The organism is Mesorhizobium maamorense (assembly GCF_044998965.1).
Classification (GTDB): Bacteria; Pseudomonadota; Alphaproteobacteria; order Rhizobiales; family Rhizobiaceae; genus Mesorhizobium.
The window spans coordinates 5,949,401-6,062,773 of the sequence record NZ_CP173356.1 but is presented as its reverse complement, the minus strand read 5'-3'; the positions used below and the strand labels follow the sequence as shown (position 1 = coordinate 6,062,773).

Annotated in this window: 99 protein-coding genes, 5 pseudogenes and 1 riboswitch (1 of these 105 running past the window's edge); of the genes and pseudogenes, 52 read left to right on the top strand and 52 right to left on the bottom strand. The window is 64.2% G+C overall.

Annotated elements, in window-relative coordinates; translation table 11 throughout:
- Window positions 1-120, top strand: partial view of a gamma-glutamyl-gamma-aminobutyrate hydrolase family protein gene (locus ACIU1A_RS30310; protein WP_404926004.1) — the 3' portion only. It extends 672 nt beyond the left edge of the window; only the last 120 of its 792 coding nucleotides appear in the window; its start codon lies beyond the left edge, outside the window; it ends in the stop codon at window positions 118-120.
- Here the strand turns inward: ACIU1A_RS30310 and ACIU1A_RS30305 are convergent, their stop codons facing one another.
- The 5 genes from ACIU1A_RS30305 to ACIU1A_RS30285 form a co-directional block, all read right to left on the bottom strand.
- Window positions 121-525: a hypothetical protein gene (locus ACIU1A_RS30305; RefSeq protein WP_140559784.1), complete on the bottom strand. Its 405-nt coding sequence runs from the start codon at window positions 523-525 to the stop codon at window positions 121-123. It lies immediately after the preceding gene.
- 86 nt (window positions 526-611) lie between these two features.
- Window positions 612-1,595, bottom strand: a complete 984-nt coding sequence (locus ACIU1A_RS30300) for a 2-hydroxyacid dehydrogenase (protein WP_404926003.1) — start codon at window positions 1,593-1,595, stop codon at window positions 612-614.
- On the bottom strand, window positions 1,592-2,614 hold the full coding sequence (locus ACIU1A_RS30295) for a LacI family DNA-binding transcriptional regulator (protein ID WP_140501249.1): 1,023 nt from the start codon (window positions 2,612-2,614) through the stop codon (window positions 1,592-1,594). The genes ACIU1A_RS30300 and ACIU1A_RS30295 overlap by 4 nt, the downstream gene beginning before the upstream one ends.
- A 67-nt stretch (window positions 2,615-2,681) precedes the next feature.
- A complete protein-coding gene (locus ACIU1A_RS30290; RefSeq protein WP_181165295.1) occupies window positions 2,682-3,566 on the bottom strand; it encodes a DMT family transporter in 885 nt (294 codons plus the stop codon).
- Between the two features lie 174 nt (window positions 3,567-3,740).
- The gene (locus ACIU1A_RS30285; protein ID WP_140558756.1) at window positions 3,741-4,148 is read right to left on the bottom strand and encodes a DUF2000 family protein; all 408 of its coding nucleotides are present in this window, start codon (window positions 4,146-4,148) and stop codon (window positions 3,741-3,743) included.
- A 49-nt stretch (window positions 4,149-4,197) separates the two neighbouring features.
- Here ACIU1A_RS30285 and ACIU1A_RS30280 point away from each other — a divergent pair, with 49 nt between their 5' ends.
- Complete coding sequence (locus ACIU1A_RS30280) at window positions 4,198-5,067, top strand: AraC family transcriptional regulator (protein ID WP_140501143.1); 870 nt, start codon at window positions 4,198-4,200, stop codon at window positions 5,065-5,067.
- Window positions 5,068-5,082: 15 nt separating this feature from the next.
- On the opposite strand, the gene ACIU1A_RS30275 is transcribed toward ACIU1A_RS30280, so the two are convergent.
- Window positions 5,083-5,553, bottom strand: coding sequence for a MarR family winged helix-turn-helix transcriptional regulator (locus tag ACIU1A_RS30275; protein WP_140501145.1), 471 nt, complete (start codon window positions 5,551-5,553; stop codon window positions 5,083-5,085).
- A 414-nt stretch (window positions 5,554-5,967) separates the two neighbouring features.
- Here ACIU1A_RS30275 and ACIU1A_RS30270 point away from each other — a divergent pair, with 414 nt between their 5' ends.
- The 5 genes from ACIU1A_RS30270 to ACIU1A_RS30250 all read left to right on the top strand — a co-directional run bounded on the left by ACIU1A_RS30270 (window position 5,968) and on the right by ACIU1A_RS30250 (window position 11,781).
- Window positions 5,968-7,047, top strand: coding sequence for a GTP-binding protein (locus ACIU1A_RS30270; protein ID WP_140501147.1), 1,080 nt, complete (start codon window positions 5,968-5,970; stop codon window positions 7,045-7,047).
- A gap of 128 nt (window positions 7,048-7,175) precedes the next feature.
- Window positions 7,176-8,150, top strand: a complete 975-nt coding sequence (locus tag ACIU1A_RS30265) for a WD40 repeat domain-containing protein (protein ID WP_404926002.1) — start codon at window positions 7,176-7,178, stop codon at window positions 8,148-8,150.
- A 90-nt stretch (window positions 8,151-8,240) separates the two neighbouring features.
- Window positions 8,241-9,614, top strand: a complete 1,374-nt coding sequence (locus ACIU1A_RS30260) for an aspartate aminotransferase family protein (protein WP_404926001.1) — start codon at window positions 8,241-8,243, stop codon at window positions 9,612-9,614.
- Window positions 9,615-9,661: 47 nt separating this feature from the next.
- Window positions 9,662-11,047: a glutamine synthetase family protein gene (locus ACIU1A_RS30255; RefSeq protein WP_404928038.1), complete on the top strand. Its 1,386-nt coding sequence runs from the start codon at window positions 9,662-9,664 to the stop codon at window positions 11,045-11,047.
- Window positions 10,984-11,781: a UdgX family uracil-DNA binding protein gene (locus ACIU1A_RS30250; protein ID WP_348641250.1), complete on the top strand. Its 798-nt coding sequence runs from the start codon at window positions 10,984-10,986 to the stop codon at window positions 11,779-11,781. Before ACIU1A_RS30255 ends, ACIU1A_RS30250 begins: the two co-directional genes overlap by 64 nt.
- Before the next feature lie 9 nt (window positions 11,782-11,790).
- On the opposite strand, the gene ACIU1A_RS30245 is transcribed toward ACIU1A_RS30250, so the two are convergent.
- From ACIU1A_RS30245 to ACIU1A_RS30230, 4 genes are all read right to left on the bottom strand, one after another.
- Window positions 11,791-13,056: a glycerate kinase gene (locus ACIU1A_RS30245; protein ID WP_404926000.1), complete on the bottom strand. Its 1,266-nt coding sequence runs from the start codon at window positions 13,054-13,056 to the stop codon at window positions 11,791-11,793.
- A gap of 163 nt (window positions 13,057-13,219) precedes the next feature.
- Window positions 13,220-13,726: a heme-degrading domain-containing protein gene (locus ACIU1A_RS30240; RefSeq protein WP_404925999.1), complete on the bottom strand. Its 507-nt coding sequence runs from the start codon at window positions 13,724-13,726 to the stop codon at window positions 13,220-13,222.
- 89 nt (window positions 13,727-13,815) lie between these two features.
- A complete protein-coding gene (guaD, locus tag ACIU1A_RS30235) occupies window positions 13,816-15,129 on the bottom strand; it encodes a guanine deaminase (protein ID WP_404925998.1) in 1,314 nt (437 codons plus the stop codon).
- 2 nt (window positions 15,130-15,131) lie between these two features.
- Complete coding sequence (locus tag ACIU1A_RS30230; protein WP_404925997.1) at window positions 15,132-16,349, bottom strand: urate hydroxylase PuuD; 1,218 nt, start codon at window positions 16,347-16,349, stop codon at window positions 15,132-15,134.
- A 137-nt stretch (window positions 16,350-16,486) separates the two neighbouring features.
- Here ACIU1A_RS30230 and ACIU1A_RS30225 point away from each other — a divergent pair, with 137 nt between their 5' ends.
- The 3 genes from ACIU1A_RS30225 (at window position 16,487) to ACIU1A_RS30215 (ending at window position 19,752) form a co-directional block, all read left to right on the top strand.
- Window positions 16,487-17,407, top strand: a complete 921-nt coding sequence (locus tag ACIU1A_RS30225; RefSeq protein ID WP_404925996.1) for a LysR substrate-binding domain-containing protein — start codon at window positions 16,487-16,489, stop codon at window positions 17,405-17,407.
- Between the two features lie 108 nt (window positions 17,408-17,515).
- The gene (locus tag ACIU1A_RS30220) at window positions 17,516-18,499 is read left to right on the top strand and encodes an LLM class flavin-dependent oxidoreductase (protein WP_404925995.1); all 984 of its coding nucleotides are present in this window, start codon (window positions 17,516-17,518) and stop codon (window positions 18,497-18,499) included.
- On the top strand, window positions 18,496-19,752 hold the full coding sequence (locus tag ACIU1A_RS30215) for an LLM class flavin-dependent oxidoreductase (protein ID WP_140567840.1): 1,257 nt from the start codon (window positions 18,496-18,498) through the stop codon (window positions 19,750-19,752). Before ACIU1A_RS30220 ends, ACIU1A_RS30215 begins: the two co-directional genes overlap by 4 nt.
- A gap of 13 nt (window positions 19,753-19,765) precedes the next feature.
- Here the strand turns inward: ACIU1A_RS30215 and xdhC are convergent, their stop codons facing one another.
- The 4 genes from xdhC to uraH all read right to left on the bottom strand — a co-directional run bounded on the left by xdhC (window position 19,766) and on the right by uraH (window position 25,039).
- The gene (xdhC, locus tag ACIU1A_RS30210; protein ID WP_404925994.1) at window positions 19,766-20,773 is read right to left on the bottom strand and encodes a xanthine dehydrogenase accessory protein XdhC; all 1,008 of its coding nucleotides are present in this window, start codon (window positions 20,771-20,773) and stop codon (window positions 19,766-19,768) included.
- A gap of 61 nt (window positions 20,774-20,834) precedes the next feature.
- Window positions 20,835-23,180, bottom strand: a complete 2,346-nt coding sequence (gene xdhB / locus ACIU1A_RS30205; RefSeq protein ID WP_404928037.1) for a xanthine dehydrogenase molybdopterin binding subunit — start codon at window positions 23,178-23,180, stop codon at window positions 20,835-20,837.
- Window positions 23,180-24,661, bottom strand: a complete 1,482-nt coding sequence (gene xdhA, locus ACIU1A_RS30200; protein WP_404925992.1) for a xanthine dehydrogenase small subunit — start codon at window positions 24,659-24,661, stop codon at window positions 23,180-23,182. Before xdhA ends, xdhB begins: the two co-directional genes overlap by 1 nt.
- Before the next feature lie 3 nt (window positions 24,662-24,664).
- Complete coding sequence (gene uraH, locus ACIU1A_RS30195; RefSeq protein ID WP_404925991.1) at window positions 24,665-25,039, bottom strand: hydroxyisourate hydrolase; 375 nt, start codon at window positions 25,037-25,039, stop codon at window positions 24,665-24,667.
- Between the two features lie 201 nt (window positions 25,040-25,240).
- On the opposite strand from uraH, the gene puuE reads away from it, so the two are divergent.
- The 14 genes from puuE (at window position 25,241) to ACIU1A_RS30125 (ending at window position 41,311) form a co-directional block, all read left to right on the top strand.
- A complete protein-coding gene (gene puuE, locus ACIU1A_RS30190) occupies window positions 25,241-26,665 on the top strand; it encodes an allantoinase PuuE (protein WP_404925990.1) in 1,425 nt (474 codons plus the stop codon).
- A 10-nt stretch (window positions 26,666-26,675) separates the two neighbouring features.
- Window positions 26,676-27,539 carry a bifunctional allantoicase/(S)-ureidoglycine aminohydrolase gene (locus ACIU1A_RS30185; protein ID WP_404925989.1) on the top strand — a complete coding sequence of 288 codons (864 nt, stop codon included), beginning with the start codon at window positions 26,676-26,678 and terminating at the stop codon, window positions 27,537-27,539.
- Window positions 27,536-28,039, top strand: a complete 504-nt coding sequence (locus tag ACIU1A_RS30180; protein ID WP_140501180.1) for an ureidoglycolate lyase — start codon at window positions 27,536-27,538, stop codon at window positions 28,037-28,039. Before ACIU1A_RS30185 ends, ACIU1A_RS30180 begins: the two co-directional genes overlap by 4 nt.
- Entirely contained in the window at window positions 28,039-28,632 is a 594-nt protein-coding gene (locus tag ACIU1A_RS30175) for a nucleoside deaminase (protein ID WP_140501182.1), read from the top strand. Before ACIU1A_RS30180 ends, ACIU1A_RS30175 begins: the two co-directional genes overlap by 1 nt.
- A gap of 92 nt (window positions 28,633-28,724) precedes the next feature.
- The gene (locus ACIU1A_RS30170; RefSeq protein ID WP_404925988.1) at window positions 28,725-30,710 is read left to right on the top strand and encodes a CocE/NonD family hydrolase; all 1,986 of its coding nucleotides are present in this window, start codon (window positions 28,725-28,727) and stop codon (window positions 30,708-30,710) included.
- 153 nt (window positions 30,711-30,863) lie between these two features.
- Window positions 30,864-32,450 (top strand): ABC transporter substrate-binding protein, encoded by a 1,587-nt coding sequence (locus ACIU1A_RS30165; protein ID WP_404925987.1) that lies wholly within the window; start codon window positions 30,864-30,866, stop codon window positions 32,448-32,450.
- Between the two features lie 15 nt (window positions 32,451-32,465).
- On the top strand, window positions 32,466-33,425 hold the full coding sequence (locus tag ACIU1A_RS30160) for an ABC transporter permease (protein WP_140512803.1): 960 nt from the start codon (window positions 32,466-32,468) through the stop codon (window positions 33,423-33,425).
- 11 nt (window positions 33,426-33,436) lie between these two features.
- Entirely contained in the window at window positions 33,437-34,261 is an 825-nt protein-coding gene (locus ACIU1A_RS30155) for an ABC transporter permease (protein WP_140512801.1), read from the top strand.
- Complete coding sequence (locus ACIU1A_RS30150; RefSeq protein WP_140501254.1) at window positions 34,261-35,916, top strand: ABC transporter ATP-binding protein; 1,656 nt, start codon at window positions 34,261-34,263, stop codon at window positions 35,914-35,916. Before ACIU1A_RS30155 ends, ACIU1A_RS30150 begins: the two co-directional genes overlap by 1 nt.
- A gap of 115 nt (window positions 35,917-36,031) precedes the next feature.
- Complete coding sequence (locus ACIU1A_RS30145; protein WP_140558767.1) at window positions 36,032-37,615, top strand: ABC transporter substrate-binding protein; 1,584 nt, start codon at window positions 36,032-36,034, stop codon at window positions 37,613-37,615.
- An 81-nt stretch (window positions 37,616-37,696) separates the two neighbouring features.
- A complete protein-coding gene (locus ACIU1A_RS30140; RefSeq protein WP_140580628.1) occupies window positions 37,697-38,536 on the top strand; it encodes an alkaline phosphatase family protein in 840 nt (279 codons plus the stop codon).
- A gap of 126 nt (window positions 38,537-38,662) precedes the next feature.
- Window positions 38,663-39,229: a sigma-70 family RNA polymerase sigma factor gene (locus tag ACIU1A_RS30135; protein ID WP_404925986.1), complete on the top strand. Its 567-nt coding sequence runs from the start codon at window positions 38,663-38,665 to the stop codon at window positions 39,227-39,229.
- The gene (locus ACIU1A_RS30130) at window positions 39,226-39,894 is read left to right on the top strand and encodes an anti-sigma factor (RefSeq protein ID WP_140558770.1); all 669 of its coding nucleotides are present in this window, start codon (window positions 39,226-39,228) and stop codon (window positions 39,892-39,894) included. Before ACIU1A_RS30135 ends, ACIU1A_RS30130 begins: the two co-directional genes overlap by 4 nt.
- Window positions 39,884-41,311, top strand: a complete 1,428-nt coding sequence (locus tag ACIU1A_RS30125) for a S8 family serine peptidase (RefSeq protein WP_404925985.1) — start codon at window positions 39,884-39,886, stop codon at window positions 41,309-41,311. Before ACIU1A_RS30130 ends, ACIU1A_RS30125 begins: the two co-directional genes overlap by 11 nt.
- Window positions 41,312-41,385: 74 nt before the next feature.
- On the opposite strand, the gene ACIU1A_RS30120 is transcribed toward ACIU1A_RS30125, so the two are convergent.
- The 3 genes from ACIU1A_RS30120 to ACIU1A_RS30110 form a co-directional block, all read right to left on the bottom strand.
- Window positions 41,386-42,732 carry an NAD(P)/FAD-dependent oxidoreductase gene (locus ACIU1A_RS30120; RefSeq protein WP_404925984.1) on the bottom strand — a complete coding sequence of 449 codons (1,347 nt, stop codon included), beginning with the start codon at window positions 42,730-42,732 and terminating at the stop codon, window positions 41,386-41,388.
- Window positions 42,733-42,901: 169 nt separating this feature from the next.
- Window positions 42,902-43,924 carry a LacI family DNA-binding transcriptional regulator gene (locus ACIU1A_RS30115; protein WP_140501204.1) on the bottom strand — a complete coding sequence of 341 codons (1,023 nt, stop codon included), beginning with the start codon at window positions 43,922-43,924 and terminating at the stop codon, window positions 42,902-42,904.
- Window positions 43,921-44,166, bottom strand: a complete 246-nt coding sequence (locus ACIU1A_RS30110; protein WP_404925983.1) for a hypothetical protein — start codon at window positions 44,164-44,166, stop codon at window positions 43,921-43,923. Before ACIU1A_RS30110 ends, ACIU1A_RS30115 begins: the two co-directional genes overlap by 4 nt.
- A 123-nt stretch (window positions 44,167-44,289) precedes the next feature.
- Between ACIU1A_RS30110 and ACIU1A_RS30105 the strand changes: the two genes are divergently transcribed.
- The 5 genes from ACIU1A_RS30105 (at window position 44,290) to ACIU1A_RS30085 (ending at window position 50,886) form a co-directional block, all read left to right on the top strand.
- Window positions 44,290-45,645 carry an ABC transporter substrate-binding protein gene (locus ACIU1A_RS30105; protein ID WP_404925982.1) on the top strand — a complete coding sequence of 452 codons (1,356 nt, stop codon included), beginning with the start codon at window positions 44,290-44,292 and terminating at the stop codon, window positions 45,643-45,645.
- Between the two features lie 264 nt (window positions 45,646-45,909).
- Window positions 45,910-46,923 carry a carbohydrate ABC transporter permease gene (locus ACIU1A_RS30100; RefSeq protein ID WP_140501210.1) on the top strand — a complete coding sequence of 338 codons (1,014 nt, stop codon included), beginning with the start codon at window positions 45,910-45,912 and terminating at the stop codon, window positions 46,921-46,923.
- Window position 46,924: 1 nt separating this feature from the next.
- The gene (locus ACIU1A_RS30095) at window positions 46,925-48,079 is read left to right on the top strand and encodes a carbohydrate ABC transporter permease (protein WP_404925981.1); all 1,155 of its coding nucleotides are present in this window, start codon (window positions 46,925-46,927) and stop codon (window positions 48,077-48,079) included.
- A gap of 4 nt (window positions 48,080-48,083) precedes the next feature.
- Window positions 48,084-49,748: an alpha-glucosidase gene (locus ACIU1A_RS30090; protein WP_140567869.1), complete on the top strand. Its 1,665-nt coding sequence runs from the start codon at window positions 48,084-48,086 to the stop codon at window positions 49,746-49,748.
- A 25-nt stretch (window positions 49,749-49,773) separates the two neighbouring features.
- Window positions 49,774-50,886, top strand: coding sequence for an ABC transporter ATP-binding protein (locus ACIU1A_RS30085; RefSeq protein ID WP_140501216.1), 1,113 nt, complete (start codon window positions 49,774-49,776; stop codon window positions 50,884-50,886).
- Between the two features lie 87 nt (window positions 50,887-50,973).
- On the opposite strand, the gene ACIU1A_RS30080 is transcribed toward ACIU1A_RS30085, so the two are convergent.
- From ACIU1A_RS30080 to ACIU1A_RS30065, 4 genes are all read right to left on the bottom strand, one after another.
- Window positions 50,974-51,210 (bottom strand): DUF680 domain-containing protein, encoded by a 237-nt coding sequence (locus tag ACIU1A_RS30080; protein WP_140501218.1) that lies wholly within the window; start codon window positions 51,208-51,210, stop codon window positions 50,974-50,976.
- 71 nt (window positions 51,211-51,281) lie between these two features.
- Entirely contained in the window at window positions 51,282-51,488 is a 207-nt protein-coding gene (locus ACIU1A_RS30075; protein WP_140880682.1) for a DUF680 domain-containing protein, read from the bottom strand.
- Between the two features lie 69 nt (window positions 51,489-51,557).
- A complete protein-coding gene (locus ACIU1A_RS30070; RefSeq protein ID WP_140525616.1) occupies window positions 51,558-51,764 on the bottom strand; it encodes a DUF680 domain-containing protein in 207 nt (68 codons plus the stop codon).
- 69 nt (window positions 51,765-51,833) lie between these two features.
- Complete coding sequence (locus tag ACIU1A_RS30065) at window positions 51,834-52,031, bottom strand: DUF680 domain-containing protein (protein ID WP_140501224.1); 198 nt, start codon at window positions 52,029-52,031, stop codon at window positions 51,834-51,836.
- Window positions 52,032-52,485: 454 nt separating this feature from the next.
- A riboswitch (cobalamin riboswitch) is annotated at window positions 52,486-52,688 on the top strand.
- A 128-nt stretch (window positions 52,689-52,816) separates the two neighbouring features.
- On the opposite strand from ACIU1A_RS30065, the gene ACIU1A_RS30060 reads away from it, so the two are divergent.
- Together ACIU1A_RS30060 and ACIU1A_RS30055 are read left to right on the top strand one after the other, a co-directional pair.
- Entirely contained in the window at window positions 52,817-54,064 is a 1,248-nt protein-coding gene (locus ACIU1A_RS30060) for an aromatic ring-hydroxylating dioxygenase subunit alpha (RefSeq protein WP_140625482.1), read from the top strand.
- Between the two features lie 19 nt (window positions 54,065-54,083).
- Window positions 54,084-55,184 (top strand): 2Fe-2S iron-sulfur cluster-binding protein, encoded by a 1,101-nt coding sequence (locus ACIU1A_RS30055; RefSeq protein WP_404925979.1) that lies wholly within the window; start codon window positions 54,084-54,086, stop codon window positions 55,182-55,184.
- Between the two features lie 93 nt (window positions 55,185-55,277).
- On the opposite strand, the gene ACIU1A_RS30050 is transcribed toward ACIU1A_RS30055, so the two are convergent.
- The 6 genes from ACIU1A_RS30050 to ACIU1A_RS30025 form a co-directional block, all read right to left on the bottom strand.
- On the bottom strand, window positions 55,278-55,676 hold the full coding sequence (locus tag ACIU1A_RS30050; protein WP_404925978.1) for a type II toxin-antitoxin system VapC family toxin: 399 nt from the start codon (window positions 55,674-55,676) through the stop codon (window positions 55,278-55,280).
- On the bottom strand, window positions 55,673-55,906 hold the full coding sequence (locus tag ACIU1A_RS30045) for an AbrB/MazE/SpoVT family DNA-binding domain-containing protein (protein WP_140501232.1): 234 nt from the start codon (window positions 55,904-55,906) through the stop codon (window positions 55,673-55,675). Before ACIU1A_RS30045 ends, ACIU1A_RS30050 begins: the two co-directional genes overlap by 4 nt.
- 143 nt (window positions 55,907-56,049) lie before the next feature.
- Entirely contained in the window at window positions 56,050-57,594 is a 1,545-nt protein-coding gene (locus ACIU1A_RS30040) for a DegQ family serine endoprotease (protein WP_404925977.1), read from the bottom strand.
- A 197-nt stretch (window positions 57,595-57,791) separates the two neighbouring features.
- The gene (locus ACIU1A_RS30035) at window positions 57,792-58,511 is read right to left on the bottom strand and encodes an MBL fold metallo-hydrolase (RefSeq protein ID WP_404925976.1); all 720 of its coding nucleotides are present in this window, start codon (window positions 58,509-58,511) and stop codon (window positions 57,792-57,794) included.
- Between the two features lie 70 nt (window positions 58,512-58,581).
- Window positions 58,582-59,748: a diphosphate--fructose-6-phosphate 1-phosphotransferase gene (locus ACIU1A_RS30030; RefSeq protein ID WP_404925975.1), complete on the bottom strand. Its 1,167-nt coding sequence runs from the start codon at window positions 59,746-59,748 to the stop codon at window positions 58,582-58,584.
- A 110-nt stretch (window positions 59,749-59,858) separates the two neighbouring features.
- A complete protein-coding gene (locus ACIU1A_RS30025) occupies window positions 59,859-60,626 on the bottom strand; it encodes a L,D-transpeptidase (RefSeq protein ID WP_404925974.1) in 768 nt (255 codons plus the stop codon).
- 389 nt (window positions 60,627-61,015) lie between these two features.
- Here ACIU1A_RS30025 and ACIU1A_RS30020 point away from each other — a divergent pair, with 389 nt between their 5' ends.
- Entirely contained in the window at window positions 61,016-61,639 is a 624-nt protein-coding gene (locus ACIU1A_RS30020) for a LysE family translocator (RefSeq protein WP_404925973.1), read from the top strand.
- A 110-nt stretch (window positions 61,640-61,749) separates the two neighbouring features.
- On the opposite strand, the gene ACIU1A_RS30015 is transcribed toward ACIU1A_RS30020, so the two are convergent.
- The gene (locus tag ACIU1A_RS30015) at window positions 61,750-64,452 is read right to left on the bottom strand and encodes an autotransporter outer membrane beta-barrel domain-containing protein (protein WP_404925972.1); all 2,703 of its coding nucleotides are present in this window, start codon (window positions 64,450-64,452) and stop codon (window positions 61,750-61,752) included.
- A gap of 440 nt (window positions 64,453-64,892) precedes the next feature.
- On the opposite strand from ACIU1A_RS30015, the gene xylB reads away from it, so the two are divergent.
- On the top strand, window positions 64,893-66,347 hold the full coding sequence (gene xylB / locus ACIU1A_RS30010) for a xylulokinase (protein WP_140517792.1): 1,455 nt from the start codon (window positions 64,893-64,895) through the stop codon (window positions 66,345-66,347).
- A gap of 195 nt (window positions 66,348-66,542) precedes the next feature.
- Here xylB and ACIU1A_RS30005 read toward each other — a convergent pair whose 3' ends face one another.
- Window positions 66,543-66,905: a nuclear transport factor 2 family protein gene (locus tag ACIU1A_RS30005; RefSeq protein ID WP_140525794.1), complete on the bottom strand. Its 363-nt coding sequence runs from the start codon at window positions 66,903-66,905 to the stop codon at window positions 66,543-66,545.
- Window positions 66,906-67,015: 110 nt separating this feature from the next.
- On the opposite strand from ACIU1A_RS30005, the gene xylA reads away from it, so the two are divergent.
- Window positions 67,016-68,341, top strand: a complete 1,326-nt coding sequence (xylA, locus tag ACIU1A_RS30000; protein ID WP_140561821.1) for a xylose isomerase — start codon at window positions 67,016-67,018, stop codon at window positions 68,339-68,341.
- A 307-nt stretch (window positions 68,342-68,648) separates the two neighbouring features.
- The gene (locus ACIU1A_RS29995; protein WP_140491096.1) at window positions 68,649-68,858 is read left to right on the top strand and encodes a hypothetical protein; all 210 of its coding nucleotides are present in this window, start codon (window positions 68,649-68,651) and stop codon (window positions 68,856-68,858) included.
- A 32-nt stretch (window positions 68,859-68,890) separates the two neighbouring features.
- Here the strand turns inward: ACIU1A_RS29995 and ACIU1A_RS29990 are convergent, their stop codons facing one another.
- Window positions 68,891-69,871, bottom strand: coding sequence for a GlxA family transcriptional regulator (locus ACIU1A_RS29990; protein ID WP_140491100.1), 981 nt, complete (start codon window positions 69,869-69,871; stop codon window positions 68,891-68,893).
- A 79-nt stretch (window positions 69,872-69,950) separates the two neighbouring features.
- Between ACIU1A_RS29990 and ACIU1A_RS29985 the strand changes: the two genes are divergently transcribed.
- From ACIU1A_RS29985 to ACIU1A_RS29955, 7 genes and pseudogenes are all read left to right on the top strand, one after another.
- Window positions 69,951-70,868: a 3-keto-5-aminohexanoate cleavage protein gene (locus ACIU1A_RS29985; protein ID WP_404925971.1), complete on the top strand. Its 918-nt coding sequence runs from the start codon at window positions 69,951-69,953 to the stop codon at window positions 70,866-70,868.
- 80 nt (window positions 70,869-70,948) lie between these two features.
- Window positions 70,949-71,573, top strand: a pseudogene (locus tag ACIU1A_RS29980) (HD domain-containing protein).
- A gap of 2 nt (window positions 71,574-71,575) precedes the next feature.
- Window positions 71,576-72,670, top strand: a complete 1,095-nt coding sequence (locus ACIU1A_RS29975; RefSeq protein ID WP_140729604.1) for a carnitine 3-dehydrogenase — start codon at window positions 71,576-71,578, stop codon at window positions 72,668-72,670.
- 4 nt (window positions 72,671-72,674) lie between these two features.
- Window positions 72,675-73,838 carry an acyl-CoA dehydrogenase family protein gene (locus tag ACIU1A_RS29970; protein ID WP_404925970.1) on the top strand — a complete coding sequence of 388 codons (1,164 nt, stop codon included), beginning with the start codon at window positions 72,675-72,677 and terminating at the stop codon, window positions 73,836-73,838.
- A 3-nt stretch (window positions 73,839-73,841) separates the two neighbouring features.
- Window positions 73,842-75,920, top strand: a pseudogene (locus ACIU1A_RS29965) (acetate--CoA ligase family protein).
- On the top strand, window positions 75,913-76,695 hold the full coding sequence (locus tag ACIU1A_RS29960; protein ID WP_224704564.1) for a carnitinyl-CoA dehydratase: 783 nt from the start codon (window positions 75,913-75,915) through the stop codon (window positions 76,693-76,695). The pseudogene ACIU1A_RS29965 and the gene ACIU1A_RS29960 overlap by 8 nt, the downstream one beginning before the upstream one ends.
- 211 nt (window positions 76,696-76,906) lie before the next feature.
- Window positions 76,907-77,845 carry an alpha/beta hydrolase gene (locus tag ACIU1A_RS29955; RefSeq protein ID WP_404925969.1) on the top strand — a complete coding sequence of 313 codons (939 nt, stop codon included), beginning with the start codon at window positions 76,907-76,909 and terminating at the stop codon, window positions 77,843-77,845.
- A gap of 64 nt (window positions 77,846-77,909) precedes the next feature.
- On the opposite strand, the gene ACIU1A_RS29950 is transcribed toward ACIU1A_RS29955, so the two are convergent.
- From ACIU1A_RS29950 to ACIU1A_RS29930, 5 genes are all read right to left on the bottom strand, one after another.
- Complete coding sequence (locus ACIU1A_RS29950; RefSeq protein ID WP_404925968.1) at window positions 77,910-79,568, bottom strand: FAD-binding dehydrogenase; 1,659 nt, start codon at window positions 79,566-79,568, stop codon at window positions 77,910-77,912.
- A gap of 60 nt (window positions 79,569-79,628) precedes the next feature.
- Window positions 79,629-80,615, bottom strand: coding sequence for a Gfo/Idh/MocA family protein (locus tag ACIU1A_RS29945; protein ID WP_140561808.1), 987 nt, complete (start codon window positions 80,613-80,615; stop codon window positions 79,629-79,631).
- A gap of 103 nt (window positions 80,616-80,718) precedes the next feature.
- Entirely contained in the window at window positions 80,719-81,294 is a 576-nt protein-coding gene (locus ACIU1A_RS29940) for a YceI family protein (protein WP_140491123.1), read from the bottom strand.
- Window positions 81,295-81,361: 67 nt separating this feature from the next.
- Entirely contained in the window at window positions 81,362-81,934 is a 573-nt protein-coding gene (locus tag ACIU1A_RS29935; RefSeq protein ID WP_140899288.1) for a cytochrome b, read from the bottom strand.
- Window positions 81,935-81,993: 59 nt separating this feature from the next.
- Window positions 81,994-82,884, bottom strand: a complete 891-nt coding sequence (locus ACIU1A_RS29930; protein WP_404925967.1) for a LysR family transcriptional regulator — start codon at window positions 82,882-82,884, stop codon at window positions 81,994-81,996.
- A gap of 96 nt (window positions 82,885-82,980) precedes the next feature.
- Between ACIU1A_RS29930 and ACIU1A_RS29925 the strand changes: the two genes are divergently transcribed.
- Window positions 82,981-83,976 carry an aldo/keto reductase gene (locus tag ACIU1A_RS29925; RefSeq protein ID WP_404925966.1) on the top strand — a complete coding sequence of 332 codons (996 nt, stop codon included), beginning with the start codon at window positions 82,981-82,983 and terminating at the stop codon, window positions 83,974-83,976.
- A gap of 280 nt (window positions 83,977-84,256) precedes the next feature.
- Here ACIU1A_RS29925 and ACIU1A_RS29920 read toward each other — a convergent pair whose 3' ends face one another.
- From ACIU1A_RS29920 to infC, 7 genes are all read right to left on the bottom strand, one after another.
- Window positions 84,257-84,859, bottom strand: coding sequence for a nucleotidyltransferase family protein (locus tag ACIU1A_RS29920; protein WP_140563503.1), 603 nt, complete (start codon window positions 84,857-84,859; stop codon window positions 84,257-84,259).
- 48 nt (window positions 84,860-84,907) lie between these two features.
- Window positions 84,908-87,316, bottom strand: a complete 2,409-nt coding sequence (gene pheT, locus ACIU1A_RS29915; RefSeq protein WP_404925965.1) for a phenylalanine--tRNA ligase subunit beta — start codon at window positions 87,314-87,316, stop codon at window positions 84,908-84,910.
- A gap of 43 nt (window positions 87,317-87,359) precedes the next feature.
- On the bottom strand, window positions 87,360-88,457 hold the full coding sequence (pheS, locus tag ACIU1A_RS29910; protein WP_404925964.1) for a phenylalanine--tRNA ligase subunit alpha: 1,098 nt from the start codon (window positions 88,455-88,457) through the stop codon (window positions 87,360-87,362).
- A gap of 142 nt (window positions 88,458-88,599) precedes the next feature.
- Window positions 88,600-89,001 carry a 50S ribosomal protein L20 gene (rplT, locus tag ACIU1A_RS29905; protein ID WP_006201247.1) on the bottom strand — a complete coding sequence of 134 codons (402 nt, stop codon included), beginning with the start codon at window positions 88,999-89,001 and terminating at the stop codon, window positions 88,600-88,602.
- 91 nt (window positions 89,002-89,092) lie between these two features.
- Window positions 89,093-89,296, bottom strand: coding sequence for a 50S ribosomal protein L35 (rpmI, locus tag ACIU1A_RS29900; protein ID WP_006201248.1), 204 nt, complete (start codon window positions 89,294-89,296; stop codon window positions 89,093-89,095).
- A 206-nt stretch (window positions 89,297-89,502) separates the two neighbouring features.
- Window positions 89,503-90,129, bottom strand: a complete 627-nt coding sequence (locus ACIU1A_RS29895; RefSeq protein WP_140517762.1) for an isoprenylcysteine carboxylmethyltransferase family protein — start codon at window positions 90,127-90,129, stop codon at window positions 89,503-89,505.
- 140 nt (window positions 90,130-90,269) lie between these two features.
- On the bottom strand, window positions 90,270-90,806 hold the full coding sequence (gene infC, locus ACIU1A_RS29890; RefSeq protein WP_140491142.1) for a translation initiation factor IF-3: 537 nt from the start codon (window positions 90,804-90,806) through the stop codon (window positions 90,270-90,272).
- 218 nt (window positions 90,807-91,024) lie between these two features.
- On the opposite strand from infC, the gene ACIU1A_RS29885 reads away from it, so the two are divergent.
- The 4 genes from ACIU1A_RS29885 to ACIU1A_RS29870 all read left to right on the top strand — a co-directional run bounded on the left by ACIU1A_RS29885 (window position 91,025) and on the right by ACIU1A_RS29870 (window position 94,394).
- Entirely contained in the window at window positions 91,025-91,789 is a 765-nt protein-coding gene (locus ACIU1A_RS29885; RefSeq protein WP_404925963.1) for an alpha/beta hydrolase, read from the top strand.
- A 2-nt stretch (window positions 91,790-91,791) separates the two neighbouring features.
- Window positions 91,792-92,934, top strand: coding sequence for a benzoate/H(+) symporter BenE family transporter (locus ACIU1A_RS29880; protein WP_404925962.1), 1,143 nt, complete (start codon window positions 91,792-91,794; stop codon window positions 92,932-92,934).
- Window positions 92,935-93,052: 118 nt separating this feature from the next.
- A complete protein-coding gene (locus ACIU1A_RS29875) occupies window positions 93,053-93,535 on the top strand; it encodes a DUF2852 domain-containing protein (protein WP_140491148.1) in 483 nt (160 codons plus the stop codon).
- Window positions 93,536-93,635: 100 nt separating this feature from the next.
- Window positions 93,636-94,394 (top strand): M48 family metallopeptidase, encoded by a 759-nt coding sequence (locus ACIU1A_RS29870; protein WP_140491150.1) that lies wholly within the window; start codon window positions 93,636-93,638, stop codon window positions 94,392-94,394.
- Window positions 94,395-94,495: 101 nt separating this feature from the next.
- On the opposite strand, the gene ACIU1A_RS29865 is transcribed toward ACIU1A_RS29870, so the two are convergent.
- On the bottom strand, window positions 94,496-94,714 hold the full coding sequence (locus ACIU1A_RS29865) for a hypothetical protein (protein ID WP_140491152.1): 219 nt from the start codon (window positions 94,712-94,714) through the stop codon (window positions 94,496-94,498).
- A 111-nt stretch (window positions 94,715-94,825) separates the two neighbouring features.
- Here ACIU1A_RS29865 and ACIU1A_RS29860 point away from each other — a divergent pair, with 111 nt between their 5' ends.
- The 5 genes from ACIU1A_RS29860 to ACIU1A_RS29840 all read left to right on the top strand — a co-directional run bounded on the left by ACIU1A_RS29860 (window position 94,826) and on the right by ACIU1A_RS29840 (window position 100,162).
- The gene (locus tag ACIU1A_RS29860) at window positions 94,826-95,485 is read left to right on the top strand and encodes a phosphoribosylanthranilate isomerase (protein ID WP_140554553.1); all 660 of its coding nucleotides are present in this window, start codon (window positions 94,826-94,828) and stop codon (window positions 95,483-95,485) included.
- Window positions 95,486-95,574: 89 nt separating this feature from the next.
- Window positions 95,575-96,825 (top strand): tryptophan synthase subunit beta, encoded by a 1,251-nt coding sequence (gene trpB, locus ACIU1A_RS29855; RefSeq protein ID WP_140554554.1) that lies wholly within the window; start codon window positions 95,575-95,577, stop codon window positions 96,823-96,825.
- A gap of 2 nt (window positions 96,826-96,827) precedes the next feature.
- On the top strand, window positions 96,828-97,667 hold the full coding sequence (trpA, locus tag ACIU1A_RS29850) for a tryptophan synthase subunit alpha (RefSeq protein WP_140554555.1): 840 nt from the start codon (window positions 96,828-96,830) through the stop codon (window positions 97,665-97,667).
- A 181-nt stretch (window positions 97,668-97,848) separates the two neighbouring features.
- Window positions 97,849-98,775: an acetyl-CoA carboxylase, carboxyltransferase subunit beta gene (gene accD, locus ACIU1A_RS29845; protein WP_140491161.1), complete on the top strand. Its 927-nt coding sequence runs from the start codon at window positions 97,849-97,851 to the stop codon at window positions 98,773-98,775.
- Window positions 98,776-98,836: 61 nt separating this feature from the next.
- Window positions 98,837-100,162: a bifunctional folylpolyglutamate synthase/dihydrofolate synthase gene (locus tag ACIU1A_RS29840; RefSeq protein ID WP_404925961.1), complete on the top strand. Its 1,326-nt coding sequence runs from the start codon at window positions 98,837-98,839 to the stop codon at window positions 100,160-100,162.
- Between the two features lie 110 nt (window positions 100,163-100,272).
- Here ACIU1A_RS29840 and ACIU1A_RS29835 read toward each other — a convergent pair.
- The 9 genes and pseudogenes from ACIU1A_RS29835 to ACIU1A_RS29795 all read right to left on the bottom strand — a co-directional run bounded on the left by ACIU1A_RS29835 (window position 100,273) and on the right by ACIU1A_RS29795 (window position 113,285).
- A pseudogene (locus ACIU1A_RS29835) lies at window positions 100,273-100,681 on the bottom strand (PIN domain-containing protein).
- Window positions 100,678-100,925 (bottom strand): annotated as a pseudogene (locus ACIU1A_RS29830) (type II toxin-antitoxin system VapB family antitoxin). Before ACIU1A_RS29830 ends, ACIU1A_RS29835 begins: the two co-directional pseudogenes overlap by 4 nt.
- 64 nt (window positions 100,926-100,989) lie before the next feature.
- Complete coding sequence (locus ACIU1A_RS29825) at window positions 100,990-101,271, bottom strand: cupin domain-containing protein (protein WP_140491165.1); 282 nt, start codon at window positions 101,269-101,271, stop codon at window positions 100,990-100,992.
- A gap of 134 nt (window positions 101,272-101,405) precedes the next feature.
- On the bottom strand, window positions 101,406-101,765 hold the full coding sequence (gene trxA / locus ACIU1A_RS29820) for a thioredoxin (RefSeq protein WP_404928036.1): 360 nt from the start codon (window positions 101,763-101,765) through the stop codon (window positions 101,406-101,408).
- A 38-nt stretch (window positions 101,766-101,803) separates the two neighbouring features.
- Window positions 101,804-104,494, bottom strand: coding sequence for a double-strand break repair helicase AddA (gene addA, locus ACIU1A_RS29815; RefSeq protein ID WP_404925959.1), 2,691 nt, complete (start codon window positions 104,492-104,494; stop codon window positions 101,804-101,806).
- 397 nt (window positions 104,495-104,891) lie between these two features.
- A pseudogene (addB, locus tag ACIU1A_RS29810) lies at window positions 104,892-108,452 on the bottom strand (double-strand break repair protein AddB); the annotation flags it as partial.
- Window positions 108,449-109,213, bottom strand: coding sequence for a nucleotidyltransferase family protein (locus tag ACIU1A_RS29805; protein ID WP_404925958.1), 765 nt, complete (start codon window positions 109,211-109,213; stop codon window positions 108,449-108,451). The gene ACIU1A_RS29805 and the pseudogene addB, both read right to left, overlap by 4 nt.
- Entirely contained in the window at window positions 109,210-110,721 is a 1,512-nt protein-coding gene (tsaE, locus tag ACIU1A_RS29800; RefSeq protein ID WP_404925957.1) for a tRNA (adenosine(37)-N6)-threonylcarbamoyltransferase complex ATPase subunit type 1 TsaE, read from the bottom strand. Before tsaE ends, ACIU1A_RS29805 begins: the two co-directional genes overlap by 4 nt.
- A gap of 8 nt (window positions 110,722-110,729) precedes the next feature.
- Window positions 110,730-113,285, bottom strand: coding sequence for a PAS domain-containing sensor histidine kinase (locus ACIU1A_RS29795; RefSeq protein WP_140899270.1), 2,556 nt, complete (start codon window positions 113,283-113,285; stop codon window positions 110,730-110,732).
- Window positions 113,286-113,373: the final 88 nt, after the last annotated feature.

The following is a 113,373-nucleotide window of genomic DNA, read 5'->3' as shown; positions in this document are numbered from 1 at the left end:
TGGCATCCCGAATACTGGGTCAAGTCGGATAGTAACTCGGCCAAGATCTTCCGGGCCTTCGGCGACGCGGTTCGCCTGCACGCGGCTGCCAAAGCCGGCGCCCGCGCGGCGGCGGAGTAATCAGTCGTCGGTGCTCGGGTCCCCGGCGGCCGCCAGCGACAGCAGCGGCAGTGCGGGAGCGTAGGATTCGAATCCGTCGCCATCGGCGACCGCGAAGGTGACGATCGGATCGACGCCGTTGACGCTGAAGGCGACCGTGCCGTCCTCCTGCTCGCGCCAGAATTTCGCCCGCTCGATGCCTGGCATGAGTCGGCGGCAGTTCGGAGCCACCGTCAAAAGCGACAGGCCGTCCGAAACGGTGGCGCCGCGTTTGATTGCGCAAACCCCCTCATCACCATTGGCGACCAGCCTGTAGGTGTCGGGCGGCGCGGCCTCTTCAGCGACGCTTTCGCCAGTGCCGCCATGAAACAGCTGAACGCCGCCAAACAGGGCGGCGGCTCCGATCAGTACGGAAAGCGTTTTCATGGTGATCCTCATCCATGCGTACGGACAGGATGAAGAATGATTTCAAAGGGTTAAGCTGACGTTAATAAATATGGCAGCCCGACCGCTCAGCCGCGCGCCTTCACATGCGCGGTCTCGGGCACAGGTGTGATCGACCGGCGCTCGCTGAACCAGGACACCAGATTGTCGACGCACAGATCCGCCATGGCGCGACGTGTGTGCTCCGACGCCGAACCGACATGCGGCAACAGACTGGCATTGGTCGCGTCAAGCAGCGCCCGCGGCACGTTCGGTTCGTCGGCGAAGACATCGAGCCCGGCGGCGGCGATAGTGCCCTTGGCGAGGGCTGTCGCAAGCGCCGCCTCGTCGACCGTGCTGCCGCGCCCGATATTGACGAAGACGCCGTTGGCGCCAAGCGCCGACAGTATCTCGGCATCGACCGCCTTTTCCGTCGAGGCGCCGCCCGGGACCACCGAAATCAGCGTGTCGACTGTTTCGGCGAGGCCCTTCAGCGTCGGATGATAGGGATAGGACAGGCCCTCGACCCGGCGCCGGTTGTGATAGGCGACGGGCAATCCGAACGCCTCCAGCCGGCGGGCAATAGCGAGCCCGATGCGGCCCATGCCGAAAATGCCGGCGCTGCGGCCGCGCAAGGTAAGCCGGCTCAAGGGATAGTTGCCCTTGCGCTGCCAGCTGCCGTCGCGTAGCCAGGTTTCGGCGCGCGGCAGGTCGCGCACGGTGTTGATCAGCAGGCCGATGGCGGTGTCGGCGACCTCCTCGGTCAGCACATCCGGCGTGTTGGTGACCATGATGCCGTGATCGCCAGCGTGGCGGGCATCGACCGAATCATAGCCGACGCCGAAACTGGCGACGATCTCAAGCTTCGGCAATGCATCCATGAAGGCCGCGCTGATGCCGCCGAACGAGGCGATGGCGCGCACGTTGTCGCGCATATCATCGGTGACCAGGGACGGCTCGGCGCGCTCGATCCCGACACGCCTGAATGTCCGGTCGATGCGCTCGACCGCGTGGTCGTTGAAATGCCCCGGCACCAGGATGGCGACGGTTTGCAGTTGCTCGGGCCTTGTCATGCACGCTCCACCGGCTTGCCGGTCGACTGTCGCACATGCAGTTCCGGCTTGATCAGTTCCTGAGAGGGCCGCACCGTTTGCCCGTTCAGCTTGTCGAGCAGGGCGCTGGCGGCGCGGCGGCCAACCTCGCGCTGACCGTTCCACACGGTGGTCAGCGCCGGCGTGGCGATTGCCGCCTCCTCGAGATCGTCGTAGCCGGTGACCGATATGTCTAGGCCGGGCACCAGGCCGGCGCGCGCGATGCCGTTCATCAGGCCGATGGCGACGAGGTCGTTCCAGCAGCAGGCGGCTGTCGGCTTGTCCTTCAGGGCCAGAAACTGTCCGGCGGCCTCGAAGCCAGCCTGCTTGGTGCGCGGGCCGGGGATGCGCCAGGCCGGCCGCACTTCCAGCCCGGCGGCCTCCATGGCGTTGACATAGCCCTGGTAGCGATCGCGGCCGGTCGAGGTCTGGTCGGTGCCGCCGATCATGGCGATGCGCTTGTGGCCGAGCGAGATCAGGTGATTGGTGGCAAGCCCCGTGCCATAGGCATCGTCGCCGCGAAAAACCGGCACGTCGGCGCCCTCGACGGTGCGCGCGATCAGCACCGCCGGCAGGCCGTTTTCCTCGGCCATCAGAATATCCGAGGCCGGAGTACCGATGGCCGGCGACATGATGACGCCGTCGGCACCGAGCTGCAACAGCGTGTCGATGAAAGTGCGCTGCTTCTCGAGCTGGTCGTAGTGATTGGACAGGATGAAGGTCTGGCGGCTGCGGTCGAGCTCGCTTTCGATCGAGCGCAGGATCTCGGCGAAGAACGGGTTCATGATGTCATGCACGACGACGCCGACAATGCCCGAACGCGAGGTGCGCAGGCTGGCGGCACGGCGGTTGTAGATGTAACCGATGGCGCGGGCATGTTCCTTGATGCGGTCACGGGTGCCGCCTGCGACCAGCGGGCTGTCGCGCAGCGCCAGCGATACCGTGGCCGTGGACACGCCGAGCGCATCCGCGATCGTCGACAGCTTGATCTTCTGTGCCAGCCTTCCCCTCCCCCGTCGTTTTTTTAAACTGTTTAAAGGCGGCCTTATGCCACCCTTCGAGGCTAAATCAAAGTTTTTTTGCCAGCGCTTCCGCCTCGACGTCCAGCACCGCACGATTGCGCAGGCGCAGCCGGTGCTCGCGATGGACGATGTAGAGACCGCTGGCGACGATGACGGCGGCGCCGACGAGCGTCCAGCGGTCGGGGAACTGCTTGAAGACGATGAGCCCGGAAAGGATCATCCACACCATCTGCGAATAGGGATAGGGGGCGAGCGCGGTGGTGGTGGCCATGCGATAGGCCTGCACCAGAAGCCAATGACCGACGCCGCCAAAGACGCCGAGCATGAGCAGGATGAACCAGTGCCAGCCATCATGCGGCAGGGAAAACGAGAACGGCAGCATGGGCAGGAGCACCACCGCCGGGGCCAGTGCCGAAAACAGGATGAGGCTTTCCGATGTCTCGGTCGCCGACATGCGCCGGGTCATGATCACATAGAAGCAGTTCGACAGCATCGAGCCGAGCGCGAACAGGTGGCCGATGCCGAAAACGCCGACTCCCGGCCTTGTGATGATCAGAACCCCGGCGAACGCGGCCAGGATCGCCAGCCACCGCCGCCAGCCCGCCCATTCGCCAAGCAGCGGGCCGGCAAGTGCGGTGATGACCATCGGCCCGAAGAAATAGATCGATGTCGTCTCGGCCAGTTGCAGGGACCGCAGGGCCAGCACGTTGAAGATGGTCGAGCCGAACAGGAACAGCCCGCGCAGGACATGAGCCGGCAGGTTGGCCGGACGGAACCGCGCCGGTTCACGCCAGCCGCGCAACAGCGCGCCGACCAGCACGACATGCACGGCAAAGCGCACCCAGGCGACGACAAGCGCGGAGACGCCGGCTAGGACGAGGTATTTGCTGCTGGTGTCGAGAAAGGTGAAGAAGACATAGGTGGAAAGCATGCACAGGATCGCCACCGGCGGCGTCGCGCTTTCTGAAGATGTTTGGGGAGCACTCACTTGCAGGCCGAATGGAAAGCTGGGCTGAGGCCCACCTTTTTGCGGCAATTGCGGGCGTGCGGCAAGCCAAAAGCGGCTGGCACAACAAGAGCTGCGGACAGGCTCAGGCCCGGGTCGTCAGGGATGCATGCGAGCACCCTTGGTGATCTTGTCGACCGTCTTCTTGTCGGCGCGCAATGCGATGCCGACAACCTTGGCGTCTTCCGGCGCGAATTCGGCGAAGACGGCGCGGTTGGCGGCGTCGAACCCGGTCGAGAACATCTCCTCGACATAGAGCGAGCTCGTTACTCCGCGCTCCAGGGCGCGGCTGTGGATTGCGCCGAGTGTCGCCTGGTCGGCGGACAGCACGATGACGGGCTGGATCGACAGCGGGTTGTAGACATTGCCGGCGCGGTCACGATAGGGCTCGCCGATGAGATCGGGGAACTGCGCGACGACGCCGCTGGTCAGGAATGCTGTGACGTTGAGTTTTTGCCAGACCGGCAGATCATCCCTGAGCACGATTGCAAATTTCGTATCGAACATGAGACAGTGACCATTCGGGGTTGTGCCCCTTTCAAGGCGAAAGGAAGCGATGTCGCTCGATCTAGGCAGCCAGGCGTTCCAGGGTCTTGGACGTTTGTGCGCGGAGGCCGCGGAAAACTGCATCATTGCCGCCTGCGATCCTGCCGGCATGGAGCGCATCGAGGCGCGATTCCACGGCAGCGCCTTCGACCTGCATCGCCACGACACCTATGCGATCGGGGTGACGCTGCAAGGCGTGCAGAGCTTTCGCTATCGCGGTGCGGTGCGGCATAGCCTGCCCGGCCAGATCATCGTCCTGCATCCCGACGAACTGCATGATGGCGGCGCCGGAACCGAGGACGGGCTGCGCTACAGGATCCTCTATCTGGAACCGTCACTGATGCTGGACTGCCTCGGCGGCGCATCGCTGCCTTTCGTCAGGCAGGCCGTGGTGGCGGACGAACGCCTGCGCGCGACCTTGCTTTCGGCGCTGGGTCCGCTGGAGGAGGAACTCGATGAGCTGTTCGTCGCCGACTTCCTGGCGCAACTGATGCAAGGGCTCGCCCGCCATGCCGGCCAGCCGGCGAGAGCGGTGCCGGGAACGGCCTGGCGGGCGGCCGCTCTGGCGCGCGACTATCTCACGGAAAACTCTGCCCGGCCCGTGCGATCCGACGAGTTGGAGGCGGTTACCGGGTTCGACCGCTATGCCTTGTCCAGGCATTTCCGCGCCGCTTTCTCCACCAGCCCGCATCGTTTCCTTTTGATGCGCCGGCTTCAGCGCGCGCGACGCATGATCGCCGCCGGCGAGCCGCTGGCACAGATCGCGGCCGAGGCCGGTTTCAGCGACCAAAGCCACTTCAACAGGCAATTCAAGAAGGCATTCGGCATGACGCCGGGACGCTGGTCTTCGCTGATCCGTGGGGCCGCAGCGGCAGCCTGATCACCGCACCGGCGGTCAGTCGTCCGACTCGGCGTCGTCGTCGATCAAGGCCAGTTCTTCGTTCGAAAGATTGGCCTCGATGCGGGCAAGAAATTTGAACAGCGCCTTCTGGTCCTTCTTGTCGAGGCCCTTCAGCGCCTGCTTTTCGGTCTTCTTCACCGACTTTTCGATGGCGCGGATGGTCTCGCGACCGGTGTCGGTGAGAAAGATATGCGCCTGGCGGGCATCGGCGTCGGAGGCGCGCTTTTGCAGAAAACCCTGTGCCTGCAGCCGATTGATGGTCTTGGTGATGGTGGGCGGGCGCACGCCGAGCCGGCCAGCCAGATTGCCCGGGGTCTGGCCGTCCTCGCGGTCGAGCGCCAGCATGATCTGGTCCTGGCCGGCATAGAAGCCATGCGCCAGCAGCCGTGCCGCAAGCGCTGTTCTTGCCAGCCTTGCCGCCGAATGCAGCCGGCTCATTGTCGCAGTCTTGTCCGCCTTGGCCATGGTCATCCCTCTTCGGCCATACCGGTGCGGGCAGCATAGACGCAGCCGGCCGGTTGGCAATCGACGATCAAAAAAGATTCCGGCGCCTGAAACAGCTTTGCCGGCAAGCATTGCGGTACCCGCCGTGGCTAATGCCAGATGATTATTTCAGTTAGATGACAAACGACTTTTCGCGAAAGCGATTGCGGTGGATCGGCCGGCCGTGGTCGTCCACAGGCTCTTTTTGCGCACCGATACCGCATGGCCTGCAGGGCGCCGCCAGCCGCCTAGTTCGACGAGACGCTGACCTAGGGATTGGACCGCAGCCATTCGCGGTTTGCCTCGTGCAAAAGCCCGCCGCGCATCCTATATGGAGCCGACAATCCCTTTCGAGGCCGCCGAAATCTTTCAAGGCCCATCCATTCGAGGCAAGCCATGAGCGACGCACAGACGCAGATCCCCGTAACCGTTCTGACCGGCTATCTCGGCGCCGGCAAGACGACGCTGCTCAACCGCATCCTGTCGGAAAACCACGGCAGGCGCTACGCCGTCATCGTCAACGAATTCGGCGAGATCGGCATCGACAACGACCTGATCGTGGAGTCCGACGAGGAAATCTACGAGATGAACAATGGCTGCGTTTGCTGCACGGTGCGCGGCGACCTGATCCGCGTCGTTGAGGGCCTGATGCGCCGGCCCGGCCGCTTCGACGCCATCGTGGTGGAGACCACGGGTCTCGCCGATCCGGTGCCGGTGGCGCAGACCTTCTTCATGGACGACGACGTGCGCTCCAAGACCAAACTCGACGCGGTGGTGGCGCTGGTCGACGCCAAGCACCTGCCGCTCAGGCTGAAGGATTCCAAGGAAGCCGAGGACCAGATCGCCTTCGCCGACGTCGTCGTGCTCAACAAGACCGACCTCGTCACACCAGAAGAACTGGCCAAGGTCGAAGCGACGATCCGCGCCATCAACCCGGCCGCAAGGATCCATCGCACCACCCGCGCCGGCGTGGCGCTGTCGGAAGTGCTCGACCGCGGCGCCTTCGACCTGTCCAGGGCGCTGGAGAACGACCCGCATTTCCTCGAGGCGCATGACGACCACCATGGTCATGATCATGATCATGACCACGACCACGATCATCACCACCACGATCATGACGGGCACGATCATGACCACGATGGACACGACCATCACGCGCACCCATCCGACATCCATGACGTGACGGTGCAGTCGGTTTCGCTGCGGGGAGGCGAGATGGATCCGAAGAAATTCTTCCCCTGGATCGAGAAGGTCACCCAGATGGAGGGGCCGAACATCCTGCGCCTGAAAGGCATCATCGCCTTGAAGGGCGACGACGAGCGCTACGTCATCCAGGGCGTGCACATGATCATCGAGGGCGACCACCAGCGCGCCTGGAAAGACGGCGAGAAGCATGAGAGCCGGCTGGTGTTCATCGGTCGCGAACTGGACCCCGAACGGCTGAGGAAGAGCTTCGAGGCCTGCCAGGCCGCTTGATTTCCGGACTTTATGGCGGTAGCGCTGCCCGCTCTTCCTTCTCCCCTTGCGGGAGAGGGTGGGGCCGCGCCTGGCGCGCTGGCGGCTCCCGAGACGACCAGCTACAATCTGGAATGGACCTGTCCTACATGCCGACCGTCGCCCCGCTTGATCTCGAAGGCCATTGCCTTGCCGCCGCCTTCCTCCGCGACGTGCCGCATTTCGCGCTGGCCGACGGCACCGTCCATCGGCTCGACAATGGCCACAAGACGGTGCAGGCCAATGACGGGCTGCTCGCGGCCTTCCACGATGCCGCCAATGACCGGCTGCTCACCGGCGGCGAAGACGGCAAGGTGTTTGCGGTGAAAGCGGGCGGCGAGGCCAAGGAATTGGCGAGCGCGGGCAAGAAGTGGGTCACCAGCGTCGCCGCTGGCCCGCAAGGCGCCATCGCCTACGCTACAGGCAAGACCGCCTATGTGCGCTTTGCCGACGGCCACACAAAAGAGTTCGCCCATCCGCGTTCGGTCGAGGGGCTGGCATTTTCGCCCAAGGGCATGCGCTTCGGCGTCGCGCGCTACAATGGCGCGACGCTGCATTTCCCGGCCGCCGAGGGCAAGCCGGTGGAGCTCGAATGGGCCGGCGCCCATACCGGCATCACCTTCTCGCCGGATGGCGCCTTCCTGGTCACCACCATGCAGGAAAACGCGCTGCACGGCTGGAAGCTGGCAGACGGCAAGCATATGCGCATGAGCGGCTATCCCGCCAAGGTCAAAAGCCTGTCATGGAGCGTGAAAGGCAAGTGGCTGGCGAGTTCCGGCGCGCCGGCGGCGATCGTCTGGCCGTTTTCAGGCAAGGACGGGCCGATGGGCAAGGCGCCGCTGGAACTCGGCACGCGCGGCAATGCGATGGTGACCTCAGTCGCCTGCCATCCAAGCCAGGATGTCGTCGCCATCGGCTATGAGGACGGCATGGTGATGGCGGTGCGTTTTTCCGACGCCAAGGAGGTGCTGTTGCGCCGCCCCGGCAAGGGCGCCATCACCTCGATGATGTGGGACTGGGAGGAACGCCGCATCGCCTTCGGCAGTGCCGCCGGCGACTGCGGCGTTATCGACATCACGGGTTAGAGGAGTAGGGCAATATGGGAGCGGGTTTAGAGCATCCGGGCCGTTGAGCGCCTACCCCACTACTCCACTACTGCGCCAAAGAGGGGTTTCATGCACAGCGCCCACACGTCCATTGGCGGCGTCAGCCGCGACCGCATTGCCGCATTGCGGGACGCCGAAGGCGCCCGCTTCCGCAAGGCGCGGCCGAAATCGCAGGCCAAGGCCGGCAACGGCCTGCCTGGCTTCTTCGGCGGCGTGCCGATGCACTGGATGAACGACTGGCCGACTCCGTTTCCGATCCTGGTCGAGAGCGCCAAAGGCGCTACGATCACCGACATCGACGGCAACAGGCTCGACGATTTCTGCCTCGGCGACACCGGATCGATGTTCGGCCATTCGCCGCCGGCGATAGCGCGCGCCATCCGCCGGCAGGCCGGACGCGGCCTGACATACATGCTGCCTTCGGAAGATGCGCTCGCCATTGGACCGCTGCTGCAACAGCGCTTCGGCCTGCCGTTCTGGCAGATCGCCACGACGGCGACCGATGCCAACCGCTTCGCGCTGCGCGTTGCCCGCGCCGTCACCGGGCGAGAAAAGATATTGGTTTTCAACGGCTGTTATCACGGCTCTGTCGACGAGACGATGGTGCGCCTGATCGACGGCAAGCCGGCCAACCGGCCCGGATTGGCCGGAGAATTCCGCGACCTGACCCGCATGGCCAAGGTCATCGAGTTCAACGACGTTGCCGCGCTGGAGGCAGCGCTCAGGGACAAGGATGTCGCCTGCGTCATCGCCGAACCGGTGCTGACCAATTCCTGCATGGTGCTGGCCGATCCCGGTTTCCACGAGGCGCTGCGAAAGCTGACCCGCGCGGCCGGCACGCTGCTTCTGATCGACGAGACGCATACGATCTCGACCGGACCGGGCGGCTATTCCGCGAAATACGGGCTGGAGCCGGACCTGTTCGTGCTAGGCAAGCCGATCGCTGGTGGTGTACCGGCAAGCGTATGGGGCATGAGCGAAGAGGTCGCCTCGCGCTACGCCGACTACAACAGGACGAAAGAGCCGGGTTATTCCGGCATGGGCACGACGCTCTCGGCCAATCCTCTGCAATTCGCCGCGATGCGCGCCGCGCTCGAAGAAGTGATGACGGCCGAGAACTACGACCGCATGGATCATCTGGCGCGGCGGCTCGATGCTGGGCTGACCAAGGTCATCGACCGCTACCGCCTGCCATGGCATGTCGCCCGCGTCGGCGCCCGCGTCGAATTCATCTGCGCGCCGGGCCCGCTGCGCAATGGGGCGGAGGCGGAGGCCGCGCACGCGCCGGAACTCGAAGCCGCCATCCATGTCGCGCTGGTCAATCGCGGCGTGCTTATCGCGCCCTTCCACAATATGATGCTGATCTCTCCGGCGACCACTGGCGCCCAGGTCAACCGGCTGATCACCGCCTTCGGCGCAGTTGCGGCGGAGCTTGCGGCATGAGACAAGCCACCCAACAGACAGGCGCGCAAGCCAGGCCGGGCTCCATCATGACTTCACCTTCGGGCTCGACGCCCACCGAGGCGCACGCCTTTCTCGACGCCCATCCTGAGATCGAAGCCTTCGATATCGTGCTGACCGATGCCAACGGCGTCGGCCGTGGCAAGATCGTGCGCCGGCACGAGCTGAAAGCCATCTTCGAAGGCGGCCGGCACATGCCGATCTCGATCCTCGGCCTCGACATCACCGGCGAGGACGTGCACGAGACCGGGCTGATCTGGACCACCGGCGACGGCGATCTGCGCGCCTGGCCGATTCCTGGCACGCTGGTGCCGCTCCACGGGACCAACCCGCCGCGCGGCCAGGTGCTGATGGCGATGTATCATCTCGACGGCGCGCCGATGTCATCGGACCCGCGGCTGGCGCTGGCAAGGCAGGTCGACATATTGGCGTCCAAGGGGCTGTACCCGGCCGGCGCCTTCGAGCTCGAATTTTTTCTCCTCGCCAATGAGCGCGACAGCGACGGCAAGGTGCAGCCGGCGCACGCCGTGCTGGATGGCCGCGTCTCGGGCAAGACCGAGGTCTACTCGGTCGACCATCTGCACGGCATGGAGCCGCTGTTTACAGACATCTATGCCGCGGCCAAGGCACAGGGCATTCCGGCCGAGACCGTGATTTCCGAATATGCGCCCGGCCAGTACGAATTGACGCTGAACTACCGCAAGGATGTGATGCGGGCGGCCGACGACCTCGTCATGCTGAAGCGGCTGGTTCGGGCGCAGGCGCGCCGCCATGGCGTCACCGCTTGCTTCATGGCCAAACCGATCGAGAAATATGCCGGCTCCGGCATGCATTTCCACGTCTCACTGCAGGACAAGGCTGGCCGAAACGTTTTTTCGGAGGCCGGTGGCGAGAGCTGGTCGCTGCCGCTGCTGCGCGGGCTGGGCGGCCTGATCCAGACCATGGCGGAATCGATGCTGGTGTTTGCGCCGCACGCGAATTCCTGGCGGCGCTTCGTCTCGCAATCCTATGCACCGGTGGCGCCGACCTGGGGCGTCAACAACCGGTCGGTGGCGCTGCGCGTGCCGGCGGGCGACGCCAGGAACCGGCGCATCGAGCATCGGCCGTCAGGCGTCGACGCCAACCCGTATCTGATTGCGGCAACCGTGCTTGCCGGCATTGTCAAAGGGCTCGACGAAGGCCTCGACCCCGGCCCCGAGACCACCGGCAACGGCTATGAGGCGGCGGTGACGCGCACCACAATGCCGGTCGACTGGCGCGCGGCGATCGAGGCGGCCAGGGCGTCCAGCTTCCTCAAAGGTGCGCTTGGCGAAGACCTGCACCGCACCTTCGTGGCGATCAAGCAGTCCGAATACCTGCGCGTGGCGCGCACGGTCAGCGAGCTGGACTATCACCTCTATCTGCACGAGGTCTGAGCCTTCGGAGGAACCATCGCCCTTCCCGTCCATTTCAGTGTCAGAACCGACAGGACAGGATGATGGCGACCACAGGCCAAACGCATGAAGCGAAGAGGCCGGCCAGGCGCATTTCCGGGCCGTCCGACGAGCCACTGCCAGATGTCACCTCGATCTCGGAGCTGCGTGAGGTAGCGAAGGCTTGCCACCGCTGCCCGCTGTGGCGCGATGCGACGCAGACCGTGTTCGGCGAAGGGCCTGACGGCGCGAAGGTGATTTTCGTCGGCGAGCAGCCCGGCGATCAGGAAGATCTCGCCGGCGCTCCCTTCGTTGGCCCGGCCGGCAGGGTGTTCGACGCCATACTGGACGACGCCGGGGTCGACCGCCAGAAAGTCTACGTCACCAATGCGGTCAAGCACTTCAAGTTCGAGCCGCGCGGCAAGCGTCGCATTCATTCCAAGCCGAACGCCGGCGAGATTCAGGCGTGCCGCTGGTGGCTCGACCAGGAATTCGGACTGATCAAACCGAACCTTGCCGTGGCGCTTGGCGCAACGGCGGCATTGTCGCTGCTCGGCAAGGCGGTTCCGGTGACGAAGATGCGCGGCCAGGCGATCGAGCGGGAAGATGGCATGCGTGTGTTCATCACCATTCATCCCTCCTTCATCCTGCGCATCCGTGACCGTGCGGACAAGGAGGCCGAGCGAGAACGGTTCCTTGACGACATGAAGCAGGTGAAGCGGCTGATGGCTGCCTGATCCAAACGATTAGCGAATCAGGATGGCCCTGAGATCGTTGACATTGGTGCCGGTCGGACCGGGCACGAACAGATCGCCGACCGCGTTGAAAGCCGTCCAGGCATTGTTGCCTGCCAGCATCGCCTTGGCGTCGATGCCGGCCGCGCGCATGCGCGCGACCGTGAAACCATCGGCGAAGGCGCCGGCATTGTCCTCCGAGCCGTCGATGCCGTCGGTGTCGGCGGCCAGGGCGTGAATGCCCTTGACATCATTGATGCCGATGGCGAAGGCGAGCAGGAATTCGGAGTTGCGGCCGCCTTTCCCCTTGGCACGCAGCGTCACCGTGGTCTCGCCGCCGGACAGGATCAGCACCGGCTTTGAGAAAGGCCGATTGCGTGTCGCTACTTCGCGCGCGATGGCCGCGTGAACCCCGCCCACCTCGCGGGCTTCGCCTTCGATGGCATCCGAGAGAATGACAGCTTCGATGCCCTGTCGGCTCGCTTCCGCTGCGGCTGCTTCGAGCGACACGCCGGCGGAGGCGATCAGATGCACCTCGTTGCGCGAAAAGCGCTCATCCCCGGGAATTGGTGCATCGGCGGCCGGTGAATTGATATGCGCCATGACCGAGGCCGGCAGGTTCATGCCGTAGGCTGATATCGACGCCAGCGCATCCGCCCGGCTGCCGGTGTCGGGAACGGTCGGGCCGGATGCGACCAGCGCCGGATTGTCACCGGGAATATCGGAGACGACCAGCGACACCATTTTGGCCGGCCAGGCGGCGGCGGCCAGCCGGCCTCCCTTGATGGTGGAAAGATGCTTGCGGATGGTGTTCATCGCCGCGATCGGCGCGCCCGACGCCAGCAGCGCCTCGTTGACGGCGATCTCGTCGGCCAATGTCAGGCCGATTGCCGGTGACGGCAGCAGCGCCGAACCGCCGCCGGAAATCAGCGCCACCACCAGATCGTCGGCGGTCAGCCCTTGCACCTTCCCGAGCAGCCGCCGCGAAGCCTCGAGCCCGGCGGCGTCCGGCACCGGATGCGCCGCCTCGATGATCTCAATGCGCTCACATTTCGCGCCATAGCCGTAGCGGGTGACGACCAGTCCTTCGATCGGACCGTCCCACGCTTTCTCGAAGGCCGCCGCCATCTGCGCCGAGCCTTTGCCGGCGCCGATCACGATGGTGCGGCCCCTGGGCCTGGCCGGCAAATGATCGCGGATGGTCTTTTCCGGATCGGCGGCGGCGACGGCGGCGTTGAAAATGGAAGTGAGGAAGGATTTGGGATCGGTAATGGTCATATCTGGCAGCCAGCAGCGTTTCGCGCATTCTTGCAAGGCTGGCCCTGCCCCTCCCCCTTACCTTCTCCCCTTGAAAATCGGGGAGAAGGTGCCAGTCCACCCTCCGCAGCTGCTGCGCAGCTGCTGCGGAGAACGGGCAGGCGGATGAGGGGCGGCGCCGACGTCACGACTTTTCTTCCGGCGGCAATACCAATTCGCGCTTGTCGATGCCCAGATGATCACACAGCGCATCGACCACCACGCCATGATCCTGGCGCTCCGGCAGGCCCGAAACGGCGATGACGCCGATGACCCCGACACCCTTGACCGTGACGGGAAAGCCGCCGCCGGCCAGCACGTAGTCGGCAATATCCAGGCCCTCGCCGATCTTGAAGGTGCGGTCGGGGCGCTGCTGTTCCAGCACCATGCGGTAAGTGCTTTTCAGGAACCGCTTGACGACGTTGATCTTGCGCCGCGCCCAGTCGGGATTGGAAGCGTTCGAGCCCGGCATGGCGGCATAGAACAGCGGTCGGTCGAAGGTCCTGATGTCGACGATGATCGGGAGATTTTCGGCGAGCGCCCGGTCGCGGATCGCGGATCCGATACTGAACGCGACCGCCTCGTCGAAGGCGGGAAAGACAAGGACTTCCTCCTGTCTCTTGATCAGAGCGATGTCTTCGGCAACGGCCATGTCGTTCCCCTGTCAACGTCGCCGCACGCTTTGACGGATGGTTGCCGCCGGGTCAAGCCCGGGTCAAGCAAGGAACGCGCCGTCACGTTCTAAATTGCCAAATCGGTCTTTGCCGGCCGACCCGCCACATAGACCTCGCGCACGGCGCGATCATCGCCCAGCGTCTGCAAGAGAAAGAGTTCCTGCGCCAGCGTCTCGACAGTCTCCATCCTGAGCCGCATCGACGACGTCGCCCTGGCGTCCAGCACGACGATATCGGCATCGGTGCCTTCCTCCAGTGTGCCGATCCTTTGCGCCACCGACAGCGCCTCGGCGTTGCCGCGCGTGACCTGCCAGAAGGACTGGAACGGGTTCAGCTTCTCGCCGTTCAGCGCGATCACCTTGTAGCCCTCGTCCATGGTGCGCAGCATGGAATAGTTGGTGCCGCCACCGACATCGGTGGCGGCGGCGATGCGGAGGGCTTTATCGCGCGTGCGGTAGCGCTGATAGTCGAACAGGCCGGAGCCGAGGAAAAGGTTCGAGGTCGGGCAGAACACGGCTACGGAGCCGCTGTCCGAAAGCGCGTCCGCTTCCCGCTCCGACAGATGGATGCAATGGCCGAGCAGGCTCTTTCTCCCCAACAGCCCGTAATGCTCATAGACGTCGGTGTAATCGCGCGACCACGGATAAAGCTCCTGCGTGAAGGCGATCTCGGCATGGTTTTCCGACAGATGCGTCTGGATGTGCAGGTCGGGGTGTTCGCGGCATAGCGCGCCGGCCATCTCCATCTGCTCCGGCGACGAGGTGATCGCGAAGCGAGGGGTGATGGCATAAAGCTGCCGGCCCTTGCCGTGCCACTCCCTGATGAGCGCCTTGCTGTCGTCATAGCCCGATTGCGGCGTGTCGAGCACGCCATCGGGCGCGTTGCGGTCCATCATCACCTTGCCGGCGATGTTGAGCATGTTGCGGTCATGCGACTCGGCGAAGAAAGCTTCTGCGGAGGCCTTGTGCACGGAGCAGTAGGCGGCGACCGTCGTGGTGCCGTGGCGCACCATCTCGTCGAGGAACAGCCGCGCGACGCGCCGGCCATGCTGCGCATTGGCGAACTTCGTCTCCTCCGGGAAAGTGTAGGCGTTTAGCCAATCGAGCAGTTCGGCGCCGTAGGAGGCGATGATCTGCATCTGCGGGAAATGCACATGGGCATCGATGAAGCCCGGAAGCAGCAGATGCGGCCGGTGATCAATCCTTCTCGCTGTCTCGTCTGCGTTCCTTTCAACATCGACGTAAGCGCCCGCAGCGACGATCCTGCCGTCGTGGATCAGCAGGCCGCCATCCTCCTCGTAGCGCCAGGCGGAATGATCATCGATGCTTTCAGGCCAGCGCACGAAGGACAGCGTGCGGCCACGCAGAAGTGTCGATGTCATGCTTATTTCCCCGCGCCTTCGAACCAGGCCACCAGCAGCGCCCGCTCCTTGTGGGTGATCTGGCTGACATTGGCGGGCGGCATGGCATGGCTGCGGCCGGCCTGCAGATAGATCTCGCGGGCATGCTCGGCGATGCCGGCGTCGGTATCCAGCATCACGCCCTTGGGCGCATGGTAGATGCCCTCGTAGACCGGCTCCTGTGAATGGCACATCGAGCAGCGGCCGAGCACGGTGTCGCGCACGGCCGGGAAATGGGCCGAGGCGATATAGACTTGCGCCGAGGCGGACGCCTTTGGTTCGCCGGTCAACACCTTCGGCACGGTGGACAACCAGACGATGATGAGGAACAGGACAAGGGCGCCCAGCCAGGTCCAGTGCGGGTTGCCGGCGCGCTTGTGCACGGTGTTGAAGTAGTGGCGGATCAACACGCCGATGATGAACACCAGGGAGGCGATGATCCAGTTGAACTCAGTGCCGAACGCCAGCGGGTAATGGTTCGACAGCATCAGAAACAGCACCGGCAGCGTCAGGTAATTGTTATGGAGCGAGCGCTGCTTGGCGATCTTGCCGTATTTCGGATCCGGCTTGCGGCCGGCGATGAGGTCGGCGACGACAATCTTCTGGTTGGGGATGATGACCATGAAGACATTGGCCGACATGATCGTGGCGGTGATGGCGCCCAGATGCAGGAAAGCGGCGCGGCCGGTGAACAGATGGGTCAGTCCCCAGGCGATGAACACCAGCACGCAGTAGAGCACCAGCATCAGGCCTGTATCGCTTTTGCCCAGCGGCGAACGGCAGAGCAGGTCATAAACCACCCAGCCGACGCCGATCGTCGCCATCGACAGGACGATGCCGACCGGCACAGACATCGGCAGCACGTTGGGATCGATCAGGAACAGGTCGGCCCCCGCATAGTAGACCACGCACAGCATGGCGAAGCCGGACAGCCAGGTGGCGTAGGATTCCCATTTGAACCAGGTGAGGTGTTCCGGCATCTCGGCCGGCGCGACCAGGTATTTCTGGATGTGATAGAAGCCGCCGCCATGCACCTGCCACTCCTCGCCGAAGGCGCCGGCAGGCATGCCCGGTCGCTGGCGCAAACCGAGATCGAGCGCGACGAAATAGAAGGACGAGCCGATCCAGGCGATGCCGGTGATGACATGCAGCCAGCGCACGGCAAAGCTCAGCCAGTCCCAGAAAATAGCGAAATCCATCATTGAAGTCGTCCCTGCCGATGAAGCGACTTTACGGTGTGGCGCGCAAACGGAAAGAGGCGAGGTGTGCGATGACTTTCAAAAAAATTGGAAAATACTAGGTTGCTCGCACGCAGCTTGATTGAAAGCCACTGAACCGCATGGCCTATCTCGACAACATCGCCGTCTTCGTCCGCGTCGTCGAGCTCGGCAATTTGTCAGCGGCCGGGCGCGACATGCGCATTTCGCCGGCGGTTGCCTCCAACCGCATCAAGGAGCTGGAGAAGCACCTTGGTGTGCGGCTGTTCAACCGCACGACACGACAATTGATGCCGACCGAGCATGGCACGGTGTTCTACACCGGCGCCAAGCAGGTGCTGGAAGCGATCACCGAGGCGGAGGCCGCGGTCTCGGCCCTTTCCGGCCAGCCGCGCGGCACCATCCGCGTGACCGCGCCGCTCGGCCTCGGCCGCCGCCTGGTCGCCTCGGGCATTCCCGATTTCCACGACAAATACCCTGATATCGAGGTGCGGCTGAGGCTCTCGGACCACAATGTCGATATCATGAAAGAGGGTATCGACGTCGCCTTTCGGCTCGGTATCATCGAGGATTCCAGCCTCAGGATGCGCGGCATCATGGAATGCGAGCGGGTGCTGGTCGCGGCACCCAAATATCTGGAGGCGCGCGGAGAGCCGGCCGAGCCGCAGGAACTGATCAGCAGGAAGCACGATTGCCTGATGCTGCGCTATTCCGGCGCGCGCGAATATGTCTGGATCCTGCAGACGCCGAACGGGCCGCAGAAATTCGAGGTGCACGGGCCCTATGATACGGACGATGGCGACGTGCTGACCGGCTGGGCGCTGTCGGGGCGCGGCATCATCAACAAGCCGCGCTTCGAGGTCGAGCCGTTCATCCGCGACCGGCGGCTGAAGATCATCCTGGCCGGCACGCCGCCCACGCCGGTGCAGTTCGCCGCCGTCTATCCGCACAAAAAGCTGCAGGACCCGAAAGTGCGCCTGCTGCTGGATTTCATGGCCGAGCGCTGCCAACGGCTGATCAAGGACATACTGGTCGGCAAGTGAGCGGCTCCTGGCCCAGTCGAAAGGGTTGCGTTGCGCGAAGGCAAACTTAGGTTCGCGGATGCCGCCTCATGGCCGATGGGCTTTGCGCCGACTGACGAGCAAACCACAATGCATCTAGCCGTTTCGCTCAACATTGCCTCCACGGCCGGGCAGGCCGGCGCGCTCACCTTCAGCGACTTGGCCGGCTTCGCGCAGCGGGCGGAAGCGGCCGGGCTGGACATGATTGTTCTCGACGATGCGCCGCCGGGCAGGGCCGGGTCGGGCAACCCGTTCGAAGCGACGACCCTGCTTGCCGCACTGGCGACCGTGACGAGCAGGATCGGGCTGGTCGCCACCGCGTCGATGGTTGCCCACCAGCCCTACAATCTGGCGCGCCGGTTCGCCTCGCTCGATATCATCAGCCACGGTCGCGCCGGATGGAACGCAACGATGGCGCAGGCGCCGAGCGAGGCGGCCAATTTCAGCCGGCCGGATGGATTTTCCAGCGACGAGTTTCGCCGCCGCTCCGAGGAATATATCGGCATCGTCCAGGGCTTGTGGAATGGCTGGGAGGCGGACGCGCTGTTGTTCGACAAAGACAGCGGCCGCTTTCACGATCCCGGAAAAATGCACCAGCTCGACCACAAGGGCGAATTCTTCGCCGTGCGCGGACCGCTGAACGTGGCGCGTTCGCCGCAGGATACGCCGGTTCTGGTCCTGTCCGGCCTGGCGGCAGGCGACCTCGACATTGCCGCGCGCACAGCCGATGTCATCCTGCTGGGCGAAAGGCGGGCAGCGCGGCGCAAGGCACGCCATGACGAATTCAGGCGCCGCGTTTCCGCGTCCGGGCGCGAACCGGATGCCGTGAGAATATTGGCTGACATATCCCTCGCCGCCAACGGCGTCGCCGGGCTGGCCGACAGGATGGAGGAAGAATTCCGGGCGAACAATTGCGACGGATTCAACATCCGGCTGTCCGCGCACATTTCAGCGCTCGACGATTTCACCAATCGCGTTCTGCCGGAGCTGCGGCGGCGCGGGCTGTTTCGACAGAGCCATGGGGGCACAACGCTGCGCTCGCATCTGGGACTCAGCGGCGGAGGCGACCGATGACCGCGCGCCAGATGAAGCTCGGCGCCTTTCTGTGGGCGACGGGCCACCATATCGCCGCCTGGCGGCATCCCCAGGCCCATGTGAAGGCCGGGATCGACATCGATCATTACGTCGCGCTGGCACGCACGGCGGAAGCGGCGAAATTCGACCTGTTGTTCTGCGAGGATGCGGCCGGCCTGCGCGAAGCCGATGTCAGCATCGCCAGCCAGACCTCGCGTTCGATCGGCTTCGAGCCGATCAGCCTGCTTTCCGCACTCGCTGTCCAGACCAGCCGCATCGGCCTCGTCTCCACGGCTTCGACCAGCTACAACGAGCCTTACGGGCTGGCACGAACCTTCCTTTCGCTCGACCAGCTGAGCGGCGGGCGCGCCGGCTGGAACCTGGTCACGTCGGCCAGCCCAATCGAGGCCGCCAACTTCGGCGCAACGGGTCTCAGACCCCACGCCGATCGTTATGAACGGGCACGAGAATTCGCCGAAGTCGTCACCAGGCTTTGGCACGGCAAGCTCGGCGCCTCCGGCCATGACGGCCAGAGCTTTTCGGTGTGCGATCCACTCGATTTGCCGCGTTCGCCGCAGGGCGCCCCGGTCATGGTTCAGGCCGGCGCCTCGGATGTCGGCCGCGATCTCGCCGCTCGCACCGCCGATGTGGTGTTCACCGCCGCGCAGACTTTCGCGGAAGCGAAGGCTTTCTACGACGATCTCAAGGGCCGTCTGGCGGCCTATGGACGCGAACCGGACGACATCAAGATCATGCCCGGCGTCGCCCCGGTGGTGGCGGAAACCGAAGCGGAAGCGCGGGCGAAATACGAGGAGCTGCAGGAGCTGATCCCCGATGACGTCGGCGTAGCGCTGCTGTCCAGCTATCTCAGCATCTCCGATCTTCGGCGCTATCCGCTCGACGGGCCGCTGCCCGAATTGCCGGAGAGCGAAGGCATGAAAAGCCGGCAGGCCCTGGTCATCGAGCAATCGCGCCGCGACGGCCTTTCCATCCGCCAGCTTGCCCGCCATTTCGCTGGCGCACGCGGCCATTGGCGCATCGTCGGGACCGCGGTGCAGATCGCAGACGAACTCCAGGCCCGGTTCGAGGGCGGTGCGGCGGACGGCTTCAACGTCATGCCGTCATATTTCCCCGGCGAACTCGATGCCTTCGCCACCCTGGTCGTGCCGGAGCTGCAGCGGCGCGGCCTGTTTCGTAGGGATTATGAGGGCCGCACACTGCGCGATCATCTGGGCTTGAAGCAACCGGTATAGCCGCGACGTGACCTTACCCGGCCGTCGTCCTATCATGCGGCACCTGGTGCTCGGCATTTGCCGCGGCGCCGTGATTGACCAGCGCCGTCATGATCTCGGCGGCCGCTAGCGCGGCAATGACGGATGGGCGCTTGTCTTTCACGGCATCACCGCCAATTGGGGAAACGAGGCGGGCAAACTGCGCTTCCGTGCCCTCAGCCGACTTCAGGAACCAATTCCTGAATGTCGCTTTCTTGGTCTTTGAGCCGATCATGCCGACATAGGCGGTGTCATCACGCTTCAGGGCTTCGGCGACAATCAGGAAGTCCAGCGCATGATCATGGGTGAGGATGGCGAAGGCGCTGCCTGCAGGCGCGTTGCGCACCTCGGCTTCAGGCATCGGGGTCAGCCGCGTCTCGATGGCTTGCGGCATTCCTTCAAGCGCGTCGGCCCGTGTTTCGATGACGACGGCACGCACAGGGAGAAGGGCGACCGCGGAGGCCAGCGCCTGGCCGACGTGGCCGCCGCCGAAAATGTAGACATAAGGCAGTTCAGCCTGCTCGATCTCCGCGGCCGAAATCAGCTCCTGCGCCAACGTCGCATCGACGAGGCGGATCGACACTTCGACACGCCCGCCACAGCATTGGCCGATCTCCGGGCCGAGCGCCACGTCGAAGATCACGCGGGTGTCGGGGCGGGTTTCTTCACCCTCCCCCTCAGGGGGAGGGTCGGACGGCAAAGTCGTCTGCGGGGCTGTGAACGCCACTCCCCCACCCCGTTTCGCTGAAGCCGCTTCGCGGCGTCCGCTCGCCGACCCTCTCGACAAGGGGGAGGGTGAAGAACCAAGCATCTGCCTAGCCTTGTCGATGGCCATATATTCCAGTTGGCCGCCGCCGATCGTGCCCGATGTCGCCGCTTGCGAGACAAGCATGAAGGCGCCCTTCTCGCGCGGCGTCGAGCCCTTCGTCGCCGCGACCTCGACGAGCGCGACCCGGCCGGCTTGGCCAAAAAAGGCTTTCAGGCTTTGCACAGTCGCGTTCATTTTCACATTCCCTGTCGGGAAATATAGGCCTTTTCGGCCTGTTTTGCACGTGTTGCCGGTGTCAGGCCTTCGCCTCTTGCTTCAGCCGCTCGATCGCCATCAGCACGCGTTCCGGTGTCGCAGGCGCATCGAGACGCGGACAGATCCTGTGGTCGGCGACGCTGGCCACCGCGTCAGACAGGGCATGCAGCACCGACATGCCGAGCGGGAAGGGCGGCTCGCCGACCGCCTTGGAGCGGTGGATTGTCGGCTCACCGGCCTCCGGCCAATCGGCCAGTGTCACGTTGAAGATCTTGGGCCGGTCCGAGGCCAACGGGATCTTGTAGGTCGACGGCGCATGGGTGCGCAGCCGACCCTTCTCGTCCCACCACAATTCCTCCGTCGTCAGCCAGCCCATGCCCTGGATGAAACCGCCCTCGACCTGGCCGAGGTCGATGGCGCGGTTCAGCGAGCGGCCCGTCTCGTGCAGGATGTCGGTGCGTTCGACCATGTATTCGCCGGTCAGCGTGTCGACCGAGACTTCCGAGCAGGAGGCGCCATAGGCGAAATAATAGAAAGGACGGCCCTCGCCCTTGTCGCGGTCCCAGTGGATCTTCGGCGTCTTGTAAAAGCCGGCCGCCGAAAGCTGGATGCGGGCCATATAGGCCTGCTTGACGAGGTCGGCGAAAGGTATCTCCTGGTTGCCGATGCGCACCCTGTTGGGCAGGAACAGCACCTGGTCGCGTGGCACCTGGTATTTCTCGGCGGCGAAATCGGTCAGCCGGTCCTTGATCTGGCGGGCGCCGTTCTGCGCCGCCATTCCATTGAGGTCGGTGCCGGACGACGCGGCGGTGGCCGAGGTGTTCGGCACCTTGCCGGTGGTCGTCGCGGTGATCTTCACCTGGTCGAGATCGATCTGGAACTCTTGCGCCACCACTTGCGCCACCTTGACGTTGAGGCCCTGCCCCATCTCGGTGCCGCCATGGTTCAGATGCACCGAACCGTCGGTGTAGACATGCACCAGCGCGCCGGCCTGGTTGTAATGCGTGGCGGTAAACGAGATGCCGAACTTGACCGGCGTCAGTGCGAGGCCTCGCTTGATGAAGCGGCTGTTGTTGTTGAAGGCCGAGATTTCGCGCCGGCGCCTTGCATAACTGGCGCTTTCTTCCAGTTCCGCCACGATGCGGTGGATGATGTTGTCCTCGACCACCTGGTGGTAGGGCGTGACGTTGCGGTCGGCGGTTCCATAGAAATTCCGCTTGCGGATCTCAAGCGGGTCCTTGCCGACGGCAAACGCCACCTCGTCGATGATGCGCTCGGCGCCGACCATGCCTTGCGGGCCCCCGAAGCCCCGAAAGGCTGTGTTCGAGACCGTGTTGGTGTAGAGCGGCGCCGACTGCGCATGCACCGCCGGCCAGAAATAAGTGTTGTCGCAGTGGAACAGCGCGCGGTCGGTGACCGGGCCGGAAAGATCCGCAGAAAAGCCGCAGCGCGCCGCGAACATGAAGTCGACGCCGAGAATATTGCCCTCATCGTCGAAGCCGGCTTCGTAGTCGATGAGGAAATCGTGCCGCTTGCCGGTGGCGATCATGTCATCATCGCGATCGGGCCGGATTTTCACTGCCCGATGATGCTTCTTGGCGGCGATCGCGGCCAGCGCGGCGAACTGGTTGCCCTGCGTTTCCTTGCCGCCGAAGCCGCCCCCCATGCGGCGCATTTCCACGGTAATGGCGTTGCTCGGCACGCCGAGTGCATGACCAACCATGTGCTGGACTTCGCTCGGATGCTGCGTCGAGGAATAGATGGTGACGTCCTGATCCTCGCCGGGAACCGCCATCGCGATATGCCCTTCGAGGTAGAAATGCTCCTGGCCGCCGACGCGCATTTTTCCTTTCAGCCGGCGGGGGGCCTGACGGATCGCAGCAGCCGCGTCGCCGCGCTTCAGCGTCAGAGGCGGCGTGACGAGTTTGTCCCTGGTCGGATCGAGCGCGCCGATGTCGGTGACGAAAGGCAATTCCTCGTATTCGACCCTTGCCAGCCTGGTGGCGCGCCGCGCCTGCTCGCGCGTCTCGGCAATCACGCAAAAGATCGGCTGGCCGAAAAACTGTACCTCGCCGTCGGCGAGTACCGGCTCGTCATGGCGCCCGGTCGGCGAAATGTCGTTCTCGCCCGGCACATCCTTTGCCGTGAGCACGTCGATCACGCCGGGGGCGGCGCGCGCCGCCGACAGGTCCATTTTGGCGATGGTGGCATGCGTGGCCGTGGCCAAGCCGAGGCAGCCATGCAGCGTGCCCGCCGGTTCGGGCATATCGTCGATGTAAACGGCGCTGCCGCTGACATGCTTGTGCGCGGAATCATGGCGCTGGTCTGTGGCGACGCCGCCGACGATCTTTTCGGCCTTTAAATTGGCGCTGGCGTGCTTGTTCATCATGCCGCCTCGTTGCGCGACACCTGGAACGGTGCCCTGGTGCCGGTGGTTTCGACAAAGAAACGCAACAACAAGTTTTTCGCCGCCAAAGCCCGATATTCAGCGCTCGCCCGCATGTCGGTGAGCGGCGTGAAATCCGTTGCGTATTCGGCCATCGCAGCCTCGACTGTTTCTTCGGTCCAGGGCTTGCTGAGCAGTGCCTTCTCGACGTTCGCAGCCCGCTTCGGCGTCGCCGCCATGCCGCCATAGGCGATGCGGATATCGGCCACGGTGCCGTCCCTGGCCAAGGTCAGAAAAAACGCGCCGAGGGCGGCGGTGATATCCTCGTCGCGGCGCTTGGTGATCTTGTAGACGGCGAACTTCGTTTCGTTTGCCGGAACCGGCACATGCACGGCCTCGACGAACTCGCCGGCCTGCCGGTCCTGCTTGCCATAGGCGATGAAGAAATCCTCGAGCGGGATCGTGCGCCGCTTGCTTCCACGGCGCAGCGTCAGCCGCGCGCCGAGCGCGATGAATGGCGGCGGTGTGTCGCCGATCGGCGAGCCATTGGCGATGTTGCCGCCGATCGTGCCCATGTTGCGCACCTGTTCGCCGCCGATGCGATCGAACAATGGCCCGAGCGCCGGGATGCGTTTCGACAGCATCGCGAAGGCATCGGAATAGGTGACGCCGGCGCCGATCGAGATCACGTCCTTGTCCTCGGCAATGGCGCACAGCCCGTCGAGATTGCCGATGAAGATGACAGGCGAAATATCGCGCATGTGCTTGGTCACCCAGAGACCGACATCGGTCGAGCCGGCGACGATGGTGGCGCCCGGTTCCTTGTCGAGCACGGCGGCGAAATCGTCAACGTCAGCCGGCACGACGAGCCGCGCCTTGCCGGCGCCGATCTCGATCCGTGCCCCGTCGCCCATCGCCTCGAATCTGGCCATGATCGACTGACGCTCCAGCGCAAGCGGATCCTTCTGTGCTTTGCCGTAGCTGGAGATGGCGCGGGCCGCGCGCATGATCGCCTCATAGCCGGTGCAGCGGCAGAGATTGCCCTGCAAGGCCTTTTCGATGGCCGCGTCCGACGGTTCCGGTGATTTCATCCACAAGCCGTAAAGCGACATGACAAAACCTGGCGTGCAGAAGCCGCATTGCGAACCGTGGAAATCCACCATCGCCTGCTGCACCGGGTGCAACTGGCCCGGCGTTCCACGGAGATGCTCGACCGTCACGACATGGGTGCCGTCCAACGAACCCAGAAAGCGGATGCAGGCGTTGACACTTTCATAGACCAGTTCGCCGGCGGAAAGCCTGCCGACCAGCACGGTGCAAGCGCCGCAATCGCCCTCTGCGCAGCCTTCCTTGGTGCCGCGCAGCGATCGGTCGAGCCGCAGCCAGTCGAGCAAGGTCGCGTCAGGCGCCACGGATGACAGCACGACATCCCTGCCGTTGAGGATAAAACGAATATCGTTACGGATCTTGACCTCGGCCACGTCTCAGCTCCCCCTGTAAGTCGAATAGCCGTAGGGCGAGACGAGCAGCGGCACATGATAATGCACGGCATCCGCCATGCCGAAGCGGATCGGCACGGTGTCGAGGAAGGCCGGCTCGGGCAGTTTCGTTCCCTGGCGCCGCAGATAGTCGCCAGCGGCGAACACAAGCTCGTATTCGCCGGTCTGGAAATCCGCGTCGGCCAAAAGCGGTGCGTCGCAACGGCCGTCGGCGTTGGTGGCGACCGTCTTGAGATGCGTCCTGGCCGAGCCATCGATCCGGTAGAGCGCGATCGACAATCCCGCCGCGGGCTTGCCGGTCGCCGTATCCAGCACATGGGTCGTCAGACGTCCGCCATCGATTTTCGACGTTTCTGCCATTGTCCGCCTCCCATTCCAACACGAACAAACCGGCCGGTACAGCCAAACATTGCTGATGAATTGTGCGCCAATTAAAGGCGATGCATAAGTCCCGGTCGAGCGGAGTGCGACAAAAACACTTTCAAAAATTTTCGGGGGAATGCGAGAAGCACCCTTTCGATATCCTGATCATACTTCGGGCGATGCCCCGTGGGAGGGACGATGCGTTACACCAGAGACATGCGCGGCTACGGAGCCAATCCGCCGGATCCCAAATGGCCCGGTGGCGCGCATGTGGCCGTGCAATTTGTCGTCAATTACGAAGAAGGCGGCGAGAACTGCGTCCTGCATGGCGACAAGGCTTCGGAAGCCTTCCTGTCGGAAATCGTCGGCGCGGCTCCCTGGGCGGGCCAACGCCATTGGAACATGGAATCGATCTACGAATATGGGGCGCGGGCAGGCTTCTGGCGGCTGCTTCGCCTGTTCAACGAGGCCGAGGTGCCAGTGACCTGTTACGGCGTCGCCACGGCACTCGCCCGCTCGCCCGATCAGGTGACGGCGATGCAGGATGCCGGCTGGGAGATCGCCTCGCACGGACTGAAATGGATCGACTACCGCGACCACAGCGCCGAGGACGAGCGCCGCGACCTCAAGGAGGCGATCCGGCTGCACTACGAAGTGACAGGCGCGCGCCCGACGGGCTGGTACACCGGCCGGACGTCGATCAACACCGTGCGGCTGGTGGCGGAGGAAGGCGGCTTCGACTACGTCTCCGACACTTATGACGACGAGCTGCCCTACTGGTTCGCGGATGACGGGACCGACAGGCCGCAGCTCATCATCCCCTACACGCTCGATGCCAACGACATGCGCTTCGCCACGCCGCAGGGCTTCAACTCGGGCGACCAGTTCTTCGCCTATCTGAAGGACAGTTTCGACACGCTCTATGCCGAAGGCAAGGCTGGGCGGCCGCGCATGATGAATATCGGCCTGCACTGTCGCCTCGTCGGGCGGCCGGGGCGGGTGGCGGCGCTGAAGCGCTTCGTCGACTATGTGAAGTCGCACGACAAGGTCTGGCTGGCGCGGCGTATCGACATCGCCAGGCATTGGCGCGAGACCCATCCATACAAGCCGCCGGTGCTGCGCCCTTCGAGGATGGAATTCGAGGCCTTCGTGCATGCTTTCGGCGGCGTTTTCGAACATTCGCCGTGGATAGCCGAGCGCGCTTACGAGCTGGAACTTGGCCCGGCGCACGACAGCGCCGGCGGCCTGCACAATGCGCTCTGCCGCGTTTTCCGCGCCGCAAGCGAAACGGAGCGGCTCGGCGTGCTCAACGCCCATCCCGACCTTGCCGGCAAGCTGGCAAGGGCCAGGCGGCTGACGGCTGAATCGGCCAGGGAACAGGCTTCGGCCAGCCTCGATGAGCTGACCGACAAGGAGCGCGAGCTGTTTTCCAAGCTCAATGCCGCCTACGTCACCACCTTCGGTTTCCCGTTCATCATCGCGGTGAAGGGTAAGACCAGGCAAGAAATCCTGGCGGAGTTCGAAAGGCGCATCGGCAACAGCCGCGGCGTCGAATTCGAGACCGCCTGCAAACAGGTCGAGCGCATCGCGCTCTTCCGCCTCAAGGACATGCTTCCGCAATAGGTTTGAACCCATGGATACGATCAGGATGCCCGAGCGAACCTATTATGCTCCACATGGCGGCCATTCCGGCCAGAGTGAGCTTCTGACCGGCCGCGCCGTCTTCACCGAGGCCTATGCCGTCATCCCCAAGGGCGTGATGCAGGACATCGTCACCAGCGCCCTGCCATTCTGGGACAAGACCCGCGTCTGGATATTGTCGAGGCCGCTGTCGGGCTTTGCCGAGACGTTTTCGCAGTACATCGTCGAGATCGCGCCCGGCGGTGGCAGCGACCGGCCGGAACCCGATGCCGGCGCCGAGGGCGCCTTGTTCGTGGTCGAAGGCGAACTGACCGTCCTGCTTGCCGGCGAAAGACATGTCTTGCGGCCGGGCGGCTTCGCCTTCCTGCCGCCGTCGAGCGGCTGGACTGTTCGCAACGAAAGCAATGCGGCTGTCCGCTTTCACTGGATACGCAAGGCTTATGAGTCCGTCAGCGGCCTCGAGGTCCCGCAAGCCTTCTTCACCAACGAGCAGGACATCGGGCCGACGCCGATGCCGGGTACCGACGGCCGTTGGGCGACGACGCGCTTCGTCGATCCGGCCGACATGCGCCATGACATGCACATGACCATCGTCACCCTCGAACCGGGCGCGGTCATTCCCTTTGCCGAGACCCATGTCATGGAGCACGGGCTCTATGTCCTGGAAGGCAAGGCCGTCTACCGGCTCAACCAGGACTGGGTCGAGGTGGAGGCCGGCGACTATATGTGGCTGCGCTCCTTCTGTCCGCAGGCCTGCTATGCCGGCGGACCGGGAAAATTCCGCTATCTGCTCTACAAGGACGTCAACCGGCACGCCAAGCTCGGCGGTGCCGGGATCGCGGGGCGTGCGCCGTGACCCGCATCGTCGCGCGGCCGCTGACCCGCGAGGGCTTTGCCCCGTTCGGCGATGTCATCGACATGGGCGGCGACAACCACTACCCGATCAATGGCGGCAAGGCCGAGCGCTACCATGATCTGGCGACCGCCGAGGCGGTAGGGCCGAATGCGCGCGTGCTGATCTCGATGGTGCGCGGCACGCCTTACGAATTGCCGCTGGCGCTGACCATGGTCGAGCGTCACCCGCTCGGCAGCCAGGCCTTTGTCCCGCTGTCGCCACGACCGTTCCTGGTCGTCGTCTGTCATGACGGCAAGGACGGTCCGGCCGAGCCGCATGCCTTCATCACCAAGCCAGGGCAAGGCATCAATTATTCACGCAATCTATGGCACGGCGTACTGACGCCATTGGGTGAGCCCCAGGATTTCCTGATCGTCGACCGTGGCGGCGACGGCTCCAATCTCGAAGAATTCCATTTTTCGCACGCCTACGAGATTCATCTCCCCGACGAGATCCTTTGATGACCGACATTTCGCTGATCGACCGCCTGCTCGACGTGATCGAGCACGACATCGTGCCGAAGACGCAGGAAGGCGTCGCCCATGGCAACAAGCTGTTCGGCGCGGCGATCCTGAAGAAAGGCGACCGCTCGCTGGTGCTGGCCGAAACCAACAACGAGATCGAAAACCCGCTCTGGCATGGCGAAGTGCACTGCCTGAAACGCTTCTACGAAATGCCCAAAGCCGAACGTGTCGACACCAAGGAGGCCATCTTCCTGGCCACGCACGAGCCCTGTTCGCTCTGCCTGTCGGCGATCACCTGGACCGGTTTCGACAATTTCTACTATCTGTTCAGCCACGAGGATTCGCGCGACAGTTTTGCCATCCCGCACGATCTGAAAATCCTGAAAGAGGTCTTCACCCTCGATCCCGGCGGTTACAATGCCGAGAATGCCTATTGGAAGAGCTTTTCGATCCGCAGGCTGGTGCGGGCGCTGCCCGAGGCGGAACGCGGGCGGCTGGAGGCGCGCATCGGCAAGATTGCAGCACTTTATGAAGCGCTCTCTGGCGACTACCAGGCCAACAAGGCCGAGAACGACATTCCGCTGAACTGAGGGCACCAAGCAGCGGCACAGGTCGCATATTCCGCTGCTCCAGTCGCGAATGGCGATTGAAACTTGCCGCGCCGCGAGGCGTTATGCGCGCCATGAAAACCGTCACCGAGTTTCCCCGCAAGGTCGTCGAATTCCCTGATATGGCCATCGTCATGCCGGATGGCTGCCGGCTGTCGGCGCGGGTATGGATGCCGGAAGATGCCGGCGACGATCCGGTGCCTGTCATCCTCGAGCATCTGCCCTACCGCAAGCGCGACGGCACCATCTTTCGTGACCAGCTGACGCATCCCTATTTCGCCGGCCACGGCTATGCCTCGATCCGTGTCGACATGCGCGGCAATGGCGATTCCGAAGGGCTGATGGACGACGAATATTCCGAGCAGGAATTGCAGGACGCCTGCGACGTCATCGCCTGGGCGGCGGCTCAACCCTGGTGCAACGGCAATGTCGGCATGATGGGTATTTCCTGGGGCGGCTTCAACTGCCTGCAGGTGGCCGCCAAGCAGCCGCCGGCGCTCAAGGCGGTGATCAGCCTGTGCTCGACCGTTGATCGCTATGCCGACGACATCCACTACAAGGGCGGCTGCCTGCTGCTGGAAAATTTCGGCTGGGCCTCGACAATGCTGTCCTATTCGTCACGGCCGCCGGACCCGCTGCTGGCGGGCGACAACAGATGGCGCGACCTGTGGCTCAGCCGGCTGGAGAACCAGTCGTTCCTTTTGCCACTCTGGCTTGGCCACCAGCACCGCGACGCCTACTGGAAACGGGGCTCAATCTGCGAGGATTTCTCCGCCGTCAAGGCCGCGGTGCTATCAATCGGCGGCTGGCATGACGGCTACCGCAACACCATCTCGCATCTCGTCGCCAACATCGAGGCGCCGGTCAAAGGCATTGTCGGCCCGTGGATCCACAAATACCCGCATTATGCCGGGCCCCAGCCGGCAATCGGCTTCCTGCAGGAAGCGCTGCGCTGGTGGGACCGCTGGCTGAAGGGTATCGAGACCGGCGTCGAGGCCGACCCGGCCTACCGCGCCTATGTGATGGACAGCGTGCGGCCAGCGCGCTGGCATCCGGAACGGCCGGGCCGCTGGGTGGCGGAGCGGCAGTGGCCTTCGCCCGACATCAAGACGCAAACGATCGAATTGATCCCGGCGGGCGGTAAATCCGTCACCATCGCTTCGCCGCAAAGCTGTGGGCTGGCCGGCGGTGAGTATTTCCCGTTCACCTTCGGCCCGGAATTGCCGGGCGACCAGCGTCCCGACGACGCGCTGTCGGTGTGTTTCGACCAGCAGGAACTCGCCGAGGCGATCGACATCGTCGGCGCACCGGAAGTCGACGTCCGGTTATCCTGCGACCGTCCGCAGGCCAACATCGCGGTGCGGCTTTGCGACGTGCATCCCGATGGCGCCTCGGAACTGATCTCCTATGGCGTGCTCAACCTCACGCACCGCCTCTCGCACGAATTCCCGCAAGCGCTTGTCCCCGGCGAGAGCGTTTCGGCACGCGTCGTGCTCGACCAGTGCGCCTATCGCGTGCCGGCCGGCCACCATTTGCGCATAGCCGTCTCGAACGCCTATTGGCCCATGATCTGGCCCTCGCCGGAGCCGGTCCGCCTGAGCCTGTCGGCGGCGACGCTGAAGCTGCCGCTGCGCCCGTTGGCGACGGGCGACGAGGTCACGTTCGCCGCGCCGGAGGCTGCTTCCCCCTGGGCAACCGAGACCATCCGCCCGGCCAATTCGGAACGCCGCGTCGACCGCGACGAGAAGACCGGCATCGTCACGCTTTCCATAGAAGACGATTTCGGCGAGGTGCGCGATCTTGCACATGGCCTGGCGAACGGCAGCATCGCCCGCGAGACCTGGACGATCCATCCGGACGATCCGTTGTCGGCTGGGGGACGGACGCATTGGACGCAAACCCTGTCGCGAAGCGGATGGTCGGTGCGCACCGAAACATCGGCCGAAATACGCTCGGACGCCAAAAACTTCATCGTAAGCGCCCGAATTGAAGCTTACGAAGGCGAAAAACTCGTCTTCGAACGCGATTTTGAACAGGCGGTTCCGCGCTCGCTTGTTTGAGCGGCAAGGCATTGGTCCAATTGCGACGTGCCATTTACGCCACGGCATGTCGCATTCGGTCTTGCTTACCGCTTTCCCTTGCGGTCATTATTCCCCTCACAAGAAACAAGAAAACGACCACTAAGGTCGAACCAACAGAGTGAGGAACTCAAAATGTCAAACGAACTGGAATTCCTTAGCCGACGTGTCGCTTCAGGCAAGCTCAGCCGTCGTGATTTTCTCGGCCGGGCGGCAGCGCTCAGCGTCACCGCGACCTTCGCCAACTCACTGCTTTCGAGCGCGGCGCGCGCAGCCGGCCCGGTCAAGGGCGGCACGCTCAAGGCAGGCCTGGTCGGCGGCGAGTCCACCAATAGCCTGGATCCAGCCCTATTCATGACGCAGGTGCCATTCGCCTTCGGCAAAATGTGGGGCGAACTGATTGTCGAGCTTTCCCCCGAGGGCAAGCTCGAGAACCGCATCGCCGAGGAGATCGGCTCGTCCGACGATGCCAAGGTCTGGACGCTGAAGATCCGCGACGGCGTCGAGTTCCACAATGGCAAGACGGTGACCGCCGAAGACGTCGCCGCCACGCTCGAGCGTCATTCGGACGAGAAGTCGAAGTCCGGCGCGCTCGGCTACATGAAAGGCATCGAAAGCATCAAGGCCAGCGGCAAGGAAGTGGTGCTGACGCTGAAGGAGGCCAATGCCGATCTGCCCTACCTGCTCAGCGACTACCACTTGATCGTCCAGCCCAATGGCGGCAAGGACAAGGCCGATGCCGGCATCTCGGCGGGCCCCTACAAGGTCACCACCAACGAGCCCGGCGTGCGCCATGGCGGCGAGCGCTTCGCCAATTACTGGCAGGGCGACAAGATGGGCCATGCCGACCAGATCGAGATCATCGTCATCAACGACGCCACGGCCCGTACGGCAGCCCTGCAGGGCGGCCAGGTCAACATGGTCAACCGCGTCGAGCCGAAGATCGTCGACCTGATCAAACGCGTGCCGGGCGTCACCATCCGCAACCATGCGGGACCGGGCCACTACGTCTTCATCATGCACTGCAACACGGCGCCGTTCGACAATAACGACCTCAGGATGGCGCTGAAGCTGGCGATCGACCGCGAAGAAATGCTGAAGAAGGTGCTGCGCGGTTACGGTTCGCTCGGCAATGATTTCCCGATCAATGCCGCCTACCCGCTGTTCACCGAGATCGAGCAGCGCACGTATGATCCGGACAAGGCCAAGTTCCACTACAAGAAGTCGGGGCATGACGGTGCGGTGCTGCTCAGGACCTCCGACGTCGCCTTCCCCGGCGCCGTCGACGCGTCCCAGCTTTTTCAGCAGAGCGCGGCCAAGGCCGGCATCCAGATCGAGCTCAAGCGCGAGCCGGGCGACGGCTACTGGAACGAGGTCTGGAACAAGCAGCCCTTCTGCGCCTCCTATTGGGGCGGACGCTCGACCCAGGACCAGATGTACTCGACTGCCTACCTGTCGACCGCCGACTGGAACGACACGCGTTTCAAGCGCCCGGATTTCGACAAGATGGTGCTGGCGGCGCGCGCCGAGCTGGACGAGGCCAAGCGCAAGGCGATATATCACGACATGGCCGTCATGGTACGCGACGAAGGCGGCCTGATCCTGCCGATGTTCAACCAGTTCATCGACGCCACCGGCGCCAAGGTGGGCGGCTGGGTGGACGATCCGCACCAGGAGTTGATGAATGGCTACGCCCTGGCAAAGTGCTGGCTCGAAGCCTGAGCCGGCCTTGCCCAGATGTCCTCACCCATCGTGAAATTGGTGGCCCAGCGCGTTGCGCTGGGCATCCTCCTTTTGTTGGCCGTCTCGGTCCTGATCTTCGCCGGCACACAGATCCTGCCCGGCGACGTCGCGCAAGCCATCCTGGGGCAGTCGGCGACACCGGAATCGCTCGCCAATCTGCGTGAGCAGCTTGGGCTCAACGACCCGGCCTATATCAGGTATTTCCGCTGGCTCGGCGGCGTTTTGACCGGCGATCTCGGGACCGCCATGTCGAGTGGACAGGATATCGCGACATCGATCAAGGGCCGGCTGTGGAACACGCTGTTCCTCGCCTTCTGGGCGGCGATCGTGGCCATTCCGCTAGCCATAACGCTTGGCCTGATCGCGGTGCGCTACCGCAACGGCTGGGTCGACAAGCTGATCTCGGGACTGGCGCTCGCCTCGACCTCCTTCCCGGAATTCTTCATCGGCTACTTGCTGGTCTTCTACTTCGCGGTTCAGCATCAGTGGTTCCCCGCCATCTCGACCGTCTATGACGGCATGCCTTTCGGTGAACGCATGCAGGCGATCGCGCTGCCGGCGGCGGCGCTGACGCTGGTGGTGCTTGCCCATATGATGCGCATGACGCGCGCGGCGATCCTAAACGTCATGCAATCGGCCTATGTGGAGACCGCCGAGCTCAAGGGACTCTCGGCTTTCGCGGTCATCCGCAAACATGCCTTCCCGAACGCCATCGCGCCGATCATCAACGTGGTCATGCTCAACCTCGCCTATCTGATCGTCGGCGTGGTCGTGGTCGAAGTGATCTTCGTCTATCCCGGCATGGGGCAGTATCTGGTCGATCACGTCACCAAGCGCGACGTGCCGGTGGTGCAGGCGGTCGGACTGATCTTCGCCGCCGTCTATATCGGCCTCAACATCATCGCTGACATAGCGGCAATCGTCGCCAATCCGCGCCTGAGGCATCCCAAATGAAGAGGGCGGGCATGCTCGACATCAAACGCATCCCCGTGCCCGCGCTGGTCGGCCTGGTGCTGACGGCCCTGTTCGTGCTGGCCGCCATCTTCGCGCCGTGGCTTGCGCCGCACGGCAATGGCGAGATCGTCGGCGACGTCTGGGAGCCCATGTCGGCCGCGCATTGGCTGGGCACCGACAACCTTGGCCGCGATCTGCTGTCGCGCATGATCTATGGTGCGCGCATCACCCTGTTCATCGCAGTGCTCGCCACGGCGTTGTCCTTCTCGCTTGGCGCCATTCTCGGCTTTTCGGCGGCGGTGTTCGGCGGCTGGTTCGACACGCTGCTGTCGCGCCTCGTCGATCTCCTGATGTCGATCCCGACGCTGATCATGGGCCTTGTCGTGCTCTCGGTGCTGCCGACAAACCTGGTGACGCTGATCCTGGTGATGGGCATTCTTGACTCGACCCGCGTCTACCGCCTGTCGCGCGCGGTGGCCGTCGACATCAACGTCATGGATTATGTCGAAGCCGCCAAGCTGCGCGGCGAAGGCAGCGCCTGGATCATCTTCCGCGAGATCCTGCCCAATGCGCTGTCGCCGCTGGTCTCGGAACTCGGCCTGCGCTTCATCTATGCCGTGCTGTTCCTGTCGACGCTCTCCTTTCTTGGCCTCGGCGTACAGCCGCCGGATGCCGACTGGGGCGGCATGGTCAAGGAAAACAAGGACGGCATCGTCTTCGGCATTGCCGCGGCGCTCATACCGGCGGCCGCGATCGCGGCGCTTGCGATCTCGGTCAATCTCGTCGCCGACTGGGTGCTCAACCGCACGACAAGCCTGAAAGGAGGACGCGGATGATGGCCGACAGCAAAGCGAAATCCAGCCCGCTCCTCGATATCCGCAACCTGCGCATCGAGGCCATGGTCTACCCACCGGGCGAAGCGCCAAAGACCATCACGCTCGTCCATGACGTCTCGCTGACCCTGGAAAAGGGCAAGGTGCTCGGCCTGATCGGCGAATCCGGTGCCGGCAAGTCGACCATCGGCCTGTCTTCGATGGGTTATGGGCGCGGCGGCGTGCGCATCACCGGCGGCGAGGTGCTCCTCAACGGCCGCGACATCCTCAAGGGCGGCAAGGAAGGTTTCCGCAGGCTGCGCGGCCGCGAGGTCTGCTATGTCGCGCAGTCGGCGGCAGCGGCGTTCAACCCGGCGCACAGGCTGATGGACCAGGTTGTCGAAGCCACCCTCCTGCACGGCAGGGCGACGCGCGCGGAGGCCGAGAAACGCGCCGTCGCGCTGTTCAAGAAGCTGAGCCTGCCCAATCCCGAAACCATCGGCGAGCGTTTCCCGCACCAGGTCTCCGGAGGCCAGCTGCAGCGTGTGATGACGGCGATGGCGCTGTGCTCGGAACCGGACCTGATCGTCTTCGACGAGCCGACGACGGCGCTCGACGTGACGACGCAGATCGACGTGCTGTCGGCGATCAAGGACGCCATCCGCGACACGCATGTGGCCGCGCTCTACATCACCCACGACCTCGCCGTCGTCGCCCAGGTGTCGGACGAGATCATGGTGCTGCGCCACGGCCGGCTGGTCGAATGGGGCGGCACCCGCCAGATCATCAAGGAGCCGCGCCAGGAGTACACCAACGCTCTGGTGTCAGTGCACGAGATCGAACACGCCGAGCAGAAACCCGGCGTCTCGCCATTCCTGTCCGTGAAGAACGTCACCGCCGCGTATGGCGGCGGTCATGTCAAGGTGCTGAAGAACGTCTCCGTCGATATCTATCCCGGCCAGACGCTGGCGGTGGTCGGCGAGTCCGGCTCCGGCAAGTCGACGCTGGCGCGCGCCATCACAGGGCTCCTGCCGCCCGAACAGGGCACGGTGACCTTCGACGGGCGCCCGCTTGCCAACCGACTTGCCGACCGGCCGAAGGAGGATCTGCGGCAGCTGCAGATGATCTACCAGATGGCCGACGTGGCCATGAACCCGCGCCAGACCGTCGGCACCATCATCGGCCGGCCGCTGGAGTTCTATTTCGGCATGCGGGGACGTGAGCGCGACCGGCGCGTCGCCGAATTGCTCGACGAGATCGAGATGGGCAAAGGCTTCCTCGACCGCTATCCGGCGGAGTTGTCGGGCGGCCAGAAGCAGCGCGTCTGCATCGCCCGCTCGCTCGCCGCCAAACCGAAGCTGATCATCTGCGACGAGGTGACCTCGGCGCTCGACCCGCTGGTGGCCAACGGCATTCTCAAGCTTTTGTTGAACCTGCAGCAGCACGAGAAGGTCGCATATCTCTTCATTACCCACGACCTTGCGACGGTAAGGTCGATCGCCGATTCGATCGCGGTGATGTATCGCGGCGAGGTGGTCCGTTACGGTTCCAAAAGCAAGGTGCTCACACCGCCTTTCGATGCCTATACCGACCTCTTGCTGTCCTCGGTTCCGGAAATGGAGATCGGCTGGCTGGAAAAGGCGATCAAGGGGCGACGCATGGCGAGCGCCGGGAACTAGGCAGCGGTTCGCCAGTCAAGGAGATGACGACCGTGATCCGCATGCAACACTGGAGGGCCACGCGTCCCTTCGGACGGCATCGCCTGTGTGCGGTTGTTTCAAAAAGGGGTAGGACATGAAGACTGAACTCGACCATCTCGCTGAACTCGCCGGCCAAGGCCGGATATCGCGGCGTGACTTTCTCGGGCGCACCGCGGCGCTGGGCATGTCGGCGGCGCTGGCAACGACGCTGGCCGGGAAAGCCTTCGCGCAGACGCCGGTCAAGGGCGGCATTCTCAAGGCCGGCCTGCAGGGCGGCGAATCGACCAACAGCCTCGATCCGGCGCTGAACCTCAGCCAGGTCACCTTCAGCTTCGGCAAGCAGTGGGGCGAATATCTGGTTCGCCTCACCCCCGACAACAGGTTGGTCAACCTGATCGCCGAGGACATCGGCGCTTCCCCGGATGCCAAGACCTGGACGATCAAGATCCGCGACGGCATCGAGTTCCACAATGGCAAGACGGTCGGCGCGGAGGATGTCGCGGCCACCATCGAGCGCCACGCCGACGAGAAGTCGAAGTCGGGCGCACTCGGCATTCTCAAGAACATCAAGGGCATCAAGGCCAACGGCAAGGAGGTCGTCGTCACGCTTGCCGACGCCGATGCCGACTTCCCCTATCTGATGGCCGACTATCATCTCGTCATCCAGCCCAATGGCGGCAAGGACGATCCGAACGCGGGCATCAGCGCCGGCCCCTATAAGGTGACCGTCAACCAGCCCGGCGTGCGCCATGGCGGCGAGCGCTTCGCCAATTACTGGCAGGGCGACAAGGCGGGCCATGCCGACCAGGTCGAGATCGTCGTCATCAACGATGCGACGGCGCGGCTGGCGGCCCTGCAAGGCGGCCAGGTGCACATGATCAATCGCGTCGAGCCGAAGGTGGTCGACCTAGTCAAGCGCATCCCCGGCGTCAGCATCGAGAACGTTTCGGGCAAGGGCTATTACCCGTTCAACATGTTCTGCGACACCGCGCCCTTCGACAACGGCGATCTCAGGATGGCGCTCAAGCTCGCCATGGACCGCGACGAGATGCTGGAAAAGATCCTGCGCGGCTACGGTTCGGTCGGCAATGACTTCCCGATCAACGAGGCCTATCCGCTGTTTTCAGCCATCGAACAGCGCAAGTTCGACCCGGAAAAGGCTGCAGCGCTCTACAAGAAGTCGGGCCACAGCGGCTCGATCCTGCTGCGCACCTCCGACGTCGCCTTCCCCGGGGCCGTCGATGCGGCACAGCTCTATCAGCAGAGCGCCGCCAAGGCAGGCATCAAGATCGAGATCAAGCGCGAGCCTGGCGACGGCTATTGGTCGGAGGTCTGGAACAAGCAGCCTTTCTCGCTGTCTTACTGGGGCGGGCGTGCCACGCAGGACCAGATGTATTCCACCGGCTATGTGTCGAACGCCGACTGGAACGACACGCGTTTCAAGCGGCCCGAGTTCGACAAGATGCTGTTTGCAGCGCGCGGCGAGCTCGACCAGGACAAGCGCAAGGCGATCTATCACGACATGGCCGTGCTGATGCGCGACGAAGGCGGATTGATCGTGCCTTTCTTCAACCAGTTCATCGACGCCGCCACCAACAAGATCGGCGGCTTCGCCAAGAGCCCGATCGGCGAGATGATGGACGGCTACGCGCTCGCCGAATGCTGGCTGAACGCCTGACATCAAGTTCCCGCCGAAAGCGCCGCGTGTCCGTGCGACACGTGGCGTGCTCGTTCCCCCGACAATCGCATGGAGCAGCTCGTGGCGCTCAAGACCAAACTGTTGCTGATCATCCTCGACGGCGTGCCTTACCGGAACTGGCGCCGGCTGATGGGCAACCTCGAAGGCTGGGTGCAGTCGGGCGAAGCGCGGGTATGGAGGATGCGCTCGGTGCTGCCGTCGACCTCGGCCTGCTGTTATGCTTCGATCCACACCGGGGTGCCGCCGCAGGCGCATGGCATTCTTTCCAACGAGAACCGCTTCCGCGTCAGCCAGCCCGACATCTTCTCGGAGGTCACCAGGGCCGGGGGAATAACCGGCGCGGTCACCCACTCCTACTGGTCGGAGTTCTTCCGTTCCTACCCGTTCGACCTCGTCGAGGACATGGAGTATGACGAGCCGGGCGGGCCGATCACGCATGGCCGCTTCCACACCATGACCGGCTACAACGCGCGCAACCAGATGACGCCGAGCGACGTCGACCTGTTCGCCACGCTGACCATGCTGAGCAGCCGCCACGGCATCGACTACGGCATCCTGCACACTTGCACGCTGGACTCGATGGGCCACCGTTTCGGCCATGACTGTCACGAGATGGACCATGCGTGCTACGCGATGGACGGCATGCTGGCCGCTTTCCTGCCGCGCTGGCGCGACGCCGGCTATGAAGTGATCGTCACCGCCGATCACGGCCAGACCGACCGCGGCCACCATGGCGGCCATGATGAGGAGATGCAGGATTTCGCGCTGTATTATTTCGGCGCCGGCAAGGGACCGGATGCCGACACACTGCTCGACCAGCTGCAGCTGGCGCCGACGGTTCTAAGCCGACTGGGGGTGTCGGTGCCGGCGACGATGAAGGCGAAGCCTTTCCTGAGCTAGCTTCCCCTTCACCCACTGGCAAGGCTCATCTTCTTCGGTTAGCCTCCGCAAATTCCTTGGCGGAGGATGAACCTTTTTGAGCCGATCAGCGACAGAGCAGGCAGGAGCCAGGCGGCTCGATCGGTCATGACCGGCGCGATGGAGACCGATCGCGCGCTTGTCGAGCGGGTCGCGAAGGGCGACCGGGCCGCCGTGCGGCTCCTGTTCATGCGCCACTACGCGCGGATATACCGCTTCGTGGCGCGCCAGACGGGATCGGAAATGATGGCTGACGACATCGCGAACGAGGTGTTCCTCGAACTGTGGCGCCAGGCGCCGGGTTTCGAGGGACGTTCCGAAGTCTCGACATGGCTGCTCGGCATCGCCCGCTTCAAGGCGCTGTCCCTGTTGCGCAAGAAAAAGGAAGACTGGATCGACGACGAGGCCGCAGCCGCGGTGCCCGACGGCGCCGATACGCCCGAGATCGTTGCCATGAAGGAGGACAAGAGCACTGCCTTGCGCCGCTTCATCGATGCCTTGCCGCGCGAGCATCGCGTGGTCATCGATCTCGCCTATTATCAGGGGCAATCGGTGACCGAGATCGGCGAGGTGCTCGACATCCCGGTCGCGACCGTCAAGACCCGCATGTTTTATGCCCGCAAGAAACTCGGCGAAGCCCTCAAGGCCGCCGGTTACGACAGGGGGTGGCCATGAGCGCCGCTGAAAAGATGTCGCGCCGCGACGAAATGGAAACGTTGCTGCCGTTCTACCTGAACGGTTCGCTGGAAGGCTCGGAACTGGAGGCCGTCGAGGAATGGCTGGCCAGCGATCCGACGGCGATGGCCGCCCTTGGCGAGGCGGAGGCTGAATTCTCCAGCACCGCGGCCGCCAATGAGGCGATCCGTCCGCCGGCCGACGCGCTGAGCCGCTTTTCCAGGGCGCTCGATGCCGAGGCTGGCCCGGCGCGCGCCGCCGCCGGTTCGTCCTGGCTGGCGCAGGCCTGGGGCCGTTTCATGGCGCTGCCGGTCGGCGTCGCCTGGGCGGCGGCCGCGGCTCTGCTGGCGCTGGTCATGGTGCAGTCGTTCGTGCAGCCCGGCGGCAAGGACGGCAATTTCGAGATCGCGGGCGCGCAGGACGAGATGGCGAAGATGCCGTTCGCCCTGGTCAAGTTCAAGCCCGACGCGAAAATGTCCGACATCGCCGCCTTTCTCGGCAGCAGCGGCCTGAAGATCCTGGACGGACCGACCGCCGGGGGCGTGTTCCGGCTCGGCATTCCGGCCGCCAACGCGGCCGACTACACCAGGCAACTCGGCCTTGTTGCCGCCCAGCCTTTCACCGACACCGTGATCGAGGGAAGGAAACCGGCCGATGGCGGCTGAGGCGGTCATCCGATTTGCGGCAATTCTTGCGGCAGCGATGACGATCGCCACCGGGCCTGCGTCGGCGCAGGGCAACGACGCCAATGCCAACCGGGGAAAGATCGACTGCCGCAACGGCACCGATGCGGCGGGCGCCGACTGTGGCAAGGACGGCAAGGGCATCAGTGACGGCGCGGCCGGTGCCGTGTTTCTTCCCGCCCTGATCGTCGACCTGTTCCCCAATCCGGCCGCTCCCGCGGCACCGGTGCCGACGCCACGGCCGGACCCGGCGACGCCGCACGGCGGCACGCCGGCCGGACCGCCTTCGGGCGGGCCAATCGTCTCGCCGAGCGATCTCATCGCCGTTCAGCCGCCACGCGCCGTGGCCGGCGATTTCGTGCCCGACGAGGTGCTGGTGACCGTCGATGGCGATGCGGGCGCCGTGCAGCAGATCGCCGCTTCCTTTGGCCTCGATGTGCGCTCGCAGCGGCGGTCGTTTCTGCTCGGCACCACCCTTGTGCGCTTCGGTATTCCGGACGGCCGCCCCGTCGGCGTCGTGCTGGCGCAGCTTGCCGCCGACAGCCGCACGGAGCGGCGTGAACCCAACCATACCTATTCGCTTCAGCAGGCGGCGGGCATCGTCAACTATGCGTTCGAGCGCATCGCGCTGGAACCCAGCCAGGCGAGCGGCGAGAACGTCCGCGTCGCGGTAATCGATACCGGCATCGACGACACCAATCCGACGCTGGCCGGGGTCATCGCCGGCCAGTTCGACGCCATGCCCGACGTGCCGGTCGAAAAGCGCGACCACGGCACTTCGATCGATGGGCTGATCGCCGGCGTCGGCGCGCTCAAGGGCATGGCGCCCGGCGCCAGGATCTATCACGCACGTGCCTTCGAAGGCGGCAAGTCGACAATGGACGTCATCCTTGCTGCGCTCGACTGGGCGGCCGAGCAGGACGTGCGCATCATCAATATGAGTTTCGTCGGTCCGAAGAACGACCTGCTCGGCGTCGCCTGCCGCAATGCACGCGCGCTCGGCATGGTTCTGGTCGCCGCCGCCGGCAACAACGGGCCCAAGGCGCCCTATGGCTACCCGGCCGCCTTCGACGGCGTCATCGCGGTGACCGCCACCGACGCCAGGGATGGGCTAATGCCGCAGGCCAATCGCGGCGGCTATGTCTTCATCTCGGCGCCGGGCGTCGAGATGGTGGCGCCGAGCGGAGCCGGCTCGGATGTCGTCACCGGCACATCGTTCGCCGCCGCGATCGTCTCGGGCGCCATTGCCAATCTCATCCACGCCGCGCCGGACCGCTCGGCCGACGCCATCGAAAAGGCGCTTGCCGCAACGGCCCGGGATCTCGGTTCGAAAGGGCGGGACGATGACTTCGGCTACGGGCTGCTGGACATCAAGGCCGCCGAGACGGCGAAGGAATGATCCTTGGCAACATGCTCCTAAATTCAATCGGCTATTTGCGAAGGCCGAGACGGGACGAATGCTGGACTAAACATCTAGAGGGCCGGACCCAACCGAACGGCGCTTCCATCATAGAAGCGTGACAGCCGAAAGCGGCTGAGATCATGCCCACTCGCGTTACCCTGTATCAGGTCGGAAACGACGCGACCGATTCCAGGTCCGATACCGAAGCCGTGACCACTCATTCCCGTGGCCACGAAAAGACCGACGACTGCCCGGGCGTGATCCACGACGGGGACGACATCGGGCATGGCGTCAATCATGCCTCCCCACCCTGCCTTCAAGCGAACTGTTTCGAACTGTGGAAAAAGGCGTCTGAAATTGCGCTCTACAGAACGGAGGCCGGAGCGTTCAGCGGCCGGGTTGAGCACCCGCATTCTTTCGAAAGGACTCTGGGAATCCGGGGGCCAATCGCGCGGGGTCGACCAGCTATCAGGGTAACCCGATGGAGCGCACGGAAAGTAGCGGGTTCCGAGCGGATTGGCCATGAGGGCGGGAAGATACTTGGTGGCGTGCCGGAATGCGTCAGGCCCCAGGTAAAGCAAATTACTACCTCCCGGGGCGAGCGTGTATCCGCCATCCTGTCGGCGCCTGAAAGCGATGTGTTCGTCCGCTGCCGCACCTGCATAGATTTCAGGCATAGGCTCCGTTGCGGCTACGGTTACCCTGACGCTGAGTTGGGGGATGGAGACGCCGTGTCTTCTCAGGAACAGGGACGACCAGGCGCCGCCCGCGACCAGTACGCTGGAGCTTTCAATGTATCCCGCCTCGGTCCACACTCCTCTGATCCTGCCGGCTGAGATTTCGAGGGTTCGCGCTGCGCAATTCTCTATGATCTTGGCGCCTTTTCGGACGGCAAGACGAGCAAGCGCAGGTACCGCCAACCAAGGCTCCGCGCGCATGTCGGAGGGCGTCGTCATCGCGCCCTTGAACTTGCGCGACATGCCCCTGATGAGTTTCGCGGTTTCGTCCGCGTCCAGGAGGCGAGTGTCGAGCCCATGGATGGCGGCGATCTTCATGAACTCTTCGAAACCGGCCATGTCCTTGTCGGAGTTCGCCAGATAGGTCACACCTGTCTGGTCCAGCCCGATGTCTTCGCCGCATTCCTCAGCCAGTTGCCGCCATAGGCGAAAAGCCTCGATGACAATTGGCAGTTCATCTGCGTCGCGCCCCTGCTTTCGAATCCAGCCCCAATTTCGGGACGATTGTTCGGCCGCAACGCGGCCTTTTTCCAGCAGCGTGACCGGAATGTTCCGCTCCGCCAGGAAAAGAGCCGTCGTTACGCCGATAATGCCGCCACCAATGATGACCACCTCCGAACGCTTCGGCGGTGGGCCAGGATGTTGGATTGGATCCATTTCGGAGAACGGGAATATGGGCAAATTGGGCATCCAGGAGGGCTGGTTGATGGCTTTGGCTTACTGGTTGCCACCCTCTGAAAGCCAAAGCAAGCGCGGTGCAGGCAGACCACTATCCATGACACTGCAATCGATCTTCCGGCAACGCCCGCAAGCGGTCGAACTCGGCCCCTCGGAGCGATTGGCTCTAACCCTAGGCAGGCGCTCCGGCAACCGACCCCCTGATCACCAGGTCGACCGGCCAGACCTCGCCGCGCGGGCCCTCCTCCAGGCCCGATATCCGTGCGGCCAGACGCTCGGCGATGCGGGCGCCGGCGAGCCGGATCGAGGAGCGCGTCGTCGACAGCGGTACGGAGAAATTCTCCGGCTTCAGCCATGGGAAGACGTCGTCATGTGCAATTAATGAGATGTCGCCGGGGATGCTCAGGCCGAGGTCGCGCACGGCGCGCACGACGCCGAGCGCCATGATCAGGCTGGAGCAGGCGATCGCGGTCGGCGCGCCGTCCTGTTCGAGCAGGCGCCGGGCGGCGCGATAGCCGTTCTCCTCGGTCATGGCAACGGAGCAGACATGGCGGTCGCCCAAGGTCAGGCCGCTCGCGGCGAGCGCCCGGCGCACGCCTCGCTCGCGATGCACGGCGAAGGTTTCGCGGTCATCGCCATTAATCAGCGCCAGCCGCCGGTGGCCGAGCTGGACGAGCAGCCGTGCCGCCTCGTGAAAGGCGCCCTCATTGTCGATGTCGAGATAGGGATAATCGAAATCGAAACCTTCGCTGCGGCCATGGATGATGAAGGGTATGCCGAGCGTGTTGACCAGCGCCACGCGCCGGTCGGCCGGCGTCGGCGAGGAGATGTAGACGGCGTCGACCTGGCGGTTGGCGACGATGCGCCGGTAAGTCGTCTCCTGGTCGTCGGCGTCGGCGGGAGACAGCACCAGGTCGAGTTCGTGCGAGCGCGCATAATCGCCAAGGCCGGACAGGAATTCGACGAAGTGCGGGTCGATGTCGACGGCAGCACCCGTCGGCAAGACATAGCCGATCATTCCGGACTTGCCGGTCGCAAGCCGGCGTGCGCTCGGATTGGGGCGATAGCCATGGCGCTTGGCGGCGTCCATGACGCGCCGGCGCGTCTCTTCGTTGACCTCGGGATAGCCGTTCAGCGCCCGGCTTACCGTGGTCTGCGAAAGCGCCAGCATGTGCGCGAGTTGCTTCAGGTTCACGAGAGGGCTCCATATGCCTCAAAGCGCTTTAAATTGAATCGACCCAAGCCCTGCGGCAGGCCCGTCATATCATGGCGACCATAGGCAGGCTTGGTGCAGGTTTGAAACATAAATTGCTGCTGCACTGCCAAAAAAGCATGCTGCAGCGCGATTTTCCAGGCGCCAGACTCCGGAATTAAATCGATTAAGTTACCACGCCCCTTGACTTCTGGACGATTCAATGGCGAGATCGAAATAGCCAAAGCGCTTTGGAAGACTCTTCGAAAGGTTGCGGTTCCTTTCCGACTGAGTCACAGTCCTGCGGCGTCGGCGGGCGGAATGGAGGTTCCGTCCGGTGTTTTGTGACCCACTGGGAGGGAATACCGATGAAGAAAATGCTTTTGCTGGGCGCCGCGCTTGCCTTGCTCGCCCTCGGCGCGCCCGCGCAGGCCGAACTGAAGTTCAAGCCGGGCGAGGACAAGCGTTTCAACTGGGCAAACTACGAAGAGCTCAAGAAAGTCGACCTCAAGGGCGAGACCCTGTCGATCTTCGGGCCATGGCGCGGCGAGGACGAGACCCTGGTGCGCGGCGTACTCGATTATTTCTCGGAAGCCACCGGCGCCGAGATCAAATATTCCTCCTCGGAAAATTACGAGCAGCAGATCGTCATCGACACGCAGGCCGGCAGCCCGCCCAACATCGCCGTTCTGCCGCAACCCGGCCTGATCCAGGACCTTGCTTCCAAGGGTCTCTTGACGCCGCTCGGCGACGACACCGCCAAATGGGTCAAGGACAATTACGGCGCCGGCCAGTCATGGGTCGACCTCGGCACCTTCAAGGACAAGGACGGCAAGCCGGGCTTCTTCGCCTTCCCCTACAAGGCCGACGTGAAGTCGCTGGTCTGGTACTCGCCGGACAATTTCGAGGAAGCCGGCTACAAGGTGCCGAAGACGCAGGAAGAACTCGCCGATCTCGAGAAGAAGATTATCGCCGACGGCGGCACGCCGTGGTGCATCGGGCTCGGCTCGGGCGGCGCCACCGGCTGGCCGGCGACGGACTGGGTGGAAGACCTGATGCTGCGCACGCAGTCTCCGGAAACCTACGACAAATGGGTGAAAAACGAGATCCCGTTCAACGACCCGGCCGTGGTCAATGCCATCGACATCTTCGGCAAGATCGCGACCGACGACAAGATGGTGGATGGCGGCGCCAAGGCGGTCGCGGCCACAGATTTCCGCGACAGCCCCAAGGGCCTCTTCGCGGTGCCGCCGAAGTGCTACCTGCACCATCAGGCGTCGTTCATCCCGACCTTCTTCCCCGAAGGCACGAAAATCGGCCAGGACGCGGATTTCTTCTACTTCCCGCCCTATGCCTCCAAGCCCGAACTCGGCACTCCCGTGCTCGGCGCCGGAACGCTGGCGATGATCACCAAGGACTCGAAGGCCGCCCGCGCGTTCATCGAATTCCTGAAGATGCCGCTGGCCCATGAGATCTGGATGGCCGAAGGCGGTTTCGTGACGCCGTTCAAGGCGGTCAACAAGGATGCCTATGCCAGCGATGCGCTGCGCAAGCAGGGCGAGATCCTGGCCAACGCCTCGACTTTCCGCTTCGACGGGTCGGACCTGATGCCGGGCAAGATCGGCGCCGGCGCCTTCTGGACCGGCATGATCGACCTGGTCGGCGGCAAGTCGGCGCAGGACGTCGCCACCGACATCCAGAAGAGCTGGGACGCGATCAAGTAAGAGCCGCGTCTGCGGAGGCCTCGGCCTCCACCTCCCGAGCGGATCCGGGCCAACCGGCCCGGATCCGACCGGCCCCATCGCAACATCCCAGCCCGGCCAACCGGGACGGATCAGGTTCCAGTCTTGACAGCGTAGACATTCCGGCATGCGGCGGGCACGGAGCCACACGCTTCCCTGCCTGCTCGCGCTCAACAACGAGATCGGCGCGCGGCGCAATCGCAAGGATCGTTTCCATCCTGGCGGGTCGTGCAGGGAGAGGGACCCATGGCGGCTCAGATTTTCTCGGCCATATTCGTCATCATCATCGGCGTCGGCGGCTGCGTCGCCTATTTCTGGGGCGCCAACAAACTGCTCGATGTCACCTTTCCCTCGCGCGGCGTCTCGGGTGCCGCCGCCGTCGACAATCTGCGCCGGCAAGGGCTGATCCGGCCCTGGCTGTTCGTCGGTCCGGCGATGATCATCCTGACCATCTATCTCATCTATCCGGTGGTCGAGACGCTGCGGCTGTCCTTCCTCGATCGCGGCGGCGCCAATTTCGTCGGCCTGGCCAATTATCAATGGGCTTTCGGCGACCGCGAGTTTCGCAATTCGATCCTCAACAATGTGCTCTGGCTGGCCGTAGTGCCCGCCGCCTGTACCTTCCTTGGCCTGATCATCGCCGTGCTTACCGACAAGATCTGGTGGGGCACGATCGCCAAGAGCCTGATCTTCCTGCCGCTGGCGATCTCCTTCGTCGGCGCCAGCGTCATCTGGAAATTCATCTATGAGTATCGCGGCGAAGGCCAGACGCAGATCGGCATCCTGAACGCCATCATCCAGCATTTCGGCGGCCAGCCGCAGGTCTGGATATCGCTGCCGTTCTGGAACAATTTCTTCCTGATGGTGATCCTGATCTGGATCCAGACCGGCTTTGCCATGGTCATCCTGTCTTCGGCGCTGCGCGGCATTCCGGAAGAGACGCTGGAAGCCGCCGTCATCGACGGTGCCAATCCGTTCCAGATCTTCTGGAAAATCATGGTGCCGCAGATCTGGGGCACCATCGCCGTGGTCTGGACCACAATCACCATCCTGGTGCTCAAGGTATTCGACATCGTCCTGACCATGACCAATGGCCAATGGAACAGCCAGGTGCTGGCCAATCTGATGTTCGACTGGATGTTCCGTGGCGGCGGTGATTTCGGCCGCGGCGCGACAATCGCCATCATCATCATGATCGCGGTCATTCCGATCATGGTCTGGAACATACGCCAGGCCAACAAAGAGACGGGAGGACATTGAGATGACCGTCGCGACCGGAAACTCCTTCGCCAGCCGCTTCGGCGTTCACATCGCCGTCCTGGTCTTCGTTGCGATCTGGACCATGCCGACGCTCGGCATCCTGGTATCGTCGCTGCGCGACAAGGACCAGATCATCGCCTCGGGCTGGTGGAACTCGTTCGCCAGTTCGACCCAGACCGAAGCTGGACGCCTGCCGCCCGCCTCGGCGCAGGTCGAGAAGGACGGCAAGTTCGTCCTCCAGGGCAACATTTTCGGCGATGGCGCCAAGCGCGAGATCAGCGCCTTCGGCGTCAAGTCGGCGGCACCGACACAATATCCGGCCGGCACATCGGCCGATCTCGGCGACGGCGTTACCTTGCAGCTCAATGCCGACGGCAGCTTCGTCATGACCTCGCCCAAGGCGTTCGAGGGCGACCGCGGCCAGCGCGTCTACTATGCCTCCTCGGCGCCGCCGAAATTCACCACCGACAATTACAGGACCGTGCTGTTTTCGGAAGGCATCGGCCGCTCCTTCATGAACTCGCTGACCGTCACTATCCCGGCGACCGTCATCCCGATCCTGATCGCCGCTTTTGCGGCTTACGCTCTGGCCTGGATGCGCTTTCCCGGGCGCGCGCTTCTGATCGCGGTCATCATCGGCCTGCTGGTGGTGCCGCTGCAGATGTCGCTGATCCCGCTGTTGAAGCTCTATAACGGCGTCGGCGCCTTCTTCGGCGTGCCCTCCAAGACCTATCTCGGCATCTGGCTGGCGCATACCGGCTTCGGACTGCCCTTCGCCATCTACCTCTTGCGGAGCTACATTGCCGGCCTGCCGCGCGAGATCATGGAATCGGCGCGCATCGACGGCGCCAGCGATTTCGAGATATTCGTCAAGATCGTGCTGCCGCTGTCATTTCCCGTGCTGGCGTCCTTCGCCATCTTCCAGTTCCTGTGGGTATGGAACGATCTCCTGGTGGCGATGGTTTTCCTTGGCACGCAGGCGGATCAGATCGTGCTGACCGCCAAGCTCAATGCCTTGCTCGGCTCGCGTGGCGGCGACTGGGAGATCCTGACGACGTCGGCTTTCGTGACCATCATCGTGCCGCTGATCGTGTTCTTCTCTTTGCAGCGCTATTTCGTCCGCGGGCTGCTCGCAGGCTCGGTGAAAGGAGGCTGAAACCATGCAATCCGCTTTGAAAGCCAGTTCGAGGCCCGATCTCGCCGTCGATAGCGACTGGTGGCGAGGTGCCGTGATCTACCAGATCTATCCGCGCAGCTACCAGGACTCGAATGGCGACGGCATCGGCGACCTCAAGGGGATCATCGGGCGGCTGCCCTATATCGCCGCGCTCGGCGCGGACGCCATCTGGATCTCGCCCTTCTTCAAATCGCCGATGAAGGATTTCGGCTACGACGTCTCGGATTACTGCGACGTCGACCCGATGTTCGGCACGCTGGCCGATTTCGACGCGCTGACGGCGGAGGCGCACAGGCTGGGGCTGAAAGTGATGATCGACGAGGTGCTGTCGCACACCGCCGACATCCATCCCTGGTTCAGGGAAAGCCGATCGAACCGCAGTAATCCGAAAGCCGACTGGTACGTCTGGGCCGATCCCAGGCCGGACGGCACGCCGCCCAACAACTGGCTGTCGATCTTCGGCGGATCGGCCTGGCAATGGGACACCAGCCGCCAGCAATATTACCTGCACAACTTTCTCGCGGAACAGCCGGACCTCAATTTCCACAACGGCGAAGTCCAGGACGCGCTGCTCGACGTGACCCGCTTCTGGCTGGAGCGCGGTGTCGACGGGTTCCGCCTCGACACCATCAATTTCTACTTCCACAGCCAGGGGCTGGAAAACAACCCGCCGCTGCCGCCGGAGCAGCGCAACGACCAGACCGCACCCGCGGTCAATCCCTACAACTACCAAGACCACATCTACGACAAGAGCCGTCCGGAGAACCTCGGCTTCCTCGAACGCTTCCGCGCCCTGCTCGACGAATATCCGGCAACGGCCGCGGTCGGCGAGGTCGGCGATTCACAGCGCGGACTGGACGTCGTTGCGGCCTATACAGCCGGCGGCAAGCGCGTGCACATGTGCTATTCCTTCGATTTCCTGGCGCCGGAAAAGATCAGCGCCGCCAAGGTCCGTTCGGTGCTGGAAACCTTCGGCAAGGTTGCCAGTGACGGCTGGTCGTGTTGGGCCTTCTCCAACCATGACGTGATGCGCCCGGCCTCGCGCTGGGCCGCCAACGAAGCCGACCCGACCGCCTATCTCAAGGTTATCTCGGCATTGCTGATGTCCTTGCGCGGTTCGGTCTGCATCTATCAGGGCGAGGAACTGGGGCTCGGCGAAGCCGAATTGCGGTTCGAGGATCTGCAAGATCCCTACGGCATCCGTTTCTGGCCGGAATTCAAGGGCCGCGACGGCTGCCGCACGCCGATGGTGTGGGACGGCAGCGCCAGGAATGGCGGCTTCTCCCAGGCAAAGCCGTGGCTGCCGGTGCCGGCCAAGCACCTGTCGCAAGCCGTCAATGTCCAGCAAGGCGATGAGCATTCGCTGCTCGAACACTACCGGCGCTTTCTCGGCTTCCGCCGTGCCCATCCGGCGTTGGCCAAGGGCGATATCAATTTCATCGAAAGCCAGGGCGACACTGTCGCCTTCACGCGCCGCGCGGGCAACGAGCAGATCGTCTGCGTCTTCAACCTGGGATCCGGGCCAGCGGAGGTTGACCTTGGCGGTCGATCGCTGCAACCTTTGCCCGGACACGGATTTTCGGGACAGCAGAGCTCCGGCTCCATCCGCCTCGGCGGCTACGGCGCCTGGTTCGGGCGCATCGACTGAATTCTAGGGACCACTGGAGGGAAACATGGCCGATGTCACGCTGAGGCAAGTGAAGAAATCATACGGCAATCTCAACATTCTGCACGGCATCGACCTCGACATCAAATCAGGCGAGTTCATCGTCTTCGTCGGCCCGTCGGGTTGCGGCAAGTCGACATTGCTGCGCTCGATCGCAGGGCTCGAGGAGATCACCTCGGGCGAGCTCAGAATAGCCGGCGAGGTGGTCAACGACGTGCCGCCGTCGAAACGCGGCATCGCCATGGTGTTCCAGTCCTACGCGCTCTATCCGCATATGACGGTCTACGACAACATGGCGTTCTCGATGAAGATCGGCAAGGAAAGCAAGGCCGAGATAGACAAGCGCGTGCGCCAGGCGGCAGAGATCCTGCAGCTGACCAACTATCTCGACCGCCTCCCCAAGGCGATGTCGGGCGGCCAGCGCCAGCGCGTGGCCATCGGCCGCGCCATCGTGCGCAACCCGAAGGTGTTCCTGTTCGACGAACCGCTGTCGAACCTCGACGCCGCGCTGCGCGTCGCCACCCGCATCGAGATCGCCAAGCTCAAGGAATCGATGCCCAACACCACCATGATCTATGTCACCCACGACCAGGTCGAGGCGATGACGCTGGCCGACCGCATCGTGGTGCTGAAGGAGGGCCATATCGAGCAGGTCGGCACGCCGATGGAACTCTACAAGAAACCCGGCAATCTGTTCGTTGCCCAGTTCATCGGCTCGCCGGCCATGAACATCCTGCCGGCGACCATCGACAAATCGGGCAATCCGACCGTCATCAGTCATGTCGGCGGCCGCAAGGCTACGGTGCCGATCGCGACGCCGGCCTCGGCCAAGGGCGCGTCGGTGAGCTTCGGCGTGCGGCCGGAGGACCTGACGATCGCCGGCGGCACGGACTATCTGTTCGAAGGAACGGTGGATTATGTCGAGCAGCTCGGCGAGGTGCAACTCGTCTATGTCGACATCGGCCGCGCCGACCTGCCGCTGGTGACCAAGCTGCCGGGCAATGTCGAGGTCAAGCGCGGGGCGACACTGCGGCTGAGCGCCGACGCCGGAGACCTTCATATCTTCGACGCGGATGGACGATCCTTCGCGCTGCACGAGACGGAAGCGAAAGCGGCCTGAGAGCAGGCCATGAATTAATTGCCGGTCACGCAAAAACAGGAGCGGCGGGCAAAGCCCGCCACTCCTGTTTGGTGTCAGCTTCGGCTGTTAGTGGCCGAAGAGATTCCGGTCACTGCCCTGAGGGGCGGACTTGTGTACATCGCCCGACGAATTGAGCAGCTTGTAGACGGGCGAGCCGCTGTCGCGGATCGAAGCCGTGTGCGCATTGTCGACCGAGGTGACGGCAGGCTGATTGGCGCCATTGGAGCCATAGTTGTCGCTGCTGGCGAAAGCGCTGCCCGAAACGGCCAGGACGGCGGCGGCAGCAAGGATGATCTTTTTCATTTCAAGTCTCCTGAATTCTCAAATTCCACCGCAGAGGCGGGCTTGCCCGCCATCTGCTGCAGGATCGGCTGTTAGTTGTTGCCGAAGAGGTTATGGTCGGCACCCTGAACAGGTGCCTGGGCAGCCGGAGCCGACGTCTTGGTCGAAGCGGTGTATGAGCTGTCGGTCGAAGTGGCCGCGGGCTGGTTGGCGCCATTGGAGCCATAGTTGTCGCTGCCAGCAAAAGCGCTGCCCGAAACCGCCAGAACGGCGGCGGCAGCAAGGATGATCTTCTTCATTTCAAGTCTCCTGAATTTTCGAATTTCGCCAGGACGGCGGAAGGCCCGCCGTCAACTGGAGATCGGCTGTTAGTTGTTGCCGAAGAGGTTGCGATCGGCACCCTGAACAGGCGCTTGGGCAGACGGCGCCGACTTCTGGACCGAAGCCGTGTGCGCGTTGTCGACCGAGGTGACAGCAGGTTGGTTGGCGCCATTGGAGCCATAGTTGTCGCTGCCGGCGAAAGCGCTGCCCGACACGGCCAGGACGGCGGCGGCAGCAAGAACGATCTTCTTCATTTCAAGTCTCCTGAATTCTCAAATTTCGCCAGGACGGCGGAAGGCCCGCCGTCAACTGGAGAGCGGCTGTTAGTTGTTGCCGAAGAGGTTGCGATCGGCACCCTGGACAGGCGTCTGGGCAGCCGGTTCCGACTTCTTGGTCGAAGCGGTGTACGAGCTGTCGACGGCGGTGGCCGCAGGGGCATTCGAACCATAATGGTCGCTACTAGCGAAGGCGCTGCCGGAAACAGCCAGAAGGGCGGCGGCAGTGAGAATGATCTTTTTCATTTTTTGATACTCCAGTATTTTTCCGTCCGTCTAGCGGCGTGTCTTGGGAGGAAATCGCGTCGTTCGGACAGCCCCGATGTGGGAAGGCCATACCGCCATTTCCAATCACGAAGTTTTTCCGTGTGGACCAAGTTTCCACCACTTGAAATTGTGCCAGAGCCTTCAACATTCGTTTTTTTCTGTTTAGTATCAGATGGTTATGCAAACACGTCGCGCGATCACCAACTGTGTCGAAGGCCCAGTGTTCACACCGTCCTGCACGCATCGTCAACAGAAACGAACCGTTCGGTTCGATTTTAGGGGACGCTAATAGTCACCTCCGCCACGAGACGGAATCCGAGGCGGCGACCTGAGGCTTTCTGCCCCTGCAACGGCGGCCGCATTGTTTCCAATGCGTGTCGCGCGGCATGGATGCGATGTCGTTTTCATGCCGACGACAAGCCGGCGATCATGGTTAGATCCTGCCATCTCAGGTGCCGCCGCGTGACGACGAGGCGGAGAATTGGGAAGCCGGTCAGAATCCGGCGCTGCCCCCGCAACGGTGGTGGAGTTCAGGTCGCAACGGGAGACCACTGGGCAAAGGCCTGGGAAGGTGTCGCGACAGTCCGCAAGGACAGCTCCAGAGCCCGGAAACCAGCCCGAGATGTTGGACTCGACTGATCGCGGCGGGCGGTCAAGAGGCGGATGGTGCATGTCCGGCGCAAGCCGGCGCGGCTTGATCCTTCCTCTCTCCCCTCCGTTCAGTCCTTCGATGCGAGGACAGGACTTCAATGCGAGGACAGGACATGGATGCGCGCAACGACATGCTGAAACGGCTGCAAGGCCGCAGGGACGGCTTCTCGCTCGAGCAGCCCTTCTATACCGATCCCGACTACTTCAAGCTCGACATGGAGCTGATCTGGTACCGCGACTGGCTGTTCATCGGCCATGATTGCGAACTGCCCCGGCCCGGCAGCTTCATCACCGTGCAGATCGGCGACTATCCTGTGGTGCTGGTGCGTGACCAGAAGGGCAACATCAACGCCTTCCACAATTCTTGCCGCCATCGCGGCAGCCGCGTCTGCAACACAGACAAGGGCACGGCGGCGAAGCTCGTCTGCCCCTACCATCAGTGGACCTATGAACTGGACGGCAGGCTGCTGTTCGCCAGGCAGATGGCCGAGGGTTTCGACAAGAGCCAGTTCGGCCTGAAGCCGGTCGCCTGCGAAAGCGTCGGCGGCTACATCTTCATTTGCCTCGCCGACGAGCCGGCGGATTTCGCGCCGATGCGGACGATGATCGAACCCTATTTGCTGCCGCATCGGCTGCGCGAAGCAAAGGTCGCCTTCGAGAGCACCATCGTCGAGAAGGGCAATTGGAAGCTGGTCTGGGAAAACAACCGCGAATGCTATCATTGCGCCGGCAACCATCCGGAGCTCTGCAAGACCTTCCCGGAGGCGCCGACCGTGACTGGCGTGCAAGACGCCGACAGCGACCCGGAGATGCTGGCGCACTGGGCCAAGTGCGAGGCGGCCGGCCTGCCGAGCAGGTTCCGCATCGACCCGGCCGGACAGTACCGTGCCACCCGCGCGCCGCTGCTGCGCGATGCCGTCAGTTATACGATGACGGGAAAACGCGCGGTCAAGAAGAACTTGTCCGACGGCGTTGCCACCGACCGCATCGGCTCCTTGCTGCTCTATCACTATCCGACGACCTGGAACCACATCCTTGGCGACCACGCCGTCACGTTCCGCGTGCTGCCGATCAGCGCCACCGAGACCGCGGTGACGACCAAATGGCTGGTTCACAAGGACGCGGTCGAGGGCGTCGACTACGACCTTGCCGAACTCACCCATGTCTGGACCGAGACCAACGGCCAGGATCGTCGCATCGTCGAGGAAAACGCCTTCGGCATCCTGTCGCCGGCCTATGAACCCGGCCCCTATTCCGAACTGCACGAAGGCGGCGTCATCCAGTTCGTCGACTGGTACGCGCGTTTCATCGGTCCGCGCCTCGCCGAAGACGGCCGGCCGGCCCTGCGCAGCGTTGCTTGAGAGGTGAGGGATGAATGCGATGACGGATCTCGGCCTCTACCGCCATCTCGATCAGATGGCGCCCTGGAACGACAGGCTCCAGGTGCTGGAAGTGATCGGCGTGAGCGATGAGGCGCCTGATGTAAAGACCTTCACCTTCCGCTCCGATAACCAGACCTGGTTCCGCTACAAGCCGGGCCAGTTCGTGACGCTGGAACTGCCGACAGCGGATGGGCCCCTGATGCGCACCTACACGCTGTCGTCTTCGCCCTCGCGGCCGTTCTCGATCGCGGTGACGGTGAAGGCGCAGGCCGGCAGCACCGGCACGCGCTGGATGTTCGACCATTTGAGGCCTGGTTCGCACGTCAAGGCGTATGGGCCGGCCGGAGACTTTTCGCTGCACAGCCACCCGGCAGCCAAATATCTGTTCATCTCGGCCGGCTCCGGCGTGACGCCGATGATGTCGATGCTGCGCTGGCTGAACGACTGCGCGCCATGGACCGATGTCGGCTTCGTCAACTGCGCGCGCCGGCCCGAAGAGATCATCTTCCGCAAGGAGCTGGAATTGCTCGGCAGCCGCATGCCCGGCCTGTCGCTCGGCTTCATGATCGAGGAGCGGTCGAGCCGGGAGGGCTGGTTCGGCCATATGGGCCGCATCGACGCCATCCGGCTGCCGCTTTTGGCGCCCGATTTCCGAGAGCGCGAAATCTTCTGCTGCGGCCCCGATCCCTTCATGCGTGCCGTGCGCGGCATGCTCGAAGCCGCCGGCTTCGACATGGCGAAATACCATCAGGAAAGCTTTGCAGCGCCTCTGGCGGAGGAAATCCCGGCGCCGTTCGCCTCGCCGACCGGAGACGGCGCAGCCATTCCTGTCGAAGCCGCGACGCCGATCCGGTTCTCGATTTCGGATGTCGATGCCGCATGCGTCGCCGGCCAGACGGTGCTGCAGACGGCGCGCGCCTCGGGAGTCAGAATCCCCGCCGCGTGCGAATTCGGCCTGTGCGGAACCTGCAAGGTCAAGAAGCTCTCGGGCGAGGTCGAGATGAGCCACAATGGCGGCATCCTCGATCACGAGATCGAGGACGGCTTCATTCTCGCCTGCTGCTCCAAGCCGCTTTCGGCGCTTGATATCGAGGCGTGACCGACGGCGCTCGGCGGTCTGCAACGCCGCTTAAAGCGCGTCGCATGAGCCCATTTCGATGCGACACGCTTTGGAGCGAAATCCGACGGCCATTCAGGGAGTGATCAGCGTCACAGAAGGGAAATAAGTCCGGTAGCGGCCGACATCACGCGTCAGCAGCGGAAGGCGTCCGACGGCTGCGTGGGCGCCGATGAAAAAGTCAGGCAGCACGCCGGTCCTGGATCCTCCCGATCTGCGATATTGTGTAAATGCTTTTCCGGCAAGGAAGAGGGCTGCTCTTGGCATCGGAACCATTTCTAGACCGGCCGCCTCGACAAACGCTTCCAGATCCTCGATGCGTGCGTAGCGGACGGCAAGCTCGGCATAGACCGCATCATTGATCAACAACGGCCCATCGAGGCTCGCTGCCTCGAGATGGGCGACCGACCAATCCGCCCAGCTCGGATCGTCCGTAACAACGTCGAGCAGAACGTTGGCGTCGACGAGCGTCACCGTTCGGAACGCGTCAGCGCCATGATCGCGTCGGTCGTGAGCCCCTCGCCGGCATGGCCTCGCAACCTGGCGAAGCGGCTCGCCGGTTGCTTTTTGTCAGCACGGGTCAGCACCACGCTGCCATCGGCAGCGCGCCGGAAATCGACCTTGCTTCCCGGGACGATCTCCAGGAGATCGCGAACCGGTTTGGGGATGGTCACTTGTCCCTTCGCTGTAACGGTCGTCGCCATCTTCGTTCCTCGGTAATACCATGTCTCCCGAAGGTATTACCTTGCGGTTCGAATTTCAAGGCCTGAAGCGTCAATCCCCGGCCGGGAGGCGGGCTCGTCGACCGACAAGCCCGCCATCCCTGCATTCATGTCAACGCGATGTCTCAGCCATTGGCGAAGGGCACGGCGACATAGATCTGGGCATCGCCTCGTTCCACCAGCAGCAGCACCGATTTGCGGCCTGACTTGCCGGCCTGCGCGATCGCCTGCGTGGCCTGCCTGGCGCTCTTCACCGGCATCTGGTTGACGGCGATAATGATGTCGCCGGGCTGGACGCCGGAAGCCGCCGCCGCCTTGTCGGGATTGACCGCGGCGACCACCGCGCCACGCTGGTTGTCGGGGAGGTTCATCTGCTGGCGAATATCGGGCGTGATGTCCATCAGGCCGAGCCCGATCGCCGGCAGGCGGGCGCCCTGCCCGTTTCCCGGCGCGCCGGAATCACCAGATACCGACGCGGTCTGCGCATCGTCGCCATTGCGGCCGACGTCGACGGAAAGCTGCATGGTTTTGCCATTGCGCCAGACGTCGAGCGTTTCCTTCTTGCCGGGCGAGACATCGGCGACGGCACGCGACAGGTCCTTGGGATCCTTTATCTCCTGGCCGGCGAAGCCGGTGATGAGGTCCCCCGTCTGGATGCCGGCCGCGGCCGCCGGCGAGCCCTCGGTGACCGAGGAGACCAATGCGCCGCCGGGGTGATCGAGACCTATGGCACTGGCAACGTCCGGGGTCACCGGCTGGATCTGGACGCCAAGATAGCCGTATTCGATTTCGCCGCCCTTCATCAGCTTGGCGACCACCTTTTGCGCCTGGTCGGACGGAATGGCGAAGCCAACGCCGACGCTGCCGCCATTCGGCGAATAGATCGCGGTGTTGATGCCCACGACGTTGCCGCTCACATCGACCAGCGGACCGCCAGAGTTGCCGTGGTTGATCGGCGCGTCGATCTGGATGAAATCGTCGAACGGCCCGCTGTGGAGGTCGCGGCCGCGCGCCGAGACAATACCTGAGGTGACCGTGGTGCCGATGCCGAACGGATTGCCGAAGGCCAGCACTTGATCGCCCGGCATCAACTTATCGGAATCTCCCCATTTCACCGTCGGCAGGGGCTTGTCGGCCTTGATCTTGATCACCGCAAGGTCGTTCTTGGCGTCGCGGCCGACCAGCTTGGCGGGAAGCTCTGTACCGTCGTCAAGCGTCACCTTGATCGAGCTCGCGCCGTCGATGACATGGTTGTTGGTGACGATGGTGCCGTCGGCGCCGACGATAAAGCCGGATCCGAGCGCTTCGGCGCGCTGCGACTGCTGCGGCGGCGCTTTCGGCCCGGGCACGCCCTGGTCGCCGAAGAACTGGCGGAAATAATCGTCGAAAGGCGAGCCGCCGCCGTCCAGGGGCGAGGCATCGCTCATGGCGTCCGGTTGCCCCTTCATGACGGTCGTAACCGTCACCACGGCCGGCTTGTCGGCTGCCACGATGGGGGCAAAGGAGCCGTTCGGGGCCGCTACGCCGGCTACGGGAGTCTGTGTCGTACCGACGGCGTTGCGGACGTCGTTCGGGCTTTCGGCGAAGGAGGCCACGATGGGAGAAATGATCAGCGCAGCGCCCAGCAGGGCCGCGACGCGATGTCTACGAAGAATGCTTATGGGTGACATGGTCGTTCTGTCCGGGCGAGAGTTGAACCTGGGCCGCGGATGGTTCGGGGAAAAACACCCGTCGGCTGTCGACAGCCGGATTGCCTGTCTCGCCGCGCATGGCAGCCGGCCGGATCGACAAACCAGCATCTAGGGCGCGGATTGGCCCGATTTAGGGTTTTCGGGCGACCTTACGAAGATTTAATTTTAGAGCCAGCTTATGGACCAGCCGCTCGGCTGAGATAGGCCGAGGCGATCTCGCGCATGCGCTCGCCGTCGAAACTCGGGCCGTGACCACCATGGCCGATGCGGATCGGCAGGTCGAGCAAGCGCCGCATGGTGAGGCAGTAGACCGACTTGTCCGAGTCTGGCAGGTCGTCGATCAGCCGGTCGTCATAGATGGCGTCGCCGCTGAAGAACAGGCCGTCTGCTTCGTCGAACAGCGCGATCGAATCCGGCGAATGCCCGGGCAGATGCAGCACGCGGAACCGGCGGTCGCCGAGATCGACGACATCACCCTCGTCGAGGGTGCGCGTCAGCGGCGCTGGCGGGATCTTGTAATCCGCAGCCTTCCAGCCCGGCGCCGGCAGTTGCGAGACGGCGCCGTCGAGGTCGTGGAACATGTAGGCGTAGGTCGCCGCCTCATCCATGCTCTCGAACTGCGCGGCGCTCATCCTCGGTCCCGCGCGCAGCGCGAATTCATGCAGCGAGCCGACATGGTCGAGATGGATGTGGGTGACGACGACGATGAGCGGTTTACCGGCCGGGGTTTCGATCTCCGGCGCCAGCGGGCAGATGCCCATGCCGGTATCGACCAAGAGGTCGGCGTCCCGGCCGGTGAGATGCCAGATGTTGGCGCGCACATAGTCATGCACGAACGGCTCGGTCAGCATGGTCGTCTTGTCGTCGACGATGCTCCTGCTGAACCAGTTCTCCATCAGAAGCGGCCCGGCATCAGGTGTGAGCCTCGCATCAGGTGTGAGCCTGAGATCAAGTATGGTCCCGACATCAGACGAAGGGCTTTCCGACCCTGTATTTTTCCGGCACCAGCCGCTTCAGGTAAGCCATGCCGGCGTCGGACAGATGGTTGGCGTCCGGCTTCATGAAGTTCTCAGGCATGTGACGGGTCTTGCCGGCCACGTTCTTCAGCGGCACCTTCTTCAGCACGGTTTTGGTGCCGTCATATTGCAGCGCCACCGAGCCGCCGCCCTGTTCGGCCACGGTGACCGCGAAAGCTCCCGCGTCGAACGCCTCCTGCGCGTCGACGGCGCTGATGGCGCCGACATAGCCGCGCGGCATGTAGCCCAGCGCATCGACGCGGGCGCGCTTGCCAGGCAGCCCTTCGGCGAGCGCCCGCTCAAGTGCCGCCGGCAGGTCGCTGCCCGATAGCTTGACGTTGCCATGCTGGTCGCGCTCCAGCTTCTCCGGCGGCACCAGGCTTTCAACCAGCGCTTTGCCGTCGGCGGTGCTGACCCCTTCCGAGACGGCGACGATGCAGCGCTTGTGGCGGTCGAGCGTGGCGCGCACGTCCTCGATGAAGGCTGTGGCCGAGAACGGCCGCTCCGGCACGTAGACGAGATGCGGACCACTGTCGGGATCGAGCTGCCAAGCCGCGGCCGCGGCCGTGAGGAAGCCGGCGTGCCGACCCATGACGATGCCGACATAGATGCCGGGCAGAGCGCGAAAATCGAGATCGACGGACAGGAAAGCGCCGGCGACGAACTCGGCCGCCGAGATGAAACCCGGCGTGTGGTCGTTCTCCTCGAGATCATTGTCGATGGTCTTGGGCGCATGCACGAACGCGATCTTGCCGCCGGCGGCATCGGTCAGGATCTGCTGCGTGCCCGACGTGTCATTGCCGCCGATATAGATGAAGGCATCCGCGCCGGCCTTCTTCAGGCCGTCGAGGACGACCTCGCAATAGGCTGCATCCGGTTTGTCGCGCGTCGAGCCAAGGGCCGCGCTCGGCGTTCCGGCGATCAGCCGCAGGCGGTCTTCCGGGACGGCGGAAAGGTCGACATAATTGCCGTCGCGGATACCGCGCACGCCGTGGATGGAGCCCAGGACCTTGGCGCCGGGATGCCGCTTGCGGATCTCCAGCGTCGCCCCGACCACGGTCTGGTTGATGACGGCCGTCGGGCCGCCGCCCTGCGCGATGACGAAAGTTCCGGCCATTGGTGAAATTCTCCCGGGCGATTGAATTTCAGGCACCTTCGCCTGTCTTTGGCCATCGCGCAACGGCAGAAACGACCGGCCGCGCCAGCGGCCGCGAGGTGAGGCTTGAGCTAGACGACGACGACCGGGTTCTTCTTGGAAACGCGGCTGTAGAGGTCGATGATGTCCTGGTTGATCAGGCGCACACAGCCCGACGACATGGCCTGGCCGATGCTCCACCATTCGGGCGAGCCATGGATGCGGTAGCCGGTGTCCTTGCCGTCCTGATAGATGTAGAGAGCACGCGCGCCGAGCGGGTTGGTGAGGCCGCCGGGCTGGCCGCCCTGCCATTTTACCAATTCCGGCTTGCGGGCGATCATTTCCGGCGGCGGGGTCCAGGTCGGCCATTCCCGTCCGTACTGGATGTTGGCGCGGCCGGACCAGCGGAAGCCGTCCTTGCCGATGCCGACCCCGTAGCGGATGGCGTCGCCCCCCGGCTGGACGAGGTAGAGCATGCGCTCATTGAGATGAACGACGATGGTGCCGGGCGCTTCGCCCGTCTGGTCGACGACGATCTGGCGGCGGAATTCCGGCTTGATCTTGAGGTAGGGCACCTCCGGCACGTTGAAGCCGCCGTCGCTCAGGGACGCGTACATCAGGTCGGGGCTGGTGATGTTCTTGTCGACGCTGATGCTCGGCCGGATCGGCCGCAGCGAGCCGGTGACCGTGTCGTCCAGCTCGAGCGCCGGCAGGCCGCCGCCCGAAATCGAGCAGCCGGCGGCGCCAAGCAAGGCCAACGCCCCTGCCCCGGATAAAACGGCGCGGCGGGAGACAAGACTACCGGTTTCGATTGCGTCGCCGTTTCGCGGCGGCGTCAGACCTTGCGGCAACTCACGCATGTACCCAAACCCTACGCTGTCGGCGGGAAGCACGGTCCGGCCGGATGACGGGCATTTTCATCATTCATGGTTGATAAAGCGTGAAGGCCTTGCGCTGCCTGCATTTGCGAACAGACTGGGCGCCATTACGCCCTCTCCGGTATCGCCAACCAGCGTGCCCTGCACGAAATCACCTCGGGCGGGTCATGATCCCGGCGCCAGCGTGTCAAAAGCGGGGGCCTCCATGTGCAAGACCTGAAAGATCAACCTCGAGCTTCTCGCCGAGATCGTGAACCTGTCGGGCGGCTCGACTGACGCCGAACTGCCGTTGGCGGGGGTAGAAACAAACCGCTTTACATTCTCCTGGACCGAAGGATTTATCCTCTTCTTTGAGCTCAAAGGAGACGAGCATGTCCTTCGAAAACTGGGCCGCCTTCGCTGCCGCGTCGACCATCCTCCTAGTCATTCCGGGACCGACCATCCTTCTGGTCGTGTCCTATGCGCTCGGCCAGGGCTGGCGCACCGCACTGCCGATGGCTGTCGGCGTGGCGCTGGGCGACTTCACGGCGATGACCTTGTCGATGCTGGGCATCGGCGCCCTGCTGGCGGCTTCGGCCACCGTCTTCTCGATCCTGAAGCTGATCGGCGCCGCCTATCTGGTCTATCTCGGCGTAAAACTGTTCCGCGCCGGCGGCGCGCTCAAGGCCGAGCCCCGCACCGATGCCGTGTCCTCCGCCAGGATGACGGGGCATGCCTGGCTGGTCACCGCGCTCAACCCGAAGAGCATCACCTTTTTCGTCGCTTTCCTGCCGCAGTTTCTTGACCGGCACGCCGATTTCTGGACGCAGATGCTGATCTTCGAGACGACCTTCCTGGCGCTCGCCTTCGCCAACGCCTTCGGCTACGCGCTGATCGCGTCGCGAGCGCGCAACCTTGTGCGCAACCCCAGGGCGATCCGCGTCTTCAACCGCACCGGCGGCACGCTGCTGGTTGGCGCCGGCATCGCCACAGTGGCGATGCGTTCAGGGAATTGAACAAGGGGGATTCGCTCAACGCACAGCGTTAGCGCTGCCCCTCACCTGCCTGCCGGCGGATGAGGGGCGGCGTCGACTTTACGCACGAAAACAGCGCCAGCTTCGCCGTCTCACCACTTGATGCTGACGCCGAGATTGCCCTCAAGGATGCGCCGCTTGTCACCGCCGAGATTGGTGGTGTAGTCGCCGGTGGCGAAGAGGCTGACCTTGTCCGTCACCTTGGCGATCACGCCGCCGCCGAATTCGAACGAGGTCGAGCGGCTTTCGGTCGAGATGTCGGTGGTGTCGAAGTTGACGTGATCCGTGCCACCGAAACCGTGCCAGAGATTGGCCTTGAGGTAAGGTTGCAGCGCGGTGCCGTTCAATTTCGTCTCGCCCTGCAGGCGCAGGCCGAGGCGTCCGGTGACGTTGTCGTCGAGATCGAAGGAAACCGACGCGAAGCGATCCTCGGCATCGTCGAGCGATAGATGCTGCCAAATCAGTTGCGCCTGCGGTTCGAGCGTCCAGCCTTGCGCCAGCGCGATCGGGTAGCCCCCTTCCAGCGAAGCGGTGACGCCGGTTCCCTTGACATCGATGCCGATGTCGCGGGTCGAGGTCGCATCGCCGCTGAAAAAAGTGGCCATGACGACCCCGTCCAGGTACCAGCCCCCGGGACCGATACGGGTCCAGTAGCCGCCGACGCTGGTGCCGCCGAGATCGATGTCGCCGACGCCCAGATCGTTCTGCCCCAGCGCCTGGCCGCGCACATCGCCGTTCATGGTGGCATAGGCGATGAACAGGCCGGCACGATCGACGCCACCTGAAGCGGTTTCCTGGCCAAACACGTCGAAGCCGCCCTGGAACCCGAACAAGGTGCCGTCGAACGACGGCGAAACCGTTCCCGACCAGCCCATCTTCGCGTCCTGGCCGAAGATACGGCCCCAGACCGGAGAGAGTTCGGTGTTTGACAACAGGCTCTGTTCGCCTCGCCGTTCATGGAAAGTGCCAAGTGTCGTCATCGCCAGATGCTCGGCCACCGGCGGAACCGCCGAATAGACCGGGACCTCGACACGGTAGAGCAGGATCTCCTCCCCTGCCGCGGGCGTCGGAAGATCGGGCACCGCAGTCGGGACGGGCGGGGGCGGCGGTGGCGGATCAGCCGCCGGTGCCGCCGGCGGGGGTGGCGGGGGCTGGAGCTCCGGATCGCTGGCCTGCACCGGCGGCGTCGGATCGACCGGCGGATTGTTGACGTCGCCTTCGGACGGCACGGGCACCGGCGGCAGCTGGGAAGGTGGCGGCGGCGGCTCGACTGCCGGAGGTTCGGGCTCGAGCGCCGCGGTCGGTCCGATCGCCGGCGGCGCCGCGGCCGGCGATGTCGGTGTTATCAGCGACGAGCGCAGATACCAGTTCTCCGCGCTGCCTGCGGTGACGCCACCCTTGAACAGATAATATTCGAAGGCGCCCGCCGCGACCGGCGCGTCGAGCGCGAAGGCGCTGGCGCTGGAGGTGGCGCCATTGACCGCCTGGACGACCATGATGCCGTCCTGCGTCGTCTCGGCACCCGTGCCGCCGACATTGACCACCCCGATGCCGGTCGAGCCGGAAGCCGTGCCGCCCGACAGCACCAACCTGTCCGAGGCCGAGGAATCATCGCCGAGTTCCGTCTGGATGAGCAGCAGGCCGCCAAGCCCGGTGTAATTGCCCGAAATCGTCAGCCGATCCGTCGCGCCTGTACTGCCATTGGTCAGGTCGATGCGGCCGGCATTGACGACGTCCGCAAGCTGGCCCGCCGTAAAGGCCTGTATCGACGCGTTGAAGCCGCCGCCATAGAGCGTGCTTGCCGCATCGACGCTGAGCGAGCCCGTGCCGGTGCCGCTGTCTCCCAGCACCAGATTGCCGTCCAGCGTGAGTTCGGTGTCGTTGGTGGCGTCGATGCTCTCCCAGTTCTGCACCCGGCTGATGCCTTTGAGCTTGACGTTGTCGAAACTCAGCGTGTCGGTGCCGAGGCCACCATTCAGCGCGTCGGCGCCGCCCATATTGGAATTGGTCAGGTTGCTCAGCTTTGCCGTGTCGTTGTCGGCGCCGAGGTCGACGGCGCCATAGATGATGCCGCCGCCGTCCCAGACGAAACTGTCGGCGCCGAAGCTCATCAGCACGTCGCCGCCGACCGTGCCGCCGGTAATCGTCACGCTGTCATTGCCGCCGCTGACGCTGATGTTGCCGCCGATCGTGCCGCCCGAAAGGATGATCGTGTCCTTGTCGAAGCCGGTGACCAGGTTGCGGTCGATGGTGCCGCCGGACATGTTGAAGTAGTTCTGGTCGAGCTTCATGTTGACGCGGCCGATGCGGCCGCCGGTCATCACCGCATGGTCGCCGTCGTCGAAGAAATCGACGATGCGTCCGTCCGTCATGGTGAAGGTGTCGAGGCCATCACCCTGGTTAAGTGAACCGATCTGGCCGCCGCTCATGTTGAAGTCGTCGATGCCCGAGCCTTGCTGCACATTGCCGACGACGGTGCCAGCGCCGATGGTGAAGAAATCGGCGCCACCGCCCTGGTCGACCGTGCCGGTGATGGTACCGGACTGCATGTCGATGCGGTCCGAACCAACGCCGAAGGTGACATTGCCGCTCACCTGGCCGGTGCCGCCGGCGGGAAAGGTGAGCGTGTTGTCGCCGTTCAGATCGTTGAGGCTCCCGCCCGAATCGCCGCTGTCGCAGATGAAGGTGTCGTTTCCGGCGGTCGGAACGAGCAGGCATGCGGCGAAGGCGGCGGAATTGGGCAGCAACGCCAGCGACGTCGCGGCAAAAACGCCAAGCATTCGAGGAAGAAACATCACCGGCATATGCCGTTTCAGAACAACTAATTTAGCGATGTCTTCCGAATCGCCATTCGGAAGCCTGTTTTCAAAGCGCCGCACCGCGTCCCTCCAAGATTCGCGATTGCAAGCCCCCACCCTACGCCGCAATGAAGACACAATTCGTTCCGTTTTACAAAGCCTAATCTGCCCGTCATGGTTGATGAACTGGAAAACGGGCCGGACAGAGCTGTGCTTTGATTGCGCCAGAATTGGTCCTTGGCGTGCGTCTCGCCAACCCTCCAAAGCGTGTTGGTGGCGGCGCGTACGCTGGCGCGGCCACACAGCCCGCCGTCGGCGTTGTTTTCGTGATGCGCGGCTGATTTTCAGAGAATTGACCCGCGGCGGATCTTGGCTTAAAAACTGCCTCGGCCAGATTTTTTCGAGATCCGAAAAAAATAATGGCAAGGGAGGAAAACATGTATCTCGGCCTCGACCTTGGCACGTCGGGCGTCAAGGCGCTGCTGATCGATGCCGAACAGACCGTCATCGGTTCCGGCCATGGCGCGCTCGACGTTTCGCGGCCGCATCCCGGCTGGTCCGAACAGGATCCAGCCCACTGGCTACGCGCCTGCGAAGACGCGATTGCCGAACTGAAGGCCTCCCATCCCTGGCAGTTCGCGGCGGTGAAAGGCATTGGCCTATCCGGTCAGATGCATGGCGCCACCTTGCTCGATGCCTCTGACAAGGTGCTGCGCCCCTGCATTCTGTGGAACGATACGCGCAGCCATGCCGAGGCAGCCGCGCTCGACGCCGATCCGCGGTTTCGCGAGCTGACCGGCAACATCGTCTTTCCCGGTTTCACCGCGCCGAAGCTCGCCTGGGTGAAGAACAACGAACCCGCCATTTTCGCCAAAGTGGCCAAGGTGCTGCTGCCCAAGGATTTCCTGCGGCTGTGGCTGACCGGCGAACATATTTCGGAAATGTCGGACTCGGCTGGCACTTCCTGGCTCGACGTTGGGAAGCGGCGCTGGTCCGCCGACCTGCTCGCGGCCACGTCGCTCGACGAAAAGCACATGCCATCCCTGGTCGAGGGTACGCAGAAGGCCGGTGGGCTGCGCGGCGAGCTGGCGTCGAAATGGGGCGTCGAAGCCGGCATCCCGATTGCCGGCGGCGCCGGCGACAATGCGGCTTCCGCCTGCGGCATGGGCACGGTCCGTGCCGGCCATGCGTTCGTGTCTCTGGGCACGTCAGGCGTGCTGTTTGCCGCCAATGCCTCCTATCTGCCCAACCCGGCAAGCGCGGTCCACACTTTCTGCCATGCGCTGCCTGACACCTGGCATCAGATGGGCGTCATCCTGTCGGCCACCGATTCGCTCAATTGGCTGTCCGAGATTACCGGCAAGGGCGCAGGCGAGTTGACATCGGAACTGGGCGATACACTGAAGGCGCCGACCGGCGTGTCCTTCCTGCCCTATCTCTCGGGCGAGCGCACGCCACACAATGATTCCGTCATTCGCGGCTCCTTTACCGGACTGGCGCATGAATCGAGCCGCGCCGTCCTGACCCAGGCCGTGCTGGAAGGCGTGGCCTTCGCCTTTCGCGACAGCCTCGAGGCGTTGAAGACTGCGGGCACGAGCTTGATGCGTGTGACGGCGATCGGCGGCGGCTCGCGCTCGCGCTACTGGCTGAAGGCCATCGCCACCGCGCTTCAGCTGCCTGTCGACATTCCCGCCGACGGCGATTTCGGCGCCGCCTTCGGCGCCGCCCGGCTCGGCCTGATCGCAGCGACGGACACTGATCCGCTCGATGTCTGCACGGCGCCGAGGACCGATGCAACGATCGAACCGGATGCCGGCTTGGATGGTGCATTTGCCGATGCCTACCAGCGCTACCGCGGGCTTTATCCGGCGATCAGGGCGGCAACGGCGTGAGCAGGCGCCACGCGCCCCCTCTGCCCTGCCGGGCATCTCCCCTCTAGGGGGAAGATCGGCAGCTTTGGCGGCTACGCTAGCCTTGCAAGGCCGGAGGTTGGCGAAGGTATAAAAATCAGCCAATCTCCCCCTTGAGGGGAGAGATGGCCGGCAGGCCAGAGGGGGGCGCCTGGCGCCTACCTTAGCCGTGAAGCCTCACTGCGCCGGCACCTTGTCGAGGAAGCCGGTGATGCTCTTCAGGCGGCCGTTCTCGATGACGCCGATATCGGTGCCTTCGATGATGGACGGTGTGCCCTCCGGGCCGAGGTTCCAGGAAAAGCGGATTTTGTCGGCAAACCCGTCCGGTGTGCCTTTCAGCGAGAAGCGGAAGCCGGCAAAGCGCTGCTGCACGCCGTCGATCAGCGCCGCGACGCCTTCATGGCCGTCGCCCTGCATGATGGGATCGCGATAGCTGACGTCTTCGGTGAAAGTCGCCTTGAGCAGCGCCTGACGGCGCGCGGCGTCGCTCTCGTTCCAGGCGGTGATGTAGCTTTCGGCGATCTTGTTGAGATCGGTCATGATCTGTCTCCTTCGTTGGCTTTGACATGACCCTTTTCATCCAACGGACGAACGGAACCAATTACGCCTGAGGTAATCAGGCGGAGCCATTTCGGAGAGGAAGGAAATCCATGAGCAGCGGCTTTTTCGGCGACATCAAGAAGATCAAATATGAGGGGCCGGATTCGGCCAATCCGCTGGCTTACCGGTTCTACAACCCGGACGAGCTGGTGGCCGGCAAGCGGCTGGAAGACCATCTGCGCTTCGCCGTCGCCTACTGGCATTCCTTCGCCTGGCCGGGCGGCGATCCGTTCGGCGGCCAGACCTTCGATCGGCCGTGGTTCCCCAAGGCCGGCGGCATCGACACGATGGAACTGGCAAAACTGAAAGCAGACGTCGCCTTCGAGATGTTCTCGCTGCTCGGCGCGCCCTATTTCTGCTTCCACGATGCCGACGTGCGGCCCGAAGGCAAGGATTTTTCGGAAAGTTCCGCGCGCCTCGACGAGATCGCGGACTATTTCGCCACCAAGATGAAGCAGACTGGCGTCAAGCTCTTGTGGGGCACGGCGAACCTGTTCTCGCACCGCCGTTTCATGTCGGGTGCCGCGACAAACCCCGATCCGGATGTGTTTGCCTATGCGGCGGCGACGGTGAAGAGCTGCATCGACGTCACCAAGCGGCTGAAGGGCGAGAATTACGTGCTTTGGGGCGGACGCGAGGGCTATGAGACGCTGCTCAACACCGACCTTGCCCGCGAGCAGGAGCAGGCCGGCCGTTTCCTCAACCTCGTCGTCGACTACAAGCACAAAATCGGCTTCAAAGGCACGATCCTGATCGAGCCGAAGCCGCAGGAACCCACAAAACACCAGTACGACTACGATGTCGCGACCGTCTATGGCTTCCTCAAGCGCTTCGGACTGGAGAAGGAGGTCAAGCTCAACATCGAGCAGGGCCACGCCATCCTCGCCGGCCATTCCTTCGAGCACGAGCTGGCGTTGGCCAATGCGCTCGGCGTCTTCGGCTCGATCGACATGAACCGCAACGACTACCAGTCGGGCTGGGACACCGACCAGTTCCCCAACAACGTGCCGGAGATGGCACTGGCCTACTACCAGGTTCTGCAGGCGGGCGGCTTCAAGACCGGCGGCACCAATTTCGACGCCAAGCTGCGCCGCCAGTCGCTCGATTCGCAGGACCTGCTGATCGGCCATATCGGCGGCATGGATGCCTGCGCGCGCGGCCTGAAAGCGGCCGCCAAGATGGTCGAAGACAAGGCGCTGTCGGCTCCGCTCGCCGAGCGCTACGCGGGCTGGAACAGCGCCGAGGCCAAAGCGATGCTTGCCGGCAAGCGTACGCTGGAGGACATCGCCGAGCGCGTGGTGAAGAAGAAGATCGAACCGCAGCCGCGCTCCGGCCGCCAGGAACTGCTGGAAAACATCGTCAACCGCTACGTGTAAGGGATGAAAGGCGGGCGGCGGCTCGTTCAGCCACCGTTCCGCTTACCCACGCCGCTTCGCGGGAAGAAGTTCCCGGCGTCGCGCTTATCTGCCTGCCACCTTCTTCGCCATTGAACGGGAAAGGTGCCGGCGGGCGGACGAGGGTGGCGCCGAGACCGGGTGAAACGGCTTTGCGCCAGTGCGGAACCGAAGACAAGGTTTTGCCCACTGACGCCCCCCAATCGCCTCTCTCTTGCCTTCAAACTGCCGTCACGAATCTCCTATAAGAAGGGCTCGTGGCGGGAGAGGAAGAAGGAGGCGAACCGATATGCAGAACGAACGTGAAATCGACGCCCTGCTCTCAAATGGCGAGGCCGGGTCGATCATCGACCGGCTGATGGCAATGCCGCATCCGAAGGATGGTGCGCGCCGCTCCAACGAATGGGACCGCGCCGTTGCCAGCCGTTTCGAGACCCATCTGGCAAGACAGATGCGCTCGCAGATCGATAGTGGCGGCGACCGGCAGAACGCTGCCTGATCAACCGCTTCCCACTTTGGACGACATGTACATCAACCCCGGCGTAGCCTGACCGGGGCTTCACCGAAAGCTCTTGAAAACGCCCTCGAAAATGCCGCGGCGGATGAAAATCCGGTCCGCCCGGCAATGTCGGCCATCGCCACTCTGGTGTCGATCACCAGCCGCCGCGCAGCGCCCAGGCGCAGCCTGAGATAGTAGGCGCCGGGCGTCTCGCCGATCGACTTGCGGAAGATGCTCTCCAGTGTCCGTGCCGTAACCCCGGCGCGCTTTGCCACGGCGGCGACCGTCAACGGCTGGTCGACATGCGCTTCCATCAGCCGGATGGCTTGCGCCAGGCGCGGATCATAGCCGTCGAGCCGGCCAAGCGAGACCAGGGGCTGAGCGTCGGTGGCCGCACGGGCCTGATCGTAGATGAAGACGCTGGCCACATCGAGCGCCACGGCCATGCCGAGGCGGGTGCGAACGAGGTGCAGCATCAGGTCGAAGGTGGGCGAGGCGCCACCGGAGGTGAAGACCGGCCCGTCGATGACGTAACGGTCCGGGCGGACGTCGACGCCCGGAAAGGCCGACGAGAAATCCTCCATGTCTTCCCAGTGGGTGGTGGCGCTGCGGCCTTCGAGCAAGCCGGCCCGCGCGACCAGCCATGTACCGGCCTCGACGCCGCCGCAGGCGCGCGCCGAACGGGCAGCGCGGCGCAGGCCCGAGAGCAGAGCCGACGTCGCATAATTCTGCGTGCCGAAACCGGCGACGACGACAAGAACGTCGGTCGGCTCGGCCGCATCGAAGCGGCCGCTGACAGCCACTGGCAGGCCGCAAGTGGTGACCGGCGCCTCGCCGGTTACGGAAACCAGCTTGAAATCGAACAATGTCTCGCCGGAGATGCGGTTGGCGGCGCGCAGCGGGTCGACCGCCGAGGCCACGCACATGATGGACGAGCCGGAAAACACCAGCATCGTCACCTTGAGCGGCAGACGCTCGGCGCGAAAGATCGTCAGTTTTTCGCCTTTAGTCATGGAAGCTTCGTAAAACGCAAAGCAGTTTTCGGCAAGTCGGGCGATGCTTGGCGCCTGTTTCGACTGGGAGGAGAGTTCCATGCCGCTTGCGATGAACCGTGAGGTTTTCATTACCTGTGCCGTGACCGGGTCCGGCGGCACGCAGGACCGCAGCCCGCATGTGCCGCGCTCGCCCAAAGAGATCGCTGATTCGGCCATCGACGCGGCCAAGGCGGGGGCGGCGATCGTGCATTGCCATGTGCGCGATCCCGAGACCGGCAAGCCCAGGCGCGACGTTCATCTCTACCGCGAGGTGACCGAGCGCATCCGCGAGGCAGACGTCGACGTGGTGCTGAACCTTACCGCCGGCATGGGTGGAGACATGGTGTTCGGCTCGCCCGAAGCGCCGCTGCCGCTCAATGAGAAGGGCACCGACATGGGCGGCGCCACCAACCGCATGGAGCATGTACGCCAGTGCCTGCCGGAGATCTGCACGTTGGACTGCGGCACAATGAACTTCGCAGAGGCCGACTATGTCATGACCAACACACCCGGCATGCTGCGCGCCATGGGCGGCATGATGACCGCGCTCGGCGTCAAGCCGGAGATCGAGGCCTTCGATACCGGTCATCTCTGGTTCGCCAAGCAACTGGTCGAGGAGAAAGTGCTGAAGCCGGATGCGCTGGTGCAACTCTGCATGGGCGTGCCGTGGGGCGCGCCAGACGACCTCAATACCTTCATGGCCATGGTCAACAACGTGCCGTCGACCTGGAACTGGTCGGCCTTTTCCATCGGCCGCAACCAGATGGCTTATGCCGCGGCGGCGGTGCTGGCGGGCGGCAATGTCCGGGTCGGGCTCGAGGATAATCTCTGGCTCGACAAGGGCGTGCTTGCCACCAACGCGCAGCTGGTCGAACGCGCCGCCAGCATCGTCACCAATCTCGGCGCCAGGATTCTGGGGCCGGAGGAAGTGCGCAGGAAGCTCAACCTCACCAAGCGGCCGCCGATCGCGGCATGAGCATGATCCCGAAAAGTGGGACCCGGTTTTCGGGTAAGATCATGCTCAAACAAGAAGACTAATTCGCAGGGAGGGTCGATATGGCTACCGTCAAATTCACCGCGATGAAGGATGGCGACAGGGACGATTACGAGTTCCTGACGGCCCATGAAATCGACTACGCAGCCAAGACCGGCGAGCGGCTGCTCGACGCGCTCGTGCAGCTCGACGAAGGCCTGTCCGGCTACAAGATCACCCGGCTCGGCCATTCGCTGCAGAGCGGCGACACGGGCCTGGCGCGACGGCGCAGACACCGACTGGATCGCCTGCGCGCTGCTGCACGATATCGGCGACATCTACGCGCCCTACAATCACGACGAATATGCCGCGTCGATCCTGAAGCCCTTCGTGCGCGAGCAATGCACCTGGGTGGTGGAAAAGCACGGCGATTTCCAGCGCCTTTATTACGCCCATCATCTCGGCGGCAATCGCCGCGCGCGCGACCGCTTCGCCGGCCATGCCTATTTCGAGGATTGCGACCAGTTTTGCGAACGCTGGGACCAGTCGAGCTTCGACGCCGACTACGAGACGCTGCCGATCGAGTTCTTCCGGCCTTTCGTGCTCGAAGTCTTTGCCCGCAAGGCCTACGACCCATTGGTGATCCGTACGGGCGAGCGCGTACCTCTGACGGATCCACAAACAGCCAGCAAAAGAACCGGAGCCTGACAATGAGCATCATCAACAAGGCGGCCGCCATCGGCGGCGGTGTCATCGGTGCGGGCTGGGTGGCGCGGCTGCTCCTCAACGGCATCGACGTGTCGATCTTCGATCCCGATCCCGAGGCCTCGCGCAAGGTCTCGGAAGTGATGAAGGGTGCGCGCCGCGCCTACAAGCAGATGGTTCCCGGAGGCCTGCCGAAAGAAGGCAGGCTGACCTTCGCCAAGACCATTGCCGACGCGGTGGCCGACGCCGATTTCATCCAGGAAAGCGTGCCGGAACGGCTCGACCTCAAGCACAAGGTGCTGGCCGAGATCGACACTCACGCGCCGGCCAACGCCATCGTCGGCTCGTCCACATCAGGCATCAAGCCGACCGACATGCAGATTGCGATGAAGAAGCATCCGGAGCGGCTGGTCGTCGGCCACCCGTTCAACCCGGTCTATCTCCTGCCGCTGGTCGAGATCGTCGGCGGCGACCAGACCTTTCCGGAGGCGATCGAGGTTGCCCGGGAAATCTATGCCTCGATCGGCATGAAGCCTGTCGTCATCCGCAAGGAAATCGAGGCCTTCGTCGGCGACCGCCTGCTGGAAGCCGCCTGGCGCGAGGCGCTGTGGCTGATCAAGGACGGCATCTGCACCGTCGAGGAACTGGACGACATCATGCGCTATGGCTTCGGCCTGCGCTGGGCACAGATGGGCATGTTCCAGGTCTATCGCGTCGCCGGCGGCGAAGCCGGCATGCGCCACTTCATGGCGCAGTTCGGCCCCTGCCTGAAATGGCCGTGGACCAAGCTGATGGACGTACCGGAGTTCAACGACGAGCTGGTCGACCTGATCGCCACGCAGTCGGACGACCAGGCGCATGGCCTGTCGATCCGCGAACTGGAAAAGATCCGCGACGACAATCTGGTCGCCATCATGGATGCGCTCTCGAAGCAGAACAAGGGCAAGGGCTGGGGAGCCGGCGCCCTGCACAGGGACTATACGAAGCAGTTGGCCAAGCTGGCGGCGAAAAAGCCGGCGGCCTCCAAGGCGGCCGAGAAGGCGAAGGCATCGAAGCCGGTGAAGAAAGCCGAAAAACCGAAGAAAAAGAAGAAAGGCTGAGACCATGGATTTCGGTCTGTCGGAGGAACAAAAGCTCATTGTCGAGACGACGCGCGCCTTCGTCGAGAATGAGCTTTACCCGCATGAGCGCGAGGTCGAGCGCACCGGCGTGCTGCGCCGCGAATTGATCGAGGAGCTGAAGGCCAAGGCGATCGAAGCCGGTCTCTATGCCGCCAACATGCCGGCCGATGTCGGCGGCGCGGGGCTCGATACGGTGACCTGGCTGCTCTACGAGAAGGAACTCGGCCGCGCCAACTACGCGCTGCACTGGACCTGCGTCGCGCGCCCTTCCAACATCCTTTTGGCCGGCACGCCGGAGCAGCGCGAAAAATACCTGTTCCCCTGCATCCGCGGCGAGAAATGGGATTGCCTGGCGATGACCGAACCGGGCGCCGGTTCGGACCTGCGCGGAATGAAGGCGACAGCCGTTCACGATGGCGGCGACTGGGTCCTGAACGGCACCAAGCACTTCATCAGCCACGCCGATCTTGCCGACTTCGCCATCGTCTTCATGGCCTCGGGCGAAGAGGATTCGCCGCGCGGCAAACGCAAGAAGATCACCGCCTTCTTCGTCGACAAGGGCACCAAGGGCTTCACGGTGCGCGACGGCTACCGCAACGTCTCACATCGCGGCTACACCAACGCCATCCTCGAATTCGACGATTGCCGCCTTCCGGCAAGCCAGGTGTTGGGTGAAGTCCACAAGGGTTTCGACGTCGCCAATTCCTGGCTCGGCGCCACCCGCCTGCAGGTCGGCGCCACCTGCCTCGGCCGTGCCGAGCGGGCGCTTGGCCATGCGGTCGAGTACGCCGCGCAGCGTCAGCAATTTGGCCAGCAGATCGGCAAGTTCCAGGGCGTGTCGTTCAAGCTCGCCGACATGGCAACCGAACTCAAGGCCGCGGACCTGATGGTGTTCGAAGCCGGCTGGAAGTACGATCAGGGCACCGTCACCGACCAGGACATGGCCATGGCCAAGCTGAAGGCCACAGAAATGCTGGCTTACGTCGCCGACGAAGCGATCCAGATCCATGGTGGCATGGGGCTGATGGACGACCTGCCGCTGGAGCGCATCTGGCGCGACGCCCGGGTCGAGCGCATCTGGGAAGGCACGTCGGAAATCCAGCGCCACATCATTTCGCGGGCGCTGCTGCGCCCGTTCGGGGCCTGATCCATGCACAAACTTGAACGCCTTCTGCGCCCTAAATCGATCGCCGTGTTCGGCGGCGCGCAGGCCGCCGCGGTCGTGGCGCAGTCGATCAAGATGGGCTTTGCCGGCGAGATCTGGCCGGTGCACCCGAGCAAGGAAGAGGTCGCCGGCCGCAAGGCCTATCGTTCGATCGCCGATCTGCCCGGCGCGCCGGACGCTGCCTTTGTCGGCGTCAACCGACACCTGACCATCGACGTGATCAAGGCCTTGGCCGAACGCGGCGCCGGCGGGGCCGTCTGCTTTGCCGCCGGTTTCCTCGAAACCGAAGCCTATGACGCGCATGGCGAGCGCCTGCAGGCCGAACTCGTCGCCGCCGCCGGCGAGATGCCGATCATCGGGCCGAACTGCTACGGCCTGATCAACTATGCCGACGGCGCGCTTTTTGTGGCCCGACCAGCATGGCGGCATAAGATTGGCCGACGGCGGCAAAGGGGTGGCCATCATTACCCAGTCGTCCAACATCGCCATCAACATGACGATGCAGAAGCGCGGCCTGCCGATCGCCTTCCTGATGACCGCCGGCAACCAGGCGCAGACCGGCCTCTCCGAAATGGCGCTCGGCCTGATCGAGGACGAGCGCGTCAGCTCGCTCGGCCTGCACATCGAGGCTTTCGATTCGGTAGCCGGCTTCGAGCGGCTGGCGGCACGGGCGAGGGAATTGAAAAAGCCGATCATCGCCATGAAGGTCGGCCGCTCCGAACAGGCCAGGCAAGCGACCGTCTCGCACACCGCGTCGCTCGCCGGCTCGGACGCAGCGTCCGGGGCCTTCCTGAAACGGCTCGGCATCGCGCGCGTCGATTCCATCCCCGCCTTCATCGAGGCGCTGAAGCTGCTGCATGTCACCGGTCCGCTGCCCGGCTACAGCCTGTCATCGATGAGCTGTTCGGGCGGCGAGGCTTCGGTCATGGCCGACAGCGCCGAAGGCCGCTGGGTCAACTTCCCGGTGCTGACGGAAGAACACCGTGCCCACGTCAAGTCGACGCTCGGGCCGCTGGTCGCGGTCGCCAATCCATTGGACTACCACACCTTCATCTGGAACAACGAGCCGGCGATGACCGCCACGTTCACCGCCATGGTGTCGGGCGGCTTCGACCTCAACATGCTGGTGCTCGACTTCCCGCGCCCGGACCGCTGCTCGGTGACCGACTGGTGGGCGACGCTGCGCGCCTTCGAATCGGCGCTCAAGACCAACAAGGCGCATGGCGCGATCGTCTCGTCGCTGCCCGAGAACCTGCCCGAGGAATACACCGCCGAGCTGATGGCGCGGGGCATGGTGCCGCTGTTCGGCATTTCCGAAGCGATGGATGCCGCCCAGGCGGCCGCCTTCATCGGCTGGGCCTGGCGCGAGCCGCAGGCGCAGCCGGTCGACACCTCCGCTTCCGGCGCTGCCGGCGGCGAGCATGTCACGCCTGACGAGGCGCAAGCCAAGGCGCGGCTGATCAAGGCCGGGCTGCCGGTGCCCAAGGGCGAGCGCGCCGACAGTGCCGTCGAGGCGGTGATCTCGTCCATGGCGCTCGGCTTCCCGGTGGCGCTGAAGGCCCTGGGTGTCACCCACAAATCCGAGGTCGGCGCTGTCAGGCTCAACCTCAGGGACGCCGAATCCGTCAGCACCGCCGCGCACGACCTTTGCCGCTCGGCACCGGCCTTTATGTCGAGCGCATGGTGCGCGACGGCGTCGCCGAGCTGATCGTCGGCTTCACCCGCGATCCGATGTTCGGCGCTGTCATGACGCTGGGCACCGGCGGCGTACTGGTCGAATTGCTGCGCGACAGCGTCACCTTGATGCTGCCGGCGACCCGCGACGACATCGAGGCAGCACTTCGCGGTCTCAAACTGTTCCCGCTGCTCGAAGGCTATCGCGGTCGGCCGAAGGCCGACGTCCAAGCTGCCATCGACGCCATCGCGGGCATTGCTGCCTTCGTGCAGACGAATGCCGGCGAGATCGAGGAACTCGACATCAATCCGCTGATCGTCTGCAGCGAGGGCAAGGGCGCCTGGATCGCCGATGCGCTTTTGGTGCTGGGAGGGAACAAGAATGCCTGACGTCGTTTCGACCCGCCGTGAAGGCTCGATCCTCGAGGTCACGCTCGATCGGCCCAAGGCCAACGCCATCGACCTGAAGACCTCTCGGCTGATGGGCGAGACCTTCAAGGCGTTTCGCGACGACCCCGGCTTGCGCGTCGCCATCGTCAAGACCGCCGGCGACAAGTTCTTCTGCGCCGGATGGGACCTGAAGGCCGCCGCCGGCGGCGACGCCGTCGACGGCGACTATGGCGTCGGCGGCTTTGCCGGGCTGCAGGAACTGCGCGACTTGAACAAGCCTGTCATCGCCTGCGTAAACGGCATGGCGGTGGGGGGCGGCTTCGAGCTGGCGCTGTCCTGCGATCTCATCTACGCCTCCGATCACTCCTCCTTCGCATTGCCCGAGATCCGCGCCGGCACGCTTGCCGATGCCGCGACCATCAAGCTGCCGAAGCGCATTCCCTATCATGTCGCCATGGACCTTTTGCTCACTGGCCGCTGGATGGACGTTGCCGAGGCGCATCGCTGGGGCCTGGTCAACGAGGTGCTGCCGAAGGAGAAGCTGGAGGACCGCGTCTGGGAGATCGCCCGCCTGCTCGCCAGCGGCCCGCCGCTTGTCTTCGCCGCGATCAAGGAAACCGCGCGGGTGGCCGAAGCGCTGACTTTCCAGGACGCTATGAACAGGGTGACGCGCCGGCAGTTGCCGACGGTCGATGCGCTGTACGGTTCCGAGGACAATATGGAAGGGTTCCGGGCTTTTGCGGAGAAGCGCGACCCGGTTTGGAAGGGGAAGTGACTCTGCGGAAATGACAGCGCGAGGCACCCCCTCTGGCCTGCCGGCCATCTCCCCCGCAAGGGGGGAGATTGGATGTCATTTCCGCTTTCGCTAATCGTCAACGCTGCAAGAAGGGCGATACCGATTGAACTGCCAATCTCCCCCTTGCGGGGGAGATGTCCGGCAGGACAGAGGGGGGTGCCTGGGCTCGCCGTTCACAGTCGGCGCGGCCATGACCGACTACAGCAAACTCATCGATGCCGAGACCCAGGCTTTCATCGAGCGGACCAATTCCTATTACCCGCCGGCTACGATCGACTACACGATTGCCGAGCAGCGCGAGATCTATAACCGCATGTGCCGGGAGTTCTTTGCCGGCTATCCCGAGGGGGTGACAGCGGAGACCACCGCTTTTGGGGGGCCGGCGTGCAATATCCCGATCCGCATCTACAGAAGCGCCCCGCAGGCAGCGGCGGCGGTGCTCTATTGCCACGGCGGCGGTTTCATCCTTGGCGGGCTGGACAGCCATGACGACGTCTGCGCCGAGCTTTGCAGCTGCACCGGTTATGACGTCGTTTCGGTCGACTACCGGCTGGCGCCGGAGCATCTGCATCCGGCCGCGTTTGACGACGCGATGAACGCCTTCGAGTGGGCGGCAGCCACCCGCGATCGTCCCATCCTGCTCTGCGGCGACAGCGCCGGCGGCAATCTCTGCGCCGCGGTCAGCCATGCGACGCGCGGCCATGCGAAGAAACCGATCGGGCAGGTGCTGATCTATCCCGGGCTCGGCGGCGATCGTTCGCGCGGTTCCTATGTGAGACATGCCGAAGCGCCGATGCTGACCACGCGCGACCTCGAATTCTACAAGCATATCCGCACCGGCGGCGTGGACCAGACCGGCGACATCACGCTGTCGCCGCTGGCTGACGGCGATTTCGCCAACCTGCCGCCGACCGTGCTGATCACCGCCGAGTGCGATCCGCTGTCGTCGGACGGCGGGGCCTATCGCGACCGCGTCGTGGCGGACGGTGGGCGGGCAACTTGGTTCGAGGAGAAAGGGCTTGTGCACGGCTATCTCAGGGCGAGGCACACGGTCGGTCGCGCCCGCGCCAGCTTTACCCGCATCATCGAAGCGGTGTCGGCGCTCGGCAAAAGCGAGTGGATCTGGTGAGGGCCTCCTCGCATGACAATCGACAGAAGATGATCAACCCAGCGAGTGCGGAGCCGTTCGGCGCTCACCCTACCGAACGAGCCGCCGCCCGGCCGGCGCTGCGGCCGGAGAAGATACAGCCGCCCAGGAACGTGCCTTCGAGCGCCGCATAGCCATGCACGCCGCCGCCGCCGAAACCGGCGGCTTCGCCGACCGCATAGAGGCCCTGAACCGGCTCGCCATCGCTCCCCAGCACGCGGCTTTCGAGATCGGTCTGCAGGCCACCCAGCGTCTTGCGGGTCAGGATGTTGAGGCGAACCGCGATCAGCGGGCCGTTCGCGGGATCGAGCATCTTGTGCGGCCTGGCCGTGCGGATCAGCCGGTCGCCGAGATAGGCCCGCGCTCCGCGCAGCGCGGTGACCTGCATGTCCTTGGAGAAGGGATTGTCGAGTTGCCGGTCGCGGGCGCGGATCTCGCGCTCGACATGGGCGACGTCGAGCAGCGGTTCGCCGCCGGCCAGCTTGTTCATGCGCGCCACCAGATCGGGCAGTTCGGCCTCGATGATGAAATCCTCGCCCTTCTCCATGAACGCCTTGACCGGGCCCGGAATGCCCGACGTGGCGCGGCCGAGCACCTGGCGCCAGCTCTTGCCGGTCAGGTCCGGGTTCTGCTCGGAGCCCGAGAGCGCGAACTCCTTCTGGATGATTTTTTTGGTCAGGATGAACCAGGAATAATCGAACCCGGTGCTCGTGATGTGGCTGAGCGTGCCGAGCGTGTCGAAACCGGGGTAAAGCGGCACCGGCAGGCGCTTGCCCCTGGCGTCGAGCCACAGCGACGACGGACCGGGCAGGATGCGGATGGCATGATCGGTCCAGATCGGCGCCCAGTTCCTGATGCCCTCGACATAGTGCCACATGCGGTCGCGGTTGATGACGCTGCCGCCGGCCTGTTCCGTGATCGCCAGCATGCGGCCGTCGACATGGTCGGGCACGCCTGTGATCATGCACTTCGGCGCCGCGCCCAGACGCTTCGGCCAGTTTTCCCGAACCAGCTGGTGGTTGCCGCCGATGCCGCCGGAGCCGACGATCACGGCCTGCGCATGAAGCTCGAAATCACCTGATGTCTCACGCGAACTCTTGTGGCCGCGCTCGACGGTGCTTGGCTGCAGGATGTCGCCGCGCACCCCGTCGATCCTCGTGCCCGTACGGATCAATTCGTTGACGCGGTGACGGAACTTGAAGCGGATCAGTCCCTTCTTCTCGGCCTCGCGCACGCGCAGCACGAAGGGCTCGAGCACCCCGGGACCGGTGCCCCAGGTGATGTGGAAGCGCGGCACGGAATTGCCATGGCCAATCGCATTGCCGCCGCCGCGCTCGGCCCATCCGACCACGGGAAAGAATTTCATCCCGCGCTCCAGCAGCCAGGAGCGCTTCTCGCCGGCGGCGAAGCCGACATAGGCCTCCGCCCATTTGCGCGGCCAGTGATCCTCCGGCCGGTCGAAAGCGGCGGTGCCCAGCCAGTCCTCGAGCGCCAGCTCGTGCGAATCGCGGATGCGCATGCGCCGCTGCTCGGGCGAATCGACGAGGAACAGACCGCCGAACGACCAGAAGGCCTGGCCGCCCAGCGACTGCTCCGGTTCCTGGTCGACGATGACGATCTTCTTGCCGGCCTCGGCCAGTTCGGCGGCGGCGACCAGCCCGGCAAGGCCGGCGCCCACGATGATGACATCCGCGTCGTCAGCCAATTTCCCCTCCCGTTAGCTGGCTACCGTATGAATCTCGAACCGGAATTATATCAATGATGGTCAGACCGCCTCCCAGCCGTCCTTGCCGCCGGCGCGGAAGATGGCATCGATGACCTTTTGGTTGAGCACGGATTCCTCCAGCGTGAAGACGCGCTCCTTGCCGCCCTGGGCCGCCCGCGCGAAGGTCTCGACCTCGAGCCGGTACTGCTGCGTGCCGGGAAAGCGGAACACCTGCGCCTCCGTGTGGTTCTGATTGTGCAGCTCGACGCGGTGGTGATCGTAGAGCCCGGCATTGAACGGCGAAAACACCTCGATGAACCCGTTCTCGCCATGGAACACCATCACCTGGCGCGCGGCCATCTGGGTCGAGAGATAGAAGGACAGTTCGAAGTCGCCGAAATCGGCGCGGATCGAGGAATAGATGTCGGTGCCGAATTTTTTGTCGCGCTCGATCGTCGCCTGCACGCGCAGCGGCTCCTTGCCGGTGGAAAAGCGCGTCGACACGGTCGGGTAGACGCCGATGTCGGGCAGCGCGCCGCCGCCAAGGTCGAGCTGGTTGCGCATGTTGTTGGGATCGACATTGTAATAGGAGAACGCGCCCTGCACATGGCGCAGCCGGCCGATGACGCCGCTGGCGATCAGGTCGCGCACCTTGATCCATTGCGGATGGTAGACGACCATGAAGGCTTCGCAGACCAACACCTTGCTGGCATCGCGCAGCTTGATTAGCGGCGGAATGTCCTTGGCGTCGAGCGCCAACGGCTTTTCGACCAGCACATGTTTTCCCGCCTGAATGGCCTTGGCCGTCCATTCGACATGCTGCGATGTCGGCAGCGGGATATAGACGCCGTCGACCTCGTTCGAGGCGAGCAACTCCTCATAGGAACCGAAAGCATGCGGCGCGCCGAAGCGATCGGCCAGCGCACGGGCCTTCGACTGATCGCGGCTGGCGATTGCCGACAGCACGCCATTTTCCGCCTCCACGATCGCAGGCAAAAGCTGCTCGCGACCGATCTTGGCCGTCGATAACACACCCCATCGGAACATCAGGCTTCTCCTCTCGATTACAGGCGAGGAGGTTTGCCTGAAATCGGGGCAAAAGCCAATGCGGGGGCCAAGTTCCTCGCCCCACGGAGCGGGGAGCGATGGCTCAACCCCTCTTCCCCGTCAGCCTCATGTCGAAACCGACGACGTTGGAATAGATCGGCGTGCCGACATCCATTCCGTAGCGCGACCGCAGCACCTTGCCGGTGACGTGGAACCCGATCGTGCCGGACTTCAGGCCATCGAGCTCGGCGGTGAACTTTTCCGCAAACGTCTTGCCGCGCGCCGTCAGCCGGCCGGTGACAAGCGCCGTCGTATCGCCGGTGCGGGTCACGCTGGTCGAGCGGAACTGGATTTCGGGGCTGTTGGCCGCATCGAACACGGCGTCTGAACGCAGGAAAGCGTCGATGCGGCCCTGGCCGGTGCCGACGCTTTCGGGAAAAATGGTAAGGTTGACCTTCGAGCGGCTGACGTCGTCATTGTCGATGCGGATCGTGCCCTTGAAGTGGGCAAACGCACCATCGAAACCGCCGCCGCCGGCCTTGCCGATGGTGAAGCGGATCGAGGAGTCAGCCTGGCTGATCGTGTAACTGCCGGCGGCATCGTCGAGGACAACTGCTGCCCAGACAGGCACGGCAAGGCAAGCGGCAAGGGCCGCCGATCCGAGGAGTCGCGCATACATGAGATTATTTCCTTCTTCGGAGGCAACGCTCTTCGCGCCTCGCTTACAAACGAGGCCGAAGCCCGTTCTATTCCCCGCCTGAGGAAGGCGTGACGATGCGTGTGAGCACATTGTCCCTCAGTCGGAAATGATGGCGCAGTGCCGCCGTGACATGCAGCGCCACAAGTGCTGCGCCGGCATAAGCGAGGTACCAGTGCGCTGCCGCCCAGAAACTTTCGGCGGCATTGGATTCCGCGAGCGGCAGGTTGGGCATCACGAACAGGTTGAACGGCATGCTTGGAATTTCCAGCGTCGAGACCGAAACCAGCGCCCAGCCGGACAGAGGCAAAGCGATCTGGAAGGCATAGAGCGCCAGGTGAGCGAGCGGCGCCGCCCGGCGCTCCAGGGATCCGACCGAGGATGGCAAGGCCGGCGCGGCATTGCCGAGCCGCCAGGCGATGCGCAGGATGATCAGGCCGAGCAGCAGGAAGCCCAGCGATTTGTGCAGCTGGATGAGCTCGAAAGCCGTGCGCTGGCTGCTGATGCGGACCATCGCGAAACCGAGTGCGAACTGGCCGATGAAGACCAGGCCGATCAGCCAATGAAGCAGGATTGCCGCCCAGCCGTAGCGGGTCGGGGTATTTATGATCGAAGCTCGCATGGAAGGCGAACGAATGCCGCGTCGGCTTTCTTCCACCCTCCCACAAGGGAGAGGGCAGCCTATCCGCTCACCCTGAAGAAATCGATGAAGGCCCTGAGCGCAGGCCGCATCTGGCGGCGACTCGGATAGTAGACGAAGAAACCCTCGAAGGACGGACACCAATCCTCCAGCACGCGAACCAGCCGGCCATCGCGGAGCGGCTCGCGGACATAATCCTCGAAGACGAAGGCAAGCCCGGCCCCGTCGACCGCCGCCTGAGCGATTAGATGGTCTTCGTCGAGGATCAGTGGTCCTTGCGCAGCGATCTCGATCTCCTCGCCATCCCTGGCGAATTCCCAGCGGTAGAGAATGCCGCTGGAGAAGCGGAAGCGGATGCAGCGATGGTCGGACAGGTCACGCGGATGGCGCGGCCTGGGCATGGTGTCGAAATAGGAGGGCGCGCCGACCACGGCGCCGCGTATATCAGGCCCGATGCGCACCGCGATCATGTCGCGTTGCAGGCTTTCGCCAAGCCGCACGCCTGCATCGAAACCGCCTTCCACCACGTCGGTGAAGCGGTCCTCGATGACGATCTCCAGCACGATATCGGGGTAAGCCGCGGCAAAGGCGCCGAGCCGCGGGGTCAGCACCAGATGGGCTGCCGTGCGCGGCACGCTCAGCCGCAGATTGCCGGCCGGCCGGTCGCGCGCCTCGACCGCCGCCTCCAGCGCCAGGTCGATCTCCGACAGCGCCGGCCGCAATCGTTCCAGCAACCGCGCGCCCTCTTCGGTCGGGGCAACGCTGCGGGTGCTGCGTGCCAACAGCCGCACGCCAAGCCGCGCCTCAAGGCTGGACACGGCATGGCTGACCGCCGACGGCGCGATCGCCAGTTCCCTGGCCGCGCCGCGAAAGCTGCCGCATTGGGCAACAGCTGCCAGCACCGCAAGCTGTGAAAGATGTGCTCGGTTCATTGATCTATTTACTAGAACGCCCCGTGCACAGATGAGACGATTATCGAACATAAGGCAAGGCGCTATTTCCTGGGCATCGCAACAAGGAGACGCGTGATGAAAACCCGCAAACTCGGTACTGAACTCGAAGTTTTCCCGATCGGCCTCGGCTGCATGGGCATGAGCTTCGGCTATGGCGGCCAGCCGGAAGCCGAGGCGATCACCACCTTGCGCCGCGCCGTCGAGATCGGCGTCAATTTCTTCGACACGGCAGAGGTCTACGGGCCCTACGAGAACGAGAGCCTGCTCGGCAAGGCGCTGAAGCCGGTGCGCGATCAGGTGACGATCGCAACCAAGTTCGGCTTCAAGATCCTGGAGGAAGGCACCGGCACCGATCGCATGGCGGGCGTCGACAGCCGCCCCAAACACGTCAAGGCCGTCGCAGAGGCGTCACTGAAGCGGCTGGGCACCGACGTGATCGATCTCTATTACCAGCACCGCGTCGACCCGAACGTGCCGATCGAGGACACGGTCGGCGCCATGGCCGAGCTGGTCCGCGAGGGCAAGGTGCGCGCGCTCGGCCTTTCGGAAGCGAGTGCCGCCACCATCCGCCGGGCGCATGCCGTGCATCCGATCGCGGCCGTCCAGAGCGAATATTCGCTGTGGAGCCGTGACCCGGAAGACGATGTGTTCGCCGTCTGCCGCGAACTCGGCATCGGTTTCGTTCCCTATAGCCCGCTCGGCCGTGGCCTCTTGACCGGCACGATCGCCAAGCCCGAAACGCTTGATGACGACGACTGGCGCCGCACCTTGCCGCGCTTTCAGGCCGACGCCATGGAAGCCAATGCCAAAGTCGTGGTCACGCTGGAAAAACTGGCGACCGAAAAGGGAGTGACCTCGGCACAGCTGGCGCTCGCCTGGGTACTGCACCAGGACGATTTCATTGTCCCCATCCCGGGCGCCCGAAAGATCCGCCATCTCGAGCAGAACACGGCGGCGGCTGATATCGAGCTGAGTGCCGCCGAGGTACAGACCATCGGCGATGCACTGTCGCCTGATAAGGTCATGGGCAAGCGCTACACAGAGGAGCTGCTGGCGCTGGTGAATGGGTGAGCTTTCACCCTCCCCCTGTGCGGAGGTCGGCTCGCTGTCGCAGCGAAGCGAAGACAGGGGTGGGGTGGCGATGCGCGATACAGAAGATCACGGATGTCCGCGCGAGGCACCCCCTCTGTCCTGCCGGACATCTCCCCCGCAAGGGGGGGAGATTGGCAGCTTCGCTGTCTCGTCTACCTTATGCCGTCTGTAATTCGCGAAAGCGAATCAGAGCCGATCTCCTCCCTTGCGGGGGAGATGTCCAGCAGGACAGAGGGGGGGTGCCTCGCGCCGACATTTCCTACCATGGCACGACCGTAATCTCCGGCCAGTAATCCCGCGCCCGCTGGCCCTTCGCCTCATGCGTCCGCTGATTGTCCATCGCCCGGTTCGGCGTGACGCGGAATGAGAAGACGTCGTCGAGACCGAACGGCGCCAGCAGTTCCAATTGACAATCCGCGTCGTATCGCACCCCGACCGCATGTGTCTTCGACGCAAAAAACCGGACCGACTCGCTCGAACTCGTGTAGCGCGGACAGGGCCGCCCGAACTTCTGCGGGTACCACAAATGCACCCGCGCTTGGTTGCGCACCTCGACCGGCAGGGGCAGCCCCTGGAAATGCTTCGCCGCCCGGCGGATGACGGCGTCCTCGGCCTCGTAGGACAGGTCGCTATCGTCGAAATAAAACAGGTCGACATCCTTGATGCCATAACCCGACGGCTTCCCCGTCAGATGGTTCCAGACCGAGTTATAGAGCACGCCGGAGACCACCAGCCAGTCCGGAAGATCGAGCGTGCGGGCACATACCAGCGCCTGGCGCACGAGCGCATCCGACAGCAGGATGTCGAGAAACGCAGCGCGTTGTGCTTCGAACGGGAGCCCGGAATAGTGCAAATGGTCCATCGCCCTTTGGAGGGCGATTCGCCGTGCTCCCGCAATCCCGGAAAGAGGCTATGCCCTGAGCACGCCTCCAGTCTGCTTGCCGACATTCTCGACGATGCGCCTGGCCAACGCCTCGAAATCCTCGTCGGTCAGCGTCTTCTCGACCGGCTGGATCGACACTTCGATGGCGATGGACTTCTTGCCCTCGCCGAGCGCCGCACCTTCGAAAACATCAAAGACCGAGACGCCGGTGACCAGCTTCTTGTCCGCGGCGAGCGCCGCGCGTACCAGCGTGCCGGCCTCGACCGCCTTGTCGACGACGAAGGCGAAGTCGCGCTTCACCGCCTGGAAGGCGGAGAGATCCAGCCTGGGCTTGGTTTTCGTCGGCTTTGCCTTGGGCTCGGGCACGGCATCGACATACACTTCGAAGCCGCAGAGCGAGCCGGAGACGTCGAGCCCTTCCAGCGTTTTTGGATGAAATTCACCGAACGTGCCGAGCACCGTCTTCGGTCCGAGCTTGATCGTTCCGGAACGACCAGGATGGTACCAGGACGGGCCGCCGGCCTCGATCTGCAGCCGCTCGACCGGCGCGCCGCAGGCTTCGAGTGCGGCGATGGCATCAGCCTTGGCGTCGAACACGCCGACCGGACCGGAATTGCCAGCCCAGTTGCGGCCGGAACCGTCGAGCTTGGCGGTGCCGCGCCGCACGCCGGCGGCGACGCGCCGTTGCTGGTCGGCGCCGTCGCCCTCATAGGTGCCGGAGACCTCGAACAACGCCACGTCGCCAATGCCCTTGTCGGCATTGCGCTGGGCGGCTGCGATCAGGCCGGGCAGCAGCGAGGGCCGCATGTCGGACATGTCGGCGGCGATCGGGTTGGCGAGCTTGAGCGAAGCCTGCCCGCCGCCGAATAGTTCGGCGTGCCTGGCGGGGATGAACGACCAGGTGACTGCCTCCATCATGCCGCGCACGGCCAGCGCCCGCTTGGCCGCGCGGGTGCGGATCTGCAGCGTCGTCAGGATCTTGCCGTTGACCGCGTCATGCGCGCCGAGCGGCTGCGAAGCGATGTTGTCGACGCCGTGGATGCGCATCACCTCCTCGACCAGGTCGGCCTTGCCGTCGACATCGGGACGCCAGGACGGCACGGCGATTTCGACGACATCGCCCGAACCCTCAGGCTTGAAGCCGAGGCGCGTGAGAATATCGAGGCTTTCCGCCGTCGGCACTTCTATGCCGGTCAGCCGCTTCACTTCCGACAGCGGGAAGGAGACGATCTTGGGCTGATGGCCGGCATAGCCGGCCACCTCGATTTCCGTCGGCGTGCCGCCGCAGAAATCAAGCACCAGCCGGGTCGCAAGCTCAACGCCCGGCACCATGAATTCGGGGTCGACCCCGCGCTCGAAACGATAGCGGGCATCGGTGATGATGCCGAGCGCGCGCCCGGTGCGGGCCGTGGTGATCGGGTCCCAGAGTGCGGATTCGATCAGCACGTCGGTCGTGTTCTCGTCGCAGCCGGAACGCTCGCCGCCCATGATGCCGGCGATCGATTCCACGCCATTGTCATCGGCGATGACGCACATCTCCGGCGTCAACGTGTATTCGCGGCCGTCGAGCGCCAGTACCTTTTCGCCATCCCTGGCGCGACGCACGACAAGATTGCCGGCGACCTTGCCGGCATCGAAGACATGCAGCGGCCTGCCACGATCGAAGGTGACGTAGTTGGTGATATCGACAAGCGCGCTGATGGGCCTCAGCCCAATGGCGATCAGCCGCTGCTGGAGCCATTTCGGGGACGGGCCGTTCTTGACGCCGCTGACCAGATTGAGCGCGAAGCCGGGGCAGAGTTCCGGCGCTTCGATCGTCACCTTGACGGGGCACATTCCATTGCCGACATGCGGCATGATCGCGCCGCCGACGAGGCGGCCGAGACCGCTCGCCGCGAGATCCCGGGCGATGCCGTAGACGCTGGTGGCATCAGGCCGGTTTGGCGTCAGATTGATCTCGATGACCGGATCGTCGAGATGCGCGTAAGCGGCGAAGCTGGTGCCGACCGGCGCATCTTCGGGCAGGTCGATGATGCCGTTGTGCTCGTCGGAAAGTTCCAGCTCGCGCTCGGAACACATCATGCCGTGGCTTTCGACGCCCCTGATCTTGCCAACCGTCAGCGTCACGTCGATGCCGGGCACATAAGTGCCGGGCGCGGCGAAGGCGCCGATCATGCCCGCCCGCGCATTGGGTGCGCCACAGACGACCTGCACGGGCGGCTTGCCGTCGCCGGTGTCGACGGTCAGCACCCGCAGCCGGTCGGCGTCGGGATGCTGCACCGCCGTCAGCACCCTGGCGATGACGAAGGGCTTCAGGCTCGCCTTGTCCTCGACATGCTCGACCTCGAGGCCGATCGAGGTCAGCCGCTCGACGATCTCGCCGAGCGAGGCGTCGGTCTCGAGATGGTCCTTGAGCCAGGAGAGGGTGAATTTCATGATGCTGTTCCGTAACGTATCGCAGCAGGAATCGTCTTGACCGTCACGCGCTCAGGCCCCCGAACAAAGTCGGCATGTCGAGCGGCCGGAAGCCGTAATGCGACAGCCAGCGCACATCGGCATCGAAGAAGGCGCGCAGATCCGGCATGCCGTATTTCAGCATGGCGATGCGGTCGATGCCCATGCCCCAGGCAAAGCCCTGGTACTCGTCCGGATCGAGCCCACCGGCCCTCAGCACGTTGGGGTGCACCATGCCGCAGCCAAGGATCTCCATCCAGTCGGAGCCTTCGCCGAAGCGCACCTCGCCTGGCCGCGAGCGGTCGCACTGGATATCGACCTCGAGGCTTGGCTCGGTGAACGGGAAGAAGGACGGCCGGAAGCGCATCTTGACCGACGGCACCTCGAAGAAGGCCTTGCAGAACTCTTCCAGCACCCACTTCATGTTGGCGACATTGGCCGATTTGTCGATCACCAGCCCTTCGACCTGATGGAACATCGGCGAGTGGGTGGCGTCGGAATCCTGCCGGTAGGTCTTGCCCGGAATGACGATACGGATCGGCGGCTTCTGCTTCTCCATGGTGCGGATCTGCACCGGCGAGGTGTGGGTGCGCAGAAGCTTGCGCTCGCCCTTCTCGTCCGGCTGGAAGAAGAAGGTGTCATGCATCTCGCGCGCCGGATGGCCTTCCGGGAAATTCAGCGCGGTGAAATTGTAATAGTCGGTCTCGATGTCGGGCCCTTCGGCGATGGTGAAGCCGAGATCGCCGAAGATCGCCGCGATCTCGTCGATGACCTGGCTGATCGGATGAATGCGGCCGCGCTCGGCCGGCGACTGCCGCACCGGCAGCGTCACGTCGACCTTCTCCGCGGCGAGGCGGGCAGTGATGGCAACATCCCTGAGTTCCGCCTTGCGCGCGGTGAGCGCATCGGTGACGCGGTTCTTGAGGCCGTTGATGGCGGGGCCTTTGACCTGGCGCTCCTCAGCGCTCATCGAGCCGAGCGTCTTCAGCATTTCCGAGATCGACCCCTTCTTGCCAAGGGCTGCCACGCGCACAGCTTCTATCGCGGCCTCGTCAGCAGCCGACGCTATGTCGGCGAGCAGCGAAGCTTCCAGGCTTTCAAGATTTCCAGCGGTGGCGTTCACGGCGAAACTCTCTCGATCGGGCAACCCACCATCACCGGGCGTGTCACCAATTTGGTTACATCAGGCATAAGAAAAACCCGCGCCAGCCGTGCCAGCGCGGGTTCCCCAAATCAGAATTTCGAATGCTTGGGAAGCGCTGGTCTTAGGCGACAGCGCTTTCAAAAGCATTCGGGGTGGTGTTCTTGAGGTACTCAAGAGCAACCTTGGCCTTGGCCACGAGCGCGGCGAAAGCCTGCGGCTCGTGGATGGCCATATCCGACAGGATCTTGCGATCGATCTCGATGCCAGCCTTGTTGAGGCCGTCGATGAAACGGCCATAGGTCAGGCCGTGCTCGTGCGTCGCGGCGTTGATGCGCTGGATCCACAGCGCGCGGAACGAGCGCTTGCGGTTCTTGCGGTCGCGATAGGCGTATTGCAGCGACTTTTCCACCGCCTGCTTGGCGATGCGGATGGTGTTCTTGCGGCGGCCGTAGAAGCCTTTCGCGGCTTTCAGGACCTTCTTGTGCTTGGCGTGCGAGGTGACGCCTCTTTTTACGCGTGCCATGTCATGATCTCCTTAAAAGCAATTCCAGGAAAAGTGCCTTGCGGTTTTCCGTTCGGAATTGCGTAAAACAAATTCGTGTTCGGCCGAATGCTCAGAGGCCGTTCGGCAGAAAATTCTTGATGACCTTCTTGCCGTCCGGTTCAGCCAGAACCATCGTGCCGCGGGCATTTCGAATGAACTTGTTGGAACGCTTGATCATGCCGTGACGCTTGCCGGCCGCAGCCGACAGGACTTTACCCGTACCGGTGATCTTGAACCGCTTTTTGGCGGCCGATTTGGTCTTCATCTTGGGCATTTTGCTACTCCGTATTGTGGCGCACCATCGCGCTTCTTGTTCGCTTCGGGCCGACCAAAGCCCGAAAAGCAAATGAAACCGCCACGGCATGCCCTGCCGGGCGGTTTTCTTGGAACGGCGGTCCTATACGTCAAAGCAGGCGACTGTGCAACACCCACCGCGCCGCGCGTTTCCCCGAACGCCGGGATGCGGCGCCCGGTCCTTCATCAAGGGAGCGTAAACAACACCGGCAGCATACCCGACTGCTGGGCGCCGTCGATCAGTTCGAAGGCCGGCAGCGCGATGAGGAACACCAGGCCGTCGAGAAGCGTGGTCAACAGCAGGCGCGGCTTGAAGCTGCCGGTGTCGCCTTCCTGGTAGAGGGAAAGCTTCGGAAAGAATCGCGGCACTCTTGCCAGATAGGCCTGATAGGGCTCGCCGAGCGTTTCCTTAAGGAATTTCTCCTCGCGCAGGATGACGATATGGAAGGCGCCCGCACACAGGACAGCGAACAGAATGATGCCGGAGAACGAGCCGATCTGCGCGCCGACGCCGGCCGCGGCCACAGTCGAGAACACATAGAGCGGGTTGCGGGTGATCGAATAAGGCCCGCCCGTCACAACTTCGGAAGATTTGCGCCCACCTATGTAGAGCGTCGACCAAAGGCGACCGCAGATACCTAGGAAAATCAGCAGCACGCCGAACATCTCGATCGTTTCATGCATCGCCGTATCAGGCGGAAAGCTCGATTGCCCGAACAGCAGGGCTGCGAACAGCACCACCACGAGCACGGCAAGCACCAGCCTGCGCGTGCGCTGGTAGCTACCCAGCCCGTATTTGAGTTTTTTGTCCAAAGGAGGAATCCGATCGTCGAGAACTTAGCCGGCGACCGCAGCTATGGCCGAGAAATGGCCGTCCCGCCGATCGCCGGGACGCCCTGTAGCACAATTCAGGCGGAATTGGAGCGCGTCGGTCGCGCTAACCTTATCGTGATCTAGCGCGGCGCCAGCACCATCATCATCTGGCGGCCTTCGAGCTTCGGCTCCGCTTCCACCTTGGCGATGGTAGCCACTTCCTCACGCACCTTGTTCAGAAGCTGCATGCCGAGCTCCATATGCGCCATCTCGCGGCCACGGAAGCGCAATGTCAGCTTGACCTTGTCGCCTTCCTCGAAGAAGCGGCGCACCGCCTTCATCTTGGTCTCGTAGTCGTGGCTGTCGATGTTCGGGCGCATCTTGATCTCCTTGATCTCGATGACCTTCTGATTCTTGCGCGCCTCGGCCGCCTTCTTCTGGTTGGCGTATTTCAACTTGCCGAGATCGAGGATTTTTACGACGGGCGGCTGCGCGTTGGGCGATATCTCGACAAGATCGAGCCCTGCCTCTTCGGCGAGCAGCAATGCGTCGTTGATGGAAACATCGCCACGGTTCTGGCCTTCGGCGTCGATAAGCTGGACCCGGGGAACCCGGATGTCACGATTGGAGCGCGGCCCATCCTTGGTCGGCGCCGCTGCTTTGAAAGGTCTGCGAATGGTCGTGGTCTCCTTGGCCGTTTCGTTCTGGATTTGCAGGTGTTGATATGTGGACGCGCCAATGTGGTGAGCGCGCGGGCGGAGTCAATAGCACAGCATTGACAGAAAATCACCTGATCGCTGCCTGCGGCGAACAAAGAAAGATGGCGAGCACTTTTCGCCACACCACTGGCTGTGTCACAAGACCCTGCGCCGAAAGTCGGCGTGAGGAAAAAGCCATGACTGCCCCGGTCTTTCTGGATGTCGACGGATCGAGCATCGCGGTGCGCCATATTGCGGGCGCGACGCCTGGCGTCGTCTGGCTCGGCGGCTACAAGTCGGACATGCTGGGCACGAAGGCTGAAGCGCTTTCGGACTGGGCGGCAAAAGAAGGCCGCGCCTTCCTGCGCCATGACTATTCCGGACACGGCGAATCCGGCGGCGCCTTTGCCGACGGCACGATCTCGAAATGGCTTTCGCAAAGCCTGGCCGTGTTCCGGCATTTCACCAGCGGCAGCCAGATCCTGGTCGGGTCGTCGATGGGCGCCTGGATCGCCCTGCGCATGGTGCAGGAATTGCGCAAGGCAGGCGACGCAAGCGTCGTCGGTCTGGTGCTTCTAGCACCGGCGCCGGATTTTACCGCAGAACTGGTCGAACCGGTGCTGACCAAAGCGCAGAAGCGCGACCTTGCCAAAAAAGGCTTCTTCGAGGAGCCGTCGGACTATTCCACCGAGCCCTACATCTACACGCGCGCGCTGATCGAGGATGGGCGCGACAACCTGGTCATGACAGGCCCGCTCGACACGCACTGCCCCGTACACGTCTTGCAGGGCCTGGCCGATCGGGACGTGCCGTCGAGCCATGCGCTGAAGCTGGTCAGCCTGCTGCCGGCCGACGATGTCACGCTGTCGCTGATCCCGGACGGCGACCACCGGCTGTCGCGGCCGCAGGATCTCGACATGCTGGTGCGGGCGGTCGGCGACATGGCTGCGCGGGGCAAGTGACGATGCGCCTTTCCATCCCGATCTCAGCCTTCGTCGCGGCCATCGTCGGCTTCGGCGGCACGCTGGCCATCGTCATTGCCGCCGCCCACGCGGTCGAGGCCACGCAAATTCAGACCGCGAGTTGGGTGACCACGATCTGCCTGGCCATGGCGGTCGAAAGCCTGTGGCTGTCCTGGCGAACGAAAATGCCAGTCATCACCGCCTGGTCGACGCCGGGCCTGGCGCTGATGGCGGCGTCGAGTGGTTTTTCGATCGGCGAGGCCGTCGCCGCCTTCATCGTTACCGGCATTCTTTTGGTCGCCACCGGGCTGTTCCGGCCGCTGACGAAACTGATCTCGGGGATACCGCCCTCGGTCGCTTCAGGAATGCTGGCCGGCATTGTCGTCACCTTCGCGCTCAATGCGGTCAAAACTGTTCCCGCCGATCCCTGGCTGATCCTGCCGTTGATCGCCGCCTTCTTCGTCATCCGCCTGTTCAATCCGGCGCTGTCGGTGCTGGCAGTGCTGGTCGGCGGCGGTCTCGCCGCGTTTCTCACCGGCCGCGTCGGCGGTTTGCCCACTCCTGAACTGTCGACGCTCACTCTGATCGCGCCTGTGTTCACCGCCAAGGCGATAATCGGCCTGGCAGTACCGCTCTACCTGGTCACCATGGCTTCGCAGAACCTGTCGGGCCTCGCCGTGCTACGTGCCGCCGGCTACCATCCGGAACCCGGTCCGCTGATCGGCATCACCGGCCTGTTTTCGCTGCTTTCGGCGCCGTTCGGCGGCTCGACCACCAATCTGGCGGCAATTTCGGCGGCTATCTGCACCGGGCCCGACGTTCATCCAGACCCAACGGAGCGCTGGAAGACAGGGCCGTTCTATGCCCTTGCCTATCTGATCTTCGCGATTTTCGGCGCCTCCCTGGTGGCGACCTTCGCCGTCCTGCCGCAGAGCCTGATCGTGCTGGTTGCGGGTCTTGCGCTGATGGCCTCGCTGGCCAACGCGCTGGCGATCGCGCTCAAGGACGAAAGCGAGCGCATGGCCGCCACCGTCACTTTTGTCGTCACCGCCTCCGGGCTGACCTTGTTCGGCGTCGGCGCCGCATTCTGGGGACTGATTGCCGGGCTGGTCGTGCTTTTCCTTGATATGCTCAAAAAGCGATAATCATTTCAGCAGCTTGTCCGGTTTTAGCCGACATTGTCTTGAATCGCCGTTTTTGCCTTCCCATTTCGATTCCACGCAGCCGGTCCTGGCTGTCTCCAACCGAAGGAAATGGGAGAAAATGAACACATCTGCATTGATCCGCCCGGCCTGGACGCCGGCAACCATCGCGTTGATGGTGATCGGCTTCATGGTGTTCTGGCCGCTCGGCTTCGCCATGCTCGCCTACATCATCTGGGGCGACCGGCTCGAGGGCTTCAAGCGTGACGTCAACCGCGCGACCGACGGCATCTTCGCCGGCTGCCGCCGCGGTTCCGACAAAGCCGCGCGCTGGGGCCACGGCTCCGCCCGGACCGGCAACGTCGCGTTTGACGACTGGCGCGAAAAGGAGCTTGAACGCCTGGCCGAGGAACGCCGCAAGCTCGACGACATGTTGACCGAGTTCGACGACTACGCCCGCGAATTGCGTCGCGCCAAGGACCAGGACGAGTTCGATCGCTTCATGGCGAACCGCAACAAGTCGACCGCTCCGGCAAAGAGCGACCCGAGCACAGGCACGACCCCCACCAAGCGTGGCAAAGGCTCGAACCTGCTTGACGACTGAGGCTGAGCGACAGGCCCGATCGTGAAAAAACGGCGTCGCGCGGGCGGCGCCGTTTCTTTTTTGTTCTATTCGTTTTTCTCGAATCGCGTATCGTCCGGCCATGACCCTCGGATTCTTCCGCAATCTGACGAAGCCCAAGCCCACGCCTGTCGTGGAGCGAGAATACTGCGTTGCCGGCCGCACGCTGCCGCTCAAGATCGTCGAGAGCGCCAGGGCGCGGCGTCTGACGCTGCGCATCGATTCCAGCGGCCAGGGCCTGCGTATCACCGTGCCGCCGGGCCTGCGCCGCGGCGAGGTGGAGCGGTTCCTCGATCGTCATCAGGACTGGCTGGAGCAGCGGCTGGCCAAGGTGCCGACACGGCCGCAGGTACGGCCAGGCATCAAGATACCAATCCGCGGCGTGCCGCACCGCATCGTGCATGAGCCGTCAAGGCGCGGCACCGTCACCGTGTCGCGCGACGAACGCGGCCCGCTGCTGATCGTGCATGGCGAGCGCATCCACCTGCCGCGCCGCATCGCCGATTTTTTGAAGCGCGAGGCCAAGAAGGAGATCGAGAAGCTGGTGGCCAGGCACACCGAAGCGCTTGGCAAGCGCGCCAAGGCGATCCGCTACAAGGATACGTCCAGCCGCTGGGGCTCGTGCACCTCCGAAGGCAATTTGTCCTTTTCCTGGCGCATCATGATGGCGCCGCCGCCCGTCATCAACTACCTCGTCGCGCATGAAGTAGCGCATCTGAAAGAGATGAACCACGGCCCGAAATTCTGGAAATTGTGCGAAAAGCTCTGCCCCGACACCGACCGCTGCAAGGACTGGCTGAAGCGCAATGGCGGGGCCTTGCAGGCGATCGTTTTCGAGTAGCGCAATGAAGCGTCGTACGGCGCCAGAAAATAAGCTTTTCCGCGGTGATGCTTCACACCTCCGGTCCCGCCAGCGTCTACGTTCTTACTGGGCGCACGAACTCAATCGTCATTCGCGGCGTTCAACTCTTCAGGCCGCAGCCCCTCTTCGCTATGATGCGGCCACGGTAAAAAATTCCGATCGAAGGCGTCGGTGTCGAAATAATCGAGCGCCCGATGCGCCTCGGCGCCGTTGAAGGCGGCCTTGTCCATCAAATGCGCGATCACCTCGCGCGCCTGCGCGATCTTCTGCCTGAGTTCGGCAACGGTTCTGTCAGTCATGATGTTCTCCCGCCTTGCATGCTTTCCCATGATAGGTAGCGCCTTTGGCCCTGCCGGCAAACAACATGCTTTTTCTCGACTCTGCCTCGATTTCATGTCAATTCCCGCGCCATGGCACTCGACGTCAAAATCTGCGGCTTGAAGACCGACCAGGCAATGGCCGCGGCGCTGGCCGGCGGCGCCAGCCATGTCGGCTTCATTTTCTTTGCCAAGAGCCCGCGTTACATCGAACCGGCTGCAGCCGGGCGGTTGCGCGAAGCGGCGCGCGGCAAGGCTTTGGCGGTTGCCGTTACCGTCGACGCCAACGACACCTTCCTGGACGACATCATCGACAGCATGCGCCCGGACATGCTGCAGCTGCACGGCTCGGAAACGCCCGAACGGGTGGCCGAACTGAAAGCCCGCTATGACCTGCCGGTCATGAAGGCGCTGCCGCTCAGCGAAGCCGCCGATCTCGAGCGCATCAAACCGTTCGTCGGGGTCGCGGACCGGTTCCTGTTCGACGCCAAGCCGCCGAAGGGCTCCGAGTTGCCGGGCGGCAATGGCGTTGCGTTCGACTGGCGCATCCTGACCGGCCTTGACGCCGGGCTCGATTACATGCTTTCCGGTGGGCTCAACGCCGCCAATATCGGCGATGCCCTTCGGCTTGCCAGCCCGCCCGGAATAGATATTTCCTCAGGCGTGGAAAGCGCGCCGGGCGTCAAGGATCCGGCGCTGATCGAGCAGTTTTTCCGGGCCGTCAAGGCAGTGCGAGACGACCGCGCCGCCTGACCGCCTCAAACCCGAGCATGTCCCGGAAAAGTGGAAACCGGTTTTCGACAGGGCATGCTCAAGAAAATCGAGATGCCAGGAGATCGGCGATGAACAAGCCGGCGACACCCAATTCCTTCCGCACCGGACCCGACGAACAGGGCATGTTTGGCATTTTCGGCGGTCGTTTCGTGGCCGAAACGCTGATGCCGCTGATCCTCGACCTCGAACGGCACTGGAACGAGGTCAAGAACGATCCGGATTTCAGGGCCGAGCTCACCGATCTTTCGACCCATTATGCGGGGCGGCCGTCGAAGCTTTATTTCGCCGAAGGACTGACCAGGCATCTTCGTGAGGTTTCCTTGGCGAAGGGCATCGGGGGCGGCGCAAAGGTTTATTTCAAGCGCGAGGACCTGAACCATACCGGTTCGCACAAGATCAACAATTGCCTCGGCCAGATCCTGCTGGCCAAGCGCATGGGCAAGACGCGCATCATCGCCGAGACCGGGGCCGGCCAGCACGGCGTGGCGTCGGCCACCGTCGCGGCCCGTTTCGGCTTTCCCTGCGTCGTCTACATGGGTGCCACGGACGTTGCCCGCCAAAGCCCCAATGTCTTCCGCATGAAGCTGCTCGGCGCCGAAGTGCGGCCGGTGACCGCTGGCCACGGCACGCTGAAGGACGCCATGAACGAGGCGCTGCGCGACTGGGTGACCAATGTCGAGGACACTTATTACCTGATCGGCACCGCCGCCGGCCCGCACCCCTATCCGGAGCTGGTGCGCGACTTCCAGTCGGTGATCGGTTCGGAGGCGCGCGCTCAGATCCTCGAGCAGGAAGGCCGGTTGCCCGACACCATCATCGCCGCCGTCGGCGGCGGCTCCAATGCCATCGGCCTGTTCCATCCGTTCCTCGACGACAAGGATGTCCGCATCATCGGCATCGAGGCTGGCGGGCGTGGCCTCGACGGCATCGAGCACTGCGCCTCGATGAACGCCGGCGCGCCGGGGGTGCTGCATGGCAACCGCACCTATCTCCTGCAAAATGCCGACGGCCAGATCATGGACGGCCATTCGATCTCGGCCGGCCTCGATTACCCCGGCGTCGGCCCGGAGCATTCCTGGCTGCGCGACTCTGGCCGCGTCGAATATGTGCCGATCCTCGACGACGAGGCGCTGGAGGCCTTCAAGCTGACCACACGCGTCGAAGGCATCATCCCGGCGCTCGAATCGGCGCACGCCATCGCACATGCGGTGAAGATCGTGCCCGCCATGGACAAGGACCAGATCGTCATCGTCAACCTGTCCGGCCGCGGCGACAAGGACGTGCATACGGTGGCTTCGATGCTGGGCATGGAGATCTGATCATGGTGACCCGCATCGATCGCCGCATGGCAAAGCTCAAGAACGAAGGCCGCCCGGCGCTCGTCACCTATTTCATGGGCGGCGACCCGGACTATCAGACCTCGCTGTCGATCATGAAGGCGCTGCCAATGGCCGGCGCGGACATCATCGAACTCGGCATGCCGTTCTCCGATCCGATGGCCGATGGCCCGGCGATCCAGGCCGCGGGCTTGCGGGCGCTTAGAGGCGGCCAGACGCTGGTCAAGACGCTCAAGATGGCGGCTGACTTCCGCACCGGCGACAATGAGACGCCGATCGTTTTGATGGGCTACTACAATCCCATCTACATCTACGGCGTCGACCGCTTTCTCAAGGACGCACTGGCCAGCGGCATAGACGGGCTGATCGTCGTCGACCTGCCGCCTGAGATGGACGAGGAACTGTGCATCCCGGCGCTGAAAGCCGGCATTAACTTCATCCGGCTGGCGACACCGACCACCGACGACAAGCGCCTGCCCAAGGTGCTGCAGAACACGTCCGGCTTCGTCTATTACGTGTCGATGACCGGCATCACCGGTTCCGCGCTGGCCGACACCGGCAAGGTGGCTGCGGCGGTCAAGCGCATCAAGGGCCATACTGATCTGCCGGTCTGCGTCGGCTTCGGCGTCAAGACCGCCGAACAGGCGCGCGTCATCGGCGCCAATGCCGACGGTGTCGTCGTCGGCACCGCGATCGTCAATGCGGTCGCCAATGTGCTGGGGCCGAAGGGTGAAAAGACCGCCGACCCGGCCGAGGCCGTCGCCACGCTTGTCAGCGGCCTCGCGCAGGGCGTGCGCTCGGCCCGCCTTGCTGCCGCCGAATAGTTTTCCTACCTCAGATCTTGTGCACGTCGCCATCCCGGGCGGCATGCGCTGGATCGGTTTGCCGTTTCACGGAAACGCCGAACCGCTCTATCTTTTTGTTTTATCGCAATTCCGGACGGAAAACCGGTTCACACTTTTCCTGGAATTGCTCTAACTCTTCGTCAGGACAGGAGCCGAAGCGATGAACTGGATCACCAACTACGTTCGCCCGAAGATCAATTCGATGCTCGGCCGGCGCACCGACATGCCCGAGAACCTGTGGATCAAGGATCCCGAGACCGGGGAGATGGTGTTCCACAAGGATCTGGAATCCAACCAGTTCGTCATCCCGTCTTCGGGCCATCACATGAAGATCTCGGCCAAGGAGCGGCTGAAATACTTCCTCGACGACGGCAAGTACGAACAGCTCGAAAATCCCAAGGTCATGCTGGACCCGCTGAAATTCCGCGACGAGAAGCGCTACACCGACCGGTTGAAGGACGCCAAGGCCAAGACCGGCCTGGAAGATGCCATCGTCAACGCGCTGGGCACCGTAGAAGGCCTGCCGGTGGTGGTGACGGTTCAGGATTTTGCCTTCATGGGCGGTTCGCTCGGCATGGCCGCGGGCGACGCCATCGTTCATGCCTTCGAGGTGGCCGTGCAGCGCAAGCGGCCGCTGATCCTGTTTGCCGCTTCCGGCGGCGCGCGCATGCAGGAAGGCATCCTGTCGCTGATGCAATTGCCGCGCACCACGGTCGGCGTCGACCGGCTGAAGGAAGCCGGCCTTCCCTACATCGTCGTGCTGACCAATCCCACCACCGGCGGCGTCACTGCCTCCTACGCCATGCTGGGCGACGTGCACATCGCCGAGCCAGGCGCGCTGATCGGCTTCGCCGGACCGCGCGTCATCGAGCAGACCATCCGGGAAAAACTGCCGGACGGCTTCCAGCGCTCCGAATATCTGATGGAGCACGGCATGGTCGACATGGTGGTGTCGCGACTGGAGATGCGCCGGACCATCGCGCGGCTCTTGAAGATGCTGCTCAAGATGCCGGAAGAGCACAAGCCCCTGGAGCCGGAAATCCTGCCGCCGGCGGTGGTCGCGACGGAAGCACGGCCGCAGGCCTGACGCGACACTCTTTGCCGCGAACCGCGATTGCGCGCGATCCATCGCGCGCTTAGGACTCTACATGACCACGCTTGCCGCCGACCGTGAAATCGAAGCGCTGATGGCGCTTCACCCGAAAGGCTTCGATCTTTCGCTCGACCGCATTTCACGGCTGCTGGAGCGGCTGGGCAATCCTCAGGACTTGCTGCCGCCGGTGATCCATATCGCCGGCACCAACGGCAAGGGCTCCTGCGCCGCCTTCTCGCGGGCGCTTCTGGAAGCGTCCGGCCGGCTCGTGCACGTGCACACCTCGCCGCATCTGGTCAGCTGGCACGAGCGCTACCGGCTGGCGGCCGATGGCGGCGGCAGGCTGGTCGAGGACGATATCTTCGCCGAGGCCATCGCCCGCGTCGCCAAGGCCAATGGCGGCGAGAAGATCACCGTTTTCGAGATCCTCACCGCCGTCACCTTCATCCTGTTTTCGGAGCATCCGGCCGATGCCGCCATCGTCGAGGTCGGTCTCGGCGGCCGCTTCGACGCCACCAATGTCATCGCCAGGCCGGCTGTCTCGGTGATCATGCCGGTGTCGATGGACCACGAAGCCTATCTCGGCGACCGCGTCGAACTGATCGCCGCCGAGAAGGCCGGCATCATCAAGCGCGGCTGCCCGGTGGTCATCGGCGCGCAGGAAACCGAGGCGGCGCAGCAGGTGCTGATCGAAACCGCCGAGCGGCTCGGCTGCCCGACCCTGGTCTATGGACAGGATTTCCTCGCCTTCGAGGAGAACGGCCGCATGGTCTATCAGGACGATGATGGCTTGATGGATCTGCCGCCGCCGCGGCTGCCCGGGCGCCACCAGTTCGCCAATGCTGCCGCCGCGATCGCCGCCGTCAAGGCAGCCGGCTTCGAGATCAGCCACCGTGCCGCCGAGAAGGCGATGACCACTGTCGCCTGGCCGGGGCGGATGCAGAAGCTGTCGCAAGGCAGGCTGACGGAACTGGCGCCCAAGGGCGCCGACATCTGGCTCGACGGCGGCCACAATCCGGGCGCCGGCGTGGTCGTCGCCGAGGCGCTGGCCGAACAGGAAGAGAAGAACCCCAGGCCGCTTTTTCTCATCTCCGGCATGATCAACACCAAGGACCAGAGCGGCTATTTCCGCGCCTTCAATGGCCTCGCCCGGCACGTCTATACCGTGCCGGTGAGCCTGAGCGACGCCAGCGTGCCGAACGACGAACTGGCGGCCCGCGCCACGGAGGCCGGGCTTACGGCCGAGCCGGTGAGTTCCGTCGCCCGCGCGCTGATGTTGCTGCGCGACACCTGGGACGGCCCGCCGCCGCGAATCCTGATCGGCGGCTCGCTCTATCTGGCTGGCGCGGTGTTGGCGGAGAACGGCACGCCGCCGACGTGACGTGGCGATAATCGGAAATCTATCCTACCCGCCGCCGGAAAACGATCTCGGCTTGGGAAAACGTCATGGCACAACGTATCAAAGACGCTTCGCGTGAATCCGTTTCAACGCTAGAAATCCCACGGTGAGATCAGGTCGAGGTTGGCCGCGCCAAAATCATTGAGGTTGCGCGTCGCCAGCCGACCACCACTTACACGCACGATCGCGGCGATCATGCCATCGGGAGCCGACATTCCACGGCCCAGGCGGCTGGCGGTTCCCATAATCTCCCCGTAAACCAGCGCAGCCTCTTCCGTCAGCCCAGAAATCCGGTCAGCGAAGCGACGGCGCCATTGAGAAAGCCCCTGCTCCAGGCGATCCGCACGCTCATCAGGTCGGATTTTGTGAATGCCGAAAGCGACTTCAGCAATCGTCACCGTGGGCCAATTCAGCATCGTTGCGGACAAGCCTGGCGAGAACGGCTTCGTCCGGTGCCTTCTTGAGTGTCTCTGAAATCACATCGGTGTCGACGAAAATCAAAGCTCGGGTCCAGCATGAACCAGGCGGCCGTCGCGGATGATTTCCTCAGATCGATATCGACGCCACAACTGGCCGTGAGGCGGGCGTAGAAGGTGGTGGCGGGCTCGCGTCCCGCCTCACGGATCTCGTACGATTCAAGCGCTCGCTCGACGACATCTGCTATCGAGCGATTTTCGCGACGAGCAAGTCTATGTGCCAGGTCGCGTGCTTTTGCGCTACGGACCGAGAGCTGAGGTTCGGCCATCTCAAACTCCGTTGTTGGAAGACATATATACCGGTTTCCGCTGCGGTATTCGAGGCGAACGCCGCTATTTCAGCTCGATCTCAATGAAGGCATATTCGCCGTCATTGGCGCTGATGACGTCGTGCTCGACGCCTTCCCTGCGGAAATAGGGCGCGCCTTTCTTCATTTCGGCGAAGGATTCGCCGTCCTTGGTCAGAAGCTTTACCTTGCCGTCCATCAGCGGCACGACAACATAGTCGTGGCCATGGCGGTGCCAGCCGGTGTTGTCGCCCGGCTGAAAGCGGTATTCCGTGACGATGACGCGCTCATTGTCGATGAAGACGGTGGCCTTGGCGGATCCGGTCATTTTTCCTCTCCCTGCATCTGCTGCCAGCAGAAGACATGGAGGCCCCGGACGTCAGGGCCAGAGCGGGCGACCAATGACGCCAACAAAAAGCCCGGCGCGATCGGCCGGGCTTGATGTCAGGAATTTCGGATTGATCAGGCGAGATTACCGTTGATCCAGTGCGACAGCGCGGTCTTGGGCGCGGCGCCAACCTTCACATCGGCTCTTTCGCCGCCCTTGAAGATCATCAGCGTCGGGATCGAGCGCACGCCGAATTCCGCTGCCAGTTCGGGATTCTCGTCGATGTTGAGCTTGGCGATCTTCACCTTGCTGCCGAGCTCATTGGCGATGTCTTCCAGCGCCGGCGCGATCATCTTGCAGGGACCGCACCATTCCGCCCAGAAATCCACCACGACCGGCTCCTTGGCGTCGAGCACAGCGGTCTGGAAATTGTTCTTGTCGACCTTGACGGTAGCCATGCGGAAATCCTTTCGAAATTTTTCGTCGCACCAAATGTGGTGGTTGCCGCGCCCTTCTTCAAGCAGTTCTTGTGTCACGCTCGCGTGAGTCGGGCAAGAGCGTCATCCATGGCCCGAGCCGGCAGTTCGATCAGCCGCGGCGCCTCCGTGAACAGCAAGGCCGCCGTGACTTCGCGGCCGGGATAGAGCGGCCGCAGCAAGGCGCGATAGAGCGCGAGCTGCAGCAGATAGGCGGGCGGAACCTCGCCCAGCGAGGCGGGCGCCGGCCGATTGGTCTTGTAATCGATGATGGATACGCGGTCCGGCGTCACCGCCAACCTGTCGATCTTGCCGGAAATCGAGCGTTTCGTGCCCTTGACGTCGAGGCTGCCCATGACCGCCACTTCGGCGCGCGAAGAGGGTCCGAAAAGCGGCGCGAAACGCGGATCGGCAAGGATCGCCATCACCGAGGCGACCGCCTTTTCGCACTCGCCGGCCGGCCATTGCGCGCCGGCGCGGGCGAGATAACGTTCGGCTGCGCCCTGGCGTTCGTCTTGCGCCACGCCGGGCAGCATCTGCAGCAGTTTGTGCAGCGCCAGGCCTCGCATGACGGCGAAGCCGGGTTCGGCGTCGCCATCCAGCACTGGCGAGCCGGCGTCGATGACGCTTTCCTTGCCCTCGTCGATCAGGGCGGAGGCTCCGGATGGCGACAGCGGGCGCGGCAGGTCCTCGTATGGCGGCAGCGGCTTGAACAAGATTTCGGGCGGCGGCCCGAAGTCCCGCGTCTGCCTGGCTTCGCTCTCGGCGACCGGTGCAAACGGCGGCAGTCCGGTCACCTGGAAGCGATGCACTGAGACGCCGCCGGCCGGATGCGGATACTCGGCACTCTCCGGCGCCCCGACCAGGGCACAGCTGACGATCGAATGCCAGGTGCCGGCGTTCGGTGCGCGCTTGCCGTGATAACCGCAAACGATCAGCCTGTCCTCGGCCCGGGTCATGCCGACATAGAGCAGCCGCCGGTACTCGTCATCGGCGAGATCGCGCGCCCTGGCCGCGGCAGCCTTCGAAATGCCGTTGGCGACGTCGCTGGCCGAGCGCCAGAGAAAGCCCTTGCCGCTCCAGTTCAGCCCCGAACCCTCGAACGGCATCAGGCGCGGCAGGTGCTGATCGCTGAACGGAGCCGAACCGCCATCGACCAAGAAGACGACAGGCGCTTCGAGCCCCTTGGCTGCATGCACGGTCATGACGCGGACCTCGTCGCGGGTCTGGTCCATCTCGCGCTTGATTTCTGGGCCGGCGCTCTCCAGCGTCGACAGGAAGGCTTCCAGCCCGGGCAAGCCGGCCCGCTCCTCGGCAAGGCAGAAACTCAGGAATTCGTCGAGAATGTCGCCGGCCTCCGGCCCGAGCCGCGCAACCATCTTGCGGCGCACGCCACCGTGTGCCAGCAGGCCGGCATAGAATTCGAACACCGGCTTGAAGACGGCCTCGTTGGCCCAGATGTCGAGTTGAGCGGCGACCGCCGCGAGCGCTTCGCTTTGGCTGGCATGCTGGCGCAGGGACCCGGCCAGCGACAGGCCGGATGGTCTTTGCGCGGCCAGTGTGAAAAGCGTCTCTTCCGACAGATCGAAGATCGGGCTCCGCAGCACGGCGGCGAGCGACAGATCGTCCTGCGGCTGGATCAGGAAATGGCCGAGCGCGATCAGGTCCTTGACCGCGATGTGGCCGGGCAGGCTCAACCGGTCCGCGCCGGCGACCGGGATGTCACGACGTTTCAGGGCACGCGTCAGCGCATGGACGAAGCGATCGCGCTTGCGCACCAGCACCAGCACGTCGCCAGGGCGCAGCTTCTTGCCGCGGCCTTCGATGACCTCGCCATTGCCGATCCAGCCGGCAATGGTGGCGGCGACGTTTTCGGCAACCCGAACCGCCGGCGCGCGGGCATGGTCGACTGCCTGCGTCCAGTCGTCTGGCTCGTCGACGACGTCGGCGCCGATGGATGGCCAGACCTCGACATAGCCCGGTGCATCGGTGCGTATCGCCTTGTGGCTCAGCGGGTCGGGGTCATGGCTGATGCCACGCCGCACGACCGGATCGGCGAAGACACGGTCGACAGCGGCCAGAACATCGTCGGTCGAGCGGAACGACCAGGTGAGCTTCAGATCGGCGAAAGGCGCATCGGCGTCGCGCACCTTGCTTGCAAACAGGAGCCTGCTGTCGGCGAAGGAATCCGGCGCCGCTCCCTGGAAGGAATAGATCGACTGTTTTTCGTCGCCGACAGCGAAGATCGTCCGATGCGCGGTGTCGCGGGCGCCGATGCCGGCGAAGAATTCCTCGGCCAGTCGCTTCACCACCTCCCATTGGTCGGGGCTGGTGTCCTGCGCCTCGTCGAGCAGGATGTGGTCGATGCCCTGGTCGAGCTTGTATTGCACCCACGGGCCGGCATCGGGCCTGGCCAGGAGACTGACGGTGCGGGTGATCAGGTCGTTGAAGTCGAGGAACCCGCGGCCACGCTTCAACTGCTCGTAGCGGGCGATCAGCCAGTCGGCCAGCGTCAGCGCGGCGCGCGTGCCCTCCAGCATCCGGAACAGGGCGAGCCGGTCGACCGTCTCGACGATTGCGGTGGTCGCCGAGAGATAGCGCTCCGCCAGATCCGGCAGCCGGTCGAGCAGCGCCTTCTTGAAGGCCTTGGCTGGATCGTAGACGTCGCCGTCGGCCTTCAGGAAAGCCCGCGAAAGCAGCTTGCAGGCGGCGCACGGGGTCGGTTTCCGCGAAAGCCAGGCGCGCATGAGGCAAGATGTTGTTGAGCACCGTCCTGGCGTCGGCGGCCTCCGCCGCCTGGGCGAAGCCGGCAAAATAATCCGGCAGGAAGCCGGGCAGCGGCCAGATGGCGGCCGCTATGCCTTCGGCGGTCTGGCCGGGGCGGAATTGGAATTCGTCGAACAGCGCCTGGAAGTTCGGGCCGCCTCGATCGATTTCACCGATGAAGGCGCCCAGTTCGTCGCGCTTGCGGACGATCTCACCCAGCAAAGCGTCGAGCCCGGCCTCGCCACCGCGCTCGAGCACGGCGGCGAAAGCTTCGGCGAGGTCCGGCCGATCCGCCGCGCTGCCCGAAATCATTTCACGGCGCGCGGCGGCGAACAACGATGCCTCCATCTGCGGGTCGAGCATCTCGAAATGCGCGGGGATGTTGGCTTCCAGCGGGAACTGGTGCAGCACCGATTCGCAGAAGGCATGAATGGTCTGGATCTTCAGGCCGCCGGGCGTTTCCAGCGCCTCGGCAAACAGGCGGCGGGCGCGGCGCATGGTTTCGCGGTCGGGCCGGCGGCCATCGAGCGCCTCGACCCTCACCGCCAATTCGGCATCGCCGAGCGCGGTCCATTCCGACAATGTCGAGAAAACCCGGTTCGACATGTTGGCGGCGGCGGCGCGCGTGTAGGTCAGGCACAGTATCTTCGACGGATCGGTGCCACGCAGCAGGAGCCGGATGACGCGCTGGGCCAGCACATGGGTCTTGCCGGACCCGGCATTGGCCGACACCCAGGCGGAATTCCTCGGATCCGAGGCGCTGGCCTGCCTGGAGGCGGTTTCGCCGGGGATGGGATAGGCTTTCTTCATGCCTCCCTCCTCGTCATCCGCATCGCCGCCCGCCGACCATTCGAGCACGCGGGCGAGATGGTCGTAGTTGCCGTCGGTCTCGCCTTCGCGGAACGGCAGTGCCCGCGACAGGTAGCCGGCCGCCGGATCGGCATAGTGGATGAGCAATTTCTCCAGCCGCGCCCAGGCCTCCTCGGCGAGGCCCGTGGCGGTGCGTGGCTGCCGGTTGTATTCGAGGATCGATTCCTCGAAAACCTCGCCATTCGGCTTCAGCCTGACGAAAGCCAATTGCGAGGGCTCGCGCGCGCCGAGTTCCTGGAAAGCGCCGCGCCTGAGCAACGCGCCCTCCAGCGCCAGTTGCGGCGACAGCAGCGTGTGCGCCTGGGCCTTGGAAGGCGAGGAGCCGGTCTTGTAGTCCAATATGTCGGCCATGCCGCCATGGAGAAGATCGACCCGGTCGGCATAGCCCGACAGGGTGATCCCGGATTGGCCGACCATGGTCTTGCCCGCTCGCGCCTCGGCGTGGCGCCGGGCCACGGCCCCAGCGCGGCCGCGTTCCCATTCGATGATGCTGGCGGCGAGTTTTTCGAAACGCGGCCACCAGACCGCCTCGACATCGGTGGGAAGTGCTGCCTCGGCGAAGCAGGTCCGGCCGGCGGCGAGCAGGCCGGACAGCGCATCGGGAGCACGCGGATCGGCCACGCTGCCCGAGAACAGATGCAGGATGGCGTGGAACAGCGTGCCGCGCTCGGCCGCACCCGGGTCGCGGATGACCGGGTCGAGCGGCAGCAGGCCGAGGATGCGCCTGGCATAGACGGCGTAGGGATCGCGACGCAGCGTCTCGATCTCGGTGATCGAGAAATGGGTTGGACGCAGCGCGACCGGCGGCTTCGGCTGCGGGCGCGGCGCGAAGTCCCGCCGCGGGCCAGAATCGAGCGCGCGCGCCCAGGCGATGAGTTCGTCGCCACGTTCGGCAAGCCTGGCTGCCTGGTCCTTCCCGATATAAGTGAGAATGCGCTGCAGCCAGCGCGAGGGCACGGCGGGCGCGTCGCCGGCGCGTGCGGAGCGCGACAGCACCACCTTCGCCGCCCCCATGGCCATCTGGAAATCATGTGCGGCAAGCCCAATGCGCCGTTCGGGCGGCTCCAGGTCGATGCCGGTCTTCATCAGCCGCGACATGAAGCGATCGCTTTCGGGTTTGCGCGGCCACACGCCTTCGTTCATGCCGCCTATGACCAGCGTGTCGACATTCTGCAAGCGGGCTTCCAGCGCCCCCCAGATGGCAATGTTCCTGTCTGTGCCTCGCGCTGGCTTGACCGTCTCGGGCGCGATCAGCGCCGCCATGACGTCTGGCCATTCGTCGGCGGCAAACGACAGCGGCACGGGCGCCGCGACCAGTCCGCGCAACAGCTCGGCCAGTTTCTCGCCGGCATCGCCGGCATAGAGCGCGCCAAGCCCGCCATCGGCCGCGCGGCCGAGATTTTCCAACACCACGACGCTGGCCCCGACCAGCGCGACAAGACCGGCGTCGGCCTGGCCGCGAAAGGCGGCAAGCGGCGCCAGCGCTTCGTTGAGACGTCCGAGCAAATTCCGCGCGCCTTCGATGGCGCGCACGGTCAGCCGGGCAAACCAGAAAGGCCGCCTGCTGTCGGCGCCGAGGTCAACCAGGCGGGCTTCGAACAGGTCCGGCAGCGACGCGATGTCGGGGCGGCCGGTGCCGCCGCGCAGCGCCACCAGCTCGATCAGTTCCGCCGCATGGCGAACGCTCGTCCGGTCCAGGCCAAGGGCAAGCAGGGGATGCTTGAGCAACGACAGCAGGCCGACGGGGTCACCGGGGCGGAACACCGCCTGCAACGCCAGCCCAAGCAGGCCGGCGGCGGGCGTGTTGGAAAGCGGCACACCACCGGAATCGTCGGCGACGACGCCGAAGCGGGCGAGTTCGACCGAGACGCGGCGCGCCAGCGCACGGTCGCCGGTAACGAGGGCCGCCCTTTGGCCGGGCTGCTCGACCGCGCGCTTGAGCGCGACGGCGATCGCCACGGCTTCATCGCGTTCGCTGGCCGCCTCCAGCAGGCTCACGCCGGAAAACGCCTGCTCGATGTCGGAGGCGGAAAAGCCGCTGCGCGTCTCGGCCCACAATTCGGTGGTCTCGGCCGGCCGCAGCGCTTCGCCGACGAGGGCGGCGCGAAGCGCGAGTTCATGTCCGGCCGCGCCTATCTCCTCGACATCGCCGCGCAGCACCCCGATGGTGCCGATCAGCTTGGCGAGGCCGTATTGCGGATGGCCGAGCACGGCCGGACGTGCGCCCGGCGCCGTGATGGCCTGGAAGGACGGCTCATCCATCGTCCGGTCGAGGCCTGGCAGCACGATGGCTCCGCCCGCCAAGCGGGCGATGGCGGCCAGCAGCTCTGCCGTGGCGGGGATGGAGCCCGTGGAACCGGCGGCGATAACCGGCCCGGCGGGCGGATTGCGCCGCAACCGCGCCGCTTCCAGCCGGAGCAGGGCGCTGCGATGCGCGGCCGGGTTGGAGAGGTTCCGTTCCCCAAGGAATTTCGGCCAGGCGTCGGTGACGATGCCGAGAAAATCAAGCGTGACCTGCCACCATCCCGCGAGATTGCCGCTCACCAGGTCAGCGAGCCGCGTCCAGTCCGTGCCTTCCGTCTCGATCTCATCCATAAGCCGGGCGAGATCGCGTGCCAGCCAGATCGCATCGGCGGTGGAGGCTGGAATGACGATCTCCTCATCGAAAAGCGCCGCCACATGCGCCGGCAGCCGGCGTTTCCAGGCGCGCACCAGCGGCGCCAGCAGCAGCAGGCGTTCGGTTGCCGCGATCGGCGGAGCGAGGTCGATGGCCGCCGACGCTTCCGTCTCGAACGCTGCCTCGTCCTCGTCGAATTCGCCGAGCGGCCGGATGACCGGCAGAATCGCCGAACCGCCGCCGCCCCTGGCCGACAGGCTGTCGACGAAGACGCCGCGCAAGGCGCGCGCGGCGCGCCGCGTCGGCACATAGATGGTGACATCGGCCAAGGCGAGCGGGTCGCCATCGAAGCGAAAGCCCGGAACAAGACGCCCGGCCAGCAGCGCCTCGGCAAGCGTCGGCAGAAACGGCGCACCGGGCGGAATGGAGAAAACGCGGCCCGGGCCGCTCATTGCAACTCGGCTAGCGCGTCGGCCACCGCCGCTTCCGCGCTCGCAATAGCGTCAGGCGTGCCGACGGTGATCCAATGGCCGTGCATCGGCATGCCGGACAGCCGGCCGGCGGCGATCGCCTTGTCGAAGTAGGCGTTAAGCGAATGAGGTTCCGGCAGGGCACCCTTGAAGATGCGCGGATGGACGATCGCCGCCCCGGCATAGATCAGGCCCGCCGGATCGCCCTTGGAACGCCGCAGGGTGCCGTCCGGCGCCACCACGAAATCGGTGCTGCCGCAGTGTCCGGTCGCCTGATGGAGATCCGCCAGCATCAGCAGAATATCCATTTTCGCGGCATCCCATGCAAGGGCGAGACGGTTGAGATTGAGCGTTCCTTGGTCGATCCAGAAGGTGTCGGCGTTGAGGATGTAGAAGGGCTGTTGGCCGAGCTCCGGCAGCGCCTTGACGATGCCGCCGGCGGAATCGAGCAACCGCTCGCTCTCGTCCGAAATGACGATCCGCGGCGCATGGCGCGCGCCGAGATGGGCGACGATCTGTTCGGGAAGATAGTGCACGTTGACGACGGCCTTGCCGATGCCGGCCGCGGCGAGACTGTCGAGGCCCCAGTCGAGCAGCGTCTTGCCGGCGATCCTGACCAGCGGCTTGGGGATCGTGTCGGTGATCGGCCGCATGCGCTTGCCGAGCCCTGCGGCAAGCACTATCGCAGTTTTGGGCACGATCGCAGTTTTGGGCACGCTCGCTGCGTCCGGTATCGATGTCACGGCGTTTGCTCCTCCAGCAGACCGTGAGCGGTATAGAACTCGCGAAGGCCGGCCAAGGCAGGATGGGACAGCGCCCGGCGCAGATAGTCGCGGATACGCGGCAAGTGCTTCAGATAATAGGGCTTGCCGTCGCGTTTTTCGAGCCGGACGAAGATGCCGAGGATCTTGGAATTGCGCTGCGCCGCCATGATCGCATAGGCCTCGAGGAATGCCGCCTCGTCAAATGGGCCGGCCGCGTGGCGGGCGGCGACATAGGCATCGAGCGTGCGTTTCTCGATGCCTGGCGGGATGGTGACGCGCGCGTCCATGGCCAGAGAGGCGACGTCGTAAGCGGCGGGGCCGATCAACGCGTCCTGGATATCGACGATACCGAGCCGGTCATGGCCGGAGCGCTCAGCGCGCCAGATGATGTTCGGCGAATGAAAGTCACGCAGCATCAGCGTGTATTGGCTGTCAGCGAGCCGATCGAGAACCGCGTTCCACTCCTTATGGTAGCCGACGCGCAAGGCATCGCCTGCCGACGCGCCCGTCAGCATTGGAACGTACCAATCGACCAACAGGTCCGCCTCGATCAGCATGGCGTCGCGGTCGAAGGGCGGCACATCGTGAAACACACCCGGTGCGGCCTCCATCCGGTGGGGCCAGGTCTTGCCATGCATCATGGCGAGCAGTTCGGCCGCCGCCTCATAGCGCTCGGCGACCGGCCTGCCATGCCCGTCCAGGAAACCTTCGGAGCCCAGATGTTCGAGCAGCAGGAATCCCTGGTCGAGATCCTGCGCATGGATTTCGGGAACGCTGACCCCGGCGGCGAGCAGCGCGCGGTCGATGGCGGCGAAGGCTGACACCGACTGGGCGGTGTGGGCGATGACGCCATAGGGCTTGCCGTCGCGCACCGGCGGGCCTAGCACCAGCCGCGGCGAGTTCATCAGCACCCTCGCGGCGTGGCCTGGAAGCGAGACAATTTCGTAGGAGCGGGCAGAGGCATCGCCGATGAAATGGCGGCGGCTGGCCTCGCCCCATCCAGCGCCTTCGAGGAAATCACGCATGGCGAGAGAGCGCGCCACCCGATCGTAGGCAGCGCCTTGCCCGGACAGTCTCGCCAATCGGCCATCGCCATGCTGGACGAGTTCGATCAGCACGGCGGTCCCAGGCAAATAACCCTCGGCCCGTTCCGGCCATTCGACAAGGGCCGCGCCTTGCGCCAACGCCTCGTCGAAGCCCAGTTCATCGAGCTCGGCTGCCGAGGACAGGCGGTAGAGGTCGAAATGATGGACCGGAATGCGCGTGTCGTAGCTTTGCACCAGGGTAAAGGTCGGGCTCGGCACATCGAGGCCGGCATCGTCGGCCAAGGTCCTGATCAGCGCCCGCGCCAGCGTCGATTTGCCGGCGCCGAGATCGCCCTTCAGCGCCAGGACGTCGCCGGCGCGCAACGCCAGCGCCAGATCCTCACCCAGCCGCGCTGTCTGTGTTTCGTCGGCGAGTAAACGCTCGAGCATCAATGCGGCCATCGAGTGCGCTACTCGGCCGCGGCGCGGATGCCCGGCATGTCGGGAAAGGTGCAGATGACGGTCGTGCCCTTGTCCTTACCGGTTTCGATGCGGACGCTGCCGCCATGCAGCTCGACGAAGCTCTTGACGATCGACAGTCCGAGCCCGGCGCCGCGCCGGCGGCCGCCATTGGCGCGCGGCTCGAAGCGGCGGAACACCGAGTCAAGCACGTCGGGCGGCATGCCGGGTCCATCGTCATGGACCGAGAATTCCACACCGTCCGCCAACTGACGGCAGGCGAGCCGGATGGCGCTGGCCTCCGGCGCGTAGTTGGCGGCGTTGCTGAGCAGGTTGTAGAGGATCTGGCGGATGCGGATTTCGTCGCCGTGAAAGGTCTTCGGTGCCGCCGCGGCGTCGACCTCGAGCCTGATTGAATGCTCTTCCAGCCGGTCGGCAACCAGCTCGGCGGCGGCGGCGATGGTGCGGTCGACATGGACCTCGGAAATGTCGAGCTGCATGATGCCGGCATCGACCGTGGCGAGGTCGAGTATGTCGTTGACGATGGTCAAAAGCACCGAAGACGACGAGCCGACATGCTCGACATATTCGCGCTGCTTCTGCGTCAGCGGACCGGTGGCCGGCAGCGACAGCAGTTCGGTGAAGCCGATGATGTTGGTCAGCGGCGAGCGCAGTTCGTAGGACACGTGCTGGACGAATTCGTTCTTGAGCTGGTCGGATTTCTCCAGCGCCTCGTTCTTGTCCTTGAGCGCGCGTTCGACACGGACGCTGTCGGTAACGTCGACGAAGGTCATCATCACCTGCCCGTTGGGCAGGGGGATCACGGCGTAGCGCAGCACGGTGCCATTGTTGAGCTCGGTCTGACCGTGGCGGTCGCGGCGCTCGTCGTCGAAGCCGGTGATGGCGGCGACGAAGCCGCCCCACGGGCTGTCGATCGCTTGCAGGTCGCAAAGCTCACGGATTGCGGAAACATGGACATTGGGCCGGGCGGTTTCGGCGTCCAGGCCCCACAAAGTAGCAAATGCCGGGTTCGACAGACGCAGCCTGCCGTCGGGACCGAACACCGCCACGCCTTCGGCGAGGTTGTCGAGTGTTTCGCCCTGGACCCGCACCGCGGTGCGGTAGCGGCTTTCGAGGTCCATCTTCTCGGTCAGGTTCTCGAACACCCAGGTGACGCCGCCCTTGGGCTGCGGGTTGGCGACGACGCGGATGGTCTTGCCGTCGGGCAGGTGCCACCAATGCTCCTGCGATTCCACCGCGCGGTAGGCGCCGAGCAGGCCTTCCTTCCAGCGACGCCACTCCGGCTGCTCGGCGATCTTGCCCTCGCTGCGCAGCCGATCCAGCAGCAAAGCGTTATCGGGCGCGCTGTGCAGGAAGCCTGCATCGAGGCCCCAGAGCTTCTGGAAAGCCTGGTTGAAGAAGCGCAGCTTCTCGTCGGTGTCGAAGATCGCGACCGCCGTGTTGAGCTGGTCGAGCGTGTCGGCGTGGCTGCGCACGGTGCGCTCATATTCGCTGCGGATCGTTTCGATGGCGCTGGTGTCGCAGGCAAGCCCGGCCGAACCGTCGGCGCCGGCGAAATCGGTCACCGCGAAAACGCGGCGGTCGCCTTCGATCACCGTGGAAAGCGTCTGTTCGAAGACCGGGTGCGACTTGTGCTGGGCAGCGATCGCGTCGCGCGCCTGGCCGCCGAGGAATTCCTTGGCGTCGCGGACGGCCATCTCCGCGCTTTCGGCCTCGACCGCTTCGGCATAGGCCCGGTTCACCCATCTCAGGCGGCCGTCCTCGCCGCGCAGCCATGCCGGCATCTTCAGCGCCTCGAGCAGGCCGATCATCGTATCATGGTCGGCGGCCAGCCGCTGGTTTTCGATCTTCAGCCGGGCTTGGCTGCGTTGCGTCTCGGAAAGGGAAACGAACCGCACCAGCACATGCGCCGCGCTCTTTCGGCCATGCACTTCCAGCGGAGCGCCGGTCTGCGTTTCGATGACGAGGTCGAAGGACACGGCTCTTTCGCGCAGCCCCGCGACGGCATGCTCGAGGGCCGCAGCCGAGCGCGGCATCAGCCAGCGGCCGAAGGCAAGGAAGGCGGCCCGCTCCTCTGGCGCGCCGCTTTCGACCGGCAGCGTGCCGATGAGCTCGGGTTTCTTGTTCTCCGAGGCCCAGACGACGACACGCTGGTCGCGCAAGTTGAGCAGCGCCTCCGAACGGCGCAGCGCCGCGTTGATGTCCGCGATGCGGCTCCTGAGCTCGACATTTTCGGCCGAGGTGCGCGCTCTCTCTCGGATCAGAACGATTGCCGACAGGAATGCCGCTCCCATCACTCCGACAAAGACGGCAAGCTGCACGACCTCGACCGTGCTCACCGATAGGCTTGCGGCCTCCGCACCAGCAGCCTGGGCGTGGGCCACCGTGCCGGCCAAAGGCCAGCCAAGTGCGGAGCCGGCAAGGAAAAGTCCGGCGCGCGCGCGCCATGAAGGGCGCCCGCCTCGCGTGGCGGTGCCGGTAATCCTCGAATCGTCATGGCCGCCGGAAACGGCCCGTCCCGCGCAAAGCGGGTTATCCCCCGGCATGTCTTGGTCCTCTTCGCCGCCTGAATGCAAGACCGCCCTGATGCGTACGCCGGTCCTCGTCCCCGGACCGCGAATCACAACAATAGCG

What these genes read in the sequence shown, in the direction of transcription:
- ACIU1A_RS30305 (WP_140559784.1), bottom strand. Translation starts at nt 525, where the DNA reads ATGAAAACGCTTTCCGTACTGATCGGAGCCGCCGCCCTGTTTGGCGGC.
- ACIU1A_RS30300 (WP_404926003.1), bottom strand. Translation starts at nt 1,595, where the DNA reads ATGACAAGGCCCGAGCAACTGCAAACCGTCGCCATCCTGGTGCCGGGG.
- ACIU1A_RS30290 (WP_181165295.1), bottom strand. Translation starts at nt 3,566, where the DNA reads ATGCTTTCCACCTATGTCTTCTTCACCTTTCTCGACACCAGCAGCAAA.
- ACIU1A_RS30285 (WP_140558756.1), bottom strand. Translation starts at nt 4,148, where the DNA reads ATGTTCGATACGAAATTTGCAATCGTGCTCAGGGATGATCTGCCGGTC.
- ACIU1A_RS30280 (WP_140501143.1), top strand. Translation starts at nt 4,198, where the DNA reads ATGTCGCTCGATCTAGGCAGCCAGGCGTTCCAGGGTCTTGGACGTTTG.
- ACIU1A_RS30275 (WP_140501145.1), bottom strand. Translation starts at nt 5,553, where the DNA reads ATGGCCAAGGCGGACAAGACTGCGACAATGAGCCGGCTGCATTCGGCG.
- ACIU1A_RS30270 (WP_140501147.1), top strand. Translation starts at nt 5,968, where the DNA reads ATGAGCGACGCACAGACGCAGATCCCCGTAACCGTTCTGACCGGCTAT.
- ACIU1A_RS30265 (WP_404926002.1), top strand. Translation starts at nt 7,176, where the DNA reads ATGCCGACCGTCGCCCCGCTTGATCTCGAAGGCCATTGCCTTGCCGCC.
- ACIU1A_RS30260 (WP_404926001.1), top strand. Translation starts at nt 8,241, where the DNA reads ATGCACAGCGCCCACACGTCCATTGGCGGCGTCAGCCGCGACCGCATT.
- ACIU1A_RS30255 (WP_404928038.1), top strand. Translation starts at nt 9,662, where the DNA reads ATGACTTCACCTTCGGGCTCGACGCCCACCGAGGCGCACGCCTTTCTC.
- ACIU1A_RS30245 (WP_404926000.1), bottom strand. Translation starts at nt 13,056, where the DNA reads ATGACCATTACCGATCCCAAATCCTTCCTCACTTCCATTTTCAACGCC.
- ACIU1A_RS30240 (WP_404925999.1), bottom strand. Translation starts at nt 13,726, where the DNA reads ATGGCCGTTGCCGAAGACATCGCTCTGATCAAGAGACAGGAGGAAGTC.
- guaD (WP_404925998.1), bottom strand. Translation starts at nt 15,129, where the DNA reads ATGACATCGACACTTCTGCGTGGCCGCACGCTGTCCTTCGTGCGCTGG.
- ACIU1A_RS30230 (WP_404925997.1), bottom strand. Translation starts at nt 16,349, where the DNA reads ATGATGGATTTCGCTATTTTCTGGGACTGGCTGAGCTTTGCCGTGCGC.
- ACIU1A_RS30225 (WP_404925996.1), top strand. Translation starts at nt 16,487, where the DNA reads ATGGCCTATCTCGACAACATCGCCGTCTTCGTCCGCGTCGTCGAGCTC.
- ACIU1A_RS30220 (WP_404925995.1), top strand. Translation starts at nt 17,516, where the DNA reads ATGCATCTAGCCGTTTCGCTCAACATTGCCTCCACGGCCGGGCAGGCC.
- ACIU1A_RS30215 (WP_140567840.1), top strand. Translation starts at nt 18,496, where the DNA reads ATGACCGCGCGCCAGATGAAGCTCGGCGCCTTTCTGTGGGCGACGGGC.
- xdhC (WP_404925994.1), bottom strand. Translation starts at nt 20,773, where the DNA reads ATGAACGCGACTGTGCAAAGCCTGAAAGCCTTTTTTGGCCAAGCCGGC.
- xdhB (WP_404928037.1), bottom strand. Translation starts at nt 23,180, where the DNA reads ATGAACAAGCACGCCAGCGCCAATTTAAAGGCCGAAAAGATCGTCGGC.
- uraH (WP_404925991.1), bottom strand. Translation starts at nt 25,039, where the DNA reads ATGGCAGAAACGTCGAAAATCGATGGCGGACGTCTGACGACCCATGTG.
- puuE (WP_404925990.1), top strand. Translation starts at nt 25,241, where the DNA reads ATGCGTTACACCAGAGACATGCGCGGCTACGGAGCCAATCCGCCGGAT.
- ACIU1A_RS30185 (WP_404925989.1), top strand. Translation starts at nt 26,676, where the DNA reads ATGGATACGATCAGGATGCCCGAGCGAACCTATTATGCTCCACATGGC.
- ACIU1A_RS30175 (WP_140501182.1), top strand. Translation starts at nt 28,039, where the DNA reads ATGACCGACATTTCGCTGATCGACCGCCTGCTCGACGTGATCGAGCAC.
- ACIU1A_RS30170 (WP_404925988.1), top strand. Translation starts at nt 28,725, where the DNA reads ATGAAAACCGTCACCGAGTTTCCCCGCAAGGTCGTCGAATTCCCTGAT.
- ACIU1A_RS30165 (WP_404925987.1), top strand. Translation starts at nt 30,864, where the DNA reads ATGTCAAACGAACTGGAATTCCTTAGCCGACGTGTCGCTTCAGGCAAG.
- ACIU1A_RS30160 (WP_140512803.1), top strand. Translation starts at nt 32,466, where the DNA reads ATGTCCTCACCCATCGTGAAATTGGTGGCCCAGCGCGTTGCGCTGGGC.
- ACIU1A_RS30155 (WP_140512801.1), top strand. Translation starts at nt 33,437, where the DNA reads ATGCTCGACATCAAACGCATCCCCGTGCCCGCGCTGGTCGGCCTGGTG.
- ACIU1A_RS30150 (WP_140501254.1), top strand. Translation starts at nt 34,261, where the DNA reads ATGGCCGACAGCAAAGCGAAATCCAGCCCGCTCCTCGATATCCGCAAC.
- ACIU1A_RS30145 (WP_140558767.1), top strand. Translation starts at nt 36,032, where the DNA reads ATGAAGACTGAACTCGACCATCTCGCTGAACTCGCCGGCCAAGGCCGG.
- ACIU1A_RS30135 (WP_404925986.1), top strand. Translation starts at nt 38,663, where the DNA reads ATGACCGGCGCGATGGAGACCGATCGCGCGCTTGTCGAGCGGGTCGCG.
- ACIU1A_RS30130 (WP_140558770.1), top strand. Translation starts at nt 39,226, where the DNA reads ATGAGCGCCGCTGAAAAGATGTCGCGCCGCGACGAAATGGAAACGTTG.
- ACIU1A_RS30125 (WP_404925985.1), top strand. Translation starts at nt 39,884, where the DNA reads ATGGCGGCTGAGGCGGTCATCCGATTTGCGGCAATTCTTGCGGCAGCG.
- ACIU1A_RS30105 (WP_404925982.1), top strand. Translation starts at nt 44,290, where the DNA reads ATGAAGAAAATGCTTTTGCTGGGCGCCGCGCTTGCCTTGCTCGCCCTC.
- ACIU1A_RS30100 (WP_140501210.1), top strand. Translation starts at nt 45,910, where the DNA reads ATGGCGGCTCAGATTTTCTCGGCCATATTCGTCATCATCATCGGCGTC.
- ACIU1A_RS30095 (WP_404925981.1), top strand. Translation starts at nt 46,925, where the DNA reads ATGACCGTCGCGACCGGAAACTCCTTCGCCAGCCGCTTCGGCGTTCAC.
- ACIU1A_RS30090 (WP_140567869.1), top strand. Translation starts at nt 48,084, where the DNA reads ATGCAATCCGCTTTGAAAGCCAGTTCGAGGCCCGATCTCGCCGTCGAT.
- ACIU1A_RS30085 (WP_140501216.1), top strand. Translation starts at nt 49,774, where the DNA reads ATGGCCGATGTCACGCTGAGGCAAGTGAAGAAATCATACGGCAATCTC.
- ACIU1A_RS30080 (WP_140501218.1), bottom strand. Translation starts at nt 51,210, where the DNA reads ATGAAAAAGATCATCCTTGCTGCCGCCGCCGTCCTGGCCGTTTCGGGC.
- ACIU1A_RS30075 (WP_140880682.1), bottom strand. Translation starts at nt 51,488, where the DNA reads ATGAAGAAGATCATCCTTGCTGCCGCCGCCGTTCTGGCGGTTTCGGGC.
- ACIU1A_RS30070 (WP_140525616.1), bottom strand. Translation starts at nt 51,764, where the DNA reads ATGAAGAAGATCGTTCTTGCTGCCGCCGCCGTCCTGGCCGTGTCGGGC.
- ACIU1A_RS30065 (WP_140501224.1), bottom strand. Translation starts at nt 52,031, where the DNA reads ATGAAAAAGATCATTCTCACTGCCGCCGCCCTTCTGGCTGTTTCCGGC.
- ACIU1A_RS30060 (WP_140625482.1), top strand. Translation starts at nt 52,817, where the DNA reads ATGGATGCGCGCAACGACATGCTGAAACGGCTGCAAGGCCGCAGGGAC.
- ACIU1A_RS30055 (WP_404925979.1), top strand. Translation starts at nt 54,084, where the DNA reads ATGACGGATCTCGGCCTCTACCGCCATCTCGATCAGATGGCGCCCTGG.
- ACIU1A_RS30045 (WP_140501232.1), bottom strand. Translation starts at nt 55,906, where the DNA reads ATGGCGACGACCGTTACAGCGAAGGGACAAGTGACCATCCCCAAACCG.
- ACIU1A_RS30040 (WP_404925977.1), bottom strand. Translation starts at nt 57,594, where the DNA reads ATGTCACCCATAAGCATTCTTCGTAGACATCGCGTCGCGGCCCTGCTG.
- ACIU1A_RS30035 (WP_404925976.1), bottom strand. Translation starts at nt 58,511, where the DNA reads ATGGAGAACTGGTTCAGCAGGAGCATCGTCGACGACAAGACGACCATG.
- ACIU1A_RS30030 (WP_404925975.1), bottom strand. Translation starts at nt 59,748, where the DNA reads ATGGCCGGAACTTTCGTCATCGCGCAGGGCGGCGGCCCGACGGCCGTC.
- ACIU1A_RS30025 (WP_404925974.1), bottom strand. Translation starts at nt 60,626, where the DNA reads ATGCGTGAGTTGCCGCAAGGTCTGACGCCGCCGCGAAACGGCGACGCA.
- ACIU1A_RS30020 (WP_404925973.1), top strand. Translation starts at nt 61,016, where the DNA reads ATGTCCTTCGAAAACTGGGCCGCCTTCGCTGCCGCGTCGACCATCCTC.
- ACIU1A_RS30015 (WP_404925972.1), bottom strand. Translation starts at nt 64,452, where the DNA reads ATGTTTCTTCCTCGAATGCTTGGCGTTTTTGCCGCGACGTCGCTGGCG.
- xylB (WP_140517792.1), top strand. Translation starts at nt 64,893, where the DNA reads ATGTATCTCGGCCTCGACCTTGGCACGTCGGGCGTCAAGGCGCTGCTG.
- ACIU1A_RS30005 (WP_140525794.1), bottom strand. Translation starts at nt 66,905, where the DNA reads ATGACCGATCTCAACAAGATCGCCGAAAGCTACATCACCGCCTGGAAC.
- xylA (WP_140561821.1), top strand. Translation starts at nt 67,016, where the DNA reads ATGAGCAGCGGCTTTTTCGGCGACATCAAGAAGATCAAATATGAGGGG.
- ACIU1A_RS29995 (WP_140491096.1), top strand. Translation starts at nt 68,649, where the DNA reads ATGCAGAACGAACGTGAAATCGACGCCCTGCTCTCAAATGGCGAGGCC.
- ACIU1A_RS29990 (WP_140491100.1), bottom strand. Translation starts at nt 69,871, where the DNA reads ATGACTAAAGGCGAAAAACTGACGATCTTTCGCGCCGAGCGTCTGCCG.
- ACIU1A_RS29985 (WP_404925971.1), top strand. Translation starts at nt 69,951, where the DNA reads ATGCCGCTTGCGATGAACCGTGAGGTTTTCATTACCTGTGCCGTGACC.
- ACIU1A_RS29975 (WP_140729604.1), top strand. Translation starts at nt 71,576, where the DNA reads ATGAGCATCATCAACAAGGCGGCCGCCATCGGCGGCGGTGTCATCGGT.
- ACIU1A_RS29970 (WP_404925970.1), top strand. Translation starts at nt 72,675, where the DNA reads ATGGATTTCGGTCTGTCGGAGGAACAAAAGCTCATTGTCGAGACGACG.
- ACIU1A_RS29960 (WP_224704564.1), top strand. Translation starts at nt 75,913, where the DNA reads ATGCCTGACGTCGTTTCGACCCGCCGTGAAGGCTCGATCCTCGAGGTC.
- ACIU1A_RS29955 (WP_404925969.1), top strand. Translation starts at nt 76,907, where the DNA reads ATGACCGACTACAGCAAACTCATCGATGCCGAGACCCAGGCTTTCATC.
- ACIU1A_RS29945 (WP_140561808.1), bottom strand. Translation starts at nt 80,615, where the DNA reads ATGTTCCGATGGGGTGTGTTATCGACGGCCAAGATCGGTCGCGAGCAG.
- ACIU1A_RS29940 (WP_140491123.1), bottom strand. Translation starts at nt 81,294, where the DNA reads ATGTATGCGCGACTCCTCGGATCGGCGGCCCTTGCCGCTTGCCTTGCC.
- ACIU1A_RS29935 (WP_140899288.1), bottom strand. Translation starts at nt 81,934, where the DNA reads ATGCGAGCTTCGATCATAAATACCCCGACCCGCTACGGCTGGGCGGCA.
- ACIU1A_RS29930 (WP_404925967.1), bottom strand. Translation starts at nt 82,884, where the DNA reads ATGAACCGAGCACATCTTTCACAGCTTGCGGTGCTGGCAGCTGTTGCC.
- ACIU1A_RS29925 (WP_404925966.1), top strand. Translation starts at nt 82,981, where the DNA reads ATGAAAACCCGCAAACTCGGTACTGAACTCGAAGTTTTCCCGATCGGC.
- ACIU1A_RS29920 (WP_140563503.1), bottom strand. Translation starts at nt 84,859, where the DNA reads ATGGACCATTTGCACTATTCCGGGCTCCCGTTCGAAGCACAACGCGCT.
- pheT (WP_404925965.1), bottom strand. Translation starts at nt 87,316, where the DNA reads ATGAAATTCACCCTCTCCTGGCTCAAGGACCATCTCGAGACCGACGCC.
- rplT (WP_006201247.1), bottom strand. Translation starts at nt 89,001, where the DNA reads ATGGCACGCGTAAAAAGAGGCGTCACCTCGCACGCCAAGCACAAGAAG.
- rpmI (WP_006201248.1), bottom strand. Translation starts at nt 89,296, where the DNA reads ATGCCCAAGATGAAGACCAAATCGGCCGCCAAAAAGCGGTTCAAGATC.
- ACIU1A_RS29885 (WP_404925963.1), top strand. Translation starts at nt 91,025, where the DNA reads ATGACTGCCCCGGTCTTTCTGGATGTCGACGGATCGAGCATCGCGGTG.
- ACIU1A_RS29880 (WP_404925962.1), top strand. Translation starts at nt 91,792, where the DNA reads ATGCGCCTTTCCATCCCGATCTCAGCCTTCGTCGCGGCCATCGTCGGC.
- ACIU1A_RS29875 (WP_140491148.1), top strand. Translation starts at nt 93,053, where the DNA reads ATGAACACATCTGCATTGATCCGCCCGGCCTGGACGCCGGCAACCATC.
- ACIU1A_RS29870 (WP_140491150.1), top strand. Translation starts at nt 93,636, where the DNA reads ATGACCCTCGGATTCTTCCGCAATCTGACGAAGCCCAAGCCCACGCCT.
- ACIU1A_RS29865 (WP_140491152.1), bottom strand. Translation starts at nt 94,714, where the DNA reads ATGACTGACAGAACCGTTGCCGAACTCAGGCAGAAGATCGCGCAGGCG.
- ACIU1A_RS29860 (WP_140554553.1), top strand. Translation starts at nt 94,826, where the DNA reads ATGGCACTCGACGTCAAAATCTGCGGCTTGAAGACCGACCAGGCAATG.
- trpB (WP_140554554.1), top strand. Translation starts at nt 95,575, where the DNA reads ATGAACAAGCCGGCGACACCCAATTCCTTCCGCACCGGACCCGACGAA.
- trpA (WP_140554555.1), top strand. Translation starts at nt 96,828, where the DNA reads ATGGTGACCCGCATCGATCGCCGCATGGCAAAGCTCAAGAACGAAGGC.
- accD (WP_140491161.1), top strand. Translation starts at nt 97,849, where the DNA reads ATGAACTGGATCACCAACTACGTTCGCCCGAAGATCAATTCGATGCTC.
- ACIU1A_RS29840 (WP_404925961.1), top strand. Translation starts at nt 98,837, where the DNA reads ATGACCACGCTTGCCGCCGACCGTGAAATCGAAGCGCTGATGGCGCTT.
- ACIU1A_RS29825 (WP_140491165.1), bottom strand. Translation starts at nt 101,271, where the DNA reads ATGACCGGATCCGCCAAGGCCACCGTCTTCATCGACAATGAGCGCGTC.
- addA (WP_404925959.1), bottom strand. Translation starts at nt 104,494, where the DNA reads ATGCGCGCCTGGCTTTCGCGGAAACCGACCCCGTGCGCCGCCTGCAAG.
- tsaE (WP_404925957.1), bottom strand. Translation starts at nt 110,721, where the DNA reads ATGGCCGCATTGATGCTCGAGCGTTTACTCGCCGACGAAACACAGACA.
- ACIU1A_RS29795 (WP_140899270.1), bottom strand. Translation starts at nt 113,285, where the DNA reads ATGCCGGGGGATAACCCGCTTTGCGCGGGACGGGCCGTTTCCGGCGGC.